This window comes from Pseudomonas sp. GL_091, from assembly GCF_057837725.1.
The window spans coordinates 1-112,500 of the sequence record NZ_CM174451.1 but is presented as its reverse complement, the minus strand read 5'-3'; the positions used below and the strand labels follow the sequence as shown (position 1 = coordinate 112,500).

Genomic DNA, 112,500 nt, shown 5'->3' with positions numbered 1-112,500 from the left:
GCGCGCGTGTCATCACCGTTACCCGGACGCTCGACCTTGATCACTTCCGCGCCAAGGTCGGCCAGGATCTGCCCGGCCCAAGGCCCGGCCAGCACCCGCGATAAATCCAGTACCCGTAGATGCGATAGCGCGCCCATGGACGTTCTCCTTAATAGAACGCCTGGAGGCCGGTTTGCGCACGACCGAGGATCAGTGCATGGACGTCGTGCGTACCTTCATAGGTGTTCACCACTTCCAGGTTGACCAGGTGACGCGCAACACCGAATTCATCGGAGATGCCGTTGCCGCCCAACATATCGCGAGCCATGCGCGCGATGTCCAGGGACTTGCCGCAAGAGTTGCGCTTCATCATCGAGGTAATTTCGACTGCAGCGGTCCCTTCGTCCTTCATGCGACCCAGACGCAGGCAGCCTTGCAGCGCCATGGTGATTTCAGTCTGCATGTCGGCCAGCTTCTTCTGGATCAACTGAGTGGCGGCCAGCGGGCGACCGAACTGTTGACGATCCAGGGTGTACTGGCGAGCGGTGTGCCAGCAGAACTCGGCTGCACCCAGCGCACCCCAGGAGATGCCGTAACGTGCCGAGTTGAGGCAAGTGAAAGGACCTTTCAGGCCACGGACATCCGGGAAAATGTTCTCTTCCGGAACGAATACGTTGTCCATCACGATTTCACCGGTGATCGATGCCCGCAGGCCCACCTTGCCGTGAATCGCCGGAGCGCTCAGGCCTTTCCAGCCTTTCTCCAGAACGAAGCCGCGAATGTCACCGGCATCGTCCTTGGCCCAGACCACGAACACATCGGCGATCGGGCTGTTGGTGATCCACATCTTGCTGCCGGTGAGGCTGTAGCCGCCTTCGACTTTGCGCGCACGACTGATCATCGCGCCCGGGTCAGAGCCGTGGTTAGGCTCGGTCAGGCCGAAGCAACCGATCCACTCGCCCGACGCCAGTTTCGGCAGGTACTTTTGCTTCTGCGCTTCGGTACCGAATTCATTGATTGGCACCATCACCAGCGAGGACTGCACGCTCATCATCGAGCGATAGCCGGAGTCGATACGCTCGACTTCACGGGCGATCAGGCCGTAGCTGACATAGTTCAGGCCGCTGCCACCGTACTGCTCGGGGATGGTTGCGCCCAACAGACCGATCTCGCCCATTTCGCGGAAGATCGCCGGATCGGTCTTCTCATGACGGAAAGCTTCAAGAATGCGCGGCGCAAGGCTCTGCTGAGCAAACTGCGCAGCTGTGTCGCGAATCATGCGTTCTTCTTCAGTGAGCTGTTGATCCAGCAGCAGGGGATCGATCCAGTTGAAGCTAGCTTTACCGCCCATGAGTGTGTCCTCTCGAATCGGGTCAAATAACGTGGACTGATCCTAGGCCCGGATCGGCACTACGGCAAACGAGGATTTCGCATACTGTTGTGCTAATTTCTCACTCCGAAACGTCGCGAAAGAGCCTTTATGCGATGTATTAGTGAGGTTGACGTACATGCGCAGAAAGATACCCAGCACCACAGCCCTGATCAGCTTTGAGGCAGCGGCGCGCCACGAGAGCTTCACAAAGGCCGCCCAGGAACTTTCGCTGACCCAAGGGGCGATTTGCCGACAGATCGCCAGCCTTGAAGAGTTCCTCAGTGTGGAACTGTTCCGGCGCTCGCGGCGCGGGGTCAAGCTGACGGAAGCCGGACTCTCCTACAGCCGTCGAGTAGCTACCCAACTCGATGCGGTTGAGCGCGACACCTTGTCAGTCATGGGCCAGCAAGGCACCAACGTGATCGAATTGGCCGTCGTTCCGACCTTCGGCACCCAATGGCTACTGCCGCGACTCAAGGACTTCCAGCAAAAGCACCCGGAAGTGACGGTCAACCTGACCAACCGCACGCGCCCGTTCCTGTTCGCCGACACTGATTTTGATGCCGCCATCTACTTCGGTGACGCGGATTGGTCGGGTACAGAATCCCACAGGCTGATGGGTGAAAATCCAATGCCCGTTTGCAGCCCCAACCTGCTCGGAAACAAGACCAGTCTGACGCCCGGCGAAATCGCCGACTTACCTCTTCTGCAACAAACCACCCGCCCCTATGCCTGGCGCCAATGGTTCGACTCCCAACACCTGAATGTCCCGCGAGACATGACAGGCCCCCGCTACGAGCTATTCTCCATGCTCGCCCAAGCGGCCATGCACGACATGGGCATTGCGCTGATTCCACCGTTCCTGATTCAAAGGGAGTTGAAAGAGAAACGCCTGGTGATCGCCAACCCGCAAGCACTATCCAGCATCAAGGCTTATTACCTGATGATTCCTGAGCGGAAGGTCGAATCCGCATCCTTAAGGGCATTTCGTGACTGGCTGGTAAATCAGGCACACAGCTACAGCCTAGAGGGATAAAGGTTATTCAACGTTACTTGACCCCGTAGTCAGCTAAATCAAAGCCCTACAGATATACGTATTTGTCGCATACCAGCAAACTGTATCGATAAGTCGTACAAACGTCCCACACGCGGCTGACCACGCGGCTTTGCGCCACTATTTCGAAGCGATGCCGCATCATTCATACGGCCGATGTGTAAATTCTTCAATTTCGGCCAGAATCCTCGCAAAGCACGGTCTGCAAGGGATTGAGCCGGTTGGTTGCGACATTCGGTCACGGGGTGACTTGTAGTTAATTTTCCGTCACCCGTCATAATCCCTTGAAGGGCACAAAGTTCGCCTGCAAAATGCCGCGCCCCGCCCTGATTTGGCGGGATCGTGCTGATCGGCCGCCCCAGCCGCACCATCCGTAGTGCATGGGTTTACTCAATAAGATCACGCAGGAGATTTGACGTGCACATTGGTGTTCCTCTCGAAACCCAGACCGGTGAAACACGGGTTGCTGCAACCCCGGAAACCATCAAGAAGCTGATCAGCCAGGGTCATAAGGTCACTGTACAAAGCGGCGCCGGCGTTAATGCCAGCGTAGTCGACAGTGCCTATGAAGCGGCAGGCGCAAGCATTGGCAGTGCCAATGACGCGTTTGGTGCAGAGCTGATTTTGAAGGTGGTCGCGCCCAGCGACAGCGAGCTGGCGCTGATTAAAAGCGGCACCGTTGTGGTGGGGATGCTCAACCCGTTCAGCAACGAAACCATCGCCAAGCTGGCCGAGTGCGGGATTACCGCCTTTGCCCTGGAGGCGGCGCCGCGCACCTCCCGCGCCCAAAGCCTGGATGTGCTGTCCTCGCAAGCCAACATCGCCGGTTATAAAGCCGTGTTGCTGGCCGCGCACTACTATCCGCGCTTCATGCCAATGCTGATGACCGCCGCGGGCACTGTGAAAGCGGCGCGCGTGCTGATCCTCGGTGCCGGCGTGGCCGGTTTGCAGGCCATCGCCACGGCGAAACGCCTGGGGGCGGTGATCGAAGCATCTGACGTGCGCCCGGCGGTGAAAGAGCAGATCGAATCCCTCGGCGCCAAGTTCGTCGACGTACCTTACGAGACCGATGAAGAGCGTGAATGCGCCGTCGGTGTCGGCGGTTACGCCCGCCCGATGCCGGCCAGCTGGATGCAGCGCCAGGCCGCGGCCGTACACGAACGCGCCAAGCAGGCTGACATTGTCATCACCACCGCACTGATTCCGGGCCGCAAGGCACCAACCCTGTTGAGCGCGGAAACCGTGGCGCAGATGAAGCCGGGTTCGGTAGTCATCGACCTCGCGGCGGCTCAGGGTGGCAACTGCCCGCTGACCGTGGCCGATCAGGTGGTCGTCGAGAATGGCGTGACCATCGTCGGCCCGACCAACCTGGCCGGCGCCGTGGCGGCTGACGCTTCGGCGCTGTACGCACGCAACCTGCTGGACTTCATGAAACTGTTGTTCGATAAAGAAGGACAACTGGTGATCAACCTTGAAGACGATATCGTCGCCGCGTGCCTGATGTGCCGCGACGGCCAGATCGTGCGCAAGAACGGCTGAGGATAAAAACAATGGAAGACATGCTGATCTCTCACGGTATCTACAACCTGATTATCTTCGTGCTGGCCATCTATGTCGGCTACCACGTGGTCTGGAACGTCACCCCCGCACTGCACACGCCACTGATGGCGGTGACCAACGCCATCTCGGCCATCGTGATCGTCGGCGCCATGCTCGCCGCCGCCCTCACCGTGACCCCGCTGGGCAAGACCATGGGCACCCTGGCCGTGGCCCTGGCCGCGGTCAACGTATTTGGTGGCTTCCTGGTGACCCGGCGCATGCTGGAAATGTTCAAGAAGAAAGCGGCCAAAGCTCCGGCTGCCAAGGCCGCAGCAGTCAAGGCTGAGGTGCAGCAAGCATGAGCATGAACCTGGTTACTTCCCTGTATTTGATCGCCTCGGTCTGCTTCATCCAGGCGCTCAAGGGCCTCTCGCACCCCACCACGTCGCGCCGCGGCAACCTGTTCGGCATGCTCGGCATGGGCTTGGCGATCCTCACCACGGTCGGTCTGATCTACAAGCTCGGTGCCGAGCTGGCCCAGGACGGTATCGTCTACGTGATCGTCGGCCTGTTGATCGGCGGCACTGCCGGATCGATCATGGCCAAACGCGTCGAAATGACCAAGATGCCCGAACTGGTCGCCTTCATGCACAGCATGATCGGCCTGGCAGCGGTGTTCATCGCCGTGGCTGCCGTGGTCGAGCCGCAGTCGCTGGGCATCGTTGCGCAACTCGGTGACGCGATCCCGGCCGGCAACCGCCTGGAACTGTTCCTCGGTGCCGCCATCGGTGCAATCACCTTCTCCGGCTCGGTGATTGCCTTCGGCAAGCTGGCGGGCAAGTACAAGTTCCGCCTGTTCCAGGGTGCACCGGTACAGTTCAGTGGCCAGCACAAGCTGAACCTGCTGCTGGGCCTGGCCACACTGGGCCTGGGCGTGACCTTCATGCTCACCGGTGACTACACCGCTTTCGCCCTGATGCTGGCCCTGGCCTTCGTGCTCGGCGTGCTGATCATCATCCCGATTGGTGGCGCGGACATGCCAGTGGTCGTGTCGATGCTCAACAGCTACTCCGGCTGGGCAGCGGCGGGTATCGGCTTCTCGCTGAACAACTCGATGCTGATCATCGCCGGTTCGCTGGTGGGCTCAAGCGGTGCGATCCTCTCGTACATCATGTGCAAGGCGATGAACCGCTCCTTCTTTAACGTACTGCTCGGTGGTTTCGGCAATACAACGGATGCGGCCGGCCCGGCCGGTTCGAAAGAAGCCCGCCCGGTGAAATCCGGCTCGGCTGACGACGCGACCTTCCTGCTGACCAACGCCGACACCGTGATCATCGTGCCGGGCTACGGCCTGGCGGTCGCGCGGGCACAGCATGCGCTGAAGGAACTGACCGAGAAGCTGACCCATCGCGGCGTGACCGTGAAGTACGCGATCCACCCGGTTGCCGGTCGTATGCCGGGGCACATGAACGTGTTGCTGGCCGAGGCTGAAGTGCCTTACGACCAGGTGTTCGAGATGGACGACATCAACTCCGAGTTCGGCCAGGCCGACGTGGTGCTGGTGTTGGGCGCCAACGACGTGGTCAACCCGGCCGCGAAGAACGATCCGAAATCGCCGATTGCCGGCATGCCGATCCTCGAGGCGTTCAAGGCCAAGACCATCATCGTCAACAAGCGCTCGATGGCCAGCGGCTACGCCGGCCTGGACAACGAACTGTTCTACCTGGACAAGACCATGATGGTGTTCGGCGACGCTAAAAAGGTCATCGAAGACATGGTCAAAGCCGTCGACTAACCCTCTGCGGCACACGGAACGCCCCGACTCGTCGGGGCGTTTTTGTTTGCGCAAATCGTCGGACAAACTATCCTTTTGTTACCGATCCGGTAACGGTGTTTTGCTTTAAAGGCCCGGAATAGACGCCTCGATTGCGACCTTGGTAGCGGGACAGAAGCCGGCGCAATTCACTAGACTGCACGTCCTGCTACCTGTTGCCCGAGATAACAATCCATGTACCGTGACCGTATTCGCCTGCCTTCGTTGTTGGACAAAGTGATGAGCGCTGCCGACGCTGCCGCTCTGATTGAGGACGGCATGACCGTCGGCATGAGTGGCTTTACTCGCGCCGGCGAAGCCAAGGCCGTCCCTCAGGCTCTGGCCGAGCGTGCCAAGGTCACGCCGCTGAAGATCAGCCTGATGACCGGCGCAAGCCTGGGCAACGACCTCGACAAGCAGTTGACCGAAGCCGGTGTGTTATCGCGACGCATGCCGTTCCAGGTCGATAGCACCCTGCGCAAGGCGATCAATGCCGGTGAAGTCATGTTCATCGACCAGCACTTGTCGGAAACCGTGGAGCAATTGCGCAACCAGCAATTGAAACTGCCGGACATTGCCGTGATTGAAGCCGTAGCGATCACCGAGCAAGGGCATATCGTGCCAACCACCTCGGTCGGCAACTCGGCCAGCTTCGCGATTTTCGCCAAGCACGTGATCGTCGAGATCAACATGGCGCACAACCCGAATCTCGAAGGTCTGCACGACATCTATATTCCGACCTACCGTCCGACCCGCACGCCGATTCCGCTGGTCAAGGTCGACGATCGCATTGGCAGCACCGCCATCCCGATTCCACCGGAAAAAATCGTCGCCATCGTCGTCACCAACCAGGCTGACTCGCCCTCCACTGTGCTGGCGCCGGACGCCGAGACCCAAGCCATTGCCGACCACCTGATCGACTTCTTCAAACAGGAAGTGGCAGCCGGGCGTATGACCAACAAGCTCGGCCCGTTGCAAGCCGGCATCGGCACCATCGCCAACTCGGTGATGTGTGGCCTGATCGACTCGCCATTCGAAGACCTGACGATGTATTCCGAGGTGCTGCAGGACTCGACCTTCGACCTGATCGACGCGGGCAAGCTGAGCTTTGCCTCGGGCAGCTCGATCACCCTGTCGAGCCGGCGCAATGCCGACGTGTTCGGCAATCTGGAGCGCTATAAGGACAAACTGGTCCTGCGTCCGCAGGAGATCTCCAACCACCCTGAAGTCGTGCGCCGCCTCGGCATCATCGGCATCAACACGGCGCTGGAGTTCGACATCTACGGCAACGTCAACTCCACTCACGTCTGCGGCACGCGGATGATGAACGGCATCGGTGGCTCGGGCGACTTCGCGCGCAACGCGCACCTGTCCGTGTTCGTGACCAAGTCGATCGCCAAGGGCGGTGCGATCTCCAGCGTGGTGCCGATGGTCAGCCATGTTGACCACACCGAACATGACGTCGACATCCTCGTGACCGAAGTGGGCCTGGCAGACTTACGCGGCCTGGCGCCCCGGGAGCGCGCCCGGATCATCATCGACAAGTGCGTGCACCCGGATTACCGCCAGGCGCTGAATGATTACTTCACCGCCGCGTGCGCCATCGGCGGGCACACCCCGCACATCCTGCGTGACGCCCTGAGCTGGCACATCAACCTGGAAGAAACCGGGCAAATGCTGAAGAAGTAATTGGTACAGATAGCAGCTGGCGCAAACACAGTTTCGTCAGCTTGCTCTTGCCTCTTCGCAATATGAAAAAAACTGTACTGCTGTACTGGTCATTTCCTAGGGAAAATTCCTACCTTATCGAGCAAAAACAGCAATTCCGCACCCTAATAGTGCGCATAGGTACAGTTTCCTCAATTTCGACCAGTACACCCCCTATAAACAGTTAACTGAGCTCTCACAATACAGATGAACTGTATCTACAGAGACTAGGCAAACGAGAGGATCATGGGCACCAGTTAAACCACTACCTAATCCCGCCATAAGCGGAAGGATGTCAACCATGGAACGTACACTCAGTTCCGAACTGTTCTTCGAAGACACTGCTGCAAAAACCCAGGCTTCCATGCCTCTGCGCGTTATCGCCAACCTGATGCTGTGGCAGCGCCGCATTACCAGCCGCCATCAACTGGCTCGCCTGGATTCGCGTCTGCTGGCTGACGCCGGGATTAGCGAAGCACAACGCTACGAAGAGCTGAGCAAGCCGTTCTGGCGCTAAGTTAGCGTCGCTGGCTCTGACCTGAAGGTCCACCGCCAGCAACCCGAATTGAAAAAACAAAACCCGTCGTGGGAAACCACGACGGGTTTTGTCGTTTTGGCCTGTCAAATCCGGCCTTACAGTAGACAAACCTGAAGACCAGTACAGTTTGATGAAAATACAAACTGAATGAGTACAATATCGTCGCAGTGTGTCTGTAGTGGATGTTCGGCCCGTGCCAGCATGGAGCCCTCTACTTATCAGGACAGGGACCGCGCCATGAATTCTTTACAGGATGTTTCCACCCCCTCAGTTCAATCGAGACCTTGCTTGCACAGGGTCAGAGATCTGCTGACAGGGCTCTTCGCTAGCCTGGAAAGGGCGAGAACACGACGTTTACTGGCTCAACTCGATGATCGTCAGCTATCAGACCTTGGCATCAGCCACGCCGACCGCATCAATGAATTGGATAAACCGTTCTGGCGCTGACTGCCTGTTTGCATGACGGGCTGTTCGAACTGACACACTCAGGCCTAATATCAAATCAGAACGTGGCGAGCGCCAAGCGCCTGGCGTCTGACTTTGCAGACACTGCGCCATTTTTCAATTGGTTTACCCAAAGGAGTTACCCATGTCCCGTCTCCGTCTGCTCAGCGCTGCAGCCCTGTTTGCCGTAGCTGCCAGTGCCCAAGCCAGCAGCTTCATCGTGACCACGGATGCTGTCGTCAACGCGCTCAAAGCCACGTCCGATGCGACCACCGACGTCGTCTCGTCTTCGTTCAAGGATGACAAGATCGTCCTCGCGGCCCGTGACGACGCAGCCAGCTTCGTCGCCAGTGAAGGTTCCATCCGCGGCGTGAAACTGGAAAGCGCACTCGACCATATTCGCCACCAGGCGCCACAGCTGAACGCAAGCGACGCCCAACTGGCGCAAGCGATTCTGACGATCTAAACGACTGCACAGACATGGGGCACACCCGACGTGTCCCAATGTTTCGGCGCTGGCCCTAGAACGGGCCTTGCGCTAGCCTTGTGACTCACTTTCAACTGTCGAGTCTCATGCGTTTTCCTTCAAATCTCTTGATCGCTCCAGCCTTTCTTACCCTTGCTTGCTGCGGATCGGCCCACGCTTATGACGCCTTCAATCTGTCCACCCAAGGCATCGTCGCCAGCGGTTACGCCACAAGCTTGGTGACCAGCGCCCCCTTCGACCATAAACTGCTGCTCGCCGCCCAGGATGACGCTGCGGCATTCATTGCCAGTGACGGCCAACTGAGAGGCGCACGACTGGAGTCGGCCCTGCGGTATCTGCGCCGAACCCAGGCAAAACTTCATGCCAGCGACCTTGAACTGGCACAAGCAATTCTCGTCCAATAGTTATCCCTGTTTTTCTGGAGTCGTTCCATGCGTAACCCGCTGATTGCTGCCACCTTAGGCCTACTGCTGTTGGCCGATGTGGCCCAGGCACATACTCTGGTTGCCACCAGTAATATGCTGATTCGTGCTACCCAGCGCACCCTCGATTTCACCTCCGATACCACCACGTCCATCCGCGATTCGAAAATCGTTCGCGAAGCCCAGGACGACGCCGCCAGTTTCGTTGCCAGCAATGGCGACATTCGCGGCGCTCACCTGGAGTCCGCCTTCGATTTGCTGCGCACTCGCGTACCGGAAGCCCGTGACGCCAGTGACCAGGATCTCGCCGAAGCCATCCTCGCACTGTGAAGCGTCCAGGCGCCTGGCTACTGGCCGGGGCCCTGTTGCTGCTCGGCAACACGGCCCACGCAAGCCTTCAATTACAGCTCAAGACCGAAGGTCTGACTCCCGCGCAACAGCAAGCCAGCCAGGCGTTGCTCGATGAAGCCATGCAGGCACTGCCGCCACGCTTTATCGAGCAACTCGATCGACACATCGACGTCGGCTGGACCAATGACATGCCGAGCAACGCCTACGGTCAGGCATCACAGGTGTCAGAACTCGATTTGAACCGCAACCTGCTGGCCGGCCTCACCGATGGCAGCGCTGCGACCAAAAAAACCCATCGCCCCCATGGCACCGTACGCCGGGAAATGCTGGCCACGGTGTTGCACGAGCTGACTCACATCTACGATCGCTCGCGCCTGTGGCCGGATGCCGAACGCAAGCTGATTCAGCGCTGTACCCAGCGCAACAACAGCTCAGGGCTGGTTGGCATTCCCGACCAATGTCGGGGCCAGTCCGATCGGCGTTTTACCCTCAGTGACGATCCGCGCTTGCTCGACCTCGCCGGCTGGCAGCAATACGTAGGCCGTCGCGGTGAACGCGAACAGCACAATCGCCAGATTGCCCGCAGCCCGGACATCTACGAGACCAGCAGTGCGAAGGAGTTCGTCGCGGTCAACATAGAGTATTTCCTCCTCGACCCGAGCTACGCCTGCCGCCGCCCCGCGCTGTACCGCTACTACAAGGAACATTTCGGCTGGGCGCCCGCCGCCAAAGATACCTGCAGCAAGACCTTCGCATTCCTCAATGCCGGCAACGACTTCGCCAAGACACCTTTGGGCCAGGTCGATCCGGAGCGGGTCTATGCCGTTGACTATCTGCTGGCCGAGGCCAACCAGAACCTGTTCAGCCGCTGGGGCCACAGCATGTTGCGCTTGGTGATCTGCGCGCCGGGCCGACCACGCGGACCGGATTGCCGATTGGATCTGGACCAGCATCTGGTGCTGTCGTACCGCGCCTTCGTCGGCGACGTACAGCTGTCGAGCTGGGATGGCCTGGTTGGTAAGTACCCGTCGCGGCTGTTTATCCTGCCGCTGTCCCAGGTCATCGACGAATACACCAAGACCGAACTGCGCAGCCTGGCCTCCGTGCCCCTGAACCTGTCGCGCAGAGAGATTGAAGACGTGGTCGGACGTGCCGCCGAGATGCACTGGAGCTACGACGGCAACTACTTCTTCCTATCGAACAACTGCGCGGTGGAAGAGCTGAAATTACTGCGTGGCGGCACCAATAACCCGCAATTGGTGGGACTCGACAACATCATGCCCAACGGTTTGCTGGAAGTGCTGAAAGGCCGCGGACTGGCGAACACCAGTGTGCTGGACGACCCGCGGGAAGCCTTGCGCCTGGGTTATCGTTTCGACTCCTTTCGCGAGCGCTATCAGGCCATGTTCGAGATCCTGAAAAAGCACTTGCCGATCAAGCAGGAGACCGTCGAAGACTGGCTCGAATTGAAAGCCGCGGAGCGTCGGCAATGGTTCGAGCAGGCCGATTTGCGCACCAGTGCGGCGTTGCTGCTATTGGAACAGGCCAGTTTCCGTCAGCAATTGCTGCTGGCCCAGGATGAAGTGAAGCAGCGCTATCTGGGCGCCCGAGAGCTGAAGAATGGCGGCATGGACAAGGCCAACGAGACGCTCAAGGACATTCTTGCCAACAGTGGTTTCCTCAGCCGGCCGGCGGAACTGCTGGGCACCAACGGCTATGGCTTGCCGCAACCAAGCGAGTGGGAGCATCTGGAAGCGGAAAGCAGCCAGCGCCAGAAACAGCTCCTGGCGCTGTCCGGGGATCTGGACAAGGAGGTGAGGGCGCTGCTTGAACCGAGCCGCGCCGCCGAAATGGCCGCCAACGAGGCCAACGTGAAGCAGATTGGTGAACACCTGCGCAAACTGCACAAGGCATCAGGCGGGATAGAGTTGCCTTGATACCGCGACCTATGGGAGCGAGGAGGGCTGCACATCCAGCATTGATGTTGGCTGACACGCCGCTATCGTCGGATCGCCGCCCGGAGCAAGCTCGCTCCCACAAGGTTTACAGCGTTTAGCCACACACAGCAAAAAGGGCTTCAGAACGCAGTCCTGAAGCCCTTTTTGCTGTTCAGTCTCTGAATCAGGAACGTTGCCTTCAGCTGACGCGGGCTTTACGCACGCCATCGGCCAACGCCGAGCACAGGCTCAGCACGCCATCCACGGCTTGTTCCGGGGAGGTGGCATTGGCGATGTGATCGATCAATGCCGAACCCACCACAACACCGTCGGCCAGACGCGCGATGGACGCTGCCTGCTCCGGAGTCCGGATACCGAAACCGATGCTGATCGGCAGGTCGGTATGGCGGCGCAGACGGGCGACCGCTTCCTCGACGTGTTCCAGCGTGGCGGCACCGGCGCCGGTCACACCGGCCACCGAGACGTAGTAGACGAAACCGGAGCTGCCGTTGAGTACGGTCGGCAGGCGCACATCGTCGGTGGTTGGCGTGGTCAGGCGAATGAAGTCCAGACCCGCAGCCTGCGCCGGGTCGCACAGCTCGCCGTTATGCTCGGGCGGCAGGTCGACCACGATCAGGCCGTCAACACCGGCTTCCTTGGCTTCGGCGATGAAGCGCGGTACGCCGTACATGTGAATCGGGTTGAAGTACCCCATCAGCACCAGCGGCGTTTCGTTGTTGTCCTGGCGGAACTCGCGAACCATTTGCAGGGTTTTCGCCAGATTCTGTTTGGCACCCAACGCACGGATGTTGGCGAGCTGGATTGCCGGGCCGTCAGCCATCGGGTCGGTGAAGGGCATGCCCAGTTCAATCACGTCGGCGCCAGCCGCCGGCAAGCCCTTGAGGATGGCCAGGGAGGTGTCATAGCCCGGGTCGCCGGCGGTCACGAAGGTCACCAGGGCGGCGCGGTTCTGTTCCTTGAGTTCGGCAAAACGCGTTTGCAGGCGGCTCATCAGTGTTTCTCCTGCTTCGATTGTTCCATGTGGTGCATCACGGTCTGCATGTCTTTGTCGCCACGACCGGACAGGTTGACCACCATCAGGTGATCTTTTGGCAAGGTCGGTGCGCGCTTGAATACTTCAGCCAGGGCATGGGCGCTTTCCAGGGCAGGGATGATCCCTTCCAGGCGGCAGCACTTGTGGAACGCAGCGAGGGCTTCGTCGTCAGTCACCGAGGTGTACTGAACGCGGCCAATGTCATGCAACCAGGCGTGTTCCGGGCCGATGCCCGGGTAGTCGAGTCCGGCAGAGATCGAGTGGGCGTCGATGATCTGGCCATCGTCGTCCTGCAGCAGGAAAGTACGATTGCCATGCAGGACGCCTGGAACGCCGCCATTCAGGCTGGCCGCATGCTTGCCGGTCTCGATGCCGTAACCGGCGGCTTCAACGCCGATGATCTCGACACTCTTGTCGTCGAGGAACGGGTGGAACAGGCCCATGGCGTTGGAACCACCGCCGATGCACGCCACCAGGCTGTCCGGCAGGCGACCTTCCTGGACTTGCAGCTGTTCGCGGGTTTCCTTGCCGATCACCGCCTGGAAGTCGCGAACCATCGCCGGGTAAGGGTGCGGACCGGCCACGGTGCCGATCAGGTAGAAGGTGCTGTCGACGTTGGTCACCCAGTCACGCAGGGCTTCGTTCATCGCGTCTTTCAGCGTGCCGGTACCGGCTACCACCGGGATCACTTCGGCCCCCAGCAGCTTCATGCGGAACACGTTGGCCTGCTGACGTTCGATGTCAGTGGTGCCCATGTAAATCACGCAATCCAGACCGAAACGCGCAGCAACGGTGGCCGTGGCCACACCGTGCATGCCGGCGCCGGTCTCGGCGATGATGCGCTTCTTGCCCATGCGCCGCGCCAGCAGGATCTGGCCGATGCAGTTGTTGATCTTGTGCGCGCCGGTGTGGTTCAGCTCTTCGCGCTTGAGGTAGATCTTCGCACCGCCGCAGAACTCGGTCAGACGCTCGGCGAAGTACAGTGGGCTTGGACGTCCGACATAGTCACGCTGGAAGTAGGCCAGTTCCTCCTTGAATGCAGGATCTTCCTTGGCCAACTCATATTCGCGGGCCAGGTCGAGGATCAACGGCATCAGGGTTTCGGCAACGTAGCGGCCGCCGAACGCGCCAAACAGGCCGTTGGCATCAGGGCCGTTGCGCAGATTAGTCTGGGTCATGGGGCGCTCCAGTTGAATGCGTGAAGTGATGCATAAAGAGATAGTGGGCTTCACTCTACCCCTGACGCCCCGGTCTGAAAACCGATAAGATCGCCACAACCTGTCAGGAAAACTCACAGATCAAATGAGCCATGACCTTCCTCCGCTGAACGCACTTCGCGCCTTCGAAGCCACTGCCCGCTTGAACAGCGTCAGCCAGGCGGCCGAACAGCTGCATGTCACCCACGGCGCGGTCAGCCGGCAACTCAAGGTGCTTGAAGAACACCTTGGCGTAAGCCTGTTCATCAAGGACGGTCGCGGCCTGAAACTCACAGATGCCGGGTTACGCCTGCGTGACGCCAGCAGCGAAGCCTTCGAGCGCCTGCGCAGCGTTTGCGCCGAACTCACACAAAGCACAGCCGATGCGCCATTCGTGCTCGGTTGCTCGGGAAGCCTGCTGGCGCGCTGGTTTATCCCGCGACTGGGGCGGCTCAATGCCGACCTGCCGGACTTGCGCCTGCACCTGTCGGCCGGAGAAGGCGATCTGGATCCGCGAAGACCGGGGCTGGATGCCTTGCTGGTATTTGCCGAGCCACCCTGGCCGGCGGACATGCAGGTTTTTGAGCTGACCAGCGAACGTATCGGCCCGGTCATGAGCCCTCGGTTCGCCGGCTATGAACGGCTCAAGCAGGCGTCGGAAACCGCACTGCTGAACGAACCCTTGCTACACACCACCTCACGCCCGCAAGCCTGGCCAAACTGGGCGCAACCACGGGGCCTCGACCCCAAGGCGCTGAAGTACGGTCAGGGATTTGAACATTTGTATTACTTGCTGGAAGCCGCCGTCGCGGGTCTGGGCGTGGCGATTGCCCCCGAACCCTTGGTGACGGAGGACTTGAAGGCCGGCCGCCTGGTTGCGCCTTGGGGCTTCAGTGAAACCCCGGCGCAACTGGCGTTGTGGCTACCCAAGCGCGCCGCGGACGGGCGCGCCCGGCAACTGGCACAGTGGCTCAAGAACGAGCTGCGTCGGGCGGATTAATCACGCTTGCACAACAGATACGCGGCCAGCAGGCCCAATGCGCCCACGGCGACACCGGCTGTTGTCCAGGGGTGTTCCTGTGCGTAGTCCCGGGTGGCGATTCCGGTTTCGCGGGTTTTGACCCTGACCTCTTCATAGGCATCGGCAAGCAGATGGCGCGAGTGTTTCAAGGCATTCTCGGCGTTGCTTTTCAGGGTCTTGAGGGTTTTACGCGACTCGTCCGAGGCGTCGTCCTTCAGGCTTTCCAAAGACTTGAGCAGACTCTCGATCTCGGCTTCCATGCTTTGCAATGAGGCTTTGCGTAACGAGGTGTTGGCCATGGTGGCTCTCCTGCATTGGTGATGAGTGGCGTGTGTTGGTTGGGACTTCATGGGCTCAAGAAAGTGCAGAAAATACGAACTTCACCCTCAGAACGGCCAACAGAAGAAATAGGAAAAATCACTGCTAGGCTGTAATTCACACGCCGAGGAGAACGCCATGTCTGACCATCACACCTACAAGAAAGTCGAGCTGGTTGGCTCGTCCACCAGCAGTATCGAAGATGCGATCAACAACGCGCTGGCCGAAGCCAGCAAAAGCATCAAGTACATGGAATGGTTTGAAGTGACCGAGACCCGTGGGCACATCAGGGACGGCAAGGCTGCGCACTTTCAGGTGACCTTGAAAGTCGGGTTCCGGATTGCCAGCAGCTGACTTTGGGCTAGTCTTCTGAACTTGCACGCCGGCCGAATGCCATAGGGAATGGCAAAGCACTCCATGAGTGCGTCCGGCTGACGGCTGGTTACCCCTATGATCCGACCAGGGAATGCAACTGATGAAGAAGTTTATGTTGGCGGTAGGTTTGTTGAGCCTTGCGGGGAGCGCATTGGCGGGCGGCAAGCCATGCGAAGAGCTGAAAGCCGAAATCGCAGCGAAACTTGATGCCAAGGGCGTTTCCGGTTATTCGCTGGAGATTGTCGATAAAGGTGCCGCTGCCGGCGGGAAAGTTGTCGGTAAATGCGAGGCGGGCGCCAAAGTGATCGTCTATAAAAAGTAGACCGATTCCCACTTGAATGAAAAAGCCGACGCCAAGGCGTCGGCTTTTTCATGCCTGCATTTTGAGTATCAGCCTCGCATGACCTGCGCCAGCAACTCGTAGGAATGCACGCGATCGGAATGTTCGTACAGGTCACAGGTGAAAATCAGCTCGTCAGCCTGGGTCTGTTCGATCAGGACTTCGAGTTTGGCGCGGATTTTCTGCGGGCTACCGACCATGGCCAGGCCAAGGAAATCGTGCACGGCCTCTTTCTCATGGGGCAGCCACAGGCCGTCCATGGTCTTCACCGGCGGACGCTGCACCAGGCTTTGGCCACGCATCAGGGCGAGAATCCGCTGGAACACAGAAGTGGCCAGGTACTCGGCCTGCTCGTCGGTATCGGCTGCCACCAAAGGCACACCGAGCATCACATAGGGTTTGTCCAAAACGGCTGACGGCTTGAAGTGATTGCGGTAGACCCGAATCGCTTCATGCATGTAGCGCGGTGCGAAATGCGATGCGAAGGCGTAGGGCAAACCGCGTTCACCCGCCAGCTGTGCGCTGAACAGGCTCGACCCCAACAACCAGACCGGCACATTGGTCCCGGTTCCCGGCATGGCGATGATGCGTTGGTCCGGTGTACGTGGCCCGAGGTAGCGCACCAGTTCCGCCACATCTTCCGGGAAATCGTCGGCGCTGCCGGAGCGTTCGCGGCGCAGCGCACGTGCGGTCATCTGGTCGGAACCGGGGGCGCGACCCAGGCCCAGATCGATCCGGCCCGGATAAAGGCTTTCCAGGGTGCCGAACTGTTCGGCGATCACCAACGGTGCGTGGTTGGGCAACATCACCCCGCCCGAGCCGACTCGAATGGTCGACGTACCACCAGCCAGATAACCGAGCAGCACCGAAGTCGCGGAACTGGCGATGCCATCCATGTTGTGGTGCTCAGCCACCCAGAAGCGGTTGTAACCGAATTTCTCGACGTGCTGCGCCAGGTCCAGCGAGTTGCGCAGCGACTGGGCCGCGCTGCCGTTCTCGCGCACCGGCACCAGATCGAGGGTCGAGAACTTGATATCGGACAGTCGTTTCATAAACCTGCTTCTCCAATTGAGGGCGCAGGTTTGTTCTTGCGAACGCAAACCTGCCGAATCCAAAAGCGTGTTCATGCAATGTGGGCATATACCCGAGTTTCAATAGCCCGGTAAAAAATCCCGCGAAAAAAGCGGATTGATCGGACAGGGCTGCCCGGTGTCCAAAGTGCTGAATGCGAAGATCAGCCTGGAGGCCACACTGGTCGGCTAGATTTTCGTTGAAAACAAAAGATCGCAGCCTTGAGCAAAATGCCGGGATCATTCGGTAGAAGGTGTTCAAGACTGCGATCTTTTTTGCGTCGCGACAGACTTGCGCGCTAAAACTGTGGTCGAATAAATGACAGCAGCGAAAACCCATGACTGTGCGTGCTGCTTCAAAGGAGCTTCAAACATGAAACGTTTTGCCCTGGCGGTTATCTGTTGCGCACTGACCACTTCAGCCCTCGCAGCGCCGAAACCCTGCGAAGAACTCAAGGCCGAGATCGAAGCCAAAATCCAGGCCAGTGGCGTCACCGCCTACACGCTTGAAATCGTCACCAACGACGAGGTCCATGACCAGAACATGGTCGTTGGCTCGTGCGAAAACGGCACCAAAAAAATCATCTACCAGAAGAACGACCGCTGACACCTCACATCAAGCAGTAAGACTCCCGATCTTCTGCAACGATCTCCCGCTTGGCGTTGTATAGCCTGGCTTCAGGAATGAAGGCAATCGAGCGGCCTTCAAGCACATAACGTTGGCCGGCTTCGAAATGATCGAAGTTGATGGTCAAGTAACATATGCGTTCAGAAGGGCCGCCCATCATGTTCAAGCCCCCGCCACCAGGTACTTCGAAGTCGAAGCGGACGATCAGTTCATGGCTGCCGGGCATAACCTCAAAATAACGCCCGTCGGCCAAGCGCTGTTTATCCAGACGCTCGGCCATCAGCAATTTATCGTTAGGGAAGGGCGTGGAAAATTCGACCCAGGCCATCTTTGGATTAGCCGTCGGCATCGGGCTCTGACAGCCAGCGACAACGCTGGCAGCCAGCAACAGCATCAACCTGTACATGATGAATGTCCCAAGGGGTTATGCATTCAGCATAACGCCGATCAGGAGTGTTGACAGCCCGCAGGCGTGCCTTGGCCAATCACTTTTCGCTGTTGATCGTAGAGTTTCGCCCAAGGCCGAAAGCCGATGTTCCCCGCCTGAAGCCGATAACGCTCGCCCGCGTTGAAGTCGTTGAATTTCACATTCAACTGGCAATCGCGCCACAACGGCTCGGCGTCAGGGCCGATGTTGGTGGGCTGGACCGAGAATTGGTAGCGGACCGTCAGCTCATGGCTACCAGGCTGGACCTGGAAATAGCGTTTATCGTCGGTGGCCTTGTCATCGACCTCCAGCGCTTGCAGCTTCGTATCTTCTTGCTTCGAGTCCAGGTCGATCCAGGCTTGCGCAGGATCAGGGCGGGGTAGTCCGAAAAAAGCACAGCCGGCCAGCATCAGCAGGCCTCCTGTCAGTATCAACATGCGCATAGCGGAGCTCCAGTCAGGCGGGATAGTCTTGCGGAAAGACTCTCCAAGGAAGAATTATTGTGATCAGGCCGCTTCCTAGCCTTGGGTTACTTGATCGCGTTTTTCGCGTTTTGTTTCCAGGTGTGTTGTTTTTGTTGCTCAACGGTTGCGCCAGCATCAGCTATTACAACCAACTGGCCAGCGGCCAACTGCAGTTGCTGCGGGCGAGGGAGCCTGTTTCCAGCGTGGTTGCCGACCCGGCGCGCGATCAAAAACTGCGTACACACCTGGAGCAATCGCAAAAGGCCCGAACGTTCGCCAGCCAGCAATTGCACCTGCCGGATAACCAGAGTTACCGCTTGTACGCGGACATTGGGCGCCCCTTCGTCGTCTGGAATGTCTTCGCCACGCCGGAATTTTCCCTAAAACCCGTAAACCACTGCTTCCCCATCGCCGGTTGCGTGGCCTATCGCGGTTACTACAGCCAGAGCGCAGCCCGCGGCGAAGCAGCTTTGCAACGCTTGCAGGGCATGGACGTGTCGATTGGCGGTGTCGAAGCCTATTCGACACTCGGCTGGTTCAACGACCCGATCATCAGTTCGATGATGGGCTGGGGGGATGAGCGACTGGCCACGCTGATCTTTCACGAGCTGGCCCATCAGCGTTTCTATGTGAAGGACGACACGGAGTTCAACGAATCCTTCGCCACCTTCGTCGAGCAGGAAGGTACTCGCCAATGGCGCGCCTATCGCCTCCTGCCACCGGATAACAATGCGCAGGCGCGTCAGCGCGACCAGTTCACTGCGTTGGTGCTCAAGACCCGCACCCGACTGGAAAAACTCTACACCTTGCCGTTGCCAACCGAACAAATGCGCCAGCAAAAGGCTGCCGAGTTCGAGCGCTTGCGCAGCGAATACCGGCAATTGCGCGACAGTCAGTGGGCCGCAGACAAACGCTACGATGCCTGGATCTATGCCCCCATGAATAATGCCCGGCTATTGCCGTTTGGTTTGTACGACCAATGGGTTCCGGCATTTGCCACGCTGTTCCATCAGGAGGATGGCGACTGGCTCAAGTTTTACGCTGCCGTGGAAAAGCTCGGCGCCTTGCCGACGGACGAGCGCAAGGCCGCGCTGAAAGCATTGGCTGGCGGGGCCGATCAACCAAAGAACCAGTAGCAAACCCCGATCGCGCCCAGCACCCCGGCAAGCTCCGCCAGCAATGCACAACCGACTGCATGTCGTGCGCGCTGGATGCCCACGGCGCCGAAGTACACCGCCAGCACATAGAACGTCGTTTCGGTACTGCCCTGGACCGTTGCCGCCACCAGCGCCGGGAAGCTGTCCACGCCCGAGGTCTTCATGGTTTCGATCAGCATTGCCCGCGCGGCGCTACCCGAGAAGGGTTTGACCATCGCCGTCGGCAGCGCATCGACGAAGCGCGTGTCCCAGCCGGCCCATTCCACCAGATGGCGAATGCCATCCAGACCAAAGTCCAGCGCCCCGGATGCCCGCAGAACACCCACCGCGCAGAGCATCGCCACCAGGTAGGGCAACAGGTTCTTGGCGACGTCGAAACCCTCTTTGGCTCCTTCAACGAAGGCCTCGTAGACCTTCACTTTGCGCAGCGCGCCGATCAGTAAAAACAGCATGATCAGGCCAAACAGCGTCACGTTGCCGAGGATCGACGAAAGACCGGCCAGCGCAGTCGCCGAAAGGGTCGCCAGCAACACCATGAAACCACCGAGGGCGAGGGCGCCGGGGATCAGGTAGGCCAGCACCACCGGGTCCCAGATGCGCAGACGCTGCATGAACGCCACCGACAGGAAGCCGACAATGGTCGAGCAACTGGTCGCCAGCAGGATCGGCAGGAACACCAGCGTCGGGTCAGGCGCGCCTTGCTGGGCGCGATACATGAAGATCGTCACCGGCAGCAGGGTCAGCGATGAGGCGTTGAGCACCAGGAACAGGATCTGGGCGTTGCTGGCGACGGTAGCGCTGGGATTGAGTTCTTGCAGCGCTTTCATGGCCTTGAGGCCGATCGGCGTGGCGGCGTTGTCCAGCCCCAGGCCATTGGCGGCGAAGTTGAGGGTGATCAGGCCGATGGCCGGATGACCCGGCGGGACTTCAGGCATCAGGCGCAAGAACAGTGGCCCCAGGGCCTTGGCCAGCCATTCGACGATCCCGGCCTTCTCGGCAATGCGCAAAAAACCCAGCCAGAGAGTGAGAGTGCCAAACAGCAGCACCATGACTTCGACCGACAGCTTGGCCATGGCAAAAATGCTTTCCACCATCGCCGCAAATATCCCGGCGTTGCCTCCAATCAGCCACTGGGCCAGCGCCGATACGGCAGCCACGATGAAGAAGCCAAGCCACAGGCCATTGAGCATCAGTCAAATCCCCCCAAAAGATCCGCGAATGATAGCGGGGTGGCCAGAAACGACAAACCCCGGATTTCTCCGGGGTTTGTCTGGGCGATGTTCGCGGACCATTGTGGGAGCGAGCCTGCTCCCACAAGGGGCATTGCATCAGCTCTTGGAAATTTCACCCACCGGCAGTTTTTCCTTGCTGCGCCAGTGCGGCAGGGAGTTCCAGTAGCGCTGGCCTTTGGCGTCGTCGTACATGCCTTCCCAACGAGCGATAACCAGAACAGCCAGTGCGTTGCCGATCACGTTCAGTGCGGTACGGGCCATATCCATGACGCGGTCGACGCCAGCAATGAACGCCAGGCCTTCCAGCGGAATACCGACGCTGCCCAGGGTAGCCAGCAGTACCACGAAGGACACGCCCGGTACGCCGGCGATGCCTTTGGAGGTGACCATCAAGGTCAGTACCAGCAGCAGTTGCTGGCTGATCGACAGGTCGATGCCATACAGCTGGGCAATAAAGATTGCCGCGATGCTTTGGTACAGGGTCGAACCGTCGAGGTTGAACGAGTAACCGGTCGGCACCACGAAGCTGCAAATGGCTTTCGGCGCGCCGTAGGCTTCCATCTTCTCGATCACGCGCGGCAGCACGGTTTCGGAGCTGGCGGTGGAGTAGGCCAGTACCAGCTCATCCTTGAAGATGCGCATCAGCTTGATCACCGAGAAGCCGAACAGGCGAGCGATCAGGCCCAGGATCACGAATGCGAAGAAGGCGATGGCGAAGTAAACCAGGATCACCAGTTTGGCCAGCGGTATCAGCGACGCGAAGCCGAAGTTGGCCACAGTCACCGCGATCAGTGCGAACACGCCGATCGGGGCGTAGTTCATGATCATGTGAGTGACCTTGAACATGCTTTCCGATACGCCCTGGAACATCTTCACCAGCGGCTCGCGCAGGTCCGCCTGCAGGCTCGACAAACCGAGACCGAACAATACAGAGAAGAAGATGATCGGCAGCATTTCGCCGCGAACCATGGCCGCAAAGATGTTCGACGGGATCAGGTTGAGGATGGTTTCGATGAACGCGTGTTCATGCTGAACCTCGGCCGCCGTGGCCTGGTACTTGGAAATGTCCACCGTGCCCAGGGTGCTCATGTCGATGCCGGCACCCGGATGGAACAGGTTGGCCAGCAGCAGACCGACCACGATGGCGATGGTGGTGACGATTTCGAAGTAGATGATGGTCTTGAAGCCGATGCGCCCCAGCTTCTTGGCGTCACCGACACCGGCAATGCCGACGATCAAAGAGGAGATGACGATCGGGATCACAATCATCTTGATCAGACGGATAAAGATATCGCCTGCTGGTTGCAGGACGTTGCTGATCCACCAGGCTTTTTCGGCACTGAAATGGTTGAGCAGCGCACCGATTGCAATCCCCAATACCAGACCGATGAGGATCTGCCAGGCGAGGCTAAGCTTTGCCTTCTTCATATCTTTACCCTTACTTGTTGTTTGACTCAGGGAGATGCGCGAACTGGAACGCTTATGGCGAAAAAGTCCAGTGCATCTGCCCCCCGTATAAGGTGCCCCGGAACGCGTGTTTACGGCTCTCTGGCAGGCGAAAAAAGGCGCAACTATTCCGATGCAAGGGAGCGCCGTCTAATGCCGTAAACGCCTACCCTATGCCGAATCGGCATGAGGTTTCTTTAGCGAAACGCGCGTCCCAACCGGTTCGAATACGACATTTCGGCAGGCATAAGTGCCGTGAACCGGCCATCACAGAGCAGATTGAATGTTTTTTGAGCAGTGGCCGAGGGTTGATTTTTCAGCAAAATCCCGCCGGACGAAGCGAAAAATCGTGGCCAAAGAAAGGTGATTTTTCTCGATATACGGTCGCTGGTGAAACACCGGGAAAAGTATTTTCCGACGCAACAAGGACAAGGACGAGAAAACAGTGATGAAACCGGGGCGAGCTCTCTATTTCAATGTGTTGCATGATCAAGCCCTTCGCAAGCCCGTCGAGCCATGGCGGTCCGACGAACTTGCGCAGCAGCTTTTCCTGACCCGGCCCTTGCGCAGGTACTCCCTGTACCCGTAGGTCACTGTGCCCCTGAAACAGGCATAACGTCCCGACCCCTTGGTCATGCGCCGGCCTTCCTCAGGTGGCGCAGGTGGAAAGAGGCGCTGTGGCCTCCTTCGTGTACAAATTCAAATGCCCTATCAACAAGCCCTGCATGCGCAGGTCAGGCATGTCGGGGAAACGCCAGCCCGCATGCCATGGCACTACCGCCCAACAGCAGGGCGGCTGCCAGTTTCTTGAACAACCCTCTCATGTCAGCCTCGACCGCGACGGCCAAAGAAGAAGGAGGCAACGAACATCACCAGGAACACGACAAACAGAATCTTGGCGATACCCGTGGCGGTGCCCGCGATACCACCGAAGCCCAATACAGCGGCGATGATGGCGATGATCAGGAATGTGATTGCCCAGCTCAACATGGTGATTCTCCTTACGCTTGTGTTTAGAGGTGCTGCGTTTCCCGGCGCATGGGGTGCGGCGGAAGTTTTGCCTAGAACACCCAACGCTCTTGATGACGCATCTCACCCACAGGCCCGGCCTGGTCGACATCCATCATGCGCATCGGGGTGCTATCGGCCTGACCGCTGCTGACAGCGCTGAAATGGGTTTGGGTCGAATGCGGAATCGACAGGCATGGCGCTTCCGGCTGCCGGCTCTGCTCCCAGCGCAGAAACTGCTGACTGCCGATCAGGGTGATCAACAGCGCCAGAACAGCAAACAGGCCTTGCTGGATATGCACAGGCGAGAGATGCCGGTGGGCGACACGTTGACGATTCATCCTGGAACTCCTACCACTCGGGTCGGTATTCGATAGCGGGCGTTTGTTTTTGAATGCCCTGGTCAACCAGACAATTGCAGAGCGCATGCCAGCTTTGAATCGAATTAATTACCTTTAATATCAATATCTTATGATCATCAAAAAAATCACTTCGCGCGCATCCTGCACGATGCCACTGATGCAGTCGTGCGTATTGCACGATTCGTTTGAAGGAAGACGTAAATTTTTTGAATTGAGAGGAGGGCGCGGATGTCAGAAATTCACGCTGGTCGCTGTCAGAAACCGGGCATCTATTAAGAGACCCGCAAAATCAGTTGGCTAACCGATACATCGGATGAGAGCTACCCTGCCATGACAGGAATGGCTCAGAATCAATCATGCAACTTGCCCGATTTCTCCGGGACTAAATAAAGATCAGTCATTAAGGAGCGCAGGAAAATGGAATCAGCCACTGAGCATCAAGGCCGCATTCTGCTGGTGGATGATGAGTCCGCTATCCTGCGTACTTTCCGTTATTGCCTCGAAGACGAAGGCTACAGCGTGGCCACCGCCACCAGCGCCGCGCAGGCAGAAGCCCTGTTGCAGCGCCAGGTCTTCGACCTGTGCTTCCTCGATTTGCGTCTGGGTGAAGACAACGGCCTCGATGTGCTGGCCCAGATGCGTATCCAGGCGCCCTGGATGCGGGTGGTGATCGTCACTGCGCACTCAGCCGTCGACACCGCGGTAGATGCGATTCAGGCCGGCGCCGCCGACTATCTGGTCAAACCGTGCAGCCCCGATCAATTGCGGCTGGCAACCGCCAAGCAGCTGGAAGTGCGGCAACTGTCGGCGCGACTGGAAGCCCTGGAAGGTGAAGTGCGCAAGCCCAAGGATGGTCTGGACTCCCACAGCCCAGCCATGAAAGTGGTACTCGAAACCGCCCGCCAGGTTGCCACGACCGATGCCAATATCCTGATTCTGGGCGAATCCGGTACCGGCAAGGGCGAACTGTCTCAAGCCATTCACGGCTGGAGCAAACGCGCGAAGAAATCCTGCGTCACGATCAACTGCCCGTCGCTGACCACCGAGCTCATGGAGAGCGAACTCTTCGGCCACAGTCGCGGCGCCTTCACCGGTGCCAGCGAAAGCACCCTGGGGCGAGTCAACCAGGCTGACGGCGGAACGCTGTTTCTCGACGAGATCGGCGACTTTCCCCTGATGTTGCAGCCGAAGTTGCTGCGTTTTATTCAGGACAAGGAATATGAGCGCGTCGGTGATCCGGTGACCCGCCGTGCCGATGTGCGCATCCTTGCGGCCACCAACCTCAACCTTGAGGATATGGTCCGCGACGGTCGTTTCCGTGAAGACCTGCTCTATCGCCTGAATGTCATCACCTTGCACCTGCCACCGCTACGCGAACGCCGCGAAGATATTCTCAACCTGGCCGATCGTTTCCTGGCGCGCTTCGTCAAGGAGTACGCCCGTCCCGCGCGCGCCTTCAGCGACGAGGCTCGGGAGGCACTGCTGAGCTATCGCTGGCCGGGCAACATCCGTGAACTGCGCAACGTGATCGAGCGGGCGAGCATCATCTGTCCACAGGAGCGGGTCGAGATCAGTCATCTGGGCATGGCCGAAACCCCGGTCAACAATGCACCGCACATCGGCGCGGCACTGAGCCTGGAGGAGCTGGAAAAGGCCCACATCGGCGCAGTCCTCGCCACCTCCGACACGCTGGATCAAGCGGCGAAAACCCTGGGCATCGACGCCTCAACGCTGTACCGCAAACGCAAACAGTACAACTTGTGAGCAATAGCCGATGAAACTGGCGCTGAAATTGCGGACCCGGCTTTTCCTGAGCATCTCCGCACTGATCACCGTCGCGTTGCTCGGACTCTTGCTCGGGCTGGTCAGCGTGATGCAGATGGCCGGCAGCCAGGAAGCACTGATCCGCAGTAACTTCATCACCCTGGACCTGGGGCTCAAGCTGCGTCAGACCCTGGGTGATCAACTGATCATCATGCTCAGCGAGAAGCCTGACTCCGCCGCTTTCGCCGCCTCGAAGCAGCATTACTTCGAACTGCTGGAGGAAGGCATCGCCCAGGAGCCGGCAGAAACCGCAAGCGACTACGGCTTCAGAAAAGCCAAAGCCGACTACGAGAGCTTTATCCAGGCTTATGAAACGTCCCCGGACCCGTCGAATGTGCTTAGCAGCCACGACAACCTGACGGAAAAATTCAACGCGCTACGCAATGGTCTGATCGCCGAGCACAAGCGCGCGCTGGATAACATCAGCGATACCGAGCGCAAGGCCCGGGAACGGGCACTGCTGATTGCCGGATTGCTTGGCTTGGTGGGGCTGGCGGTGCTGATCATCGGCTTCGTGACCGCGCAGGCCATCGCCCGGCGTTTTGGGGAGCCCATCGAGGCGCTGGCCAAGGCGGCGGACAATATCGGCCAGGGCAATTTCGATGTCACCCTGCCGATCTCTTCGGCGGTGGAACTCAACCAGCTGACCCGGCGTTTCGGGATCATGGCCCAAGCGCTGCGTGAACATCAGGCCACCAATGTCGATGAGCTGCTGGCCGGTCAGCAGCGTTTGCAGGCCGTGCTCGACAGCATCGACGACGGACTGCTGATGATCGACCGTCAGGGTCATCTGGAACACCTTAATCCCGTGGCCCAGCGTCAGTTGGGCTGGGAGTCCGATCGTCTGGGTCAAAGATTGGGTACGGCGCTGGAGCGCCCCGAACTCGATGAGCAACTGCAACTGGTGCTGCGCGGCGGCACGCTGGAACGGGCGCCGGAAGACTTGAGTGTCGAAGTCGACGGCGAGTCGCGACTGCTGACCTATAGCCTGACCCCAGTCAGCCATACCCAGGGCCATATTCTCGGTGCCGTGATGGTGCTGCATGACGTCACGGAACAGCGTGCCTTCGAACGGGTACGCAGCGAGTTCGTATTGCGCGCCTCCCATGAATTGCGCACACCGGTCACCGGCATGCACATGGCCTTCGGATTGTTCCGTGAGCGCGCGCACTTTGCCCCGGACTCCCGGGAGGCTGATTTGCTGGACACGGTGAATGAAGAGATGCAGCGGCTGATGCAGTTGATCAATGATCTGTTGAATTTCTCCCGTTACCAGAACGGTTTGCAGAAACTCACCCTGGCGCCGTGTTCCATCGAGGCATTGCTGGAACAGGCTCAGTCACGCTTTGCCACATCGGCCGAAGAGAAGGAAATCAATCTGCTGGTGGAAGTGCAGGGACCTTTGCCGCGGTTACAGGCCGACCAGCCACAACTGGAGCGGGTACTCGACAACTTGCTCGACAACGCCTTGCGTCACACCGGCTCCGGCGGGCGGATACGCTTGCAGGCCCGACGCCATGGTGACCGGGTCATCATCAGTGTCGAGGACAACGGCGAAGGTATTGCCTACGGTCAGCAAGGGCGGATCTTCGAGCCGTTCGTGCAAGTCGGACGCAAGAAGGGTGGGGCCGGGCTCGGCCTGGCGCTGTGCAAGGAAATCGTGCAATTGCATGGCGGGCGGATGGGCGTTTATTCACGGCCAGGGCAGGGTACTCAGTTCTACATGGCGCTGACCGTTTAGGTCGCCCTCACGCTTCGTCATCCAGGCGCCGGCCTGCCCGACGCCGCCCCCGGGTAATCAATTCAGTGAACTGCACTGCGCTCAACGCGCGGGCGAACAGCCAGCCCTGGCCGAACTTCACGCCTTCACTGCACAGGAACTCGGCCTGGGCCTCATGTTCGATGCCCTCGGCAATCACCTTCAGATGCAGCGACTGGGCCATGTGAATGATGTGCGGAGCCACACCGCTGCTGGCGGCGTCATGGCCCAGCGCATCAATGAACGCCTTGTCGATTTTCAGGCAATCGACCGGCAGGGTTTGCAAATAGGCGAGACTGCAATAGCCGGTGCCAAAGTCATCGATCAACACCTGGTGCCCGACATCCCGCAGCGCTTGCAGGTTTTCCCGGGCCACCACCACATCGACCAGCCCCCGCTCGGTGACCTCAAAGGCAATTTGCTGCGCAGCGACGCGGTGCAGGGTCAGCAACCGCGCCATCACCTGGCCGATCCGCGGAACCATCACATCACACGCCGCGAGATTGACCGAGATGTACAGTTGCGGGTTGGCACGCAGCAACTGGCCGAGTTGCTCGAGCAGGCGTTGCAGGACGAAGTCCGTCATCTGGCGAATCTGCCCGGTGTTCTCCGCCATCGGAATGAACAGGTCGGGACTGGTCAGGGTGCCGTCCGGCCTGCGCCAGCGCAGCAGTGCTTCAGCCCCGACACAGTTGCGGCTATCGAGGTCGAAGATCGGTTGATACAGCACCTGCAACTCGCCACGACGAATCGCGCCGGTCAGTTCGGCGTCCAGTGACTGCCGCTGGCGCACCAGCAGAAACACCAGGAACCCAACGCATATGCCCAGCGCGAGGCTGGCCGGCAGCAACCACCACCAGACCGCCGGGATATGCATGCCGGTGCGTGGGCTGATCAACACCAATTGATATTCCGGGTTGTCGGTGGGCATGCGGTATATCAGGCGTGCCTGGGTGATCTGCAGCGCATCACGGTTTCTCGGTGGCCAGGCCTCGGCCGGCGGCCAGACCTGAGAAGCGCCGAGTACCGGAATCGCGCGCGCGCCATGGTCCAGGACTACCAGCAGGCTGCTGCCCGGCGACAGGTCGACCATATCGGTCAAATGCCCGCGAGAGGTCGCCACCCGGAAATTCCCGCGCCCGAGCATCAGCGCGGCGCGGTTTTCATCGGGTTCGGTGGTGGTGTTGAGCCAATAGCTGTAAGTCGGGCCCTTGATGTCTGGCGATCGACTCAGCGACAGCCCTTCCTGGCGAGGGCGATTGGAGCAGATTCGCGAGGAGTCCATGTAGGCGGCTTCGTAGACGAAGCGATAATTGAACGAAACCTGTTGCAAGGTTGCGATCATTTCAGCATCGCAACCGCGCAACGGTTGCGCTTCAAGGTCGTCAAGGCTTTCACGCAGTTGCCCGAAGAGCTGTTCCAGGCGGGCGAGAAAACGTTCACCCTGAGCATTCATTTCTTCGCTTTCGTTTTGCTCGACCTGGTGTATGGCGACGAACAGGCTGCCGGCCATCAATAACGTTGTGCTCAAGACAGTAGACATCAGCCCCAGGAACCAGGGGCGATGGAACCAACTACGGAAGGTCTCTCGAGCAGCGATCATTGTGTAATATCCGAAGGATTACCAATGAGTTATAGCTGCTGATTGGAAAAAAGCCCTGACCGTCGGGCGGGCGTCATTATTTTGTCTGATTCAACACCAAAAGTAGCGCGGCAGTTTGCGCATCCGGAGTGCCATCGAAGCGCGCCGGACGGAAATGCATCTGAAATGCCGCTATCACATGTCGTGTCGCGACATCGAGCTCGCCGGTTTGTGGCGAGGCATAACCCAGACGGGCCAATTGCGCCTGAAACCAACTGATGCTCGGCAACTGTTCGGCGAACAGCATTTGCTGGCGCGCCACCGCCTGTTCATTCGGCCAGAGGCCCAAGCCTTCGGCGGCCAGACGCTTCCAAGGGAACAGCGGCCCCGGGTCCAGCTTGCGCAAGGGTGCAATATCGCTATGGCCGATGATGTCGCGAGGCTTTATGCCGTGACGCTTGCTGATGTCCTTGAGCAATACGATCAAGGACTGAACCTGATCTTCGCTGTAGGGGTACCACACGCGCCCGGTCGGGGTGTCCTTGAAGCCCGGGTTGACGATTTCGATACCGATGGAACTGGAATTCAGCCAGGTCCGGCCATTCCACTCGCTCTCCCCGGCATGCCAGGCCCGCACATTTTCGTCCATCAGCTTGTAGATGGTGGCGCCCTTGTCGTCGCCGATCAGGTAATGGCTGCTGACTTCGCCGCGGGTAAGCAATTGCAACGAACGCTCCAGCGAGGCATTGGTGTAATGCACCACCACAAATTGCACGCGGCTGTCGTAATTGGCCGAAGGGTGGCTGGTGTCGAAACGGGGACCGCTGGCGCAGCCGGCCAGCAGAATCAGTGACGCGATCAGAGCAAAATATTTCATGGGAAGGCAGTACACACAAGACAATAATGCAACAGTGTAACGTAATGCCTGGCGGGCTGACGGCAATCAAACAAAATGGAACAATTGACGATCAGCCCGGCTCCACGCGGTTGCGGCCGGCATTTTTTGCGCGATACAGCGCCTGATCGGCTCTTTTAAGCACTTGATCGCCGTGCTCACCCGGCCTGAACGCCGTCATCCCGATAGACACGGTGATGGTCACCGGCTCTCCCTTGAAGTGGAACGGACATGCCTCAATGGCGGCACGCAAGCTTTCCAGCAACTTCAGCCCCGCCGCGGGCACGGTGGATGGCATTAACAGCACAAACTCTTCGCCGCCAAACCGGGCAATGAAATCCGTCCCGCGCAGCCGCTTGCGCAACACGCTGGCGATGATCTTCAGCACTTTGTCACCGGCCAGGTGCCCGTAGTTATCGTTGATGCGCTTGAAATGATCGAGGTCGAGCATGGCCAGCAGCAGCGTGTTGCCATGTTGCTGCCATTGTGTGACTTCGAGATCCAGGCGCTCACTCCAGGCCGCGCGGTTGGGCAGCCCGGTCAACGGGTCGACCAATGCCTTCTGTCGTTGCTCTTCAAGGTGCTCGCGGTAACCCTGGGCCTCCTGTTCCATATGGGCTACCCGCTCGGCCAGGCTGTGCAGGCGCGCAGCGACCTCTTGCTCGCGCTCATCGCGCTGTTTCTGGTGCTGGTCCATGGTGCCCAGCAAGCCTTCGAGATGGTTTTCCAGAACGTGCTTGAGATCTTCCAGGTCCGCGGCTTCCTGCATGCTGCTTTGCAGGCCATCGACCTGTTCGCGGATCTGCGTGTCCATCTGCCGCGCGGCCGAACGGTTGTCAGCATGTCCTGCGGTGGCGGCCTGCAAGTTGCTCTGGAACGATTCGAGGCGCTCGTTCAGTCGCTGCAGATAGGCTTCGAACTCATGCTGGCCGCTGTCGGTAATGGCCAGCATCAACGTGGCGAAGTCGTCGAGAATCGGCAGCAATTCGTACCAGTTCAGACCGTTTTTCAGACGATCGCGCATGGATTCGGCTTGCGGGCGATGACGCTCGGGCAATGTCAGGTCGTCGAGCAGCCCCAGCAGCGTGTCTTCGATGTGACTGGCCACCGAGCTGTAGGAGGGCTCGGGGGAATCCGGGAGTGCATAGAGAATGTCGTGTTCGGATAGCGCCTGATCGACGGCGGCCACGTTCTGCGTCGGAATCGGAGGTAAGGGCAAGCTATCGGGCGATACTTGCGCGGTCAGCTCGTCGGGGTTTGTTTCCGACTCAGGAGGCATCGCGATGGTTTCCGGGGTCGGTTGCTCGGCCGATTCGATTTCTGCCGCGGTAGCACTGGCTGGTTGAGGCTCCGCAGGCGCAGCCACGGCTGGCTCGGTCGGCGCGCAGGCGTCTTCAAGTCGCTCAGCAGCGGATACCTCGAAAGTTGCCGACTCAATCACGGCCGGGGCCGACTCGATAATCGCCGCAGGGTTCTCGGCAAAAGAGGCAGTTGGCGCTGTTAACGACAGCGAGGCTGAGGCCAGGGCAGGAGAAGTAGCCGCTGATGCCACCGTCTCCTCCGTTTCACGACCGCCGAACAACCGCTGCAGCAAGCCCGGCCGGCCGGTCTCCGCCGGGGTCTCCAGCTGGCTCAGGGCCTTGCCCTGCAAGCCACTCAGCTCGCTGAGCAGCAAGGGTATCTCACGTGCCTGACTGACCCGCGCATCCAGTTGCTTGGCGAAACTCTTGAGTGGCCGACTCACATCCCGTGGTAGTGGCAATGTTTGCAGTTGAGTGACCAGCGCAGTCAGGGCGGCACTGGTCTGGTTGACCCGGGTTTCCCGACGCTGTTCGGAGTCGAGCACGGCTTTTTCCAGGCGTGGAATCAGCGCGGCCAGGCCGGCATCCATGTCGTCGGTACGCACGACCTCACGCATTTCCTTCATGCATTGGTCAACGGCGCGGTCAGTACCTTCCGCCGCCAGGGTGCTGCGCACCAGCCCGCGACGCAGCAAGTCGAGTCGCGCATCCCAGCGACGTTCGAGCTTTTCCTGTTGTTCGATGCTTTTGAGGTATTTCTCTTTCCAGCGCTGTGCTTCGTCGCTCATTCATGGGTTCCGCGAAGGGCAGGACTCAACGCGGGCAATGCATCGGCCGTGAGCGAACCCGGCAAACGAATCTCTACCGCGACCGGCAGGTGATCGGAAATGGGCTGTGCCAGCACCTCGACCTTTTCCAGGGTCAGGCTCGGGCTCAGCAGGATATGGTCCAGGCAGCGCTGTGGGCGCCAGCTGGGAAACGTCGCTTCCAGTTGCGGCGCGAGCAGGCCGAGATCGCGCAACGGGGAATGTTGCAGCAGGTCGCTGGCATGGGTGTTCATGTCGCCCATCAGTACCTGATGCTTGTAGTCGCCAATCAACTCGCGGATGTAGGCCAGTTGCAGGCTGCGCGCCCGGGCGCCCAACGCCAGGTGCATCATGACCACCACCAGCGCTTCCGGGCCTTCGCCGAACCGTACCAGAATGGCTCCGCGACCCTTTGGCCCCGGCAACGGATGATCCTCAATTGCCCACGGACGCAACCGGCTGAGCACGCCATTGCTGTGCTGGGCCAGGCGACCGAGATTGCGATTGAGTTGTTGATACCAGTAGGGAAAGGCACCGAGCTGGGCCAGGTGTTCGACCTGATTGACGTAGCCTGATCGCAGGCTGCCGCCATCGGCCTCTTGCAAGGCGACCAGATCGAAGTCACCCAGCAGATTGCCGATTTTCTGCAGATTGTCGGCACGCCCGGTGTGCGGCAGAAGATGCTGCCAGCCCCGGGTCAGGTAATGCCGATAGCGCTCGGTACTGATGCCGACCTGGATATTGAAACTGAGCAAGCGCAGACGACTGTCTGCGGGCAGGCCCGTGGACTCCAGATGATGCTCGTTGACCCGCGGATCATGCAGGCCAACGATGCGTTCAGTACCCCATCGGCGCATGGCAGTGACTGCCCTTAGTTGGCGGCAGCCTTGTTAGCCGCTCGCTCTTTGTCGATCAGTTTTTCGGCCAGTTGCAGGGCCTGTTCGGCACCGCCGGCAGAACCCACGTCAAAGCGATACTTGCCGTTGACGATCATGGTTGGAACGCCGGAGATCTCATACTTCTTGGCCAGCTCACGAGCCTTGACGATCTGACCTTTGATAGCGAAAGAGTCGAAAGTCGCGAGGAACTTGTCCTTGTCCACGCCTTGGGTAGCGAGGAAGTCGGCCATGTCATCCTTGTCGGTCAGTTTCTTGTGTTCTTTCTGAATCGCGTTGAACACCGCGGCGTGAACGTTGTGCTCGACACCCATGGCTTCAAGGGTCAGGAACATCTGACCGTGTGCGTCCCACGGGCCGCCGAACATGGCTGGAATGCGCACGAAGTTCACGTCCGAAGGCAGCTTCTCGACCCACGGATTGATCACTGGCTCGAAGGCGTAGCAATGCGGGCAGCCGTACCAGAACAGCTCTACCACTTCGATCTTGCCAGGCACGGCGACCGGAACCGGATTGCTCAGCTCGACATAAGGTGCGGCGGGGGCGTCAGCGGCCTGGGCAGTCATGCCGAACAGGCTGGCAGCGGCAAAAACGGCGCTGATGATCAGATTACGCATGCTTTACTCCTGGACAAATTTTATCGCCTCGCGCGACTTGTTATCAGACAGATCCTGGCGGACTTGAGTTCTGTAGTGTAGCGGCAGCGGCCACAAAAAAGGGCGGCCAAGGCCACCCTTTTTATACTTGCTGTGACGGATTAATCGAGCGTTAACGTTGCAGGCGATAAGCACCCCGTTCAACGCCCGATCCGCCGACCTTAGTGCAAGCCTTGAATGTAGCTGGACACCGCGGCGATGTCTTCGTCGCTCAGCTTTTTGGCAATGGTCTGCATGGGTTTGGTATCGCCATCGTTGTTGCGGCCGCCTTCTTCCTTGCGGAAATCGGTCAGTTGCTTGGCGATGTACTGAGCGTGCTGGCCTCCCAGGTGCGGGAAACCGGCGGGGACGTTGCCCGCGCCATTTGGCGAATGGCACCCGGTGCAGGCTGGCATACCCTTGGCCAGGTCACCGCCACGGAACAGGGCTTCACCGCGAGCTACGACTTTCGGGTCAGCGGCACCGACGCTGCCTTTCTGGCTGGCGAAGTAGGCGGCGATGTCCGCCAGATCCTGATCGCTCAGGTTGGTCAGCAGACCGGTCATTTCCAGAACGGTGCGCTTGCCCGACTTGATGTCGTGCAATTGCTTGGTCAGGTAGCGTTCACCCTGACCCGCCAGTTTCGGAAAGTTTGGCGCCATGCTGTTGCCATCCGGGCCGTGGCAGGCGCCACATACGGCGGCTTTGGCCTGGCCGGCTTTTGCATCACCCGGTTGTACTGCCTCACCTGCAGCATGGGCCATGCCGGAGATGCCCACGGTCAACAGCAGACTCACGATCAATTTCTTCATCAGCTAATCCAACTACGGCTAAGGGTTAAGAGTTATGGACCGGGCTTACTCGCTCATCCAAAGGATGGTGGCTTGGTAATCCTCGGCACTGCAGTCCATGCACAAACCACGCGGCGGCATCGCCTTGAAACCCTGGGTCACGTGTTGCACCAGCGTCTCCATACCTTTCGCCAACCTCGGCGTCCAAGCTTCCTGATCGCCCTTTTTCGGCGCCATGGGAAGTTGGCCGGAATGACAGGCACCACAAACACGGTTGTACACAGCTTCCGGATCCTGTGTAGCCTGAGCGCTGTAAAGCGGCATCAAGACACCGGCAGCTAGCAGCCATTTCGTCATAAAACGACCTTTTCAGGGTTGAGAGCGAGCTGCGTTCTAGTGCGCAATCAAGGTCTGTCGCTCTCGTGAACTTCATCCTACGCTGGGACAAAGCGCACACAAAATCTGCGGCATTATATACTGGCGTCACTGAAACGGAAGCGACACTGCTTGCCGCGCCCATTCCTGGCGCCGCCCACATCGGAAATCCCATGCAACTCAAGAATCCCATCCTCGGTCTGTGCCAACAGTCCACCTTCATGCTCAGCGCCGCCAAAGTCGACCAATGTCCGGATGACGAGGGCTTCGAAGTCGCCTTCGCCGGGCGTTCCAACGCCGGCAAGTCGAGTGCCTTGAACACCCTGACTCACGCCAGCCTGGCGCGCACCTCGAAAACCCCGGGGCGCACACAGCTGTTGAACTTCTTCAAGCTAGACGATGAACGCCGTCTGGTCGACCTGCCGGGCTACGGTTATGCAAAAGTACCGATTCCGCTCAAGCAACACTGGCAGCGTCACCTGGAGGCATATCTGGGTGGTCGCGAGAGTTTGAAAGGTCTGATCCTGATGATGGACATCCGCCATCCGATGACCGATTTCGACCTGCTGATGCTCGACTGGGCCGTGGCTGCCGGCATGCCGATGCACATTCTGCTGACCAAAGCGGACAAGCTGACCTATGGCGCGGCCAAGAACACGCTGCTCAAGGTTCAGGCGGAAATCCGCAAGGGCTGGGGCGATCTCGTGACGATTCAGCTGTTCTCGGCCCCAAAACGCATGGGCCTGGAAGATGCCTACACCGTACTGGCTGGCTGGATGGAGCTGGCGGACAAGGGTGCCGAAACAGAGATTCAATAAATATCAAAAACTGTTTGTGGTGCGCTCAGGCAAGGCAAAAGCGCGGCTCGAAACGGCCGGGGTCGCGTTCGACTTTAGGGGCCTAAATGAGCATTTCGAGCCGCGCTTTTAACGCAGCATGAGCGCATCACGGACAGTTTTTCTCGGGGCAAAAAAAACCCCGGGCTTCATATGGGGAGGGAGAAGTTCCGGGGTTCAAGCTCTAGACCGCTAGGGCGGGGTCCAGATATCTGCCAACACTTAACACAACATAGGAGCATCGAAGGGCTTCACCAGCCATTCAGTAACTCTGAGTGGTGGTTCGCAAGATTAGTTCAGATTTTTTTTCAAATAGCTTTGAAATAACTCTAATAGCTTTCCGGACTAAGCTGTTTGCGCCCTTCTGCCGCGGCACTATGCCGCAGCAGAAAAGGTCTATTCAGGTGGCTCAGTGGGCCTCATCCCAGTTGTTTCCAACCCCCACTTCGACCAGCAACGGCACATCCAGTTTCGCGGCCTCGCTCATGTGCACGCGAACTTCATCGCGAACCTGGTCGATCAGGTCTTCACGCACCTCGAGCACCAGTTCATCGTGCACCTGCAAGATGACTTTGGCGTCGAGGCCAGACGTGGTCAGCCAGTTATCCACCGCGACCATGGCTTTCTTGATGATGTCCGCTGCGGTGCCTTGCATCGGTGCGTTGATCGCCGTGCGTTCGGCGGCGGCGCGCTCCTGCGGTTTGTTGGAGTTGATGTCCGGCAGGTACAGGCGGCGGCCGAAGAACGTCTCGACATAACCTTGCTCGGCGGCCTGGGCACGCGTGCGGTCCATGTACTGGCGAACGCCGGGGTACCGGGCGAAGTAGGTATCGATGTAGGCCTTGGCGGTCTTGGTGTCGACGCCGATGTCCTTGCCGAGCTTCTGCGCACCCATGCCATAGATCAGGCCGAAGTTGATCGCCTTGGCGCTGCGACGCTGGTTGGAGGTCACGTCGGCCAGTTCGACCTTGAACACTTCGGCGGCGGTCGCGGTGTGTACGTCCAGATTGTGGCGGAAGGCGTTCATCAGCCCTTCATCCCGGGACAAGTGCGCCATGATCCGCAGTTCGATCTGCGAATAGTCCGCCGCCAGCAGCTTGTAACCGGCCGGGGCCACGAACGCCTGGCGGATGCGACGCCCTTCGGCGGTGCGCACCGGGATGTTCTGCAGGTTCGGATCGCTGGAGGACAGCCGCCCGGTGGACGCCACGGCCTGGTGATACGAGGTATGAATCCGCCCGGTACGCGGGTTGATCTGCTCCGGCAGGCGGTCGGTATAGGTGCTTTTCAGCTTGCTCATGGAGCGGTATTCCATGAGCACCTTGGGCAATCGATAGTCGTCTTCTGCCAGCTTGGCCAGCACTTCTTCGGCGGTGGACGGCTGGCCCTTGGCGGTTTTTTTCAATACCGGCAGGCCGAGCTTCTCGTAAAGGATCACACCAAGTTGCTTGGGCGAACCGAGGTTGAATTCCTCGCCGGCAATCTCGAAGGCTTCACGCTCCAGCGCCACCATCTTGTCGCCCAGTTCGATGCTTTGCACGCCCAGCAAGGCGGCGTCAACGAACGCGCCCTGGCGCTCGATACGCGCCAATACCGGTACCAACGGGATTTCGATGTCTGTCAGCACACTGGCCAGACTCGGAATGGCCGAGAGCTTTTCGAACAGGGTCTGGTGCAGACGCAAGGTGATATCCGCATCTTCGGCGGCGTAAGGCCCGGCCTGCTCCAAGGCGATCTGATCAAACGTCAGCTGCTTCACACCTTTGCCAGCGATGTCCTGGAAACTCACCGTGGTGTGGTCCAGATACTTCTGCGCCAGGCTGTCCATGTCATGGCGCGTGGCCGTGGAATTGAGCACGTATGACTCAAGCATGGTGTCGAAGGCGATGCCACGCACGGTAATGCCGTTGTCCTGATCGCCGCCGATGGCGCAGTTGGCCAGGATGTTCATGTCGAACTTGGCGTGCTGGCCAACCTTGAGCTTGTTCGGGTCTTCCAGAATCGGCTTGAGCGCGCGCAGGACCGTGTCGCGATCCAGCTGCTGCGGCACGCCGATGTAGGAATGGGTCAACGGGATGTAGGCCGCCTCGTTAGCCTGAACCGCGAACGACAGGCCCACCAGTTGCGCCTGCTGAGCATCGATGCCGGTGGTTTCGGTGTCGAAGGCAAACAGCTTGGCGTTGTTCAGTTTTTCCAGCCAGGCATCGAACCGCGCCTGATCGAGGATGGTTTCATAGGCGGCTTCAGCAGCGGCGACCGGTGCTTCGGCCTCTGGTTCGCTGAACAGATCCGCGGCCGGTGCAGGCTCGGCGGCAGCACTCAGTTCCAGGCGTTTGGCGTCGCGATCAAGGTCGTTCAGCCAGCTCTTGAATTCCAGCAGGGTGTACAGCTCGTAGAGTTTGGCCGGATCTTCAGGACCCATTTGCAAGTCGTCGAGCCCAACGTCCAGCGGCACGTCGACCTTGATGGTCGCCAGCTGATAGGAAAGGAAAGCCATTTCCTTGTGCTCTTCGAGCTTGGCCGGCAGGGTCTTGGCGCCGCGAATCGGCAGGGTCGGCACGATGTCGAGCTGCGCATAGAGCTCGGTCAGGCCGCCGTTCACACCGACCAGCAGGCCGGAAGCCGTCTTCGGACCGATGCCCGGAACACCCGGAATGTTGTCGGACGAATCGCCCATGAGCGCCAGATAATCGATGATCTGCTCCGGAGCGACGCCGAATTTCTCCTTCACGCCCTCCACGTCCATGCTGCTACCGGTCATGGTGTTGACCAAGGTAATGTGACCGTCGACCAGTTGCGCCATGTCCTTGTCACCGGTGGAAATAATCACCGGACGATCCGCCGCCGCGCTGCTGCGGGCCAGGGTGCCGATCACGTCATCGGCCTCGACGCCCTCTACACACAGCAGCGGGAAGCCCAGGGCGATCACGCTCTGGTGCAGCGGCTCGATCTGCACGCGCATGTCGTCGGGCATGCTTGGACGGTTGGCCTTGTATTCGGCGTACATGTCATCGCGAAAAGTCCCACCTTTGGCGTCGAACACCACAGCGAACGGACTGTCCGGATATTGCTTGCGCAGGCTCTTGAGCATGTTCAAGACGCCCTTGACCGCGCCGGTCGGCAGGCCTTTGGACGTGGTCAGCGGTGGCAGCGCGTGAAAGGCGCGGTACAGGTAAGAAGAACCGTCCACCAGGACGAGGGGGGCTTGGCTCATGAGCAGGATCAACCTTTTCGGCGGGTCCGGCGCTAGAATAGCGGGACCGTTGACGACAAAGGGACAAGGTTATCATGCGCACACTAAATCGCCTGTTGCTGGCTGGCTTGTTTGCAATCACACCACTGGCCGTCATGGCGGCGGACGATGCGCCGACACCCGAGCCGGAAGTCACGATCCGCACGGAAGGGGATAAAGTCATTCAGGAGTACCGCCAAAACGGTTTTCTGTATGCCATCAAAGTCACGCCCAAGGGCGGAAAGCCATACTTTCTGGTGCGTGCGGACGGTACAGATGCAAACTACATCCGCTCGGATTACCCGGATATGCTGATTCCGGCGTGGAAGATCTTTGAGTGGAAATAGTTTCCTAATTTCAATTGGCGCTGGCTCACGAGCGGCGCCCGTACTGGCAGTTTAAACATGTCTGTGTTCACCCCCCTGGCTCGGCCCGAGCTGGAAGCTTTTCTCGCCCCTTATGGCCTCGGCCGCCTGCTTGATTTCCAGGGGATTGCCGCCGGTAGCGAAAACACCAATTTCTTTATCAGCCTGGAGCAGGGCGAATTTGTCCTGACCCTGGTCGAGCGCGGCCCGGTTCAGGAAATGCCGTTCTTCATCGAACTGCTCGACGTGCTGCACGGCGCCAACCTGCCGGTGCCTTACGCCTTGCGCACCACCGACGGCGTGGCCTTGCGCGAACTGGCGGGCAAACCTGCGCTGCTGCAACCACGCCTGGCCGGCAAGCACATCAAGCACGCCAATGCGCAACATTGCGCGCAGGTGGGTGAGTTGCTCGGCCATCTGCACCTGGCGACCCAGGCCAACATGATCAAGCGCAAAACCGATCGCGGCCTGGACTGGATGCTGGAAGAGGGTACGCAGTTCCTGTCGCATCTCAGTGCCGAGCAGAAAGACCTGCTGCAACGGGCGCTGGAAGAAATCACCCGGCAGAAAGAAAAAATCCTGGCACTGCCGCGAGCGAACATTCACGCCGACCTGTTCCGCGACAACGCGATGTTCGAAGGCACGCACCTGACCGGGCTGATCGACTTCTACAACGCCTGCTCCGGGCCGATGCTCTACGACGTGGCGATTGCCTTGAACGACTGGTGCTCGGACGATGATGGCGTGATCGATGGACCGCGAGCGCGGGCCTTGCTGGGCGCTTACGCGGCCTTGCGACCGTTCACCGCTGCCGAAGCCGAACTGTGGCCGACCATGCTGCGGGTGGCTTGCGTACGGTTCTGGTTGTCACGCTTGATCGCGGCGGAGTCGTTCGCCGGGCAGGATGTGCTGATTCACGATCCGATGGAGTTCCAGCTGCGCCTGGCGCAGCGGCAGACGGTCAATACTCCGTTGCCTTTCGCTCTTTAAATTGTGGAGAGGGGGCTTGTTGGAGCGCGCAGCGCTCCCATGCGATCTATCAGGTAGATCCATGGGGGCCGCTTCGCTGCCCAACGGGGCGGTGCGGCGGTCCGACAAGCCCCCTCGCCACAGGTTTGGTGTCGGTTACAACGACTCCAGACATCCCGCCAGATCATTCCCCAATTTCTCCAACACCTGCTCATAGCCCTGAGCAGTCGCCGGCGTGTACCCGCCCAGCGCATCCAGTTCAGCCAGTTTCACCGGCAAACCCGCCACCAGGGTTTCCGCCAGACGCGGCCGCAGCGGCGGTTCGCTGAACACGCAGGTCTTGCCGACTTCCTGCAAACGCGCGCGCATCGCCGCGACATGCTGGGCACCGGGTTGCACTTCAGCCGCGACGCTGAACACACCCACGTGCTTGAGGCCGTAGGCGTCTTCGAAGTAGTCGAAGGCTTCGTGGAAAACGAAGTAGGGCTTGCCCTGAACATCGGCCAGGCGTTTCTTCAGGCGCGCATCCAACGCATCGAGACGTTCGTCGAAGGCTTTCAGATTGCTCTGATAGCGCGCGGCATTGTCAGGATCGGCGGCACTCAGGTCAGCCGCCATTTTCGTGGCGATGACCCGGGCGTTGACCGGCGACAGCCACAGGTGCGCATCCAGGCTGCCCGGACGGTGATCGTGGTCATGTTCGTCGGCTTCTTCAGCATGGGAGTGGCTATCTTCGGCAAAACGGCGCAGTTTCATGCCTGGCAAATCCTGCACGGCGACGCTGGGCAACGTACGACCATTGAGCACCCGTGGCAGGAAACCTTCCATGTCCGGGCCGATCCAGTACAACAGGTCCACCGATTGCACCTTGCGCACGTCGGAAGGGCGCAACGCATAGTTATGCGGTGAGGCACCCGGCGGCAGCAAAACCTCAGGAATCGCCACGCCGTCCTGCACCGCCGCGGCGATCAACTGCAGGGGCTTGATACTGGTCAGGACCTTGACCTCGGCCTGCGCCGAACCGATCAGCAGAAAACTTGCGATAAATGCGACAAAAACAGAAAAAAGTCGGGACACGATGACCACTCGAAGAGGCGAGAACGGGTAACATAATAACGTCTCTCACAAAACTCGTCGCCGCTCATGCTAAAAACACCGATCGCCAGCCGTCCCCACGACCACTCACATTGCGTTCACAGCGCTTTGTCCGAGGCCGATGCCCTGTGCGCACGTCAAGGCCTGCGCCTGACCGCGTTGCGCCGGCGGGTGCTGGAACTGGTGTGGCAAAGCCACAAGCCCCTGGGTGCCTACGACATTCTTGCGGTCCTCAGCGAGCAGGACGGTCGCCGCGCCGCGCCGCCGACGGTGTACCGCGCGCTGGATTTCCTGCTGGAAAACGGCCTGGTCCATCGGATTTCCTCGCTCAACGCCTTCATCGGCTGCAATCACCCGGAACATGCTCACCAGGGTCAGTTCCTGATCTGCCGTATGTGCCACGCCGCGATCGAACTTGAGCAAAAATCCATCAGCGACGCGATCATCGCCAGCGCCAGGGATGTCGGGTTTGTCGTCGAAGGCCAGACCGTCGAAGTGGTCGGTCTCTGCTCGGGTTGCCAGGGGGCTTGATGAGCAACGCGCTGATCCGTCTTGAGCAGGTTGCGGTCACGTTCGCCGGGCAACCGGTGCTGGACAACATCGAGCTGAGCGTCGAGCCGGGGCAAATCGTTACCCTGATCGGCCCCAACGGCGCTGGCAAAACCACATTGGTGCGTGCCGTGCTCGGCCTGTTGAAACCGGACAGCGGCAGCGTCTGGCGCAAGCCGAAACTGCGGGTCGGTTACATGCCGCAAAAACTTCATGTCGATCCGACCCTCCCACTGTCGGTCCTGCGTTTCTTGCGCTTGGTGCCGGGCGTGGACCGTGCCATGGCCTTGGCGGCACTCAAGGAAGTCGGCGCCGAACAGGTGATCGACAGCCCGGTGCAAAGCGTTTCCGGTGGCGAAATGCAGCGGGTGTTGCTGGCCCGGGCCTTGTTGCGCGAGCCGGAACTGCTGGTGCTCGACGAACCGGTACAGGGTGTCGACGTGGCCGGCCAGGCTGAGCTGTACAGCCTGATCACCCGCCTGCGCGACCGCCACGGTTGTGGCGTGCTGATGGTCTCCCACGATTTGCATCTGGTGATGAGCACTACGGATCAAGTGGTTTGCCTTAATCGTCACGTCTGCTGTTCCGGCCATCCCGAGCAGGTCAGCGGCGATCCGGCTTTCGTCGAGCTGTTCGGAAAAAACGCACAAAGCCTGGCGATTTATCACCACCATCACGACCACGCTCACGACTTGCATGGCTCGGTGGTCAAGCCGCCTGCGTCGGGCCAACCCCATGTTCACGGAGATAGCTGCAAGCATGGCTGATTTTCTGCTCTACGCCCTGCTTGCAGGCTTGGCCCTGGCCGTCGTCGCAGGCCCGCTGGGGTCATTCGTGGTCTGGCGGCGCATGGCCTATTTCGGCGACACCCTGTCGCACGCGGCATTGCTCGGGGTGGCCCTGGGCTTCCTGCTGGATGTCAGCCCGACTGTTGCCGTCACTGTTGGCTGCTTGCTGTTGGCGGTGATGCTGGTGACCTTGCAACAACGCCAGCCGCTGGCATCCGACACACTTTTGGGAATTCTCGCACCCAGCACGCTCTCTCTGGGCCTGGTGGTACTAAGCTTCATGCACGAAGTGCGGATCGACCTGATGGCCTATCTGTTCGGCGACCTGCTGGCGATCAGTCCGACCGATCTGGCCTGGATCCTTGGCGGCAGCGCTGCGGTACTGGTCTTGCTGGTTGCGTTGTGGCGCCCATTGCTGGCGATCACGGTGCATGAAGAATTGGCCAGGGTCGAAGGCCTGCCGGTGGCGGGATTGCGCCTGGCCCTGATGCTGTTGATCGCCGTGGTGATTGCCGTGGCGATGAAAATCGTCGGCGTATTGCTGATCACTTCATTGCTGATCATCCCGGCCGCTGCGGCACAACGTCACGCCCGCTCGCCGGAACAGATGGCGCTGGGCGCGAGCCTGCTGGGCATACTCGCCGTGTGTGGCGGGCTGGCGCTGTCCTGGTTCAAGGACACCCCGGCCGGCCCGTCGATTGTGGTGACGGCCGCAGTGCTATTTCTGCTGAGTTTTGTTCTGCCCCGTCGAGGGGTGTAGACTTGCTCGTTTTTTGCGCAAATAGAGAGTCGCAGGAATGAAGTCGTTCGCCTCCCGTTATCTGCTCCTTGTCGCATTTTCTTTGCTGCTGGGCGCCTGCCAAAGCACGCCACCGGCGGCCACCGAAGCCGCCGATGCGCGGGCCACGGCCATCGTACAGCTGGAACAAAACATCGCCAGCGATGAACTGGCCACCGCCGAAGACCAATTGGCAGCCTTGCAGGCCGAATCGCCCAACGATGCTTCCCTTGAGCAATACCAGCGGCAACTGGCCGAAGCCTACCTGCGCCGCAGCCAGATCGTGCTGCAAAAGGGTGATGTGGATGCCGCCGCGACCGCCCTGAGCCGTGCCCGCGCGTTGATGCCCAAGGCTCCGGCACTGACCGGCGGAGTCAACGGCTCGATTGCCCAGGCGCGCAAGGCCGAGCTGGAAAAAGCCGAAGCCGCCCTCAAGGCTGCCGAAGCCAAGCCAAAAGCCAAGGTCATCGACCTGACGGCTGAAAGCACCACGGTTGTGCTTAATATCAACGATATGGGCAAACTGCGTCGCCAACTGGATGCCATCGCCGCCGATGTGGTGAATTTCCAGTGCGACGTGAGCATTCAGGCGCCGCGCACCAACGATTACCCTTGGCTGGCTAACTTGCTGACCAAACGGGTGAAGAAGCTCGATCCTGAGTTTGATCTGAAGCTTGAGCGGCAGATTTTGCGCAATGTTCCGGCGCAGATGGTTCTGAGTCCGCGTAAACCCTGAAAAGCATCGTCGGAACGCCGCCCGAAGCAAGCACGCTCCCACAATGTCCGAGTTAGCCACAAAGCAGGTGACCAACCCGGAACCCTGTGGGAGCGGGCTTGCCCGCGAAGGCGTCCTATCTGGCAGTAAAACTCTCAGGCCTGAATCGCCTTGGCCTTCGCCTCCCGGCCCCAAACCCGATGCTGCCCAGCAGGTCGAAATTGCCTTCGGCCTTGGGCGAGCATCTTCAGCCGTTCGTTTTTCCGACCTTTGATCGTGTTATTTCCAAATGACAGGACAAATGCGAAATAAATGCTAAGAACCTCTATACGGACAGGCTAAAATGCGCGCCCGGCTAACCGCTGATCCTTTTCTAACGCGCCCCACAAGGTTCGCTACGTGATCGAGTTTCAAAACGTCCATAAAACCTACCGCGTCGCCGGTAAGGAAATCCCCGCCCTGCATCCGACCAGTCTGACGATTGAGAACGGGCAGGTTTACGGCTTGATCGGTCATTCCGGCGCAGGAAAAAGTACCCTGCTGCGTCTGATCAATCGCCTGGAAAACGCCAGCGGCGGCAAGATCACAGTCGACGGTGAAGAAGTCACCGCTCTCGACGCCAATGGCCTGCGCCGCTTCCGTCAACAGGTCGGGATGATTTTCCAGCACTTCAACCTGCTGGCCTCCAAGACCGTCGCCGACAACGTCGCGCTGCCTCTGACACTGGCTGGCGAATTGTCGCGCAGCGAGATCGATTCGCGCGTGGCCGAGTTGCTGGCGCGGGTCGGTTTGTCAGACCACGCCAAAAAGTACCCGGCGCAATTGTCCGGTGGGCAAAAGCAGCGTGTCGGCATTGCCCGCGCCCTGGCGACCAAGCCAAAAATCCTGCTGTGCGATGAAGCCACCAGCGCCCTCGACCCGCAAACCACCGCATCGGTGTTGCAATTGCTGGCCGAGATCAATCGCGAGCTGAAACTGACCATCGTCTTGATCACCCACGAAATGGACGTGATCCGCCGGGTCTGCGACCAGGTAGCCGTGATGGACGCCGGCGTGATCGTCGAGCAAGGCTCGGTGGCCGAGGTGTTCCTGCATCCGAAGCACCCGACCACCAAGCGCTTCGTGCAGGAAGACGAGCAGATCGATGAAAGCGAGCAGCGTGACGACTTCGCTCACGTGCCGGGGCGCATCCTGCGTCTGACCTTCCAGGGCGAAGCGACCTACGCGCCGTTACTGGGCACTGTCGCCCGGGAAACCGGTGTGGACTACAGCATCCTGGCCGGTCGTATCGACCGCATCAAAGACATCCCTTACGGGCAACTGACCCTGGCCGTGACCGGCGGTGACATGGAAGCGGCCTTTGCCCGCTTCACCGCGGCCGACGTCCACATGGAGGTGCTGCGCTAATGGAAGCCCTGACAAGTTTCTTCGCCAACATCGACTGGTTCGAAATCTGGCTGGCCACCGGCGACACCCTGCTGATGCTCGGCGGTTCGCTGTTGTTCACCGTGCTGCTCGGCTTGCCGCTGGGCGTGCTGCTGTTCCTGTGCAGCCCGCGCCAGTTGCTGGAAGCCAAAGGCGTCTACGCGATGTTGTCGCTGGTGGTGAACATCCTGCGTTCGCTGCCGTTCATCATCCTGTTGATCGTGATGATTCCGTTCACCGTGCTGATCACCGGCACGTCCCTGGGTGTCGCCGGTGCGATCCCGCCGCTGGTGGTGGGTGCCACGCCGTTCTTCGCCCGCCTGGTGGAAACCGCTCTGCGTGAAGTGGATCGCGGCATCATCGAAGCGACCCAGGCCATGGGCGCGACCACGCGACAGATCATCACCAATGCCTTGCTGCCGGAGGCTCGTCCGGGCATCTTCGCGGCGATTACGGTGACAGCCATTACACTGGTGTCCTACACGGCGATGGCTGGTGTCGTGGGCGCAGGTGGTCTGGGTGACCTGGCGATCCGTTTCGGTTACCAGCGTTTCCAGACCGATGTGATGGTCGTGACGGTGGTATTGCTGCTGGTATTGGTTCAGGTGCTGCAAACCGTCGGCGACAAATTGGTTGTGCATTTCTCCCGTAAATAAGACAAGACATGAGCCGGCCATACGCTGGCAGGCACCGGAAACGGTGCCGCACAAGGAGTTAGCTGAATGAAAAAACTACTCGTGGCCTTCGCGGCCGTTGCGGCATTCTCTGCCCACGCTGAAACCCTGACAGTCGCGGCCACTCCGGTGCCACACGCCGAGATCCTCGAATTCGTGAAGCCGGCCCTGGCCAAAGAAGGCGTGGACCTGAAGGTCAAGGTATTCACCGACTACATCCAGCCTAACGTGCAGGTCGCGGAAAAGCGCCTGGACGCCAACTTCTTCCAGCACCAGCCGTACCTGGATGAGTTCAACAAGGCCAAGGGCACCCGCCTGGTTTCTGTGGCTGGCGTGCACCTGGAGCCCCTGGGCGCTTACTCCAGCAAGTACAAGACCATTGCTGAATTGCCTGGCGGTGCCAACGTGGTCATCCCGAACGATGCCACCAATGGCGGCCGTGCACTGTTGCTGATGGCCAAGGCCGGCCTGATCAAGTTGAAGGATTCGAACAACATCCTGTCGACTGTGAAAGACATCACCGAAAACACCAAGGACCTGAAAATCCGCGAACTGGAAGCCGCGACCATCCCGCGCGTGCTGACCCAGGTCGACCTGGCGCTGATCAACACCAACTACGCGCTGGAAGCCAAGCTCGATCCGGCCAAGGACGCGCTGTTCATCGAAGGCAGCGACTCGCCTTACGTGAACATTCTGGTGGCTCGTCCGGATGACAAGGACAGCGAAGCGATGAAGAAACTGGTCGCTGCCCTGCACAGCCCGGAAGTGAAGGCCTTCATTCTCGAGAAGTACAAAGGCGCGGTGGTACCGGCGTTCTGATCGACTGAAGCAGCAAAAAAGGGGCGCATCGAATGCGCCCCTTTTTTGTGCCTTGAAATACAAGCCCGCTCCCACAGGGTTTGGCGGTGTTTTCAGTTGCGTTTGAGCATCACCGGTAACTGCGCCACCAACTTCGCATTATTCAACGGCGCCCGAATAAACCCGCGCTGAGTGCCGTCCGGCCCGATCACCGCGAGGTTGCCGCTGTGGTCAACGGTGTAGTTCGGCTTGCTAGTGTCCGCCGGAATGAACGGAATGCTCACCGCGTTGGCGATCTTTTGCAGCTCATCGGTCGACGCCGGGGTCAGGCCCATGAACTGCGGGTCGAAGTAGCCCAGGTACTGCTTGAGTTGCTTGGGCGTATCGCGATTGGGGTCAATGCTGACCAGCACGATTTGCAGTTTATCCACCGCTTCTGGCGGCAACTCGCTCTTGATCTGTCGCAACTGGGCGAGTGTGGTCGGGCAGATGTCCGGGCAGAAGGTGTAGCCGAAGAACAGCAGGCTCCACTTGCCTTTCAATTCATTGATTGCAACCGGCTGGCCGTCCTGATTGGTCATCGTTATGTCCGGCAGATTACGGCTCTGCGGCAGCAGAATGATGCCGGCGTCGATCAGCGCCGTCGGATCGCCCTGGTTTTTTCCGGACAGCACCTTGTTGACGGTCAGGCCCAGGATCAGCGCGATCAAGGCGACGAGTATAAAGACGGTTTTCTGGGTTCGAGTCATAGGTTCAACAGTAAGTAGTGGTCTACGAGCAGGGCGATAAACAGCAAGAACAAGTAGTAAATAGAGTACTTGAACGTGTTGATCGCCGCGTGCGGCCGAGTGCCACGGTACAGCACCACGGCCCAATGCAGAAACCGTGCGCCCAGCCCGAGCGCGCAGACCAGGTAGAGCGTGCCGCTCATGTGGATCACATAAGGCATCAGGCTGACGGCAAGCAATGCGAAGGTATAAAGCAGGATGTGAATCTTGGTGTAGTGCTCGCCATGGGTGACCGGCAGCATCGGGATGTCGGCCTTGGCGTATTCCTCCTTGCGATGGATCGCCAGCGCCCAGAAGTGCGGCGGGGTCCAGGCGAAGATGATCAGCACCAGCAGCAGCGGTTCGGCGCTGACGTGACCAGTGGCGGCAGTCCAGCCGAGCAATGGCGGCGCAGCACCGGCCAGACCACCGATGACAATGTTCTGCGGAGTCGCGCGCTTGAGGAATCCGGTGTAGACCACCGCGTAGCCGAGCAACGAGGCGAGGGTCAGCCACGCAGTCAGCGGATTGGTAAACGCCAGCAGCATGGCTTGTCCCAAGACCGCCAATACCAGCGCGAACGTCAACGCGGCAGTCGGCGAAACCCGGCCTTCGGCGAGCGGCCGTTTGTGGGTGCGCGCCATTACCGCATCGATGCGCCGGTCCACCACATGATTGACCGCCGCTGCGCCACCGGCACACAGGGCAATGCCCAGGTTGCCGAAGATCAGCACCGTCCACGGCACCCCCGCACGGGTCGCGAGGAACATTCCCACCAGTGAAGTGATGAGCATCAGCACCACGACTTTGGGCTTGGTCAGTTCTAGGTAGTCGCGCCAGATCGCCTGTCTGGGACGTTCGCCGATCAGAATCGCCATGGCATCTCTCCTTTTATTGTTATGGGCCCGGCTGAGTGTTTACGCGGGCTGAAGTGCCAGCGTGCTTGCTTGACCCGGACCAGGCTGGTTCGGGCGTGGTAATTGACCAGCACCATGGTCAGCAACAGCGCCGCCCCACCCGCGTTATGCGCCACGGCCACCGGCAGCGGCAGATGGAACAGCACGTTGCTGATGCCCAGGGTGATTTGTGCGCCAAGGGCGATCAGCACCAGACCGGCCAGTCGCGTCATGCCGACTGCTTTCAGTTGCCAGGCCAGACCGAGCAGCACCAGGGTCACTAGCAGGGCGCCGATACGGTGAGTCAGGTGAATGGCCGTACGGGCGTCGCTGTCCAGTTGCCCGCCGAGGTAGTTCGGGCCGATGTGCTGGGTCAGGTGGAAGCCGTTGGCGAAGTCCGCCGATGGCAACCACTGGCCGTGACAGGTCGGAAAGTCGATGCAGGCCACGGCGGCGTAATTGGAACTGACCCAGCCACCGAGGGCGATTTGCCCGATCACCAGCAACAGCCCCGCCGTCGCCCAGTGCTGCAAACGTCGTGGCACGGTCAGCGCCGGCAGTACGCCGGACAGGCGCAAGGTCAGCAGAAACAACAGGCTCAAGGTCGCGAAGCCGCCCAGCAAATGCCCGGTGACCACCTGCGGCCAGAGCTTGAGCGTTACCGTCCACATGCCGAACGCGGCTTGGCCAAAAACCACCGCCAACAGAAACAACGGCAGCTTCACCGGCTGCCCGGGATGGCGGCGATGCACCCACGCACGACCGGCCAACACCGCGATCAACACTCCCAGCGTGCCGGCGAAGTAGCGGTGGACCATCTCGTTCCAGCCCTTGTGGGCCTCGACCGGAGTGTCCGGGAAATGCAATTCGGCATGTGCCAGTTGGGCTTCGCTTTTTGGCACGCTGATAAAGCCGTAGCAGCCAGGCCAATCCGGGCAGCCGAGGCCGGCGTGGGTCAGGCGGGTATAGGCGCCGAGCAACACCACAATCAGTGCCAGCAAGGTGGCAAACAGCGCGAGGCGAAATCCAGGTTTGGCCATGACGATGCCCTTATCCGATGTTCGACAGTTTCAGCAGGTGGCGCAGATCGTTGAGCAGGTCCTTGCCCTTCACCGACGGGTCGTAGCGCAGCACCAGATTGCCGTGAGGGTCGATGATCCACAGGTGTGGCGCGTCATTGCTCTGAGCGCCTTTTGTGTAGGCAGGCAAGTCCAGTGAATAGCGTTGCAACTGCGGGTACTCGCGTTGAAGTTTAGTCTCGTAATCGCTGTTCAGCGCCTGCGCGGCGGCCAATGCATGGCTGGCGCGGGACGCATCGCGGCCGAGGCCGATCTGGATCTGCCGCGCCAGGTACACCAGTTGCTGGCAGTCCACCGCGCAATCCTTGGGCGCCGTCACCAGCATCTGCCAGCGATCTTCCTGGGCCTGCACGCCGATATCGGCGCGGGTCTGGCCGTTGCCGATCAGTTCGCCGTGATAACTGCGGCCCTCGGGCACCCAGAAATTCAGCTTGTACATGCCGGTGGCGAGGATCATCGGACCGATCACCCCGAGCAGGATCAGCAGCAGTTGCAAGCGGCCCTTACGTCGATTCGCCGACGGTTTCGCCTCAGACATGCTGGGTGGATTCATGGCTGCTCCCATGGTGTTTCTCCTTTGCGTTGTGCCAGCCGAGATAGAGATAAAGACCGAACAGGGCAATTGCCATGGCGAACCACTGCACGGCATAAGCGATGTGTTTTTCCGGGCCCATGGCGACTACTGGCCAGTCGGCCTGATAGGTGGCGGGGCCGGTTTCGGCGCGCAGTTCGTAGGCAAAGCCTTCGCGGTTCAGTGCTGTCCAGAGCTTGGTTGGCTCAATGGCCGTAATCAGCTTCGGCCATGTCAACGTTGTAGGATCTGCGTGCAATTGGAACGTCACCCCGGGGGAGACGTAGACCCACGCGTCGAGGCTGACTGCTTCGCCAGGTGTCTTGAATTGCGGTGGAGTGCGGCGCTCCGGCCAAGGCAACCAGCCGCGATTGACCAGCAGCCAAAGCCCGGTGGCCTGATCGTGAAAGGGTTGCAACAGCTCGACGCCGACCTTGCCGTTGCGTTGACTGTTATCCAGCAGCAGGCTGTGTTCGGCATCGAACTGGCCGTGCAGGTGAACCCGGCGGAAGGCCGGATCGGTGGTGTGTTGCAGTTCGGTGCTGGCCATCGGCTCGGCGGCGCGGCGTTCGGCGTAGTTTTGCAGCAGCGCGCTTTTCTCCGCGCCCCGACTCAATTGCCAGAACCCCAGGGACACCAGTAGCGGCAGCAACAACGCGACCACCAGCGTTGGCACGATACCCGGCCGAAAGCGCTTCATGGCATCGCCAGAAATTCGGTCACCGCGATAGCTATACTCAAATGCATCGCTTGTCCCCCCGGAGTCTCACCATGCTCAAAGCAGCCATCGTCCTGATGCTGATTGCCACGGTTGTCAGCCTGTTCAGCGGCCTGTTTTTTCTGGTCAAGGACGACAGCCGCTCAAACCGCCTCGTCATTGCCTTGAGTGTGCGAGTGACGCTGGCCGCCCTTACCCTCGGTCTGATCGCCTGGGGTTTTTTCAGCGGCCAACTGGTTTCCCATGCCCCCTGGTAGCTGTAGGAGCGAGCTTGCTCGCGAAGGTGTGTCAGACACTTTGATTTCGACTGATACACCTTCGCGAGCAAGCTAGCTCCTACAAGCTGCTTTAGAGCACATAGACGAAAACAAACAGCCCGATCCACACCACATCCACGAAGTGCCAGTACCAGCTCGCCGCTTCGAAGCCGAACTGGTGCTCGCTGTCGAAGTGCCCGCGCATGATCCGCATCAGCATCACGAACAGGATGATGGTGCCGATGGTCACATGGGCGCCGTGGAACCCGGTGAGCATGAAGAAGGTCGCGCCGTAGATGCCCGACCCCAGGGTCAGACCCAGTTCGCGGTAGGCGTGCATGTACTCTTCAGCCTGGAACGTGAGGAACGCGCAGCCCAGCAACACGGTGAGCGCCAGCCAAAGTTTCAGTGCGCCGCGATGACCCTTTTTCAAGGCATGGTGGGCGATGGTCACGGTCACGCTGGAGCTCACCAGCAACACGGTGTTGAGCAGCGGTAAGCCCCAGGGGCTGATGACTTCCTTGGGCGGCGGAAACAGTTTCGAGTCGGGGTTGCTCAGCAGCGGCCAGGTGAACTGGAAGTTCGGCCACAGCATGTGCGCGATGCCTTTGGCGCCTTCACCACCGAGCGCCGGCCCGGAGATGTGACGCACATAAAACAGCGCGCCGAAGAAGGCGATGAAGAACATCACCTCCGAGAAGATGAACCAGCTCATGCCCCAGCGGAACGAGCGATCCATTTGCGGGCTGTACAAACCACCGCGACTTTCCTTGATTACCGTACCGAACCAGCCGAACAGCATGTAAGCCACCAACAGCCCGCCGACGAAAAAGATCAGCGGCCCGTGGGATTCCGGACGCGCCGCTTTCAGATCGTTGAACCAGGTGGCCAGGCCGTACACGGTGGTGACCATGCCGAGCGTGGCGATAATCGGCCATTTGCTCTGGGCGGGAACGTAATAATGTTCATGAGTTGCCATTTATTGTTCTCCTTATCGGGCACGCTCAGCCGCCAGTGTTTACAGCTACCGGTGGATGTCGGGCGGTGATATCGAACAGCGTGTAAGACAGCGTCAGGTGCTTCACATCCTTGGGCATGTCACGGTCAACGATGAAACGTACCGGCATCTCGATCCGTTGACCGGGCTGCAGCACTTGCTGGGTAAAGCAGAAACATTCCGTCTTGTGGAAGTACGCAGCGGCAGTACTCGGCGCGATACTCGGCACGGCCTGGGCACTCATCGGCTTATCGGTCGGGTTGTGAGCGATGAAGATCATCTCGTTCACCGCCCCCGGATGGGCCACCAGTTCCTCGCCCTTGGGATAGAAGTCCCAGGGCATATCGGCAGTGTTGGTCGACAGAAACTGCACACGCACCTGCCGCGAGGTGTCGACTGTTTGCTCACCCTCGTACTGCCCGCCGGTCTTGCCATTAATGCCGAAGGCCTTGCACATCACGTCGTAGATCGGCACCAGTGCAAACCCGAACACAAACATCGCCACCACCACGGTCAGCAGGCGCGTAACCAGTTTCTTCAACGAAATTGAGTCAGCCATGACTTCGGACCTCCACCGTGCCCCTTGTAGGAGCGAGCTTGCTCGCGATGGGCGCAAACGAAAACGCGTGCTGTCTGGAAAAACGCGTCGCTTTCACATTCATCGCGAGCAAGCTCGCTCCTACAGGGGCCAAGGTATTCATTTCACTTCCGGCGGCGTGGTGAAGGTGTGATACGGCGCCGGCGACGGAATACTCCACTCCAGGCCTTCAGCCCCGTCCCACGGCTTGGCCGGTGCCGGCGGGCCGCCGCGAATGGTCTTGATCACGATGAACAGGAAGAAGATCTGCGTGGCGCCGAACATGAATGCGCCGATCGACGACACCATGTTGAAGTCGGCGAATTGCAGGTTGTAGTCCGGAATCCGCCGTGGCATGCCCGCCAGCCCCACGAAGTGCATCGGGAAGAAGGCCATGTTCATGCCAATGAACGACAGCCAGAAATGCAGCTTGCCCAGGGTTTCGTCGTACATGTGGCCGGTCCATTTCGGCATCCAGTAATAGGCCGAAGCGAAGATCCCGAAGATCGCCCCCGGCACCAGCACGTAGTGGAAATGCGCGACCACGAAGTAGGTGTCCTGGTACTGGAAGTCCGCCGGGGCGATGGCCAGCATCAACCCGGAGAAACCGCCGATGGTGAACAGGATCACGAACGCCACGGCAAACAGCATCGGCGTCTCGAACGTCAGCGAGCCTTGCCACATGGTGCTGGCCCAGTTGAACACCTTCACGCCCGTTGGCACCGCAATCAGCAGCGTGGCGTACATGAAGAACAACTCGCCCACCAGCGGAATGCCGACCACGAACATGTGGTGCGCCCAGACGATGAACGACAGGAACGCGATACTCGCCGTGGCGTAGACCATCGAGGTGTAGCCGAACAGTGGCTTGCGCGAAAAAGCCGGAATGATCGAACTGACGGCACCGAACGCCGGCAGGATCATGATGTACACCTCGGGGTGACCGAAGAACCAGAACACATGCTGGAACAGCACCGGGTCTCCGCCACCGGCGGCACTGAAGAAACTGGTGCCGAAGTGGATATCCATCAGCATCATCGTCACGCAACCTGCCAATACCGGCATCACCGCGATCAGCAGGAACGCGGTGATCAGCCAGGTCCAGACGAACAACGGCATTTTCATCAGCGTCATGCCGGGGGCGCGCAGGTTGAGGATGGTGGCGATCACGTTGATCGCGCCCATGATCGAACTGATCCCCATCAAGTGGATGGCGAAGATGAAGAAGGTCACGCTTTCCGGCGCATAGGTCGTCGACAGCGGCGCGTAGAACGTCCAGCCGAAGTTCGGCCCGCCACCGGGGGTGAACAGGGTCGACACCAGCAACAGGAACGCCGCCGGCAACAGCCAGAAGCTGAAGTTGTTCATCCGCGGCAGGGCCATGTCCGGCGCGCCGATCATCAGCGGGATCATCCAGTTGGCAAGGCCGACAAAGGCCGGCATCACCGCACCGAAGACCATCACCAGACCGTGCATGGTGGTCATCTGGTTGAAGAATTCCGGCTGGACGATCTGCAGCCCCGGCTGGAACAGCTCGGCGCGAATCACCATCGCGAACGAACCGCCAAGCAGGAACATGGAGAATGCAAACCACAGGTACAGCGTACCGATGTCCTTGTGGTTGGTGGTCAGCACCCAGCGCATCAGGCCTTTGGCGGGGCCATGGGCGTGGTCGGTGGCGGTATGAACATGTTCATCGATTACAGCAGTCATGTTCTGTCTCCTGCAAACAGATGGGCTCGGCAGGCCGGGGCGCGTAGCCCCGACCGGTTCCTTACGTGCGCAATAGACCGGGTCATTTGCTTTCCGCCTGTTTCAGCTCCAGCACTTCTTTAGGCGTGACCATGTCGCCCTTGTTGTTGCCCCAGGCATTACGTTCATAGGTCACGACTGCCGCGATATCGACTTCCGAGAGTTGCTTGCCGAACGCCGCCATGGCGGTTCCGGGCTTGCCGTGGAAGACCAGGCTCAGGTGAGCGTCTTTCGGTCCGGTGGCGATTTTCGAGCCCTTGAGTGCCGGGAACATCGGCGGCAGACCCTGACCTTCGGCCTGGTGACAGGCCACGCAGGTGGTGTGATAGACCTTGTCGCCGCGCTCTTTGAGCTCGTCGAGGGTCCATTCCTTGCTGGTCAACTCTTTGAGTTGCGCGACCTCGACCTTGCGATCGGCCAGCCATTTTTCGTAATCGGCCTTTTCCTTGACCTCGACCACGGTCGGCATGAAGCCGTGATCCTTGCCGCACAACTCGGCGCACTGGCCACGGTAAATGCCGGGCTTGTCGATGCGGGTCCAGGCTTCATTGACGAACCCGGGAATCGCATCGCGCTTGACCGCGAAAGCCGGCACCCACCAGGAGTGGATCACGTCGGCAGAGGTCACCAGGAAGCGCACTTTAGTGCCGACCGGCAGCACCAATGGCTTGTCGACTTCGAGCAAATAATGCTCGCCCTTGGCTTCCTTGTTGTGGATTTGATCCTGGGGGGTGGTCAGGTTGCTGAAGAACTCGACGTCCTGGCCCAGGTATTTGTAGTGCCACTTCCACTGGTAGCCGGTGATCTGGATATCGATTTCCGGCTCGCTGGCGTCGTACATCTTGATCAGGGTCGCGGTAGCGGGAATCGCCATGGCCACCAGGATCAGGAAGGGCACGATGGTCCAGAGGATTTCGACGGTGGTGCTTTCATGAAATTTGGCGGCCACCTGCCCGGTCGAGCGGCGGTGGAGAATCATCGACCAGAACATGGCACCAAAAACGATGATGCCGATCACCACACAGATCCAGAAAATGATCATGTGCAGGTCGAATACTGCGTGACTGATTTCAGTCGCTCCAGGCGCCATATTCACAGTCCAGGCCGCTTGCGCCTGACTGAAAATCGACCACAACAGGAGGCCCATCCAGACATGTGGATGTCGCATCATTGCGGGTTCCCCTTATCGTTCTTGTTATCCCGCCGGCTTTCACCTGCGGCAAGGGAGCGGCTGCATCAGACTACGAACTTGAGCACCGGGCCTTGCTGCATATGCAGTCGGGCGTCATCAGCTAACTCCATTCCAACCCGAGTATAGACAGCACCTCTGACCTCGCAATGCGAAGGCGTAAATCATCTGAAACAGCATTAGCTTGCTTTGCAGGGTACGAATGGAGAAGGATGCAGACGAGTGGTGGCTAATCGATATAACGGGGCCGTCTCAAGGATGAAATAATTATGACAAATGCGTCTTAGCATTTTTCGTAAGCCAGCTAAGTTATGTCTTCCCTATTTCATTGCCTTGTTTCCTGGAGTTTTCATGAACACCGCCGCATTGCGCGAGCAGATCCAAAAAGCCCAACAACACGAAGCCGAGACCGGCCTGCTGACGCGTCAGCTGGAAAGTAAACTGCCTCACCTGCACCCGGCGATCCAATTGCCGGAGACCGATACCAACGGCGTACTGACGCGATTTGTCGCCGCCTACATCGAAGAAGTGCCCGATCTGCTGGATGCAGCCAATGAAGTCGCCAGGGAAGCGGGCATCGCGTCACAGATCAAACCGGTGCTGGCAATCGCCGAGCAGTACTTCCTCCAGCCGCCAGCCATCATGGCCGGCCATGTCGGGCTCGACAGCCTGCTGGATGAAGCCTATCTGGCGCACCGGTTTGTCGAAGAGGTCAACGACCTGTACATCAAGCATTTCGGCCAGCCACTGATCCCCTTGGACATGACTGTCGCCAACCTGATTGCTCACCAATTGATCGGTGAGTCGTTCGCCAACCAACTGGACGAAGTGGTGCATCACGCCATCGACGAGATGCTCAACGACGAAAGCTTCGCACTGGAGTCGGTGGAAGCCTACCGTGAGAAGCTCAACAGCCCGGACACCGGCGCCGCGTGGAAACGCTGGCCGTGCATGTCCCGCCGTTTGGGCGTAGGCCTGGAACTGGATCAGCCGGCGGCTTGATCCATCGGTAAACACAATCCCCTGTAGGAGCGAGCTTACTCGCGATGAGGCCATGTCATTCAACACCAATGTTGACTGATCCGCCGCCATCGCGAGCAAGCTCGCTCCCACATTGGACCTCAGCCTGCCGCGCCTATGCCCGTGTTGGTACGAACCCTCCCTTCAAGCCTGCGCTTCAACCCCCGCGATTCAATCATCAGCTTCGAACCCTTGGCCGCATTCGCCCGACCCCATTCCTCCAGCAGCTCAAGACACGAGTGATCGATGTAGCTCAAATTGTTGAGCGGCACATGCACCGTCGCGCCTGGTGGAATACTACCCAGCACTTGGGTCAGCGCCGGCACTTTGAGGAAGGTCGCCGCGCCTGCCAGACGCAATTCCATTTGCCCTTCCTGAGGCAGGTCGATCAGGCTGATTTTCAACCGCGAAGCTTTCAGCGCCAGTTTCACCAGCGTCAGGCCGAAGCCAATCAACACACCGGTCAGCAGGTCCGTGAAAACGATGGCGAGCGCGGTTGCCGCATAGGTGAACATCGGCGCTCGACCATACCGGCCCAAACCACGGAAGACCTTGAGATCCACCAGCTTGAAACCGGTGTACACCAGTACGCCCGCCAGGCTCGCCACCGGAATGCTATGCAGCACGCTGGACAGCAACAGTACGAACGCCAACAACCACAGGCCGTGGAATATGGTCGAAAACCGCGTGGATGCTCCGGCCTGAACGTTCGCCGAACTGCGCACGATAACGCCGGTCATCGGCAACGCCCCAAGCAGGCCACACAGCATGTTGCCGATACCTTGCGCCGACAATTCCCGGTCGAAGTCCGAGCGCTGACCACTGTGCATGCGATCAACCGCGGCGGCTGAAAGCAAGGTTTCGGCGCTGGCGATGAAGGCCACGGCAAACGCAGCGATCAGCAAGGTCGGATCAGCCAGGTTGAGCAGATCCGCTGGCTTCAGCCAGTCGATGGCCTCCGTCAGGTTGGCCGGCACCTCAACCCGCTTGACCTGCAACGCCAGCACCAGGCTGGCAAACGTGGCCAGACCGACGCCGAGTAGCGCGCCAGGAATGAAACGCAGGGATTTCGGACGGAATTTCTCCCATAGCCACATGACGGCGATCGTCGACAAACCGAGCAAACCGGCTTGCCAGCCAAACGTGGGCAACGCCTGAGCCAGCGCCGCCGGGAAGGCCGCCAGGTTATCCAGGCCCGAGGGTTTGGGCACGGCATCCAGCATCACATGCACCTGGGACAGAACAATCAGCACGCCGATCCCGGCCAGCATGCCGTACACCACCGCGGGTGCCGTCACCCGAAACCAACAGCCCAGCTTCAAACGGCCAGCCACCAGTTGCAGAAAGCCCGCCAGCAACAGGATCGGCCCGAGCATCGCGATACCGTGCTGGCGGACCAACTCGAATACCAGAACAGCCAGGCCCGCCGCCGGGCCGCTGACCTGCAGTGGCGAGCCCGCCAACCAACCGACCACCAGACCACCTATGATGCCGGTGATCAGACCTTTGGCCGGCGGCAGCCCCGAGGCAATCGCGATGCCCATGCACAGGGGCAGGGCGACCAGAAAAACAACCACCGAAGCCAGCAGCTCCCGTGGCAGAACAGCTTTGAGTCGAGCAGCACGCATGGTGAGTCTCCCGAAGTTTTCTTCAGGCATGGCAAAGCCAGGCTGCCTCAACGGCAGCCTCGGCTAAACCACACAACGATTTAGGAGGGTTTAGAAGCGCGCTTTGGGCGTCGCCACGGGAATTGGCAGGCTGCCATTGAGCGGCAGGAAACAACCTTGATCGGCGTCGTACGCTTTGATTTCGCTGGTTTCGATGTTGTAGACCCAGCCGTGAATAAACAGCTGACCATTGGCCATGCGCGAGGCCACCGACGGATGGGTGCGCAGATGCTGCAATTGGGCGATCACGTTCTCTTCGGTGAGGATGTGCATGCTTTCGCTTTCGCTAGAGCAGTTGCAGTTCTCCTGCACCATGGTTTTGGCCACTTCGGCATGACGCAGCCAGGCTTTGACCGTGGGCATTTTTTCCAGACTGTCCGGGTTGAGTACCGCGCGCATGGCGCCGCAGTCGGAATGCCCGCAAATGATGATGTGATGCACCCCCAGAGCCAGTACGGCGTATTCGATGGCCGTGGAAACACCACCGTTCATTTGCCCGTAAGGCGGCACGACGTTGCCGACGTTACGGGTCACGAACAGGTCGCCGGGGGAGCTTTGGGTAATCAACTCGGGAACGATGCGCGAATCGGCGCAGGCAATGAACATCGCTCGTGGCCGCTGGGCCGTGGCGAGTTTCTTGAAGAGCTCCTCCTGCTGAGGAAAGATCTCATGATGAAAATGCAAAAAGCCGTCAACGATATGCTGCAACGCTGCATCGGCGGTTTCGGCCTCGGGTTGGGCTGAGGCCGACGCAGCCAACGGCTGTTTATCCTTGTCACTCATCAATTCATCCTCATTGGCGGGCTCAGGGAATCTTCCCGTGTCGTCCGGTGTGAAGCCAGTGGCTGGTTAAAAAACATCCAGGCCAAACATCTCGACCCATCAGTCACTCGATGAACAAGGTAGCGGTCGAATCTTAATTGAAACTGAATAAAACGCTCTAGGACGCGTGTTCCAGGTCACAAAAAAACGTGACCAGCCTAATGCGTGAGCGCGATCTTCAGTACTCAACCATAGGCCAATTGTCCTCAAATCAACGACATTTGGCGACCGGGCGGACAAAAGGCATTGCAGTCCAGGTCAAAGCCTTCCCGGTGATTGAGCCCCAGGCGCTTGATGGTTTTGGCAAAGCGCTGTGCCAGCAGGTCGGCAAAGGGGCCTTCGCCGCGCATTCGAGCGCCAAAGCGACTGTCGTAGAGTTCACCGCCACGGCTCTGGCGAATCAGGCTCAGCACATGCGCCGCCCGTTGCGGATAGTGGGTGCCCAGCCATTCTTCGAACAGCGGCGCCACTTCCAGCGGCAGGCGCAGCATCATGTAAGCGGCGCTTTGTGCCCCGGCGCCGTGAGCCTCGCCGAGCAGACTTTCGAGTTCGCTGTCGTTGATCATCGGAATCATCGGTGAACACAGCACGCCCACCGGAATGCCCGCCTCGCGCATCACCCGGATGGCCCGCAGCCGTGCCTTGGGCGCTGCCGCGCGGGGTTCAAGGATGCGCTTGAGCTCGTCGTCGAGGGTAGTCAGGCTGATCATCACCGCCACCAGTCTTTGGCTGGCAAGCTCGGTCAGCAAGTCCAGGTCGCGAAGAATCAGCGAGCCCTTGGTGACGATGGTCACGGGATGTCGGTAACGCAGGAGCACTTCGAGGGTTTGCCGGGTGATCTTGTATTCACGCTCAATCGGCTGATAGGGGTCGGTGTTGGAGCCGAGGTTGATCGGCGCACATTGATAGCCACGCTTGGACAGCTGCTCCTCCAGCACATTCACGGCGTTGGTCTTGGCGATCAGTTTTGTCTCGAAATCCAGCCCCGGTGACATGTCCCAATAGGCGTGACTGGGGCGCGCATAGCAATAAATGCAACCGTGCTCGCAGCCGCGATAGGGGTTGATCGAGCGGTCGAAGGGCAAGTCCGGTGAAGTGTTACGGGTAATGATGGTTTTTGCCCTTTCGATGCGCACCTCGGTGCCCTGGGTGAGCGGTACTTCCTGGTACCAGCCGTCGTCTTCGGTCACCGACTGGCTGGGTGCAAAGCGGTTGTGCGGATTGGTCGCGGTGCCGCGGCCACGGGAAGGCAGAGGACTAACCATCGGCGGACTCCTTGATCTGTATATCCATACAGTATCTGACCCGCTACGAATCGACCAGTACCGCTCAGCCCTTTATCTGGCGACAGGGCGTCATGAGCTTACTTGTTCATCAATGATGAGAAAACTGAGGAAACATATAGTCAGTGGTTAGATCCAATACCCACCCGTATATTCAGCCCGACAAGCAACATCCTCAACAGCGATCAAATAAAAGGATTTATTTATGTCTTTCTTTAATCAGCGCGGCATCTTTCTGCAACTCATGCAACCGAGTCCTTCGGAGCCCAACACACTGGTTTCGCTACAACTGGCTCGAAAAGAGTTAAGTTGGGATGCGGAAAATAATATTCAAATTGAAAATCTGGTCGACTCGGAGTTTTACACTGCTGTTTCCACAGACCGTGGTAACTCGTTCAGTATCAGGTCCGTTGGCAAGGATGTCGATGGCGACGGGAGCATCGGTGCCGACGACAAAGCCAAGCTACAGGCGCTGGCAAAGGCTTATGCCAGTATCGTCAATCCCTGAGCCCTGACTTTCCAATCACTGGAAAGCGCTATTGCCGAATGCATGCGTGCTCCCGCATGCATTCCAGACAGCCACGAGGATAAAAATGTCCACGCCCATAAAAACTGGTGCTTATCTACAACAAATAGAAACGCTGGAAGATGTGCAGGTAGTTATCAAGCTAGTAAGGGCAGGCGAGTATCCGAACAAAACAATGGGGCAGTTCGCTGATGCTCTCGCGACTGCTCCATCCGTGACACTCCATATAAAAGACGATGGCAAGACTTCAAAGCTCGATTTTGACCCATGGTCCGATATCAATGTCATTCCAGACAATAGTATCGATGAAAAGGACATTGCCGCCCTTACACAACTTGCACTCGCTTTTTATCATCAACAAATAATTGCCCCTGAGGGTATAGCGTACCTTTATCGTCTTCCCGCTGAACCACCCAAACTTCGAGTAGATGTTGAGGTATTCGACATTGATGAGGAGGATCACCAACTGTATAGCCTCGGTGTGTACGAGACCAAATCTGCGGATTCCGGCTCGCCTTTTGAAGGTAGTGAGCGCAACCCTGAAACTGGACAGGTGTTTGACTATGGGACCGCACTGAACGAGTTGCTCAAAGCATTCATCAAACTGAAACTGTAACCTGAGCGCGGACTTCACGATTCTTTGACGGTCCGCTCACAGGCCTTTGACCGTGCATGACTGATCCTTGCCACCATCTTCCCGTCCCTGAACGGTCGCTCAAGCATGCATTTACCACGTTTTTTATCCGCAATATGCCTGTCGCTGGTCGCACTCGTTAACCTGACATCGGCACTTGCTGACGACAGTGTGATGCAGCGTCCGGCAGACTGGGCCCAACCGGTCGAGAAGCAATACAACCTCTTTCAAATGTCGCCAACCCTCTATCGCAGCGCCTTGCCGGACAAAGGGGCGGTGCCGCTGCTGGAGAAACTCAAGGTCGGGACGGTAATCAACTTCCTGCCTGAAGCGGACTCCAGTTGGTTGTCCACGCCAGGCATCACGCAAGTACAACTGCCTTATCGCACCAACCATGTGGATGACGCCGATGTGCTCAAGGCCTTGCGTGCCATCAAGGCTGCCGAAGCCAAAGGCCCGGTGTTGATGCATTGCAAACACGGTTCCGACCGTACCGGCCTGATGGCGGCCATGTACCGGGTTGTCATCCAGGGCTGGACCAAGGAAGAGGCCCTGAACGAAATGACCCAGGGCGGCTTTGGTGACAGCACCCACTTCAAGGACGGCATCCGCTACATGATGCAGGCCGACGTGGAAAAACTGCGCACGGCTCTGGCCAACGGCGATTGCAGCACCAGCCCGTTCGCCGCGTGCTCGATGAAGAGCTGGTTCAAGTCCGCTCATATCGAATAAGAAAAGCCCCCGTTGCATGGCGCAACGGGGGCTTTTTTTCACTCAGTGCTGTTCGTCCGGCTTTTTCTTCAGTTTCGGGTTCGGGAAGAACTGAACCGCCTGAACCTTGGTGTCGGCTGGTTTGAGTGCGCTGGTATTAACCCGCGTACCCAACTCTTTGGGCACCGACAGCCCTTGCTCATTGAGTGTGTCGGAGTAACCGCAGGCCACGCACTCTCGGTGCGGGACCTGATCTTCGTTCCACATCATCAATTTGTCCGGCTCGCTGCATGCCGGGCAGACCGCCCCGGCGATAAAGCGTTTTTTCGTAATCACAGGTCCCTCACTCATGCTGCCGCGTCCTCACTCAGGCCGCTGTGGCGCAAGAGTGCGTCAATTGATGGCTCACGACCACGGAAGTCGACGAACAGCACCATCGGCTCCTGGGAGCCGCCACGGGCCAGGATTGCTTCGCGGAACGCACGACCGGTGTCGGCGTTGAGCACGCCTTCTTCTTCGAACTTCGAAAACGCATCGGCGGACAGTACTTCAGCCCATTTGTAGCTGTAGTAACCCGCGGCGTAACCACCAGCGAAGATGTGCGCAAAGCTGTTGGGAAAACGGTTGTAGGCCGGTGGACGCATCACCGAAACCTCGTCGCGCACGCCTTCGAGCACTTGCAGCACGCTGCGGCCGTCGCCGTGGGTGGCATGCAGTTCGAAGTCGAACAGCGAGAACTCCAGTTGGCGGACCATCATCAGGCCGGACTGGAAGTTTTTCGCCGCAAGCATTTTCTGCAGCAGGTCCTGCGGCAGCGGTTCGCCGGATTCATAGTGACCGGAAATCAGCGCCAGGCCTTCCGGCTCCCAGCACCAGTTTTCCATGAACTGGCTCGGCAACTCGACAGCATCCCAGGCCACGCCGTTGATGCCGGACACGCCAGCATGCTCGACGCGGGTCAGCAGGTGATGCAGGCCGTGACCGAACTCGTGGAACAGGGTGGTGACTTCGTCGTGGGTCAGCAGCGCAGGCTTGCCGCTGTCGGCCGGGGTGAAGTTGCACACCAGGTTGGCCACCGGGCTTTGCAATACGCCGCCAGCGGTGCGACGACGGTCGCGGGCGCCATCCATCCAGGCACCGCCACGCTTGTTGGCGCGGGCGTATAGGTCGAAGAAAAAGCGGCCGACGTGCTGGTCGTTTTCCTTGATTTCAAACAGGCGGACATCCGGGTGCCAGGTGTCGAAGCCTTTGAGCTCGGCAATCTCGATGCCATACAGACGCTGGACGATGGCGAACAGGCCGCCGAGCACCTTGTCGATCGGGAAGTAGGCGCGCAGGGCTTCCTGGGCCACGCTGTAACGCTGCTCACGGAGTTTTTCGCCGTAGAACCCGCTGTCCCAGCTTTGCAGATCCGGGCAACCTTGCTCGGCCGCATAGGCCTTGAGCTGTTCCAGGTCCAGGGCGGCGAACGGCTTGCTGCGCTTGGCCAGGTCGCGCAGGAAGCTCAGCACCTGATCGCTGGACTCAGCCATTTTGGTCGCCAGGCTCAGCTCGGAGAAACTGCTGAAACCCAGCAGCTTGGCCAGTTCCTGACGCAGGTCGAGAATTTGTTCCATGACCGGGCCATTGTCGTTCTGGCCGGCATTCGGCCCCTGGTCCGACGCACGGGTGCAGTAGGCCGCGTAGACTTCTTCACGCAGTGCGCGGTCCTGGGCGTAGGTCATCACCGCGTAATAGCTCGGGAATTCCAGGGTGATCATCCAGCCGTCCAGATCCTTGGCCTGAGCCGCGGCGGCCATTTGCGCCTTGGCCGAGTCGGTCAGGCCGGCGAGGGCGGCTTCATCGGTGATGTGCTTGGTCCACGCTTGAGTGGCGTCGAGCAACTGGTTGGAGAAACGGCTGCCCAGTTCGGACAGCTTGCTCTGCACTTCGGCGTAACGCTTCTGTTCGGCTTCCGGCAGGTCGATACCCGACAGACGGAAGTCACGCAGGGAGTGTTCCAGGATGGTTTTCTGCGCCACGTCGAAACCGGCGGACTCCGGGCTGTTGGCCAGGGCTTCGAAGGCCTGGAACAGTTCGCGGTTCTGACCCATTTCGGTGGAATAGGCGCTCAAGGCCGGCAGGCACGACTCGTAGGCTTCACGCAGTTCGGCGCTGTTGCACACGGCATTGAGGTGGCTGACCGGGCTCCAGGCGGCGCCCAGGCGGTCATTGAGTTCGTCCATCGCCAGCACCAGGCCAGCCCATGTTGGCTGTTTGACCTGGGTCTTGAGGATCTCGACGATGGCGGCACGGTTGTCAGCCAGGATCTGTTCAATGGCCGGTTGTACGTGTTCGGCGCGGATGGCGGAGAACGGCGGCAGGTCATAGGACTGCAAAAGAGGGTTGTTCACGCTCACGGTTGATACCTTGGCTGGAGAAACATGCAGCCATCTTAATTACAATCGACGCTCACCGCAGCTATCAGCAACAGAGAGAAATCCTATCGTGAACCTTCGCAAGTATCAGAACCACACGCCGCTGCTGGGTAAAGGCGCTTTTGTCGACGGCTCGGCGGTGGTGATCGGCGACGTTGAAATTGGCGAAGACAGCTCCATCTGGCCGCTGACAGTGATTCGTGGCGACATGCACCGCATCCGCATCGGCGCGCGCACCAGCGTGCAGGATGGCTGCGTGTTGCACATCACCCACGCCGGGCCGTTCAACCCGGAGGGCTATCCGTTGCTGATCGGCGATGACGTGACCATCGCCCACAAGGTCATGCTGCATGGTTGTTCGGTAGGCAGCCGGGTGTTGATCGGCATGGGCAGCATCGTCATGGACGGCGCGGTGGTCGACGATGATGTGATCATCGGTGCCGGCAGCCTGGTGCCGCCGGGCAAGCATCTGCAAAGCGGCTTCCTGTATGTGGGCAGCCCGGTAAAGCAGATCCGCCCGCTGACTGACAAGGAACGCGCGTTTTTCACCTACAGCGCGGCGAACTACGTGAAGCTCAAGGACCTGCATCTGGCCGAAGGCTACGACCAGCTTTGACCCGGCCCCCTTATTCAGGATTCGACATGCATTACCAAACCGTTTTGTTCGACCTTGATGGCACCCTCACCGACCCGCGCGAGGGCATCACCCGTTCGATCCAGTTCGCCCTGGGCAAACTGGGTATCGATGAGCCGGACCTGGCCAAACTCGAACACTTCATCGGCCCGCCGCTGTTGCAGGCGTTCATGCAGTTCTACGACTTCGATGAAGCCAAAGCCTGGGAGGCGGTGAATTTCTACCGCGAGCGCTTCAAGGTTACCGGCCTCTACGAAAACCGCGTATTCGATGGCGTCACCCCGTTGCTGGAAACCCTGAGCGAACAAGGGCGGCAGCTATACATCGCTACTTCGAAGCCGTGGGTGTTCGCCCGGGAAATCGCCCGGCATTTCGACTTTGCCAAACACTTCAAGGTGATTTACGGCAGCGAACTGGATGGCACCCGGACCAACAAGGTCGAGCTGATCGCTCACCTGATGGCCGAAGAAAACCTGGACCCGGCCAACACCTTGATGATCGGCGACCGCAAGCACGACCTGATCGGCGCGCGCAGCAATGGCCTGGACGCGGCGGCAGTGGGTTACGGGTTCGGCAGCCACGAAGAGTTGAACGCCGAAGCGCCGGCGTATCACTTTGAAACGCTGGCTGAATTGCATCAGGCGTTTTTGCAGCGCTGATACGGCTTTACCCCTGTGGGAGCGAGCCTGCTCGCGAAGGCGGCCGCACATCCAAAATCAATGTGTCTGACATACCGCTATCGCGAGCAGGCTCGCTCCTACAAGGAGACTGCGTAAGTCTTCAAGGCCTTGGCGGCGGGGCGAGCTTCTGCCCTTGCTCAACCGCCCAGCTCACCACCTGCGTGGTCAACTGATCGCTCGCCTGACCGAACCCGACCACCGCCGCCGGGACCTGCACATTGCTCAAAGGCTGGCGCACTTCGAAGCGGCGGCTGGCGAGGATGCGCTGGTCGTAACTGCGCACCAGCAATGCATCCAGACGCACGACTGCGCTGGCATTCGTGCCCTGGTATTCAGTCTGGAACGCCTGCAGGCTACCGCCCAATTCAAGATCGGTCTGGAAAATGCTGTCATCGGTGCTCAACAACGGCACACGCCCGTCATGCTGGAAACCTTCCAGCAGGCGATTGCGCACCAGCACCGGCGCCGGGTCGCTCCAGCGTGAACCCTTGTAGTGGCTGATCACATCGCCCTGGGGAATCACGGCAATGTTCGGACTGTTCAACGCTTCGCTGGACTGGAATTTGGTCACGCGCAGCGACCAGCGCTGCGGTGTGCCATGGCTGGCCGATGCACTCTGGGCCGAAGGCAATCGATAGACCTCGAAGGGCTCGGGCTTGGGCAGGATCGAGCACGAACTGATCAGCGTGAAGCCAGCGAGGAGGGCAATCCGAATCAGCTTCATGGCGTGAATTCCTTGGTCTTTTCACTGCCCAGCAGGTAACCGCTGGGGTTGGCTTCCAGGCGTGTGGTAATGGTGCGCAACGAACTCAGGGTTTCGCGCATCTCGCGCACGGCCGGGCCCAGGCCATTGAGGCCTTGCATGCCGCTGTTGAGCGAATCCTGATTGGCGGTGATCAGTTTGTTGAGGGTGGCACTGCTCTCCTGCAGCGACTTCATCGCCTGCTCGGCGCTGCCCAGCGCCTCCTTACCATGATCATTGAGCAGCCCGTTGGCATTGCGCATCAGCGCCGTGGTCTGCTCCAACATGGTGTTGGCCTGCTTGCCCACCGACGCCAGTTGTTGCATGGCTTGGCGAATATCGCCGCGCTGCTCGGCAATGGTCCCGGTGGTTTGCTCCAGGTGCTCCAGGGTGTTGCTGATACGCTCGATGTTTTCCGTGGAAAACATCAGGTTGGCGTTATGCATCAGCGTGCTCACCCCGGCCATCAGGTCTTCGCTGTCATTGAGCAGGCGGGCGATGGGCGAGGGCGAGGCGACGATGGTCGGCAGGTTGCCGTCCTTGCCCTTGAGCGTCGGGCTCTGTGGCGTGCCGCCGCTGAGTTGGATGATCGAAGTCCCGGTGACCCCGGTCAGGGCCAACTTTGCATTGGTGTCTTCCTTGACCGGGGTATCGCCGGCCAGTCGAATTCGCGCCAGCACCCGGCGCGGGTCTTTCGGGTCCAGGCGCAGCGAGATCACGTCGCCGACCTTGATCCCGCTGTACTGCACCGAACTGCCCTTGGACAAACCGCTGACCGCCTCGTTGAACACGACTTCGTAGTCCTTGAACTCGGTATCGACACTGGACTTGGCCAGCCACAGGCCGAACAACAGCGCGGCCGTCACCACAATCACCGTGAACAGGCCGATCAATACATGATGGGCTCGGGTTTCCATGTCAGACCTCGTTGAGCTGTTGGGCGGCCGTCAATGCCGCGCGGCCGCGAGGGCCATGGAAGTATTCGTGAATCCACGCATCGTCGGTTTCCGACACCTTGTCGATGGCGTCCGCTACCAGCACTTTTTTCTGCGCCAGCACCGCCACCCGGTCAGTGATGGTGTAGAGCGTATCGAGGTCGTGGGTCACCAGAAAGACACTCAGGCCCAGGGCATCGCGCAGGGTCAGGATCAATTGGTCGAACGCGGCGGCACCGATCGGGTCGAGACCGGCGGTGGGCTCGTCGAGAAACAGGATGTCCGGGTCCAGTGCCAATGCCCGGGCCAGCGCGGCACGCTTGATCATGCCGCCGGACAGCGAAGAGGGGTACTTCTCTGCCGCCGACAGCGGCAACCCGGCCAAGGCCATTTTCACCGCCGCCAGGTGCTCGGCATCGTTGCGGCTCAAGCCGGCGTGTTCGATCAGCGGCAGGGCGACGTTCTCGGTCACGGTCAGCGAAGAGAACAGCGCGCCTTTCTGGAACAGCACGCCGAATCGCCGCTCCACCAGCGAACGCTCGTGTTCGGACAAGGTCGGCAGGTTTTTCCCGAAGACTTTCACCACGCCTTCGCTGGGCTGGCGCAATCCGACAATGCTGCGCAGCAGCACCGATTTGCCGCTGCCGGAGCCGCCGACCACGGCGAGGATCTCGCCTTTGTACAAGTCCAGGTCGAGGTTCTCGTGCACGCTCTGGCGGCCAAAGCGGTTGCACAGCCCACGGACTTCAATCACCGCCTCGGAGGGCGCTCGGGGGACACGACTCACCATCCCATCTCCATGAAAAACATTGCGGCTATCGCATCCATCACGATCACTACGAAAATCGACTGCACCACGCTCGACGTAGTGTGGGCACCGACGGACTCGGCGCTGCCACTGACCTTGAAGCCTTCAAGACAACCGATGGCAGCGATGAGGAAGGCGAAGACCGGCGCTTTGACGATCCCCACCAGAAAGTGCTGAACGCCGATGTCCGTTTGCAGCAGCGACAGGAACATCGCCGGCGAGATATCCAGCGCCACCGCGCAGACCACGGCACCGCCGATAATCCCCGACAGCATCGCCAGGAAGGTCAGCATCGGCAGGGCGATCAGCAACGCCAGGACCCGCGGCACCACCAGCAACTCCACGGGATCGAGGCCCAAGGTGCGGATAGCGTCGATTTCCTCGTTGGCCTTCATCGAACCGATTTGCGCCGTGAACGCACTGGCGGTGCGCCCGGCCATCAGGATCGCGGTCAGCAACACACCGAATTCGCGCAAAAAGGCAAACCCCACCAGGTCCACGGTGAAGACGGTGGCACCGAAAGTGGCCAGCACCGTCGACCCGAGAAACGCCACCACGGCACCCACCAGAAAAGTCAGCAACGCAACGATGGGGGCGGCGTCGAGACCGGTCTGTTCGATGTGGGCGATCATCGGCGTGACGCGCCAGCGCTTGGGACGGAACAGGCCGCGGACAATGGTTTCGATGATCAGCCCGACGAACCCCAGCAATTGCAGGGTGTCCTGCCAGACGGTGTCCACCGCGCGGCCAATGCGGGTCAGTAACTGAATGGAAACGCTGACTTCCGGTTCTTTGATCGGTACGCAGAAGTCGGTCAACGAGCAGTAGACGGTTTGCAGCAACGCCCGATCAGCGGCGGAGAGTGTGCAATCAGGATGTTCAGCGGAGCGACCGAGGCGCTCGGAGCCGAGCAGTTCGACCAACAGCGAGGCGCCGGCGGTGTCGAGCGCGCCGAGACCATTGAGGTCGATGGGGGTGTTGGCATCGTACTGGCCGTGGAGTTTTTCGCTCAACAGCTTGAGGTCAGCGTAATGGGCAAGCGTCCAGTCGCCCGTCACCCGCAACCGCGCAGGGGTAATCGACGTGTCCAATCGGGCGTTGCCGGCCATCGTGCTGCTGATCATAAGCTCCGTGCTTGTTCAGTGATTACGCAGCTCTACGTAATAGCACGAACCGGATTACTTTTCTTTGATCGCTGTGCTGTCCGTGACTTTGAACCGCAGCACGCCGATGACCTGACCATCTTCGGTCAGGACCCGAACCTGCCATTTGCCGGCCGGGTTGCCCGGGAAGTTCTGCTTGTGGGTCCAGGCTCGGTAACCCTCCTTGCGCCCGCCACGAATATCCAGGGGGATGCGGTCGACCTCTTTACCGTTGAACTGCCAGACGTGATATATCCGTTCGTCCAGGCCACGTGGAGCATTGATTGCGGTGTACGCGTAAAGCCCGCCATTGCGAATCTGCTCGGCGCTGACTTCGTCGAGGCTGGCGCCAGGCGTGCGGTCCTGCATCTGCGTGCTGATGGCCACATCAGTCATCCATAGCGTCGCCGGTGGCACCCAAGAACGCAGTTCCCAACCAACGACACCGATACCCAGGGTGATACTCAAAATCGCCAGCGCACTGCGCAGGGTACGAATCGGGAAGATCGACGCCAGGCTCGGGAACGACAACAGCACCGAGATGCCCAGTGCCCATTTGAAACTTTGCGCGGTGGTCAGGTGCATGATCACCGGCAATGCGGTGAGCAGGGCGGCGAACAGGGTCAGGGTGTGCAGGGCCAGAAACGCCCAGCGCCGCGGCGCCAGCCATTTGTAGTAGAGCGGGTCGATGATCGAAATCAGCGCCGCGACACCCAGCAGCCCGGTGAAAACCAACTGGCCGCTGTTCCACGTCGTGGTGATGAAGAAGAACGGCAGGACAAAGAACAGGCTTTCCTGATGGATCATCTGCGTTGCGTAACGCAGCAACGGTTCCGGAATTTCGCGCTTGAAAATACGCGTGAACAGCTTGGTCAGGCTGTTTTCCAGCATCAGCCAGATCCAGCTGATCAGCATGATGGTGGTGATCCAGCTCGCCAGGCCTTGCTGGCGATCGACCAGAATGAAACTGCCAACCCCGGAGATAAACCCACAGAGCGCAATGACCCCAGGGTAGCGCTTCATCAATTCGAGGATGCGCTGTACGAAAAGGGTCAGGTTTTGCATTCGGCGGTTTCACAGTCGTCGTAGGAAAAAAACCTCGACAGGGTACCGCTGGTGCGGCGCTGTGGCGAGGGGGCTTGTCGGATCGCCACAGGTAATCATTGGCCAGAAGGGATAGTTACTTCATGCGGTGCAAACGCCAGCCCACCAACATCAACACGATCAAGCCCGCCCCACCGACCACCAGCCACATCAACTGGTCATAACTGAACAACGGCTTCTCGATCCGCAAATACCCCGGTTGCAGGAGCAATTCACGCACGGCCTTGTTCGCCTCTTCCAGCGTCACCCCTTGCAGCTCCCGGGCCGGGTTGGCAAAGCGGCCGTCCTCGTAGTCGCCGATGGCGCTCCAGTAGTAGTCGGCCAACGCGCTGTTGCCTTGCACGGCCCAGGCCTGGCGGGCAATCGCGGCCTGTTTGAGGCGGTTGAAGGTGTCGGCATTGAGGCCGTCCTTGAGTAGTCCGGCCTTCAAGTCATCGAGCACGTGTTCGGCATCGGTCACGTCGTCGCGTTCAAGGTCGGCATTGAGGCTCATGAAACCCACGCCGCCGAACACTTCGCGTTCCGCCCACGGGCCGTAGGACAAACCGTGAACAAGGCGCAGCTGGCGATAGAGCGCCCAATCCAGGTAGTCCTTGAGTAAATCGAAGGTTTGGTCGTGCCCGTCGTCCAGCACCGGCTCCGGCACCAGCCAGTGCAATTTGGCGCCGTTGCCGACCAGACCGTGGGTCAGGGTGCGCTCATGGGCGGCGCTGGCCTGGATTTGCGGCAGCGGCGGATGCTCGCCCGGAGTGATCGCTTCCAGCGCGCCATACGCCCGCTCCAGATAAGCCGGCAGCAACTTGTCGAGGTCGCCGACCACGATCAGGGTCATGTTGTTCGGCGCATACCAGTCCTTGCGCACCTGCTCCAGTTGCTCATGGGTCAGGTCATCGACTTGCGCACGCTCCGGGCATTTGAGGCCCAGCTCCACGGCCAGCTGGTTGCTGGCCGTGTGGCCGAGGTCCTGACGATCGAGCCAGCGTTGCAGGTGCGAGTAGTGGCCGCCGTCTTCACGTTCGACCACTTGCTTGGCCGCGTTGATGGCGTTGTCGTCGAAACGGGTCTGGGTCAGCAGTGCCAGCAGCAGGTCGAGCACCTTGCGCTGGTTTTTCGCCGGGGCTTCGATGACGAAAGTCGTATCGGCATTGCTGGTGAACGCGTTCCACTCACCGCCCAGGGCCTGCATGCGTTCTTCCAGGCCGCCTTCGCCGCTGGCGTCGATGCCGCTGAACAGCAGGTGCTCCAGCAGATGCGGCAACTCCTTTTCTTCGCATTTGAAATCGTCCAGGCCAACGCCGACCACCAACCGGATCGCCACATGCCCGCGGTCGGTGCCGGGCTTGAGCAACAACTGCAGACCGTTGCGCAGGGTGTAGCCCTCGACCTGGAAGCGATCCAGGGCGAATGACGGGAATGAACCAAGCAACAGGCAGGCGAACAACAGACAACGCATAACGAGCTTCCGTACGGCAAGCGTAAGTTCAACAGACTTCAGGCAACTGTGGACGTTCAGGGTGAATGTGTGATGTCGCTCAAATCGTCGACCACCAGCGCGCCGGTTTCCGATGTTTCCAGCACCACGTAGGCACTGCTGCAAAACAGCGAGTTCAGACGCTTCATGTCCGCGATCAGCTCCAGGTGCAACGAACTGGTTTCGATACTTTGCACGATTTTACGTTGCAAGCGGCTGACATGAGCATGGGCCAGACGCCGTTCCTGTGCACGGAAACGACGTTTTTCACGCACCAGCTGGCGGGCACTTTCCGGGTCGCCACTGAGAAACACCGACATCCCGAGTCGCAGGTTGGAAATCAACTGAGCATGCAGCCCGGTCAATTCGTCCAGCCCGACTTCGGAAAACGACCGACGCTGCGCGGTTTTCTGCTGCTGAATCTTGCGCAGCATGCGTTCGATCAAGTCGCTGGCGAGTTTCAGGTTGATCGCCAGTTCGATGATTTCCGCCCAGCGCCGGCTGTCCTGATCGCTGAGATCTTCCCGGGGCATTTGCGCCAGATACAACTTGATCGCACTGTAGAGCGCTTCCACATCGTCGGTCAGGCGGCGGATTTCCTGGGTGACGGCGGTCTGTTTGCCGCGCAACACGTCGAGCATGGCTTCGAGCATGTTGTCGATCAGGTCGCCCATACGCAGGGTTTCCCGGGCTGCGTTGGCCAGCGCCAAACCGGGCGTGACCAATGCTGTGGGGTCAAGATGCCGGGGCTTGGCCGTGCCGTTGGCCTGCTGGCGCTCCGGCAGCACCCAGGCACAAAACCTGGCCATCGGTTCGAGGCTGGGCAGCAGGATCAGGCAGCGCACGGTGTTGTAGAGCAGGTGAAAGCCAATGACCATTTCCTGAGGGCTGAAATCCAGGCCATCGAGCCAGTGCACCAGCGGATCGAGCACCGGAATGATCAATAAAAGACCAATCAGTTTGTACAGCAGGCTGCCAAGCGCTACTTGGCGCCCGGCGGCGTTCTGCATGCTGGTGCTGAGGAAGGCGAGTACGCCGCTGCCGATATTGGCGCCGATCACCAGCCCGATGGCCACCGGCAGACTGATCACGTTGGCACCCGCCAGGGTCGCGGTCAGCAGCACAGCAGCCAGGCTGGAATAGGAAATCATCGCGAACAGCGCGCCGACCAGGGCGTCGAGCAGGATGTCGCCGGTGAGCGAGGCGAAAATCACCTTCACCCCTTTGGCGTGGGTAATCGGATGCGCCGCTTCGACAATCAGTTGCAGCGCCAGAATGATCAGCCCCAAGCCAATGGCGACACGACCCATCTGCCCGAGTCGGGTCTGCTTGCGCGACAGAAAGAAAATCACCCCGACAAAAATCAGCAACGGCGACAGCCACGACAGATCGAACGTCAGTACCCGCGCCATCAGCGCCGTACCGACGTCCGCGCCAAGCATGGTGGCCAGCGCCGGGGTCAGCGTCATCAAGCCCTGGCCGACAAAGGAGGTGACGAGCATGGCGGTGGCGTTGCTGCTCTGGACCATCGCTGTCACGGCGATCCCGGAGGCGAAAGCCAGCCAGCGTTTGGACATGTTGTGGCCAATGACATGGCGCAGATTGGTGCCGTAGACCCGCAGGATGCCGGTTCGGACGATGTGCGTGCCCCAGATCAGCAGGGCCACGGCAGAAAGTAAATTGAGCAGGGTGAGCATAATGACCCCCTGTGGTGTAGCGCCCCAAAGGAGCAAGTTGACGGTACCGCGTGACGTTCTACGTTCTGTACTTAAGCTGTAGTTGGCTAACGGTCTTCACGCCAGCATCGCATAGCCAAAGAAGGGATTGAAACAAAACCGTCATGAAACCGTGTTCACGCAGGCATGAAAAAGGGGCCCGAAGGCCCCGATTTTATGTAGGAGCGAGCTTGCTCGCGATGGTCGTTAACGAAAACGCGTGTTTACGAGGTAAACGCGGAGCGCTCGAGTCCATCGCGAGCAAGCTCGCTCCTACAGGGTTACTGGCCCGGAATGTCCTTGCGCAGCTTTACCGGATCCTGCTGTTTCTTCTTTTTCGCGATGGCCGTGCGCATTCTGATGTTGATCGCTTCCACCGCCAGCGAGAACGCCATGGCGAAGTAGACGTAGCCCTTCGGCACGTGCACATCGAAGGATTCGGCAATCAGCACCGTACCGACGATCAACAGGAACGACAGCGCCAGCATCTTCAGCGATGGGTGCTTGTCGATGAACTCACTGATGGTGCCAGATGCCCACATCATCACCAGTACCGCACCGATGATTGCCGCGACCATGACCGGTACGTGGGAGACCATGCCGACTGCGGTGATCACCGAGTCCAGGGAGAACACGATGTCGATGATCGCGATCTGGATGATGGTGTAGAGGAAGTTGCCACCCTTGCCCGAAGGTTCGTCGTTGCTTTCATCTTCACCTTCCAGCGCGTGGTACATCTCTTGCGAGCTTTTCCACAGCAGGAACAGACCACCGAAGAACAGGATCAGGTCGCGTCCGGAAATACCCTGGCCGAATACTACGAACAGGTCCGCCGTCAGGCGCATGACCCAGGTGATCGACAGCAGAAGCAGGATTCGCGTGACCATGGCCAGCGCCAGACCGAAAATCCGGGTGCGCGCCTGCATGTGTTTAGGCATGCGGCTGACCAGGATCGAAATCATGATGATGTTATCGATACCCAGGACAATTTCCAGGGCGGTCAGGGTGAAGAAGGCAACCCAGATTTCAGGGTTGGTCAGCCATTCCATGTGTATTCCTTTGAGCGATTGTTAAACCACAACGGGCCCGGGCTTCAAACAACGAAGCCTGGACCCGAAGTGGTGAGTCTTGGGCTTATAGAGTGCTGAACACCGGGAAAGTCCCCAACAGCAGTGCAGCAATCAGTATGCAGATACAAACCAGCACTGCCCACTTGAGAGTGAAGCGCTGGTGGTCACCGAAATCGATGCCGGCCAGGGCCACCAACAGGTAAGTCGATGGAACCAGCGGGCTCAACAGGTGGACGGGCTGACCGACGATCGAGGCACGTGCCATTTCCACCGCGGTTATACCGTAATGGCTGGCAGCCTCGGCAAGAACCGGTAACACGCCGTAATAAAATGCATCGTTCGACATGAAGAAAGTGAACGGCATGCTGACCAGTGCCGTGATCACCGCCAGGTACGGGCCGAGGAAGTCCGGAATCACCGCCAGCAGGCTTTTCGACATGGCATCGACCATCCCGGTGCCGGTCAGGATACCGGTGAAGATACCGGCCGCAAAGATCAACCCGACTACCGCCAGCACGCTACCGGCGTGAGCCGCGACGCGATCCTTCTGCTGTTGCAGGCAAGGATAGTTGACGATCATGGCGATACTGAACGCCACCATGAACAGCACCGGCAATGGCAGCAGGCCGGTGATCAGGGTGCCCATCAGGGCCAGGGTCAGGGCGCCGTTGAACCAGATCAGGTTCGGACGACGGGCATCCGGGAACTGCGAAACGCTGATTTCGCTGTGGTCGATTTCATCGCCCACCAGGTGCAGTTCACCCAGGCGAGCACGTTCACGCTTGCCGTAGAAGTAGGCAATGACCAGGATCGCCACCACACCGGCCAGCATCGCAGGAATCATCGGTACGAAGATGTCGGACGGGTCCACATGCAACGCACTGGCAGCGCGAGCGGTCGGGCCGCCCCATGGGGTCATGTTCATCACGCCACCGGCGAGGATGATCAGACCGGCCATGATCCGCGGGCTCATGCCGATACGGCTGTAGAGCGGCAGCATGGCGGCCACGCAGATCATATAAGTGGTCGCGCCGTCACCATCGAGGGAAACGACGAGCGCCAGTACGGCGGTGCCGACCGAAACTTTCAACGGGTCGCCCTTGACCAGTTTGAGGATCTTGCGCACGGCCGGGTCGAACAGGCCGGAGTCGATCATCAGGGCGAAGTACAAGATAGCGAACATCAGCATCACGCCGGTTGGCGCAAGCTTGGTGATGCCTTCGAGCATCATCGGGCCGATCTTCGGCGAAAAACCGCCGAACAAGGCAAATATGATCGGAATGATGATCAGGGCGATCAGCGCGGACAGGCGCTTGGTCATGATCAGGAACATGAACGTGATGACCATGGCGAAGCCAAGGAAAGTCAGCATGGGAATACTCCAGGCGTAGCGCGGCTAGGGAATGGGCGGATCGGGCGGGATCAGCGCAGAACGGGAAGCACGAGACGTACGGGCGGAGTTGCAGCGAAGCGGCGGGTAGAAGAGGACATCAGAATCACCATTGTTGTTGTTAAATGGGCCTGGCGAGCAATTGAACGCTCGCATTGGCCACCGGTCTTTTGCCGGTAGTGGCGGCGATCCTAATCGGGGAAGCTTTCAGCCAGCTTTCGAGAATGAAAGCGTTGACCGGAAGTACAACCGGTCGTCGGATTGGGACAATGAGGTGTAAATCGGGTTGAGGCCTTCGCGAGCAGGCTCGCTCCCACAATGGGTCTGAGTCACGCCCGGGCCTTAGGCGACTGAAGATCCACTAATGAAATGGCTACCCCCGCTGCCCCCTGTGATCGCCCACTAAGCTTTCGCAGGGGGCTCATCGGAGATCGTTGCCATGAACAAAGTAGCTATTGCCGCCATCGACTTGGGAAAACACACCTTTCATCTACATGCACAGGATGATCGTGGTCACGAGCTGTACCGAAAAAAATTCAATCGGGTAACGCTCATGCAGCACCTGGCAAATCTCGAGCCCTGCACCATCGTGATGGAAGCCTGTGGCGGCGCCCACTTCATGGCACAGGAGGCCATCAGGCTGGGACATGCGCCCAGGCTCATCGCACCTCATCTCGTACGCCCTTACGTGAAAAGCAACAAAAATGACTTCGCTGATGCCGAGGCGATCTGCGAAGCAGCGACTCGTCCGACGATGCGTTTTGTGCCGGTAAAAACTCAGGCCCAGCAAGTGCTAGCCATGCTGAACTCCACCCGAGACTCGTTCATCAAGGATCGCACCGCAACCGTCAATCGGATTCACGCCGCGCTTCTGGAGGTTGGCGTGAGCCTGGCCCCGGGCTTCAAGTCGATCAACGCTCTACCGGAGCTGCTTGAGGCGAGTTCAATTTCTGAGCCCTACAAAAAAAATCTGATGAGACTGTATCGACATCTCAAGCATGTGGAGGAGGAGATCAAGTCGCTGGATAAGGACGTGGAATGCCAGGCCGCTGAAGATGATCTGGCGACTCGTTTGATGACTCTGCCGTGTGTCGGCCCGATCACCTCCACCGTCCTGGCTGCCGAGCTGGGCGATGGCAAGCAGTTCAAATGCGGCCGAGGCTATGCAGCTTCCATCGGACTGGTCCCCAAGCAGCATTCCACGGGCGGGAGGTCTGTCCTGCTGGGCATCAGTAAGCGCGGTGATCGCAACCAGCGACGCCTGCTCGTCCAGTGCGCTCGTGTTTACTTGATACAACTGGAGCGACAGAAAGGCGCTTTGGCGGACTGGGTCCGCCGGTTATTGGCGTCGGGACATCACTCCAATCTAGTGGTTTGTGCGCTGGCCAACAAACTGGCAAGAATCGCCTGGGCGATAGCGGCACACCACACTGAATTCGATGCGGGGCCAGCCGCGATGAACGCCTGACCCCGCTGTCACCCAAGCACCACCCACCTGGTTTTGCGATGCTGGATAACTGATGACGTGAACGGCCAACCGGCCTGACGACAACCCTGGGCTCTCACACGGCTGAAAGGCCGTTCCACTAATTAGGGTCGTTGGGCATCGATTCTCATCGAGGCGCGGGGCGACAACCCCAACTCAGACGCCGGATAGATGAAAGCAAGCCAAACACGACATCAACAACAGTATTGCAGAAAAGGGGGTAACCATAGATGTGGGAGCGAGCCTGCTCGCGAAGGCGTCAGTCAATCCACGTCAGGAGGAAACAGCATGGTCGAAGTTCACACCGGCGGCTGCCACTGCGGGCAACTGCGCTATCAATTCAGCGGGCCGCTGCACGATATCGCCCACTGTCATTGCTCGATTTGCCGACGGGTCAGCGGCGGCATCGTGACCACCTGGATCACCGTGCCGGCATCTGCCTTTCAATGGCTGGCCGGTACACCGTCGCGGTACGATTCTTCATCCACCTGCGCGCGATATTTCTGCGGCCACTGTGGGGCGCAACTGGCAGTGGTGACGCACCTGAGTCCGGAAAGCATCGACCTGACCATCGCCACCCTCGACCATCCCGAGCAAGCACCGGCCGAGCGGCACATCTGGACCGACAACCGTTTGCCATGGCTGCACCTGGACGAACATTTGCCCGGCGAGGCCGAAGAAACACTCTGATCAAAAAACAGTCAGGTCCAGCGGACGAAAAGCGCCCATCCAGATCGCGTGCTCGGTGTGGTCAAGCAAATCGTCGCCGGTATCCGGGTGCAGAAACACCACCAGACCCTTGCGGTTCAGCGCCAGCCACGGCAGCACGTCGCCCAACACCTGGGGCTCGAACGCCAACTGGCAGCTCCAGTCCGGATGCGGACCGACCGGGCGCTCGTGCACGCGGCCCATTTTCAGTGGAAACAATTGCGCTGCCTGCTCACACAAGGCCCGCGCCTGCCCGATCGTGCTGGCATCGAAATAAACGTGGGCGTGGTAACCCGTGATCTGCTGCATCTGAATCCCTCTGAAAACTGTTCGAACCCTCGCCGGTTCCTGCGGGTCAAACATCATATAGGCGCTGGAAAACAGGAAGCCCAGCCATGAAAAATGCCGAAACCCCCGTCGTGAAAGTGGTGCTTTATGGTGCCATGAGTAGCCTGGGCAGTGCGCTGATGGCTGAAATGCTGCGGCGCCAGCATGAAGTGATCGCAATTCTCGATGACCTCAATGCGCTGGCACCCCGTCCGGGGCTGCGCACCAAGACTGGCGACCTGTTCGACGCGCAACGGGTCAAGGAGAGCGTGGCCGGTAGCTCCGTGGTCATTTGTTTACTGGACGCTCCAGGCTTACCGTTCAACAGCGAACACGTAGAAAAAACCATCGTACCGGGCCCGGTCGAGCAGGTGCTGGCAGTGGATGCACTAATCGATGGCATGCAGGCAGCAAACATCTCCCGATTGTTTCTGGTGGGTGATTTCGACGTGCTGGACGATCCGGAAACCGAGGACAGCTTGCAACGTCACGCCGCCGAGGAAATCCGCGAGGCACTGCAAAGCAGTCCCTTGAAGTGGACGCTGGTTAACGAACCGCGTGGGGTACCGGGGCTGACCATCGAACATTTTGCCCAAATCGGTGGCAACCTCGAGCCGGGGCTGGCCGAACCGCTCGGACGGCTGGCCCGCACCGCCGTGGGCATTGCCGATGAATTGCACTTGAACCTGCACATCCGAGAGCACGTCAACTTCATCGCAACCGACAGCTAAACCGCAATGGACGGCAGCGTCAGGCCGTTGAGCGATTGCGCACTGCTGGCCTGTTCGGCCATCAACCAGTCCACAAACTGCTGGATCAGCGCTCCGCGCCGTTTGCGCTGGGGCAGGACCACGTAGTAACCCAGCCTCGACATCACCGTTTCGCCGATCGGTCGGCACAACAACCCTTGCGCCAACAAGTTATCCACAAGGTGCCGCCAGCCGATGGCTACGCCCTGGCCGCCAATCGCCGCCTGAATCAACAAAGTGTAATTGTCGAAGCGCAACTGCCCGGGCGCCGGGGGCGAAGTGATGCCCAGCTCGCGGAACACACCACTCCAGTCGAACCAGTTACTGCTGTGTTCCCCACGCAGGTGCAGCAACGGAAACTCCAGCAATGCCTGGGCCGGCAAGGGCAGGGGACGTTCGCTCAACAACTGCGGGCTGCACACAGGAAACACTTCCTCGCTGAACAGCCAATGACTTTCACCCTGCTTGAAGCGGCCATCGCCGAACAGCACCGCCACATCGATATCGGTACGTAGCATGTTATGACTGCGTTCACTGGTGACCAGGCTGACATCCACCTGCGGATTGGCCGCGTGAAAGCGGTGCAAACGCGGCATCAACCAATAGGCGGCGAAAGCAAAATCCGTGGCCACCTGCAGCACTTCATGTTGTTGTCGTGCGCTGATTGCGCTTAATCCTGCGTCGATGTTCTGCAATCCGAGCTGAACCTGTTCGAAAAGAATCTGCCCGGCCTCAGTCAGTTCGATTCCACGATAAATGCGGTCGAACAGGCGTGTTGCCAGTTGTTCTTCCAGACGCTTGATCTGCTGGCTGATGGCCGGTTGCGTGGTGCCCAGTTCAACCGCCGCCGCGGTAAAGCTGCGCTGACGGGCCGCTGCTTCAAAGGCGCGAAGCAGATCCAGTGACAGGTCACCAAGGGCGTCATACATAAGCTGTGCTTATCCTAGTCATTGCCGTGCATGGGCTTTACCGCAAGGTGAGAGGGTTTCATTCTCGAAGCCAGCACTCTCGCATAAACATCCACTATGGAATGCCGCGATCACATGAAGCGCAAGAACATTCTTTTCATTATGGCCGATCAAATGGCCGCGCCAATGTTGCCGTTCTACGGCCCATCGCCCATCAAACTGCCTCATCTCAGCCGCCTCGCCGCACAAGGCGTGGTGTTCGATTCCGCTTATTGCAACAGCCCCCTTTGCGCGCCGTCGCGTTTCACCCTGGTCAGCGGCCAGCTACCAAGCAAGATCGGCGCCTACGACAACGCCGCCGATTTCCCCGCCGATGTACCGACCTACGCCCACTACCTGCGCCGCCTCGGCTACCGCACTGCCCTGTCGGGCAAGATGCATTTCTGCGGGCCAGACCAGCTGCATGGCTACGAAGAACGCCTGACCAGTGACATTTACCCGGCCGACTACGGCTGGGCGGTGAACTGGGATGAACCGGACGTGCGCCCGACCTGGTATCACAACATGTCGTCGGTGCTGCAAGCGGGCCCGTGCGTGCGCACCAATCAGCTGGATTTCGACGAAGAGGTGGTGTTCAAGGCCCAGCAGTACCTGTTCGACCATATCCGCGAGGATGGCGGCCAGCCGTTCTGCCTGACCGTTTCCATGACTCACCCACACGATCCGTACACGATTCCCAAGGCCTTCTGGGATTTGTACGACGATGCCGACATTCCGCTGCCTGCAACCCCGGACCCGCATGCCCTCGATCCGCACTCGCAACGTCTGCTCAAGGTCTACGACCTGTGGGACAAGCCGCTGCCTGTGGATAAGATCCGCGATGCCCGCCGTGCCTATTTCGGCGCGTGCAGCTATATCGACAGCAACGTCGGCAAACTCCTGCAAACCCTCGAGGATACCGGGTTGATCGATGACACCATCATCGTGTTTTCCGGTGACCACGGCGACATGCTCGGCGAGCGCGGGCTCTGGTACAAAATGCACTGGTACGAAATGGCCGCACGGGTGCCGCTGCTGATCAGCGCACCGGGGCAATTCGGCGCCGGCCGGGTCAGCGCCAGTGTTTCCACGGCGGACCTGTTGCCGACCTTCGTCGAACTGGCCGGCGGCGCACTGGAACCGGGCTTGCCGCTGGACGGCCGCTCGCTGGTCCCACACCTGCAAGGGCAGGACGGTCACGACGAGGTGTTCGGCGAATACATGGCTGAAGGCACCATCAGCCCGTTGATGATGATCCGCCGCGGGGCCTACAAATTCATCTACAGCGAAGACGACCCTTGCCTACTCTTCGACGTACACAATGACCCTCACGAACTGGAAGAACTCAGCAATTCGCCGCAACATCGCCAACTGTTCGACGATTTTCTCGCCGAAGCGCGGGCCAAATGGAACATTCCGGCGATTCACCAGCAGGTGCTCGCCAGCCAACGTCGCCGGCGGTTCGTGGCCGAGGCGCTGACCCTCGGCAAGCTGAAGAGCTGGGATCACCAGCCGCTGGTGGACGCCAGCCAGCAGTACATGCGCAACCACATCGACCTCGACGATCTGGAGCGTAAAGCACGTTACCCACAACCCTGCCAAAACCAATAATGTTAAGGGGAAGTCCATGCAAAGGTTATCCACAGTACTGACGGTCGGGCTCCTGGCTCTGGGCAGTGCATCGGCGTTTGCCGATCAGAGTTGCGAGACGGTGAAAATGGCCGACCCGGGCTGGAGCGACATCGCCGCGACCAATGCCATCACCGGGTTTCTGCTGGACGGCATGGGCTACAAGGCCAAGGTCGACACTCTTGCGGTGCCGATTACCTTTGGCGGGCTCAAGGATGGCCAGGTCGATGTGTTCCTGGGTAACTGGATGCCGGCGCAGCAGGGCTTCTACGACAAGTTCGTCGCCAACGGCGATGTCACGCAATTGGCGAAGAACCTCGACGGCACCGAATTCACCCTCGCCGTTCCGGACTACGTGTGGGAGGCGGGTGTGCATAACTTTGCCGACCTGAACAAATACGCCGACAAGTTCGACCGCAAGATCTACGGCATCGGCTCCGGCGCGCCGGCAAACATCTCGCTGCAAGAGATCATCAAGAAAAACGATTTCGACATGGGCCAGTGGAAACTGGTCGAGTCCAGCGAGCAGGCAATGCTGGCGGAAGTGTCCCGCGCGGTGAAAAAACAGAAATTCGTGACCTTCCTCGGCTGGACCCCGCACCCGATGAACGTGCAGCTGAAAATGCACTATCTGAAGGGTGGCGAGAAATACTTCGGTGACACCGGCAGCGTGCATACACTGACCCGCAAAGGTTATGCACAGGCCTGCCCGAACGTCGGCAAACTGCTGACCAACCTGAGCTTCACCCAGGACATGGAGAACAGCATCATGGCCGAGGTGGTGAACAAGAAAGTCAGCAATGCCGACGCGGCCAAGGCGTGGATCAAGGCCAATCCGGCGGTGCTGGATAAATGGCTCGATGGGGTGAAGACGGTGGATGGCAAGGATGCGTTGCCGGCGGTCAAAGCGAAACTGTAAGGTTCGAGAACGCCATCGCGAGCAGGCTCGCTCCCACAGGTCCGCGCACTCCCTGTGGGAGCGAGCCTGCTCGCGAATCGATTTATGCCCTTGCGCCATTACATCTGACACACCACCCTGACGCATTTACAGTCATTCACCGAGAGACCCCATGGCCCTGCCAAGCCGCCATTCACTCTTCCCCTTCCTCACCTGGCTACCCCGGCAAACCCGCGCCAGTGTCGGTCGCGACCTGATCGTTGGCCTCAGCGGCGCGATTCTCGCGTTGCCGCAATCCATTGCCTACGCACTGATTGCCGGCCTGCCGCCTGAATACGGCCTGTACGCTGCAATCATCCCGGTGTTGATCGCTTGCCTGTGGGGCTCGTCCTGGCATTTGATCTGCGGTCCTACGGCGGCCATCTCCATTGTCTTGTACGCCAGCGTCAGTCCTCTGGCCGTTCCTGCGTCGCAGGACTACGTCATGTTGATCCTGTTGCTGACGTTTCTTGCCGGCCTGTTTCAGTGGCTGCTGGGATTGCTGCGGTTCGGCGCACTGGTGAATTTCGTCTCGCACTCGGTGGTGCTGGGTTTTACCCTGGGCGCGGCCGTGGTGATTGCCATCGGTCAATTGCCTAACTTGCTGGGGCTGGACTTGCCCAGCCAGGCCACCGCGCTGGACAGTTTCATCACGTTGTTGCGCCATCTCGGCGAAATGGACAAACCTTCGCTGGTACTGGGACTGGCGACGGTGGTGGTGGGCGTGATCCTCAAGCTGTGGTTGCCACGCTGGCCGACGCTGTTGATCACTTTGGTGCTGGGTGCATTGCTGGTTTGGCTTTGGCCATCAATGTTCGGGCATGTGCAACTGGTCAGCGCCTTTACCGGCAAACTGCCGCCCTTCAATCCGTTGCCGCTGGACCTCGATCTGATCCTGCGCCTGCTACCCAGCGCGGTAGCGGTAGGAATGCTCGGGCTGGTCACCAGCCTGTCGATTGCCCGCTCGATTTCTGCACGCTCGCAGCAATTACTCGACGCGAATCAGGAAGTTCGTGCCCAAGGCCTGTCGAATATCGTCGGTGCGTTTTTTTCCGGCTCGCTGTCGGCCGGCTCCTTCACTCGCTCAGCCCTGAGCTATGAAGCAGGGGCCTGTTCGCCACTGGCCGGGGTTTTTTCGGCATTGTGGGTGGCGCTGTTTGCGATCTTCGGCGCGAGCCTGATCGCACACATCCCGATTCCGGCCATGGCCGGCAGCATTCTGTTGATCGCCTGGGGGCTGGTGGACCATCGCGGCATTCGCGCGTTGTTGCGTGTCAGCCGCGCCGAATTCGTGGTCATGGCCCTGACCTGCGTCGCCACGCTGCTGCTGGAATTGCAAACGGCGATCTACGCCGGCGTGCTGGCCTCGCTTTTTTTCTACCTCAAGCGCACATCGCAACCACGGGTGCAGCATGTGCGAGATGGCGAGGAAGACATTCTGCGGGTGGGCGGCTCGATCTTTTTCGGCGCCAGCCATTACCTGCAAGTGCGCCTGCAACGCATGCACGGCGCGCGGGTGGTGATCGAGGCGCAGCAGATCAACTTCATCGACTATTCAGGGGTGGAAATGCTGCACCAGGAAGCGCGGCGCCTGCTTCGCCAGGACCGCAGCCTCACCTTGCGCCGGGCCCGGCCGCAGGTGGTGGAAGAACTGAGGAAGCTGGAAGGGGCGCAGAAGTGCCCGATCCGGTTTGAAGATTGAAACACCGCACTCTGTAGGAGCGAGCTTGTCTCCGGGCGGCGTTCCGACGAAGGTCGTGAACGATTACGCGCAAAACCAGATGCCCAACAGCGCCCTCAGGTTTTTCGCGAGCAAGCTCGCTCCTACAGTAGGTTACAAGGCCAGCTGCCGACGCAATTCAGCCAGCACCGGCACCGTATCCGGTCGCACACCGCGCCACAGGAAGAACGCTTCCGCCGCTTGCTCGGCCAGCATCCCCAAGCCATCCATCGCCACCGCCGCCCCGTGTTCGCTGGCCCAGCGGCAGAACGAAGTCGGTTCCTTGCTGTACATCATGTCGTAGCACACCGTTTTGCCCGGTTCGATCAGGCTGGACGCAATCGGCGGCACATCGCCGGTCAGGCTCGCCGACGTCGCGTTGATGATCAGGTCCACCGACTCCAGCAACCAGTCATAGCCGCTGGCCGAGACCGGCCCCAGATCGCAGAACAGTTCCGCCAGCAATTCGGCCTTTTCCACCGTGCGGTTGGCGATGATCACCGATGCAGGTTGCTCGGCCAGCAACGGCTCCAAAGCACCGCGCACCGCGCCGCCGGCACCGAGCAGCAGGATGCGTTTGCCCTTGAGACTGAACCCGGCATTGACCGTCAGGTCGCGCACCAGCCCGGCGCCGTCGGTGTTGTCGCCCAGCAGACTGCCATCGGCCAGTTTGCTCAAGGTATTGACCGCGCCCGCCCGTTGCGCCCGCGCCGTCAGGCTGTTCGCCAATCGATAGGCTTCTTCCTTGAACGGCACTGTCACATTGGCGCCGCGTCCTTCGAGGAAAAACGTCCGGGCACAGGTGGAAAAGTCGTCGAGTGGCGCCAGCAGCGTGTTGTAGTCCAGCGTCTGCGCGGTCTGCTCGGCGAACAGGCGATGGATCAACGGCGACTTGCTGTGGCCAATCGGGTTACCGAATACGACATAACGGTCCATCAGGATTCCTCGTTCAGGCTTCGGCCAACCAATCGCGGTCTTGCAGGAAGTACTCGGTCAGGCGCGCTTCTTCGCTACCGGGCTCAGCCTTCCAGTCGTAACCCCAGCGCACTTGCGGTGGCAGCGACATCAAGATCGACTCGGTACGCCCACCCGATTGCAGGCCGAACAGCGTGCCGCGGTCATAGACCAGGTTGAATTCAACGTAGCGACCACGGCGGAATTCCTGGAACTCACGCTGCTGGGCGGTGAACGCATCGTTCTTACGGCGCTGCACGATCGGCAGATAGGCGTCGATGTACGCGTCACCGATGGCGCGCATGAAGGCGAAGGTGGTGTCGAAGTCCCACTCGTTCAGGTCGTCGAAAAACAGCCCGCCGATGCCGCGCGGTTCGTGGCGATGCTTGATGTGGAAGTAGCTGTCGCACCAGGCCTTGTAACGCGGGTAGACGTCCGGGCCGAACGGCGCGCAGGCCTGCTCGGCGACGCGGTGCCAGTGGATGCAGTCTTCTTCATTGCCGTAGTAAGGCGTCAGGTCGAAGCCACCGCCGAACCACCAGACCGGCTCTTCACCTTCTTTTTCGGCGATGAAAAAACGCACATTGGCGTGGGAAGTCGGCACGTGCGGGTTGTGCGGGTGAATCACCAGCGACACGCCCAGGGCTTCGAAACCTCGGCCGGCCAGTTCTGGCCGGTGGGCGCTGGCAGACGGTGGAAGACCGCTGCCGAAGACGTGGGAAAAGTTGACGCCGCCCTTTTCAATCACCGCGCCGTTTTCGATCACGCGGGTGCGACCGCCACCGCCGGCCGGCCTGGTCCAGGCGTCTTCGACGAATTGCGTGCCACCGTCTTCGGCTTCCAGGGCGGCGCAAATACGGTCTTGCAGGTCGAGCAGGTAGGCTTTTACGGCCTCGGTGCGGGTCGTCATGTCATCACCTTGAATCGGGCAAAACTACGCGGCGCTCCATTGGAGCTCAGCCTGCGCAAATGGGCCCGTAGCATACCATCGCAAGTCGACCCGTCGCAGTTGACGAAGATCAAGCTTAGGAGTCCGATAGGGAGCTTGGTAAAACGACCTATGGAGAGTTCTGATGGCAAAGCGTATCCAGTTCCGCGCCCATGGCGGCCCCGAAGTGCTCGAATATGTGGATTACCAACCCGCCGAGCCAGGTCCGAAGGAAGTGCGCGTGACCAACAAGGCCATCGGCCTGAACTTCATCGACACCTATTACCGCAGCGGCCTGTACCCGCCGCCGTCCCTGCCGTCGGGTGTCGGTTCAGAAGGTGCGGGCGTGGTCGAGGCGGTGGGCAGCGACGTGACCCGCTTCAAGATCGGCGATCGCGTGGCCTATGGCAGTGGCCCTCTGGGCGCCTACAGCGATGTTCACGTCTTGCCCGAGGCCAATCTGGTGAAACTGCCGGACGCCATCAGCTTCGAACAGGCCGCCGGCGTGATGCTCAAGGGCCTGACCGTGCAGTACCTGCTGCGCCAGACTTATGAACTCAAGGGTGGCGAAACCATCCTGTTCCATGCCGCGGCCGGTGGGGTCGGATCCCTGGCCTGTCAATGGGCCAGAGCCTTGGGCGTCAAGTTGATCGGCACCGTCAGTTCGGCGGAGAAAGCCGCGCTGGCCAAGGCCAACGGCGCTTGGGCGACCATCGACTACAGCCATGAAAATGTCGCGCAACGCGTGCTGGAATTGACCGACGGCAAAAAAGTCCCGGTGGTGTACGACGGTGTTGGCAAGGACACCTGGCTGACCTCACTCGACAGCGCCGCGCCGCGCGGGCTGGTGGTGAGTTTCGGCAATGCGTCCGGCGCGGTTGACGGCGTGAACCTGGGGATTCTGGCAGGGAAAGGCTCGCTGTACGTGACCCGGCCAACACTGGGCACTTATGCGAACAACGCCGAGAATCTGCAACGCATGGCCGACGAGTTGTTCGAGATGATCATCGGCGGCAAGCTGACCGTGGACATCAGCCAGCGTTATCCACTGGCTGACGCGGCGAAGGCGCAGACCGAGTTGTCGGCGCGGCGCACGACGGGCTCGGTGGTGTTGCTGCCTTAACTCTTGTGGCGAGGGGGCTTGCCCCCGTTCGGGTGCGAAGCACCGGCGATAGGATCGACCTGACAGAGTGTGCTGTCAGGTTTTGGGCCTGCTGCGCAGTCCAACGGGGCGGTGCGGCGGTCCGACAAGCCCCCTCGCCACAATCAGTCCGGGCGCACAACCTTGCCGGTCGCCAGATCGCGAATCACGCTCGGGTTCTTGCGCCCGCCCAGATTGCCACCCAGCACCAGATCCACCTGGCCACGGAAATACTGCTCGACGCGAATCCGCGTACGTGCCGCCGGGCGTCCCTGCGGGTTGGCCGACGTCGACACCAGCGGCCCGACCAGCGCGCACAAGTCCCGCACCAGTGGGTGATCGCTGACCCGTAGCGCCACGGTTTCATGCACGCCGGTAATCCACTCCGGCAGCAGGTTCTGATGCGGCACCAGCCAGGTGTTCGGACCAGGCCAAGTGCTGGCCATGCGGTCCATCCACAACTCGGGGAAGTCTTCGAAGAGGAAGTCGAACTGACGGATGTTGTCGGCGACCAGAATCAGCCCCTTATCCACAGACCGGCCCTTGATCAGCAGCAGACGTTCCACCGCTTCCTCGTCCCACGGGTCACAACCCAGGCCCCAGACTGCTTCGGTTGGGTAGGCAATCACCGCCCCGGCGCGAATTGCTTGCGCGGCTTGTTGCACACGCCAACTGTTGACCATGAAAAACACTCCAGACTAAGGCTCTGCGCAGTTTACCGATCTTGTTTATAAAACCTAGCTCACCCGCGCAAACCAGCGCCCGCTTTCGCAAACCGCGCGGCCATCCATTTCCAGATCCGTCAGCGCCGCCAGCACCTTCGGTAAGGCCCAGCCGCTTGCATCGGCCAGCGCTTCACTGGTGTGAGGCGCGGCATGCAGCAGTTTCAGCAGTGGGTGAGTCGTCGTAGGGGTGCAGGTTTCTGTAGATAACGACAGTCGTTGCCAGCCGCGCAAGGCTTCAAGGATATGTTCGATGGTTTCCACCAGCACCGCACCGTCCCGGATCAACTGATGACAGCCGCGGGCGCCGGGGTGATGGATCGACCCGGGCATCGCAAACACCTCACGTCCCTGTTCCGCCGCCAGCCTCGCGGTGATCAGTGAACCACTGGCGACACTGGCTTCGACCACCAGCACCCCGAGAGACAAACCACTGATGATCCGATTGCGCCGGGGGAAGTTGCCGGCGCTGGGGCCCGCATCCAGCGGAAACTCCGAAAGCACTGCGCTGCCCGTAGCGATCATGGCGTCTGCCAGGCGTCTATTTCGCTGTGGATAAAACTTCTCGAGCCCCGTGCCGAGCACTCCGACCGTTTGCCCGCCGATGTCGAGCGCGGCTTGGTGCGCGGCGGCGTCAATGCCCAGGGCCAGGCCGCTGGTAATGACAAAACCGGCACCCGCCAGGCTGCGGGAAAACGCGGCAGCGGTGTCCATTCCCGGCCGGGAAGCGCGACGGCTACCGACCATCGCCAGTTGTGGTTTTTCCAGAATGCCCGGATCGCCCGCGACAAATAACAGCGGCGGTGCATCGCTGATTTGTGCCAGCAGTGCCGGGTAGTCCGGTTGGTCCCACATCAGTAAATGCTGGGCCGGATGCTCCAGCCAGGCCAATGCATGACTGGCGCCATCACGGATCTCAGTGCTACGCCTGGCCTCGGAACAGGCCAGTGGCAAACCCAGCGCGCGCCAGGCACTGGCCGGTGCGCTGATCGCTTTGGACGCCGAGCCAAAGGCTTCAAGCAGCTTCTTGAACCGTGCCGGACCGAGTTCCGGCAAACGGTGCAGACGTAATCGAGCTTCCAGTTCCGCGGGGGAAACCGGTGTAACAGTAGGCAGCGACATGGATCATCCTTGATCGTAATAAGCACCCGTACAAACGGGAATAAGCTGTGGATAACTCTGTTGGTAACTTGTGAAGCACTCTTACGGATTTCGCACCTTGTCCATCACCGACAGCGAGCGCGAAGCGCTGAGCACCAGCCCATAGCTGAGCTTGTCGTAGGTACGGAAAACCATGAGCAGACCGGCGCGCTCATCGGGAATTTTCAACGGCTGACCGGTGATCCGGTCCCGCACGGTTTCGCCGGTTTTCATCACCGCCAGCAGATTGCCTTCGGCCAGGCCGTCGCGCTGCCCCTTGTTCAGCGTAACCACGTCCAACTCGCCGATCTGCGTGACCCCACGCGGCACATCGATGATCAAACCGCTGATTTCGTGGCTCGGTGCGCTCGGCGTGAAGGTCGAGTTGATCGCGTGCTCTTCACCGCTGAACAAGCGATCGCCGAGGCGGACCTCCTGGGTCGTGCGTTGCAACTCCAGGGTGGCAACGTCACCTTCGATCGCCACGACCTCGCCGCCGCCGATGTCGTCGGCGTTGATCCCCAGAATTTCCTTGCTCTGCGGATCGGTGTAGACCTTGCCTTGGCGGAAGATGCCGTACACCGGTTGCGCCGGATCGAAATGACCGCGGGCAAAGATGCGGTCACCCGCGCCGCTGAGTACGCGTTCTGCATCGCCGGCGACGATGTAGGGCGCCTTGTCGAATTCCTCGGCCTTATCGACGATGCGGTTGCTCAGCAGAAAGCTGTTGATCGATTTCAGCGCAATGCCGGGGATAGCCTCGGTCACCGGGCTGCTGCGCACCTGAGGCGACAGCTTTATGGTGGGAATATCTTCCCGAAGTTGCACTTGCCCGTACGCCAGACCGGCCGAGACCAGAAGCAGCAGGGCGAGTAGTGATTTCCTCATGCGGTGAATCCCTTTATTATGTACGTTCGCGTGAAACGCCAGAGTCCTCAGTGGCTCACTCCCGGCTTGCTTGTCAAAACTTGCTTGTCAACAGAAGGGAGCTACGTTTTACAACGGTAGCCTGCATTTCTTCGGACCCGCCAGGCCATCGACCCGACCTTACTTCACACGTGCACTAATCAAGCTTATGGCCATTTTGAACATCCTCGAATTCCCTGACCCGCGCCTGCGCACTATCGCCAAACCGGTGGCCGTAGTGGACGACGAAGTGCGTCAGCTGGTCGATGACATGTTTGAAACAATGTATGAAGCACCAGGCATCGGCCTCGCTGCGACCCAGGTTAACGTGCACAAACGAATCGTCGTGATGGACCTCTCCGAAGACCGCACCGAACCGCGAGTGTTCATCAACCCCGAGTTCGAACCGCTGACCGACGAGATGGGCCAGTATCAAGAAGGCTGCCTGTCTGTGCCGGGTTTTTACGAAAACGTCGATCGCCCGCAACGGGTCAAGGTCAAGGCGCTGGACCGCGACGGCCAGCCTTACGAACTGATCGCCGAAGATTTGCTCGCCGTGTGCATCCAGCACGAATGCGACCACCTCAACGGCAAATTGTTCGTTGATTACCTGTCCACGCTCAAACGCGACCGCATCAAGAAGAAACTGGAAAAGCTTCATCGCCAGAACGCCTGATGCCCATCTTCAAAGGCTTGCCGCGGCAAGCCTTTTTCTTTTCAAGATGCTTTGCAATAGAGAACACCCATGACTGAGCCACTGCGCATCGTCTTTGCCGGCACCCCCGAATTCGCCGCCGAACACCTCAAGGCCCTGCTCGACAGCCCTTACGAGATCGTCGCGGTCTACACCCAACCGGATCGTCCGGCCGGTCGCGGGCAAAAACTGATGCCGAGCCCGGTCAAGCAGCTTGCTCTAGAGAACAATATCCCGGTGCTGCAGCCGCCCACCTTGCGCAACGAAGATGCTCAGGCTGAACTGGCCGCGTTGAAGCCGGACTTGATGGCAGTGGTCGCCTACGGTCTGATCCTGCCGCAAGTGGTGCTGGATATTCCGCGCCTGGGTTGCATCAACAGCCACGCTTCGCTGCTGCCACGCTGGCGTGGTGCGGCGCCGATCCAGCGCGCCGTGGAAGCGGGGGACGCCGAAAGTGGCGTGACCGTGATGCGCATGGAAGCCGGTCTCGATACCGGGCCGATGCTGCTCAAGGTCGCCACGCCGATCAGCGCCGAAGACACCGGCGGCAGCCTGCACGATCGCCTGGCCGAAATGGGCCCGCCGGCCGTGGTCCGGGCGATTGCCGGCCTCGCCGCCGGAACTCTGGAGGGCGAAGTGCAGGACGACAGCCTGGCCACCTACGCGCACAAATTGAACAAGGACGAAGCACGCATCGACTGGAGTCGCCCGGCGGTTGAGCTGGAGCGTCTGGTGCGTGCCTTCAATCCATGGCCGATCACCCACAGCACCTTGAACGGCGAAGCCCTGAAAGTGCTGGCCGCGAACCTTGCCGAAGGCAAAGGTGCCCCGGGTGAAATCCTCAGCGCCAGCAAGGAAGGCCTGATCGTCGCGTGCGGCGAGCAGGCCTTGTGCCTGACTCGCCTGCAATTACCCGGCGGCAAGGCGCTTAACTTCAGCGATCTGTTCAACAGCCGCCGTGAGAAATTCGCCACCGGCACTGTGCTCGGTCAAGCGGCGGACGCTCAATGAATCCGCGTCTGGCCGCCGCCAAGGCACTCGCCGCAGTCCTGAGCGGCAAAGCCTCGCTCAACAGTTCGCTGCCGACACAGATGGACAAGGTCGAAGACCGTGATCGCGGCTTTACCCAGGACCTGGCCTTCGGCACCGCACGCTGGCAGCCACGCCTGTCGGCACTGGCGGCCAAGCTGCTGCAGAAACCGTTCAAGGCGGCCGACGCCGATGTCGAAGCGCTGCTGCTGGTCGGTCTCTATCAGCTGCTCTATACCCGTGTCCCGGCCCATGCCGCCATAGGTGAAACCGTCGGTTGCGCCGACAAGCTGAAAAAACCCTGGGCCAAGGCCTTGCTCAACGCTGTGCTGCGTAATGCTCAGCGCGAAAGCGAAACGATTTTCGCCGAGCTGGAACGTGATCCGGTGGTGCGCACCGCTCACCCGCGCTGGTTGCAGAAATCATTGAAGGCGTTCTGGCCAGAGCAATGGGAAGCCATTTGCGCGGCGAACAATGCGCATCCGCCGATGATCCTGCGGGTCAACCGTCGCCATCACAGCCGTGATGCCTACCTCGGTTTGCTGACTGACGCGGGAATTGCCGCCACGCCGTGTGTCTACAGCCGCGACGGTATCGTACTCGACGCCGCCGCCGATGTACGCAGCCTGCCGGGTTTCGCCGAGGGCTGGATCAGTGTGCAGGACGAAGCCGCGCAACTGGCCGCTGATCTGCTCGACCTGGCCCCAGGTCAACGGGTGCTGGATGCCTGCTGCGCGCCAGGTGGCAAGACCTGCCATATTCTCGAAGCCGAGCCAAAACTGGCTGGCGTCGTGGCAGTAGACCTGGAAGCCAAGCGGCTGGTGCGGGTACGGGAAAACCTCGAACGCCTGAAACTGAGTGCCGAACTGATTGCCGCCGACGGTCGCGACACTCAGGCGTGGTGGGACGGCAAGCCGTTCCAGCGCATCCTGCTGGACGCACCATGTTCGGCCACCGGTGTGATTCGTCGTCACCCGGACATCAAGTTGACCCGCCAACCCGACGACATCGCCGCGCTGGCGCTGCTGCAGGGCGAATTGCTCGATGCCATGTGGAAAACCCTGGAAGTGGGCGGCATCCTGCTGTACGCCACCTGTTCCACGCTGCCGACCGAAAACACCGAGGTCATCGAAGCCTTCCTCACCCGCACGCCGGGGGCTCGTGAACTGGACCTCGCCACGGCGGCCGGCATCAAGCAGCCCCATGGTCGCCAGTTGCTGGCCCAGGAAGGTGGCCACGATGGTTTCTACTACGCCAAGCTGATCAAGATCGCCGCCGCTCGCGGTTAAATGGATTCAATGGAGTGACTGGATGAAAATCATCATCCTCGGAGCAGGACAGGTGGGCGGTTCGCTGGCCGAACACCTGGCCAGCGAAGCGAATGACATCACCGTGGTCGACACCGATGGCGAACGCCTGCGCGACCTTGGTGACCGCCTGGACATCCGCACTGTGCAGGGTCGCGGCTCGTTCCCGACCGTGTTGCGTCAGGCCGGAGCGGATGATGCCGACATGCTGGTCGCGGTGACCAACAGCGATGAAACCAACATGGTCGCTTGCCAAGTCGCCCACACCCTGTTCCACACCCCGACCAAGATCGCCCGGGTTCGCGAAGCCGCGTACCTGACCCGTGAGGAGCAATTGTTCCAGAACGAAGCGATTCCAGTGGACGTGCTGATCAGCCCGGAACAAGTGGTGACCAACTACATCAAGCGCCTGATCCAGCACCCCGGCGCCTTGCAGGTAATCGACTTCGCCGAAGGCAAGGCGCAACTGGTGGCAGTGCGGGCGTACTACGGCGGGCCACTGGTGGGCCAGCAACTGCGGCAGTTGCGTGAACACATGCCGAACGTGGAAACCCGCGTCGCGGCGATTTTCCGTCGTGACCGGCCGATCCTGCCCCAGGGCGACACGGTGATCGAGGCCGACGACGAAGTATTTTTCATCGCTGCCAAGGCGAACATTCGTGCGGTGATGAGCGAAATGCGCCGTCTCGACGAAACCTACAAACGCATTGTCATCGCCGGTGGCGGGCAGATTGGCGAGCGTCTGGCCGAGGCCATCGAAAGCCGTTATCAGGTGAAAATCATCGAGATGAACCCGGCACGCTGCCGTCATCTCTCCGACACACTGGACAGCACGGTGGTGTTGCAGGGCAGTGCTTCGGACCGCGACCTGCTGATGGAAGAGAACATTGCCGACGCCGACCTTTTCCTGGCCCTGACCAACGACGACGAAGCCAATATCATGTCTTCGCTGCTGGCCAAGCGCCTGGGTGCGAAGAAGGTGATGACCATCATCAACAACCCGGCTTATGTCGATCTGATCCAGGGCGGCGACATCGACATCGCCATCAGCCCGCAACTGGCGACCATCGGCACCTTGCTGGCCCACGTACGCCGTGGCGACATCGTCAGCGTGCACTCACTGCGCCGGGGTGCGGCAGAAGCCATCGAGGCGATTGCCCATGGCGATGCGAAATCGAGCAAGGTGATCGGCAAGGCCATCGAGAACATCGGCCTGCCGCCGGGCACTACCATCGGTGCGATTATCCGTGACGAAGAAGTGATCATCGCCCACGACGACACCGTGATCGAAACGGGCGACCATGTGATTCTGTTCCTTGTGGATAAAAAGCATATTCGCGATGTGGAGAAGTTGTTCCATGTGGGGTTGAGCTTCTTCTGATCGTGCTCTTTTGTGGCGAGGGAGCTTGCTCCCGCTCGGCTGCGCAGCAGCCGCAAAACCTCTGATCGCGGAGTTTCAGACATAGCAAAGTAGCTCACAGGCGACCGCTTCGCGCTCGAGCGGGAGCAAGCTCCCTCGCCACAGAGTTTTTTACTCTCAAAGGAAAAGTGTCCATGATCGAATCCCTGGAAAAAATGCTCGCCAAGGGTGTGGATAACGCTTTGCTGCGCTTCGGCCTGGGCAAGGGCTATCTGGATCTGGGGGAGAACGCCAAGGCTGCGGAGCATTTCCAGCGCTGCGTCGAATTCGATCCGAAGTATTCGGCGGCGTGGAAACTACTGGGCAAGGCCCATCTGGCGCTGGCGGACGTTGCGGCCGCGCGGCAGGCATGGGAGCAAGGCCTGGAAGCCGCTCGCGGCCATGGCGACAAGCAGGCCGAGAAGGAAATGACGGTGTTCCTGAAGAAGCTTGAGCGTCAGGCGCACTGATCAGAGATAACGCAAACCGATGCCCTCGGCATCCACCAGCACCACTTCCATGCGTACCCGCGGCGCGCCTGTGGGTAAGTCCTGCACCTGACCGTATACCACCGCCCCCCGGGGCAGCGCCGACAGTTTCGGATGCTTGACGTAAACACCGGTGGTAGACAGGTTGCGCGTCTGCCCCAGGCAATCGCCAAAGCTTTCGTGACTGATCTTGATGCGCAATGACTTGCGGTGTTCGGACATCTTCTGCGCCCTTGAATGAACGGTTGTGGATAACCCCGACTCCAGGGTTATCCACAGATCATGCCAATTGAATCAATACCAACGCTCTTCACCCGGTGGACGCTTCTTGAAGCGCTTCATGCTCCACATGTACTGGCTCGGGTAAGCCCGCACATAGCGCTCGACCACTTTACTCATGGCCGCACAGGACTCCGCGGTATCGGTGCTGTACATGGCCTCTGGCGCGGCTTCGAGGATCACTTTGTAGCCTGAACCGTCCGGCAGACGCAGGGCGTGCAGGAACACGCCGACCGCTTTGCCGCCCGCGAGCATGTTCGGTACGAACTTGCTGGTCAGTGCCTGGGTGGCGAAGAACGGCACGAAGATCCCGGCGGATTCGGCCGGTTCCGGGTCAGCAGGAATGCCCACTGCACCACCTTTGCGCACTTCCTTGATAACACTGAGGATGCCTTCCTTGGTGGAAGCGGCGACCTTGTTACCCAACTGTACCCGCTGCTTTTGCAGCAATTCATCCACCGCCTTCAACTTCGGCGGACGATAGAAAATGATCGGTTTGCACTGGCTGCAATAGAAGTGGTTCAGCACTTCCCAGTTGCCCAGGTGGCTGGTGATGCCGACCACGCCTTTGCCGGAGGCGAGGGCGTCCTTCAATATGTCGAGGCCTTCGACCTCGCGCACCAGGTCGATGGAGCGCTGGGCCGGCCAGATCCAGGCGCAGGCGCTTTCGGTCAGGGACTTGCCGATATCCTTCAGGCTCTGGCCCACCAGGCGTTCACGCTCGGCGGGGTCCATGTCCGGAAAGCACTTGGACAGATTGATTCGTACCACGTCGCGGGAACGGTTCGGGGTTTTCCACATGACCCAGCCAATCGCCGAGCCCACGGCCTGCACGGCCCGCCACGGAAGCAGGGCAAACAGCCGCAGAGCGCCTACCAGCAAGGCGCCTTTCAACTTATCCACAGGTCACTCCTGATTTTGTGCTGTGCGCGAGGCGGCCATTCTAACCGCCGTTCGCCAACTGCGCGTAGCGGTCGCAGTCCCGGGTGTGATCCATGACCATGCCCGAGGCCTGCATCAGCGCGTAGCAAATGGTCGGCCCGACGAACGTGAAACCGGCTTTTTTCAGGCCTTTGCTCATTTCCACGGCGGTCGGCGTCACGGCCGGGACTTCGCTGCGATCCTTGAAATGATTGATCACAGGCGTGCCACCGACAAACGACCAGAGAAACGTCACCGGATCCTCCAGCGCCAGCCAGGCCTGGGCATTGCGCCGGGCCGCGTTGAGCTTGAGGCGGTTGCGGATGATGCCGGGATCGAGCATCAACTCGTCGATTTCGGCATCGCTCATCTGCGCCACTCGCTGGACATCAAAACCGAACATCACCTGGCGATAATGCTCGCGTTTACGCAGCACAGTGATCCAGGAAAGCCCGGCCTGGAACCCTTCGAGCAAAAGCAACTCGAACAATCCCTGCGCATCGCGTAGCGGCGTGCCCCACTCCTGATCGTGATATGCCATGTACAGCGGATCTTCGGAACACCAAAAGCAGCGTGGCATAAGGCTCCAGGGGGCGTGCGCAGCAATGAATCGGGTATACTCCCGCTCTTTAAATCGCAGCCCAAGAAACAGGTGAATTTCGTGAGCCAGCCTACGCCAGCCGTGCGTACCTTCCAAGACTTGATCCTCGCCCTCCAGCAATACTGGGCCGAGCAAGGTTGTGTGGTACTTCAGCCCTACGATATGGAAGTAGGCGCCGGCACTTTCCACACCGCAACATTCCTGCGCGCCATCGGCCCGGAAACCTGGAACGCCGCCTACGTGCAGCCAAGCCGCCGTCCGACTGACGGCCGCTACGGCGAAAACCCGAACCGTCTGCAGCACTACTACCAGTTTCAGGTGGTCCTGAAGCCGAACCCGGACAACTTCCAGGAACTGTACCTGGGCTCCCTCAAGCACGTCGGCCTGGACCCGTTGGTCCACGACATCCGTTTCGTCGAAGACAACTGGGAATCGCCGACCCTCGGCGCCTGGGGTCTGGGCTGGGAAGTCTGGCTCAACGGCATGGAAGTGACCCAGTTCACCTACTTCCAGCAAGCGGGCGGCATCGAGTGCTACCCGGTGACCGGCGAGATCACCTACGGTCTCGAGCGTCTGGCCATGTACCTGCAAGGCGTGGACTCGGTCTACGACCTGGTCTGGGCTGACGGTCCGTTCGGCAAAGTGACCTACGGCGACGTGTTCCACCAGAACGAAGTGGAGCAGTCCACTTACAACTTCGAACACGCCAACGTCGACAAGCTGTTCGAACTGTTCGATTTCTACGAAAGCGAAGCCAAGCGCCTGATCGAACTCGACCAGCCGCTGCCGTTGCCGAGCTACGAAATGGTGTTGAAGGCTTCCCATACCTTCAACCTGCTGGATGCGCGCCGGGCAATCTCGGTAACTGCGCGTCAGCAATACATCCTGCGCGTACGCACCCTGGCGCGTTCCGTTGCGCAAGCCTACCTGCTGGCTCGCGCCAAGCTGGGCTTCCCGATGGCGACCCCGGACCTGCGTGATGAAGTACTGGCCAAGCTGGAGGCTGCACAATGAGTGCTCTGGATTTTCTGGTTGAACTGGGCACTGAAGAACTGCCACCCAAAGCCCTGAACACCCTGGCCGAGGCGTTCCTCGCCGGTATCGACAAGGGCCTGCAAGCTGCCGGCCTGAACTACGAGAGCAAAACCGTTTATGCCGCCCCGCGCCGCCTGGCCGTGCTGATCACCGCACTGGCCACCCAGCAGCCGGATCGCAGCATCAACCTCGATGGTCCGCCACGTCAGGCCGCGTTCGATGCCGAAGGCAACCCGACCCAAGCAGCACTGGGCTTCGCCAAGAAGTGCGGCGTCGAACTGAGCGAAATCGATCAGAGCGGCCCGAAACTGCGCTACAGCCAGAGCATCGCCGGCAAGGCGACCGCGAGCCTGCTGCCGACCATCGTCGAAGATTCCCTGAACGACCTGCCGATCCCGAAACGCATGCGTTGGGGCGCGCGCAAGGAAGAATTCGTTCGTCCGACCCAGTGGCTGGTGATGCTGCTCGGTGACCAGGTCATCGATTGCACCATCCTCGCCCAGAAGGCCGGCCGCGACTCCCGTGGTCACCGCTTCCATCACCCGGAAAACGTGCGCATCGGTTCGCCGTCCAGCTACCTGGCCGACCTGCGTGCCGCCTACGTTTTGGCCGATGCCAACGAGCGGCGCGAGATCATCAGCAAGCGCACCGAAGAACTGGCCACGCGCCAGGAAGGCACCGCAATCGTTCCCCCAGCGCTGCTCGATGAAGTGACCGCGCTGGTCGAATGGCCAGTGCCGCTGGTGTGCTCGTTCGAGGAGCGCTTCCTCGACGTGCCGCAGGAAGCCCTGATCACCACCATGCAGGACAACCAGAAGTATTTCTGCCTGCTGGATGCCGACGGCAAGTTGCTGCCACGTTTCATTACCGTGGCCAACATCGAGAGCAAAGATCCACAGCAGATCATCGCCGGTAACGAGAAAGTGGTTCGCCCACGCCTGACCGACGCCGAGTTCTTCTTCAAGCAAGACAAGAAGCAGAAGCTCGAAGACTTCAACCTGCGCCTGCAAAACGTGGTGTTCCAGGAAAAACTCGGCAGTGTCTACGACAAGGCCGAACGCGTTTCCAAGCTCGCCGCGTTCATCGCTCAGCGCATCGGAGGCAACGCTGCATGGGCTGCTCGTGCGGGCCTGCTGTCCAAGTGCGACCTGTCGACCGAGATGGTCGGCGAGTTCCCGGAGATGCAAGGTGTCGCCGGTTACTACTACGCCCTCAACGATGGCGAGCCGGAAGATGTCGCACTGGCCTTGAACGAGCAGTACATGCCGCGCGGTGCCGGCGCTGAACTGCCGAGCACCCTGACCGGTGCGGCCGTGGCCATTGCCGACAAGCTCGACACCCTCGTGGGTATCTTCGGTATCGGCATGCTACCGACCGGCAGCAAAGACCCGTACGCCCTGCGCCGTGCCGCACTGGGCGTGTTGCGTATCCTGATCGAGAAGCAACTGGACCTGGACCTGACCGACGCCGTGGCCTTCGCTGTGGATGCCTTCGGGACCAAGGTCAAGGCTGCCGGCCTCAATGACTCGGTGCTGGAATTCATCTTCGACCGTCTGCGTGCCCGTTACGAAGACGAAGGTGTCGATGTCGCCACCTACCTGTCGGTACGTGCTCTGAAACCGGGTTCGGCCCTGGACTTCGACCAGCGTGTACAAGCGGTACAGGCCTTCCGCAAACTACCGGAAGCCGCCGCCCTGGCCGCGGTGAACAAGCGCGTGTCGAACTTGCTGAGCAAGGTCGAAGGCTCGGTGCCTACCGTCGTGGAAGCCAAGTACTTCGACAATGCCAACGAGTTCTCCCTGTACTCGGCGATCCAGCAGGCTGACCAGGCTGTACAGCCAATGGCCGCCTCGCGTCAGTACAGCGAATCCCTGGCGCGCCTGGCTGCACTGCGCGAGCCGGTGGATGCGTTCTTCGAAGCCGTGATGGTCAACGCAGAGGACGCAAAAGTCCGCGCCAACCGTTATGCGTTGCTGGCGCGTCTGCGTGGGTTATTCCTTGGCGTTGCCGACATTTCGCTGCTGGGTTGAGGGATTGCTGTTGAAACTGCTGATTCTCGATCGGGACGGAGTGATCAATTACGACTCCGACGCTTACATCAAGTCGGTGGAGGAGTGGATTCCACTCCCCGGTTCGATCGAAGCCATCGCGCAGTTGAGCAAGGCCGGCTGGACGGTAGCTGTCGCGACCAACCAGTCGGGCATCGCTCGCGGTTATTACGACCTCGCCACCCTGGATGCCATGCACGAGCGTTTGCGCGCGCTGGTGGCAGAGCAGGGCGGTGAAGTCGGGCTGATCGTCTACTGCCCGCACGGGCCGGACGAAGGCTGCGATTGCCGCAAGCCGAAACCCGGGATGTTGAAAACCATCGCCGCTCATTACAACGTGTCGCTGACCAATCTCTGGTTCGTCGGCGACAGCCTTGGTGACCTGGAAGCCGCCAAAGCCGTCGATTCACAGCCAGTTTTGGTAAAGACCGGGAAAGGCGAAAAGACTTTGGGTAAAACCCTTCCGGTTGGCACATTGATTTTTGACGATCTGGCGGCGATTGCCGCAGAACTTATCCACAATTAGAGTGCTTCTGAAATTCCTGATAAAGGACCCATCAGGAGTGCGCTTTATACAGGCGGGCAATGCCCGCAACGGTAAACGTCACCATGTCGATATTGCAGGCCATCAGAACCTTCCTCTTTTACCTGCTGCTGGGCACCAGCTCCTTGCTGTGGTGCAGCCTGAGTTTTTTTATAGCGCCGTTTTTGCCTTTCAAGGCGCGTTATCGCTTCATCAATGTGTATTGGTGCCGCTGCGCCCTGTGGCTGAGCAAAGTGTTTCTGGGCATTCGCTACGAAGTGAAGGGTGCCGAGAACGTACCTGAACGGCCTTGCGTCATTCAGTCGAACCACCAGAGCACGTGGGAGACGTTCTTTCTCTCTGCTTACTTTTCACCGCTGAGCCAGGTGCTCAAACGTGAACTACTCTATGTGCCGTTCTTCGGTTGGGCCATGGCCATGCTGCGACCGATCGCCATCGATCGCGACAACCCGAAAGCCGCACTCAAGCATGTTGCGAAGAAGGGCGATGAACTGCTCAAGGACAATGTCTGGGTGCTGATCTTCCCTGAAGGCACGCGCGTTCCTTTCGGCACCGTCGGAAAATTCTCGCGCGGTGGCAGCGCATTGGCGGTCAACGCCGAATTGCCGGTGCTGCCGATTGCGCACAACGCAGGCAAGTTCTGGCCGAAAACCGGTTGGGCGAAGAAGCAGGGCGTTATCACTGTGATCATTGGCGCACCGATGTATGCCGAAGGCAACGGGCCACGAGCCATTGCCGAATTGAACGACCGGGTTCAGGCGTGGAATGAGCAGATGCAACGGGAAATGGGCTCGCTGCCACCGGCTCCGCAAGCGCCGGTTTCAAACGATCAGGTGGCTGTCTGAGATTCTGTGGATAACCTGTGTACCGTTTCCTTGAAAACCGTCGTTATTTGTACGTAACTTCATGATTTTTTTACATATTTCTCAGAGAGATAAAAACCATAAAAGCGTGCATAAGTTTTTTTCGGACGTAAAAAAACCGGCTGATATAGCCGGTTTTTTTATGCCAGGAACAATCGCAGACTGTCGACATGACAGGGCGACCTGGGTCGCTCGCTTTCATTCTGTAAACAGTGGAAATTGCAGCCTGAATGTCGTGCCCCGACCCACCTCGCTCTGACACTCGATTCGCCCGCCGTGCCGATCCACAACGGCTTTGACCATCGATAATCCCAGCCCCACGCCATCGATACCCTGGGCGGAAGAAAAGCGTCGGTATTGGCTGAACAGTTCGGGTAACTCCTCAGCGGCGATGCCTTTGCCCTGATCGATGAGCTCACAGATCAGCCAGCCGTCGCGCTGACCGACGCGCAAACGGATGCGAGTACCTGAAACACTGTACTTGATGGCATTTTCCAGCAAATTGAACAACGCCCGGGTCAGCAGCGCCTGATCCGCCAGAACCAGACTTTCCTGTGCCTCTTCTTCCACTTGATGAACCAGTTCGATCTGTTTCAACTGCGCGATGGGCAGCGCCTGGTCGAACACATCCAGCACCAACATCGCAAACAGGCTCGGCTGAAACTGATAAGCCTCGGACTCGGCCCTCGCCAGTTGAACGAAACCGTCAGTCAGCTCCAGGGCCCGACGTACCTGTAGCTCGATTTGATCAAAGAGTTGCGAATCACCACCCACCTGGTGACGATGGACGTCGAGCAACGCGAGGATGGCCGAGTGAGGCGCCCGCAGGTCGTGAGACAGGAACCGCAACAGGACCGCACGCTGTTCCTCCGCATCGCGCTCCACACTCAAATCAGTCAGGTTCCATAGCCAGCCGACCGGAATATCACCGTCTACCGGCAACAACCCGGCACGCTCCAGACGCAGGCTGCGTTCCTTGAGGTCGCGAAACTCCAGCAGCGGCAGTGTCGATAAAGACGAGCCCGGCCCACGGCTCATATCCGGATAACCGAGCTGTTTAAGTCGCCCGAGCACATCATCGCCGACCAGATCCCCGCCAAACAGGTCGCGAGCCTTGCGGTTGCCGAGCAGAATCTGCCCTTGGGGATCGCTGATCAACGTGGCCACCGGCAAGTACTCCAGACCATCGGCGATGAATCGGTGGGTATCGCGGGTCAGGCTCATGGCTTGTTCCAGCGCCATGATCTGCTTCTGCAAACGGTCACCACCGGGATACTGGGCACGACGGCGCTCCGGAAACACTTTCGGCTCGCTGTCCAGCCGCGCCAATTCCCAACCGAAATAGGTCAGCACCACACTGAGGCGCCGCCAGTTCCAGATCAGATAACCAAACAGCATCCCCAGCACCGCTGGCGTCGGTGACCACCACCAGCGCTTGAACTCCGCAAGGCCGGCGCTGATCAGCAACGCACAAGCCATCCCCGTGAGCGTCAGCCAGAGCGCCAGGCGTGGGCGCCACAGCAACAGCCCAAGCACGCACGTCACCAGACCAAGGGAAAGCCATGCGCTCAAGCCTGGGGATGCATCGCCCAAGTTGATTTGCGCGCGATAGGACAGCAACGTCGTCAGCGGCAACAGCACGAGACTTATCCACAACCACTCGCGCACCAATTGCCGAAACAATCGCTGCACCTGGCTTGGCTCTCGGCTCTCACGGCGGCGTTGGTCAAACATGGCCAACAGGGGAGGACGGGGTAAATGGTTTCATGATTCCTACGTCTGAGGTGTCGACTCAAAGAATCATAGTGGACGCCACGACCAACGGCGGGCCGCTTGCTTTCGCTGTATCGATTGAGCCGCTATCGTCGATAAAGAGCTGCCCAAGCGACAAGGAATCACCCTGTATGCGCGTTGCGATACTGGACGATGAGCCCGCCGAACTGCGCCGGGTCGAACAAACCCTGCAACAGATGGCCGAAGCCGGAGAGCAGCCGTGGTCGCTGTACAGCTTCGAACGGGGTGAAGACCTGTTGCGCCTACTGCGTAGGGAAACTTTCGACCTGCTGATCCTCGACTGGCAACTGCCTGACCTCACGGGTTTGTCATTGCTGCTCTGGACCCGCGAGCACATGGAAGCGCCGCCTGCGGCAATCATGCTCACCAGTCGCGACGGCGAAAGCGATATCGTTCAGGCCCTGAATGCCGGCGCCGACGACTATGTCAGCAAACCGTTCCGCCCCAATGAACTGAAAGCCCGTGTTGGCGCGGTCCTGCGTCGACATGGCCAGCAGCGCGCGGCTGCCGAAGGGTTGAACTTCAATGATCTGGTGTTCGACGACGCCGAACTGACCGTCACTCGCGACGGCAAACCGATCGTCATGACCGAACGCGAATACCGCCTCGCGCATTGCCTGTTCAGCAACCTCGGCCGACCGCTGTCACGGGATTACCTGTACGAACGACTCTGGCCCCATGAAGAAATGTCGTCGTCCCGGCCGCTGGACACCCACATCTATCGCCTGCGCAACAAGCTTGGCCTGACAGCGGATCGCGGTTGGCAGTTGCTGACGATTTATGGGTATGGGTATCGGTTGGAGAGTGTGGCGCCAGCGAGCGAGTGAAACGCAGGATCGAGTAGGAGGCGGATTCACATCCGCCGTCCTCTCACTTACCACCGTACGTACGGGTCCGTATACGGCGGTTCAGGTTATGCGGTTAAGCCGTTTTATCGTATCCAGTATTGAGACCAGCCCCAGGCTGTCCCACAGCTTCTTCGGCAGCGCGTGATTCATATGTGACGCTCCCGAGTTCCACCATGGCCCGCGCCCGTTGAACGCTGATTTGCAGGCGCGTGCTTCGCTGATCCCCAGACGTATCAGGTTGCGCGCCCTCGTTGGGCGCTGCTTCCATTGACGCCAAATGACACAGCGAAGTTTACGGCGCATCCAGCCATCCAACGCCTCAAGGGGGCGGTTGCTCTGGCTGAGCTTGAAGTAACCCGCCCAACCACGTAGCACCGGGTTAATCCGCTCAATGACGCTTGCCATCTTGTGGCCCCGCGCTCCGCGCAGCAGTTCTCTGAGCCGATCGCGCAAGCGATTCAGGCTCATCGTAGCTACTTTCAGCTTCGGCTGTTTATGCAGGCTCATCCCGTAACCCAAATAATCACACGCCCACGGCCGTGCTACTCGGCTCTTTTCCTGATTCAACGTCAGTTTCAGGCGTTGATTCAGGAAGCGCTCAACCCTGACCAGCACTCGCTCGCCAGCACGACGACTGCGCACATAAATGTTGGCGTCGTCGGCATAGCGTACAAAGCGATGGCCCCGCCGTTCCAGCTCGCGGTCGAGTTCATTGAGCAGGATGTTCGACAACAACGGTGAGAGCGGGCCGCCTTGCGGCGTACCTTCCTGCCGTCGGCTGACGATCCCGCCCGACATAACCCCAGCTTCGAGGTACCGGCGGATCAGTCTGAGCACACGTTTGTCTTCGACGTGACGCTCTATCGTGGCCATCAAAATGTCGTGATTCACTCGATCAAAGAACTTCTCCAAATCAAGTTCCACACACCAACGATGACCCGCGGCCACCTGGTTACGAGCTGTTTCGATGGCTTGATGGGCGCTTCGGCCTGGACGGAAGCCGTAGCTGTAGTCCGAAAACAGAGGGTCGAAGATCGGCGTGAGCTGTTGCAGCAAAGCCTGTTGGATCAGGCGATCCACGACACTGGGAATGCCCAGTTGCCGCGTCCCACCTTTGGGTTTTGGGATTTCGACGGCGCGTACACCTTGCGGGTGATACTCACCGGCCAGCAGCCGAGACTTGAGGATCGGCCAATACTGTTTCACATAGCCCGCCAACTGGTCGACCGCCATGCCATCGGCACCCGGTGCGCCCTTGTTGCTGACCACACGTTGATACGCACGCTTGAGGTTGGCGGGTGCAAGCACCCGCGCCATCAGCGTGTCCGGCTCCGCGTTCGTCCACGCCACAGACGCCGTCGATGTTTGCGCCCTGTCAGCCTTCATCCTCGGATACCGTCCAGGACCTGGGGTAACAGTTTTCTCTTGGAGAATATTCTGCGTTTCAACAGATATACCCGCTCCCAATAATTTCTTCGTGTATTTGGAGTTTCAGCATAAGGAAGCACTGTTTGCTGATCTCTAGCCATCCGAAAAACGTCGATCTAATTTTTCATCGATCAATTACAATTTTTCGTTGCCTCGCATTGAGCCAATGCCCAGTAGCGTATTCGGCCATTTTTACGGACAAAAAAAAGCCCGCAATAAGCGGGCCCTCTTTTAATATGGCTACCTAACCTTAGGGGTAGTAGAACCATTTATTTGTGAAAATACGCAGCTATTCTGTGAACCTACAACCGGGATCAGAAGTCCAGGTTGGACACCGCCAGGGCGTTGCTCTCGATGAAGTCACGACGTGGTTCGACCGCATCACCCATCAGGGTGTTGAAGATCTGGTCCGCGCCAATGGCGTCTTCGATGGTCACTTTGAGCATCCGGCGCTGGCTTGGGTCCATGGTGGTTTCCCACAGCTGATCCGGGTTCATTTCGCCCAGACCTTTGTATCGCTGGATGGTGTGACGCTTGGTGCTTTCAGCCATCAGCCATTCAAGGGCTTCCTTGAACTCGGTCACCGGCTTCTTGCGCTCGCCACGCTGGATGTACGCGCCGTCGTCCAGCAGGGTGCTCAGTTGAGCGCCTAGCGAAACGACAGTCTTGTAATCGTTACTGCCGAAGAAGTCGCGGTTGAAGGTGACGTAGTTCGACAGGCCGTGGGAGATCAGTTCGACCTCTGGCAGCCAGACGTTACGTTCACGATCTTCACGCAGGCTGGCTTTGTAAACCAGGCCGGACTTCTCTACGGTGCGCAAGCGAACTTCGTACTGAGCCAGCCAATCTTGCATTGCTGCGTGATCGGACAGTTGCTCCATGCTCACCGCTGGCAGGTAGATGAAGTGCTCGGTCAGCTCCTGTGGGTACAGGCGCGACAGACGCTTGAGGGTCTTCATCACCAGACGGAAGTCATTCACCAGACGCTCGAGGGCTTCACCGGAGATGCCAGGTGCTTCTTCATTCAGGTGCAGGCTCGCATCTTCCAGGGCCGACTGCGTCATGTACTCTTCCATGGCGTCGTCGTCTTTGATGTATTGCTCTTGCTTGCCTTTCTTCACTTTGTACAGCGGTGGCTGAGCGATGTAGATGTAGCCGCGTTCGATCAGCTCCGGCAACTGACGGAAGAAGAAGGTCAGCAGCAGGGTACGGATGTGTGAACCGTCGACGTCAGCATCGGTCATGATGATGATGTTGTGGTACCGCAGCTTGTCGATGTTGTACTCGTCGCGGCCGATGCCGCAGCCCAGCGCGGTGATCAAGGTGCCCACTTCTTGCGAAGAGATCATCTTGTCGAAGCGCGCCTTCTCGACGTTCAGGATCTTGCCCTTCAGCGGCAGGATGGCCTGGGTCCGACGGTTACGCCCCTGCTTGGCGGAACCGCCAGCAGAGTCACCTTCCACAAGATACAGTTCGGAAAGGGCAGGGTCTTTTTCCTGGCAGTCAGCCAGTTTGCCCGGCAGCCCGGCGATATCCAGCGCGCCTTTACGACGGGTCATTTCACGGGCTTTACGCGCCGCTTCACGAGCACGCGCCGCATCGATCATCTTGCCGACGACCAGCTTGGCTTCGTTCGGGTTTTCCAGCAGGAAGTCGGAGAAGTACTTGCCCATTTCCTGTTCGACCGCGGTCTTCACTTCGGAAGACACCAGCTTGTCTTTGGTCTGGGAGCTGAACTTCGGATCCGGTACTTTCACCGAAATGATCGCGGTCAGGCCTTCACGGGCATCGTCACCGGTGGTCGCGACTTTGTGCTTCTTCGCCAGACCTTCGGCTTCGATGTAGGTATTCAGGTTACGCGTCAGTGCGGAACGGAAACCCACCAGGTGAGTACCGCCATCGCGCTGTGGAATGTTGTTGGTGAAACACAACAGGTTCTCGTTGAAGCTGTCGTTCCACTGCAGGGCGATTTCCACGCCGATGCCGTCTTCGCGCTGAATGTTGAAGTGAAACACCTGGTTGACCGCAGTCTTGTTGGTGTTCAGGTATTCAACGAACGCTCGCAGGCCGCCTTCGTACTTGAACAACTCTTCCTTGCCGCTGCGCTCGTCCTTGAGGACGATGCCGACACCGGAGTTGAGGAAGGACAGTTCACGAATCCGCTTGGCCAGGATGTCCCAGCTGAAGTGGATGTTCTTGAACGTCTCGGCCGATGGCTTGAAGTGAATCTGGGTGCCGGTGGTTTCACTCTCACCAACGATTTTCATCGGCTCTTGTGGAACACCGTGGACGTAAGTCTGTTCCCAGATATTGCCGCTGCGGCGAACGGTCAGGACCAGTTCTTTGGACAGTGCGTTTACCACCGACACACCTACACCGTGCAGGCCACCGGATACTTTGTAGGAGTTGTCGTCGAACTTACCGCCGGCATGCAGTACGGTCATGATGACCTCGGCTGCCGAAACACCTTCTTCTTTGTGCACGTCTACCGGGATGCCACGACCGTTGTCACGAACGGTGATGGACTCATCCGGGTGAATGATGATGCTGATGTCGTCGCAGTGGCCGGCGAGAGCTTCGTCGATCGAGTTATCGACCACTTCGAACACCATGTGGTGCAGACCGCTGCCATCGTCGGTGTCACCAATGTACATACCGGGACGTTTGCGTACGGCATCCAGGCCTTTCAGCACTTTAATGCTCGTTGAGTCGTACGTATTTTCTTCGCTCAATGCCTTCACTCCCGATGGTCGTGGGTCTGGGTGATACGGCCCTGTTCCACGTGGAACAGAGCGACTGGCGTTTCCGTCTGCCAGCCTTCCCTCAATAATTCGTGATCTACACAGGTGATAAATACCTGGCAGCGTAAGTCTTCCAACAAGCGGCAAAGGGCGCGACGGTGTTGCTCGTCCAGTTCGGACGGCAAGTCATCCACCAGATAAATACACTGACCGCGTCTAGCCTGGCTGACCAAGTGCCCTTGGGCAATCCGCAACGCGCAAACCACCAACTTCTGCTGGCCACGGGACAAGATGTCCGCAGCGTTATGCGCGCCCAGTCTGAGCCGCAAATCAGCACGTTGTGGTCCGGCCTGGGTATGCCCCATTTGCTGGTCCCGCTGAAGAGACCCGGCGAGTACAGCACTCAGTTCACGGTCCTTGTCCCAGCCGCGGTAATAGCTGAGCGTCAAGCCTTCAAGCTCAACCAGATCGCTCAAGGTTTGTTCAAAGACTGGTTTCAAGGCTTTGATATAAGCGCGGCGGTATTCATCTATTTCAGCGCTGGCCTGGCACAGTTCCCTGTCCCAAACCGCTTGCGAAACGGCGTCAAGTGTACCATGCCGCAGCCAAGAGTTTCTCTGGCGCAGGGCCTTCTGCAAGCGCTGCCAGGTTGACATGAAGCGCGGTTCCACGTGGAACACACCCCAGTCGAGAAACTGCCGGCGAATCTTCGGCGCACCTTCCAGCAATCGAAAGCTGTCCGGATTGATCAGTTGCAGCGGCAGGATCTCGGCCAGTTGCGCGGCACTGCGCGCATTCTGCCCATCGATACGGATCTGGAATTCGCCTTGTCGATCCCGTGAGATGCCCAAAGCGCTATGCCCACCCTCCGCCAGTTCAACCTGGCCAAATACCGTACAGGCAAGCTGTTCGTATTGAATGACCGGCAACAGACGGGTGCTGCGAAACGAACGGGCAAGCCCCAGCAGATGGATGGCTTCCAGAACACTGGTTTTGCCGCTGCCGTTGGCGCCGTAAAGAATATTGATGCGGGGGGAGGGGGAGAAGGTCACCGGGTGCAGATTGCGCACCGCGGTGACCGAGACGCGACTTAAGGACATCTAGCTTCTGCTGAGCATGATTACAGACGCATCGGCATGACAACGTAGGCCGAGTCGTCGTTATCCGATTCCTGCACCAGCGCACTGCTGTTGGAGTCGGACAGGATCAGACGAACCTGCTCGGTGGTCATCACGCCCAGTACGTCGAGCAGGTAGCTCACGTTGAAACCGATCTCCAGGGAGCCGCCGTTGTATTCAACGCCCACTTCTTCTTCCGCTTCTTCCTGCTCCGGGTTGTTCGCCTGGATCTTCAGCTGACCGCTGGCCAATTGCAGACGGATACCACGGTATTTCTCGTTGGACAGAATAGCGGTACGGCTGAACGCTTCGCGCAGAGCCTGGCGATCGCCAAGTACCAGCTTGTCGCCGCCTTTAGGCAGAACACGCTCGTAGTCCGGGAATTTGCCGTCGACCAGCTTCGAAGTGAAGGTGAACTCACCGGTGGTGGCGCGGATGTGATGCTGACCCAGCACGATGCTGACATTGCCGTCCGGCTCGGTGAGCAGGCGTGCCAGTTCGAGGATACCTTTGCGCGGCACGATGACCTGGTGACGATCCGGCTGACCGATATCGGCCTGCATCGAGCACATGGCCAGACGGTGACCGTCGGTGGCCACGGCGCGGATCACGCCAGCGGAGACTTCCAGCAGCATGCCGTTGAGGTAGTAACGCACGTCCTGCTGGGCCATGGCGAAGCTGGTGCGTTCGATCAAACGACGTAGCTTGCTTTGCTCCAGGCTGCAGGTCAGCGAACCCGGACCTTCTTCCACGGTAGGGAAGTCGTTGGCCGGCAGTGTCGACAGGGTGAAGCGGCTACGGCCAGCCTTGACCACAAGCTTCTGCTCGTCGACCTTGATGTCGATCAGCGCATCGTTCGGCAGGCTTTTGCAGATGTCCATCAGCTTGCGCGCCGGCACGGTGATGGAACCCGGATCCGCCGGCTCTTCGAGTTGAACACGACCAACCAGCTCGACTTCCAGGTCGGTACCGGTCAGCGACAATTGCTGGCCTTCGACAACCAGCAGCACGTTGGAAAGTACCGGCAAGGTCTGTCGGCGTTCGACGACGCCTGCGACCAGTTGCAGGGGTTTCAACAGGGCTTCGCGTTGAATGGTGAAATGCATGGTCTAGTCCCTTGCCTTAATAAGCTGCGCTGGTGTTCATCAAGTGGTCAGCGTACGCAGCAGGTTCTTGTAGTCCTCGCGGATGTCCGCGTCGGATTCCTTAAGTTCGTTGATCTTGCGGCACGCGTGCAAGACCGTTGTATGGTCGCGACCGCCAAACACATCGCCGATTTCCGGCAAGCTGTGGTTGGTCAGTTCCTTGGACAACGCCATGGCGACCTGACGCGGACGAGCGACCGAACGCGAACGGCGTTTGGACAGCAAGTCGGAGATCTTGATCTTGTAGTACTCGGCGACAGTGCGCTGAATGTTATCCACAGAGACCAGTTTATCCTGCAACGCCAACAAGTCCTTAAGGGATTCGCGAATCAGCTCGATGGTGATATCGCGGCCCATGAAGTGCGAGTGGGCGATCACGCGTTTGAGCGCGCCTTCCAGCTCACGGACGTTGGAGCGAATGCGCTGGGCAATGAAGAACGCGGCGTCGTGAGGCAGCTCGACTTTGGCCTGATCGGCCTTCTTCATCAGGATCGCCACGCGGGTTTCCAGCTCCGGCGGCTCGACCGCTACGGTAAGGCCCCAGCCAAAGCGGGATTTGAGGCGCTCTTCAAGGCCTTCGATTTCCTTCGGGTAGCGGTCACTGGTGAGAATGACCTGCTGGCCACCTTCGAGCAGGGCGTTGAAGGTGTGGAAAAACTCTTCCTGGGAACGCTCCTTGCGGGCGAAGAACTGAATGTCATCGATCAGCAACGCATCCACCGAACGGTAGAAGCGTTTGAACTCGTTGATCGCGTTCAGTTGCAGGGCCTTGACCATATCCGCCACGAAACGCTCGGAATGCAGGTACACCACCTTGGCATTCGGATTCTTCTTTAATAGATGGTTACCCACAGCATGCATCAAGTGGGTTTTACCCAGGCCGACGCCACCATAAAGGAAGAGCGGGTTGTAACCGTGCTTGGGGTTGTCAGCCACCTGCCAGGCGGCGGCGCGCGCCAACTGGTTGGATTTACCTTCAACGAAATTCTCAAAGGTAAAGGTGCGGTTCAGGTAACTGGTGTGCTTGAGCGCACCTTCGACCTGCACGGTACGTTGCTCGGCGCGCACAGGTGCCTGTTGCGAACTGGCACCGGCCATTGGGTCGAAGCTGTCACGGGAAGGTTCTTCCTCGGTGACCTCAGCCACTTTTTGCGTCGCACGTTTGGTCGACGCGGCGGCAGGTGCCGGCGGCGGGCTGGCGGGCGCTTGAGCAGCCTGCGCCTGGGAAGCCGCGGCTGCCAGAGGAGCGTTGGGCGCGGCACGGGGTGCCGAACTGCGTTTGCTGCCTATTAATAGGGAAAGCGCAGGCGCCATGCCATTGCCGTGTTCATCGAGCAATTCGAGAACACGTCCCAGGTATTTTTCGTTGACCCAGTCCAGAACAAAACGATTGGGCGCATAGACACGCAACTCGTCGCCTTCGGCTTCGACCTGTAGTGGACGGATCCAAGTGTTGAATTGTTGGGCAGGCAGCTCATCGCGCAAAAGCTCCACGCACTGCTGCCAAAGTTCCACTGACAC

At 59.6% G+C, this 112,500-nt stretch carries 111 protein-coding genes and 1 pseudogene (1 of these 112 only partly in view); 52 read left to right on the top strand and 60 right to left on the bottom strand.

Annotated features, from left to right (window positions below):
- Together AC3ITY_RS00560 and AC3ITY_RS00555 are read right to left on the bottom strand one after the other, a co-directional pair.
- Positions 1-137, bottom strand: the start of a protein-coding gene (locus tag AC3ITY_RS00560; RefSeq protein ID WP_489307058.1) for a CaiB/BaiF CoA transferase family protein. 1,084 nt of this gene lie to the left of the window's left edge; the window shows 137 of its 1,221 coding nt (coding positions 1-137); it begins with the start codon at positions 135-137; its stop codon lies beyond the left edge, outside the window.
- Between the two features lie 11 nt (positions 138-148).
- Positions 149-1,330, bottom strand: coding sequence for an acyl-CoA dehydrogenase (locus tag AC3ITY_RS00555; protein ID WP_046043971.1), 1,182 nt, complete (start codon positions 1,328-1,330; stop codon positions 149-151).
- A gap of 157 nt (positions 1,331-1,487) precedes the next feature.
- Between AC3ITY_RS00555 and AC3ITY_RS00550 the strand changes: the two genes are divergently transcribed.
- The 11 genes from AC3ITY_RS00550 to AC3ITY_RS00500 all read left to right on the top strand — a co-directional run bounded on the left by AC3ITY_RS00550 (position 1,488) and on the right by AC3ITY_RS00500 (position 11,643).
- Positions 1,488-2,387, top strand: a complete 900-nt coding sequence (locus AC3ITY_RS00550) for a LysR family transcriptional regulator (protein WP_150753713.1) — start codon at positions 1,488-1,490, stop codon at positions 2,385-2,387.
- 435 nt (positions 2,388-2,822) lie between these two features.
- The gene (locus AC3ITY_RS00545; protein WP_489307057.1) at positions 2,823-3,944 is read left to right on the top strand and encodes a Re/Si-specific NAD(P)(+) transhydrogenase subunit alpha; all 1,122 of its coding nucleotides are present in this window, start codon (positions 2,823-2,825) and stop codon (positions 3,942-3,944) included.
- Positions 3,945-3,955: 11 nt separating this feature from the next.
- Positions 3,956-4,306, top strand: coding sequence for an NAD(P) transhydrogenase subunit alpha part 2 (locus AC3ITY_RS00540; protein ID WP_046042645.1), 351 nt, complete (start codon positions 3,956-3,958; stop codon positions 4,304-4,306).
- Positions 4,303-5,739 carry an NAD(P)(+) transhydrogenase (Re/Si-specific) subunit beta gene (locus AC3ITY_RS00535; protein ID WP_489307056.1) on the top strand — a complete coding sequence of 479 codons (1,437 nt, stop codon included), beginning with the start codon at positions 4,303-4,305 and terminating at the stop codon, positions 5,737-5,739. The genes AC3ITY_RS00540 and AC3ITY_RS00535 overlap by 4 nt, the downstream gene beginning before the upstream one ends.
- A gap of 213 nt (positions 5,740-5,952) precedes the next feature.
- Positions 5,953-7,446, top strand: coding sequence for a succinyl-CoA:acetate CoA-transferase ScpC (gene scpC / locus AC3ITY_RS00530; protein ID WP_046042648.1), 1,494 nt, complete (start codon positions 5,953-5,955; stop codon positions 7,444-7,446).
- Between the two features lie 319 nt (positions 7,447-7,765).
- Positions 7,766-7,981: a DUF1127 domain-containing protein gene (locus AC3ITY_RS00525; protein WP_030129620.1), complete on the top strand. Its 216-nt coding sequence runs from the start codon at positions 7,766-7,768 to the stop codon at positions 7,979-7,981.
- 258 nt (positions 7,982-8,239) lie between these two features.
- Entirely contained in the window at positions 8,240-8,449 is a 210-nt protein-coding gene (locus AC3ITY_RS00520) for a DUF1127 domain-containing protein (protein WP_489307054.1), read from the top strand.
- 142 nt (positions 8,450-8,591) lie between these two features.
- Positions 8,592-8,912 (top strand): DUF2388 domain-containing protein, encoded by a 321-nt coding sequence (locus AC3ITY_RS00515; RefSeq protein ID WP_477776004.1) that lies wholly within the window; start codon positions 8,592-8,594, stop codon positions 8,910-8,912.
- 107 nt (positions 8,913-9,019) lie between these two features.
- Entirely contained in the window at positions 9,020-9,337 is a 318-nt protein-coding gene (locus AC3ITY_RS00510; protein WP_489307053.1) for a DUF2388 domain-containing protein, read from the top strand.
- 27 nt (positions 9,338-9,364) lie between these two features.
- Positions 9,365-9,685, top strand: coding sequence for a DUF2388 domain-containing protein (locus tag AC3ITY_RS00505; protein WP_008002141.1), 321 nt, complete (start codon positions 9,365-9,367; stop codon positions 9,683-9,685).
- Entirely contained in the window at positions 9,682-11,643 is a 1,962-nt protein-coding gene (locus AC3ITY_RS00500) for a DUF7844 domain-containing protein (protein ID WP_489307052.1), read from the top strand. The genes AC3ITY_RS00505 and AC3ITY_RS00500 overlap by 4 nt, the downstream gene beginning before the upstream one ends.
- A 199-nt stretch (positions 11,644-11,842) precedes the next feature.
- On the opposite strand, the gene trpA is transcribed toward AC3ITY_RS00500, so the two are convergent.
- Both trpA and trpB read right to left on the bottom strand, forming a co-directional pair.
- Positions 11,843-12,655 (bottom strand): tryptophan synthase subunit alpha, encoded by an 813-nt coding sequence (gene trpA, locus AC3ITY_RS00495; RefSeq protein WP_090452353.1) that lies wholly within the window; start codon positions 12,653-12,655, stop codon positions 11,843-11,845.
- Positions 12,655-13,875 (bottom strand): tryptophan synthase subunit beta, encoded by a 1,221-nt coding sequence (gene trpB / locus AC3ITY_RS00490; RefSeq protein WP_489307051.1) that lies wholly within the window; start codon positions 13,873-13,875, stop codon positions 12,655-12,657. The genes trpA and trpB overlap by 1 nt, the downstream gene beginning before the upstream one ends.
- Positions 13,876-13,999: 124 nt before the next feature.
- Between trpB and AC3ITY_RS00485 the strand changes: the two genes are divergently transcribed.
- Positions 14,000-14,893 carry a LysR family transcriptional regulator gene (locus tag AC3ITY_RS00485; protein ID WP_489307050.1) on the top strand — a complete coding sequence of 298 codons (894 nt, stop codon included), beginning with the start codon at positions 14,000-14,002 and terminating at the stop codon, positions 14,891-14,893.
- Here AC3ITY_RS00485 and AC3ITY_RS00480 read toward each other — a convergent pair.
- Positions 14,890-15,213, bottom strand: a complete 324-nt coding sequence (locus AC3ITY_RS00480) for an ElaB/YgaM/YqjD family protein (protein WP_489307049.1) — start codon at positions 15,211-15,213, stop codon at positions 14,890-14,892. The genes AC3ITY_RS00485 and AC3ITY_RS00480 overlap by 4 nt on opposite strands.
- Before the next feature lie 157 nt (positions 15,214-15,370).
- On the opposite strand from AC3ITY_RS00480, the gene AC3ITY_RS00475 reads away from it, so the two are divergent.
- Positions 15,371-15,586 (top strand): dodecin, encoded by a 216-nt coding sequence (locus AC3ITY_RS00475; protein ID WP_008002152.1) that lies wholly within the window; start codon positions 15,371-15,373, stop codon positions 15,584-15,586.
- A 121-nt stretch (positions 15,587-15,707) separates the two neighbouring features.
- Positions 15,708-15,929, top strand: a complete 222-nt coding sequence (locus AC3ITY_RS00470) for a DUF1161 domain-containing protein (RefSeq protein ID WP_008045869.1) — start codon at positions 15,708-15,710, stop codon at positions 15,927-15,929.
- 68 nt (positions 15,930-15,997) lie between these two features.
- Here the strand turns inward: AC3ITY_RS00470 and AC3ITY_RS00465 are convergent, their stop codons facing one another.
- A complete protein-coding gene (locus AC3ITY_RS00465) occupies positions 15,998-16,999 on the bottom strand; it encodes an LLM class flavin-dependent oxidoreductase (protein ID WP_489307048.1) in 1,002 nt (333 codons plus the stop codon).
- 391 nt (positions 17,000-17,390) lie between these two features.
- Here AC3ITY_RS00465 and AC3ITY_RS00460 point away from each other — a divergent pair, with 391 nt between their 5' ends.
- Complete coding sequence (locus AC3ITY_RS00460; RefSeq protein WP_218431423.1) at positions 17,391-17,624, top strand: DUF1161 domain-containing protein; 234 nt, start codon at positions 17,391-17,393, stop codon at positions 17,622-17,624.
- Positions 17,625-17,628: 4 nt separating this feature from the next.
- Here the strand turns inward: AC3ITY_RS00460 and AC3ITY_RS00455 are convergent, their stop codons facing one another.
- Positions 17,629-18,051 (bottom strand): PA0061/PA0062 family lipoprotein, encoded by a 423-nt coding sequence (locus AC3ITY_RS00455; protein WP_223455027.1) that lies wholly within the window; start codon positions 18,049-18,051, stop codon positions 17,629-17,631.
- A gap of 41 nt (positions 18,052-18,092) precedes the next feature.
- Positions 18,093-18,515, bottom strand: coding sequence for a PA0061/PA0062 family lipoprotein (locus tag AC3ITY_RS00450; RefSeq protein ID WP_489307047.1), 423 nt, complete (start codon positions 18,513-18,515; stop codon positions 18,093-18,095).
- A 59-nt stretch (positions 18,516-18,574) separates the two neighbouring features.
- Here AC3ITY_RS00450 and AC3ITY_RS00445 point away from each other — a divergent pair, with 59 nt between their 5' ends.
- Positions 18,575-19,672, top strand: coding sequence for an aminopeptidase (locus AC3ITY_RS00445; RefSeq protein WP_489307046.1), 1,098 nt, complete (start codon positions 18,575-18,577; stop codon positions 19,670-19,672).
- Here AC3ITY_RS00445 and AC3ITY_RS00440 read toward each other — a convergent pair.
- The 4 genes from AC3ITY_RS00440 to AC3ITY_RS00425 form a co-directional block, all read right to left on the bottom strand.
- On the bottom strand, positions 19,654-20,883 hold the full coding sequence (locus tag AC3ITY_RS00440) for a nucleoside recognition domain-containing protein (RefSeq protein WP_489307044.1): 1,230 nt from the start codon (positions 20,881-20,883) through the stop codon (positions 19,654-19,656). The two genes, AC3ITY_RS00445 and AC3ITY_RS00440, sit on opposite strands and share 19 nt — an antisense overlap.
- 138 nt (positions 20,884-21,021) lie before the next feature.
- A complete protein-coding gene (gene gltP, locus AC3ITY_RS00435; RefSeq protein WP_489307043.1) occupies positions 21,022-22,353 on the bottom strand; it encodes a glutamate/aspartate:proton symporter GltP in 1,332 nt (443 codons plus the stop codon).
- 843 nt (positions 22,354-23,196) lie between these two features.
- Positions 23,197-23,361, bottom strand: a complete 165-nt coding sequence (locus AC3ITY_RS00430) for a DUF1328 domain-containing protein (protein ID WP_008002172.1) — start codon at positions 23,359-23,361, stop codon at positions 23,197-23,199.
- Between the two features lie 71 nt (positions 23,362-23,432).
- The gene (locus tag AC3ITY_RS00425) at positions 23,433-23,720 is read right to left on the bottom strand and encodes a hypothetical protein (RefSeq protein WP_489307042.1); all 288 of its coding nucleotides are present in this window, start codon (positions 23,718-23,720) and stop codon (positions 23,433-23,435) included.
- A gap of 438 nt (positions 23,721-24,158) precedes the next feature.
- On the opposite strand from AC3ITY_RS00425, the gene algB reads away from it, so the two are divergent.
- Together algB and AC3ITY_RS00415 are read left to right on the top strand one after the other, a co-directional pair.
- On the top strand, positions 24,159-25,505 hold the full coding sequence (gene algB / locus AC3ITY_RS00420; RefSeq protein ID WP_489307041.1) for a sigma-54-dependent response regulator transcription factor AlgB: 1,347 nt from the start codon (positions 24,159-24,161) through the stop codon (positions 25,503-25,505).
- A 10-nt stretch (positions 25,506-25,515) separates the two neighbouring features.
- Positions 25,516-27,306 (top strand): KinB sensor domain-containing domain, encoded by a 1,791-nt coding sequence (locus tag AC3ITY_RS00415; protein ID WP_223455039.1) that lies wholly within the window; start codon positions 25,516-25,518, stop codon positions 27,304-27,306.
- Between the two features lie 7 nt (positions 27,307-27,313).
- Here the strand turns inward: AC3ITY_RS00415 and AC3ITY_RS00410 are convergent, their stop codons facing one another.
- The 7 genes from AC3ITY_RS00410 to AC3ITY_RS00380 all read right to left on the bottom strand — a co-directional run bounded on the left by AC3ITY_RS00410 (position 27,314) and on the right by AC3ITY_RS00380 (position 34,587).
- Positions 27,314-28,927: an EAL domain-containing protein gene (locus AC3ITY_RS00410; protein ID WP_489307039.1), complete on the bottom strand. Its 1,614-nt coding sequence runs from the start codon at positions 28,925-28,927 to the stop codon at positions 27,314-27,316.
- Positions 28,928-29,003: 76 nt separating this feature from the next.
- Entirely contained in the window at positions 29,004-29,783 is a 780-nt protein-coding gene (locus AC3ITY_RS00405; RefSeq protein ID WP_223455043.1) for an N-acetylmuramoyl-L-alanine amidase, read from the bottom strand.
- Positions 29,784-29,874: 91 nt separating this feature from the next.
- A complete protein-coding gene (locus tag AC3ITY_RS00400; RefSeq protein ID WP_489307037.1) occupies positions 29,875-31,890 on the bottom strand; it encodes a GGDEF domain-containing protein in 2,016 nt (671 codons plus the stop codon).
- Complete coding sequence (locus AC3ITY_RS00395; protein WP_489307035.1) at positions 31,887-32,765, bottom strand: endonuclease/exonuclease/phosphatase family protein; 879 nt, start codon at positions 32,763-32,765, stop codon at positions 31,887-31,889. Before AC3ITY_RS00395 ends, AC3ITY_RS00400 begins: the two co-directional genes overlap by 4 nt.
- 14 nt (positions 32,766-32,779) lie before the next feature.
- Positions 32,780-33,421: a thiol:disulfide interchange protein DsbA/DsbL gene (locus tag AC3ITY_RS00390; RefSeq protein ID WP_489307033.1), complete on the bottom strand. Its 642-nt coding sequence runs from the start codon at positions 33,419-33,421 to the stop codon at positions 32,780-32,782.
- Between the two features lie 200 nt (positions 33,422-33,621).
- Entirely contained in the window at positions 33,622-34,251 is a 630-nt protein-coding gene (locus AC3ITY_RS00385; RefSeq protein WP_489307031.1) for a c-type cytochrome, read from the bottom strand.
- Positions 34,252-34,296: 45 nt separating this feature from the next.
- Positions 34,297-34,587 carry a c-type cytochrome gene (locus AC3ITY_RS00380; RefSeq protein WP_223455051.1) on the bottom strand — a complete coding sequence of 97 codons (291 nt, stop codon included), beginning with the start codon at positions 34,585-34,587 and terminating at the stop codon, positions 34,297-34,299.
- Positions 34,588-34,778: 191 nt separating this feature from the next.
- On the opposite strand from AC3ITY_RS00380, the gene yihA reads away from it, so the two are divergent.
- Entirely contained in the window at positions 34,779-35,423 is a 645-nt protein-coding gene (gene yihA / locus AC3ITY_RS00375; RefSeq protein ID WP_102669531.1) for a ribosome biogenesis GTP-binding protein YihA/YsxC, read from the top strand.
- A gap of 427 nt (positions 35,424-35,850) precedes the next feature.
- Here yihA and polA read toward each other — a convergent pair whose 3' ends face one another.
- Entirely contained in the window at positions 35,851-38,655 is a 2,805-nt protein-coding gene (gene polA / locus AC3ITY_RS00370) for a DNA polymerase I (RefSeq protein ID WP_489307029.1), read from the bottom strand.
- 74 nt (positions 38,656-38,729) lie between these two features.
- On the opposite strand from polA, the gene AC3ITY_RS00365 reads away from it, so the two are divergent.
- Positions 38,730-39,020: a DUF2782 domain-containing protein gene (locus AC3ITY_RS00365; RefSeq protein ID WP_223455056.1), complete on the top strand. Its 291-nt coding sequence runs from the start codon at positions 38,730-38,732 to the stop codon at positions 39,018-39,020.
- A 57-nt stretch (positions 39,021-39,077) separates the two neighbouring features.
- Positions 39,078-40,028: a homoserine kinase gene (locus AC3ITY_RS00360; protein ID WP_489307028.1), complete on the top strand. Its 951-nt coding sequence runs from the start codon at positions 39,078-39,080 to the stop codon at positions 40,026-40,028.
- A 135-nt stretch (positions 40,029-40,163) separates the two neighbouring features.
- Here AC3ITY_RS00360 and znuA read toward each other — a convergent pair whose 3' ends face one another.
- A complete protein-coding gene (gene znuA, locus AC3ITY_RS00355) occupies positions 40,164-41,084 on the bottom strand; it encodes a zinc ABC transporter substrate-binding protein ZnuA (RefSeq protein ID WP_489307026.1) in 921 nt (306 codons plus the stop codon).
- Positions 41,085-41,150: 66 nt separating this feature from the next.
- Here znuA and zur point away from each other — a divergent pair, with 66 nt between their 5' ends.
- The 7 genes from zur (at position 41,151) to AC3ITY_RS00320 (ending at position 46,850) form a co-directional block, all read left to right on the top strand.
- A complete protein-coding gene (gene zur / locus AC3ITY_RS00350) occupies positions 41,151-41,633 on the top strand; it encodes a zinc uptake transcriptional repressor Zur (protein WP_223455061.1) in 483 nt (160 codons plus the stop codon).
- Complete coding sequence (gene znuC / locus AC3ITY_RS00345) at positions 41,633-42,418, top strand: zinc ABC transporter ATP-binding protein ZnuC (RefSeq protein WP_223455063.1); 786 nt, start codon at positions 41,633-41,635, stop codon at positions 42,416-42,418. Before zur ends, znuC begins: the two co-directional genes overlap by 1 nt.
- Positions 42,411-43,199, top strand: a complete 789-nt coding sequence (znuB, locus tag AC3ITY_RS00340; protein WP_489307025.1) for a zinc ABC transporter permease subunit ZnuB — start codon at positions 42,411-42,413, stop codon at positions 43,197-43,199. Before znuC ends, znuB begins: the two co-directional genes overlap by 8 nt.
- A gap of 37 nt (positions 43,200-43,236) precedes the next feature.
- Positions 43,237-43,953 (top strand): PA5502 family lipoprotein, encoded by a 717-nt coding sequence (locus AC3ITY_RS00335; protein WP_489307023.1) that lies wholly within the window; start codon positions 43,237-43,239, stop codon positions 43,951-43,953.
- A gap of 378 nt (positions 43,954-44,331) precedes the next feature.
- Positions 44,332-45,339, top strand: coding sequence for a methionine ABC transporter ATP-binding protein (locus tag AC3ITY_RS00330; protein WP_223455068.1), 1,008 nt, complete (start codon positions 44,332-44,334; stop codon positions 45,337-45,339).
- Positions 45,339-46,013 (top strand): methionine ABC transporter permease, encoded by a 675-nt coding sequence (locus AC3ITY_RS00325; protein WP_008002212.1) that lies wholly within the window; start codon positions 45,339-45,341, stop codon positions 46,011-46,013. The genes AC3ITY_RS00330 and AC3ITY_RS00325 overlap by 1 nt, the downstream gene beginning before the upstream one ends.
- 66 nt (positions 46,014-46,079) lie before the next feature.
- Positions 46,080-46,850 carry a MetQ/NlpA family ABC transporter substrate-binding protein gene (locus tag AC3ITY_RS00320; RefSeq protein WP_489307022.1) on the top strand — a complete coding sequence of 257 codons (771 nt, stop codon included), beginning with the start codon at positions 46,080-46,082 and terminating at the stop codon, positions 46,848-46,850.
- 92 nt (positions 46,851-46,942) lie between these two features.
- Here the strand turns inward: AC3ITY_RS00320 and AC3ITY_RS00315 are convergent, their stop codons facing one another.
- From AC3ITY_RS00315 to AC3ITY_RS00295, 5 genes are read right to left on the bottom strand one after another with little or no spacing between them, the layout of a single operon-like run.
- The gene (locus AC3ITY_RS00315; protein WP_223531972.1) at positions 46,943-47,578 is read right to left on the bottom strand and encodes an SCO family protein; all 636 of its coding nucleotides are present in this window, start codon (positions 47,576-47,578) and stop codon (positions 46,943-46,945) included.
- Entirely contained in the window at positions 47,575-48,474 is a 900-nt protein-coding gene (cyoE, locus tag AC3ITY_RS00310) for a heme o synthase (RefSeq protein ID WP_489307021.1), read from the bottom strand. The genes AC3ITY_RS00315 and cyoE overlap by 4 nt, the downstream gene beginning before the upstream one ends.
- On the bottom strand, positions 48,462-49,532 hold the full coding sequence (locus AC3ITY_RS00305; RefSeq protein WP_489307020.1) for a COX15/CtaA family protein: 1,071 nt from the start codon (positions 49,530-49,532) through the stop codon (positions 48,462-48,464). Before AC3ITY_RS00305 ends, cyoE begins: the two co-directional genes overlap by 13 nt.
- A gap of 10 nt (positions 49,533-49,542) precedes the next feature.
- On the bottom strand, positions 49,543-50,136 hold the full coding sequence (locus tag AC3ITY_RS00300; RefSeq protein WP_489307019.1) for a hypothetical protein: 594 nt from the start codon (positions 50,134-50,136) through the stop codon (positions 49,543-49,545).
- Positions 50,102-50,842 (bottom strand): SURF1 family protein, encoded by a 741-nt coding sequence (locus tag AC3ITY_RS00295; protein ID WP_489307018.1) that lies wholly within the window; start codon positions 50,840-50,842, stop codon positions 50,102-50,104. The genes AC3ITY_RS00300 and AC3ITY_RS00295 overlap by 35 nt, the downstream gene beginning before the upstream one ends.
- A 71-nt stretch (positions 50,843-50,913) precedes the next feature.
- Between AC3ITY_RS00295 and AC3ITY_RS00290 the strand changes: the two genes are divergently transcribed.
- Positions 50,914-51,117 (top strand): twin transmembrane helix small protein, encoded by a 204-nt coding sequence (locus AC3ITY_RS00290; RefSeq protein WP_108218749.1) that lies wholly within the window; start codon positions 50,914-50,916, stop codon positions 51,115-51,117.
- 91 nt (positions 51,118-51,208) lie between these two features.
- Here AC3ITY_RS00290 and AC3ITY_RS00285 read toward each other — a convergent pair whose 3' ends face one another.
- The 4 genes from AC3ITY_RS00285 to coxB form a co-directional block, all read right to left on the bottom strand.
- A complete protein-coding gene (locus AC3ITY_RS00285; protein ID WP_223455083.1) occupies positions 51,209-52,096 on the bottom strand; it encodes a cytochrome c oxidase subunit 3 in 888 nt (295 codons plus the stop codon).
- Positions 52,097-52,121: 25 nt separating this feature from the next.
- Complete coding sequence (locus AC3ITY_RS00280) at positions 52,122-52,673, bottom strand: cytochrome c oxidase assembly protein (protein WP_223455084.1); 552 nt, start codon at positions 52,671-52,673, stop codon at positions 52,122-52,124.
- Positions 52,674-52,811: 138 nt separating this feature from the next.
- On the bottom strand, positions 52,812-54,404 hold the full coding sequence (gene ctaD / locus AC3ITY_RS00275) for a cytochrome c oxidase subunit I (protein ID WP_223455086.1): 1,593 nt from the start codon (positions 54,402-54,404) through the stop codon (positions 52,812-52,814).
- Positions 54,405-54,486: 82 nt separating this feature from the next.
- Positions 54,487-55,614: a cytochrome c oxidase subunit II gene (gene coxB / locus AC3ITY_RS00270; protein ID WP_223455088.1), complete on the bottom strand. Its 1,128-nt coding sequence runs from the start codon at positions 55,612-55,614 to the stop codon at positions 54,487-54,489.
- 369 nt (positions 55,615-55,983) lie between these two features.
- Between coxB and AC3ITY_RS00265 the strand changes: the two genes are divergently transcribed.
- Positions 55,984-56,634, top strand: a complete 651-nt coding sequence (locus AC3ITY_RS00265) for a hypothetical protein (protein WP_489307015.1) — start codon at positions 55,984-55,986, stop codon at positions 56,632-56,634.
- A gap of 119 nt (positions 56,635-56,753) precedes the next feature.
- Here AC3ITY_RS00265 and AC3ITY_RS00260 read toward each other — a convergent pair whose 3' ends face one another.
- From AC3ITY_RS00260 to AC3ITY_RS00250, 3 genes are all read right to left on the bottom strand, one after another.
- Positions 56,754-58,280 (bottom strand): SulP family inorganic anion transporter, encoded by a 1,527-nt coding sequence (locus AC3ITY_RS00260; RefSeq protein ID WP_489307013.1) that lies wholly within the window; start codon positions 58,278-58,280, stop codon positions 56,754-56,756.
- 90 nt (positions 58,281-58,370) lie between these two features.
- Positions 58,371-59,102, bottom strand: a complete 732-nt coding sequence (locus tag AC3ITY_RS00255; protein WP_008045785.1) for a carbonic anhydrase — start codon at positions 59,100-59,102, stop codon at positions 58,371-58,373.
- A gap of 245 nt (positions 59,103-59,347) precedes the next feature.
- Positions 59,348-60,406 (bottom strand): PA0069 family radical SAM protein, encoded by a 1,059-nt coding sequence (locus AC3ITY_RS00250; RefSeq protein ID WP_489307011.1) that lies wholly within the window; start codon positions 60,404-60,406, stop codon positions 59,348-59,350.
- A 223-nt stretch (positions 60,407-60,629) separates the two neighbouring features.
- Between AC3ITY_RS00250 and AC3ITY_RS00245 the strand changes: the two genes are divergently transcribed.
- The 3 genes from AC3ITY_RS00245 to AC3ITY_RS00235 all read left to right on the top strand — a co-directional run bounded on the left by AC3ITY_RS00245 (position 60,630) and on the right by AC3ITY_RS00235 (position 62,316).
- On the top strand, positions 60,630-60,932 hold the full coding sequence (locus AC3ITY_RS00245; protein ID WP_489307010.1) for a hypothetical protein: 303 nt from the start codon (positions 60,630-60,632) through the stop codon (positions 60,930-60,932).
- Between the two features lie 85 nt (positions 60,933-61,017).
- Positions 61,018-61,566, top strand: a complete 549-nt coding sequence (locus AC3ITY_RS00240) for a hypothetical protein (RefSeq protein ID WP_489307009.1) — start codon at positions 61,018-61,020, stop codon at positions 61,564-61,566.
- 105 nt (positions 61,567-61,671) lie between these two features.
- Positions 61,672-62,316, top strand: coding sequence for a dual specificity protein phosphatase family protein (locus AC3ITY_RS00235; protein ID WP_489307008.1), 645 nt, complete (start codon positions 61,672-61,674; stop codon positions 62,314-62,316).
- Between the two features lie 42 nt (positions 62,317-62,358).
- Here AC3ITY_RS00235 and AC3ITY_RS00230 read toward each other — a convergent pair whose 3' ends face one another.
- Positions 62,359-62,646 (bottom strand): YheV family putative zinc ribbon protein, encoded by a 288-nt coding sequence (locus AC3ITY_RS00230; RefSeq protein ID WP_008018424.1) that lies wholly within the window; start codon positions 62,644-62,646, stop codon positions 62,359-62,361.
- Entirely contained in the window at positions 62,643-64,694 is a 2,052-nt protein-coding gene (prlC, locus tag AC3ITY_RS00225) for an oligopeptidase A (RefSeq protein WP_489307006.1), read from the bottom strand. The genes AC3ITY_RS00230 and prlC overlap by 4 nt, the downstream gene beginning before the upstream one ends.
- Positions 64,695-64,782: 88 nt before the next feature.
- On the opposite strand from prlC, the gene AC3ITY_RS00220 reads away from it, so the two are divergent.
- Together AC3ITY_RS00220 and AC3ITY_RS00215 are read left to right on the top strand one after the other, a co-directional pair.
- Entirely contained in the window at positions 64,783-65,328 is a 546-nt protein-coding gene (locus AC3ITY_RS00220; protein ID WP_489307005.1) for a gamma carbonic anhydrase family protein, read from the top strand.
- 26 nt (positions 65,329-65,354) lie between these two features.
- Entirely contained in the window at positions 65,355-66,005 is a 651-nt protein-coding gene (locus AC3ITY_RS00215; RefSeq protein ID WP_489307004.1) for an HAD family hydrolase, read from the top strand.
- A gap of 121 nt (positions 66,006-66,126) precedes the next feature.
- Here the strand turns inward: AC3ITY_RS00215 and AC3ITY_RS00210 are convergent, their stop codons facing one another.
- The 9 genes from AC3ITY_RS00210 to AC3ITY_RS00170 all read right to left on the bottom strand — a co-directional run bounded on the left by AC3ITY_RS00210 (position 66,127) and on the right by AC3ITY_RS00170 (position 76,385).
- Entirely contained in the window at positions 66,127-66,750 is a 624-nt protein-coding gene (locus tag AC3ITY_RS00210) for an ABC-type transport auxiliary lipoprotein family protein (RefSeq protein ID WP_489307002.1), read from the bottom strand.
- Positions 66,747-67,685, bottom strand: coding sequence for an MlaD family protein (locus AC3ITY_RS00205; protein ID WP_489307001.1), 939 nt, complete (start codon positions 67,683-67,685; stop codon positions 66,747-66,749). The genes AC3ITY_RS00210 and AC3ITY_RS00205 overlap by 4 nt, the downstream gene beginning before the upstream one ends.
- 1 nt (position 67,686) lies before the next feature.
- Positions 67,687-68,493, bottom strand: a complete 807-nt coding sequence (locus tag AC3ITY_RS00200) for an ABC transporter ATP-binding protein (RefSeq protein ID WP_489307000.1) — start codon at positions 68,491-68,493, stop codon at positions 67,687-67,689.
- Positions 68,487-69,635 carry an ABC transporter permease gene (locus AC3ITY_RS00195; protein ID WP_489306998.1) on the bottom strand — a complete coding sequence of 383 codons (1,149 nt, stop codon included), beginning with the start codon at positions 69,633-69,635 and terminating at the stop codon, positions 68,487-68,489. Before AC3ITY_RS00195 ends, AC3ITY_RS00200 begins: the two co-directional genes overlap by 7 nt.
- 54 nt (positions 69,636-69,689) lie before the next feature.
- Positions 69,690-70,718 (bottom strand): DUF5924 family protein, encoded by a 1,029-nt coding sequence (locus AC3ITY_RS00190; RefSeq protein WP_223455115.1) that lies wholly within the window; start codon positions 70,716-70,718, stop codon positions 69,690-69,692.
- Positions 70,719-70,833: 115 nt separating this feature from the next.
- A complete protein-coding gene (locus AC3ITY_RS00185; RefSeq protein ID WP_489306997.1) occupies positions 70,834-72,210 on the bottom strand; it encodes a M16 family metallopeptidase in 1,377 nt (458 codons plus the stop codon).
- Positions 72,211-72,266: 56 nt separating this feature from the next.
- On the bottom strand, positions 72,267-73,925 hold the full coding sequence (locus AC3ITY_RS00180; protein ID WP_489306995.1) for a Na/Pi cotransporter family protein: 1,659 nt from the start codon (positions 73,923-73,925) through the stop codon (positions 72,267-72,269).
- A 299-nt stretch (positions 73,926-74,224) separates the two neighbouring features.
- Positions 74,225-74,992: a TerC family protein gene (locus AC3ITY_RS00175; RefSeq protein ID WP_489306994.1), complete on the bottom strand. Its 768-nt coding sequence runs from the start codon at positions 74,990-74,992 to the stop codon at positions 74,225-74,227.
- An 85-nt stretch (positions 74,993-75,077) separates the two neighbouring features.
- Positions 75,078-76,385 carry a CitMHS family transporter gene (locus AC3ITY_RS00170; RefSeq protein WP_095943008.1) on the bottom strand — a complete coding sequence of 436 codons (1,308 nt, stop codon included), beginning with the start codon at positions 76,383-76,385 and terminating at the stop codon, positions 75,078-75,080.
- 457 nt (positions 76,386-76,842) lie between these two features.
- On the opposite strand from AC3ITY_RS00170, the gene AC3ITY_RS00165 reads away from it, so the two are divergent.
- Both AC3ITY_RS00165 and AC3ITY_RS00160 read left to right on the top strand, forming a co-directional pair.
- Positions 76,843-77,871 carry an IS110 family RNA-guided transposase gene (locus AC3ITY_RS00165; protein WP_223460745.1) on the top strand — a complete coding sequence of 343 codons (1,029 nt, stop codon included), beginning with the start codon at positions 76,843-76,845 and terminating at the stop codon, positions 77,869-77,871.
- Positions 77,872-78,177: 306 nt separating this feature from the next.
- A complete protein-coding gene (locus AC3ITY_RS00160; RefSeq protein WP_489306993.1) occupies positions 78,178-78,579 on the top strand; it encodes a GFA family protein in 402 nt (133 codons plus the stop codon).
- Here AC3ITY_RS00160 and AC3ITY_RS00155 read toward each other — a convergent pair whose 3' ends face one another.
- Positions 78,580-78,906, bottom strand: a complete 327-nt coding sequence (locus tag AC3ITY_RS00155) for a DOPA 4,5-dioxygenase family protein (RefSeq protein ID WP_489306992.1) — start codon at positions 78,904-78,906, stop codon at positions 78,580-78,582.
- 86 nt (positions 78,907-78,992) lie between these two features.
- On the opposite strand from AC3ITY_RS00155, the gene AC3ITY_RS00150 reads away from it, so the two are divergent.
- Positions 78,993-79,655, top strand: coding sequence for an NAD(P)-dependent oxidoreductase (locus tag AC3ITY_RS00150; RefSeq protein WP_489306991.1), 663 nt, complete (start codon positions 78,993-78,995; stop codon positions 79,653-79,655).
- Here AC3ITY_RS00150 and AC3ITY_RS00145 read toward each other — a convergent pair.
- Positions 79,652-80,602: a choline sulfate utilization transcriptional regulator gene (locus tag AC3ITY_RS00145; RefSeq protein ID WP_489306990.1), complete on the bottom strand. Its 951-nt coding sequence runs from the start codon at positions 80,600-80,602 to the stop codon at positions 79,652-79,654. The genes AC3ITY_RS00150 and AC3ITY_RS00145 overlap by 4 nt on opposite strands.
- A gap of 114 nt (positions 80,603-80,716) precedes the next feature.
- Between AC3ITY_RS00145 and betC the strand changes: the two genes are divergently transcribed.
- The 3 genes from betC (at position 80,717) to AC3ITY_RS00130 (ending at position 84,888) form a co-directional block, all read left to right on the top strand.
- On the top strand, positions 80,717-82,231 hold the full coding sequence (gene betC / locus AC3ITY_RS00140) for a choline-sulfatase (RefSeq protein WP_489306988.1): 1,515 nt from the start codon (positions 80,717-80,719) through the stop codon (positions 82,229-82,231).
- A gap of 16 nt (positions 82,232-82,247) precedes the next feature.
- Positions 82,248-83,168 (top strand): choline ABC transporter substrate-binding protein, encoded by a 921-nt coding sequence (gene choX / locus AC3ITY_RS00135; RefSeq protein ID WP_489306987.1) that lies wholly within the window; start codon positions 82,248-82,250, stop codon positions 83,166-83,168.
- A 151-nt stretch (positions 83,169-83,319) separates the two neighbouring features.
- Positions 83,320-84,888: a SulP family inorganic anion transporter gene (locus AC3ITY_RS00130; protein ID WP_489306986.1), complete on the top strand. Its 1,569-nt coding sequence runs from the start codon at positions 83,320-83,322 to the stop codon at positions 84,886-84,888.
- A 132-nt stretch (positions 84,889-85,020) separates the two neighbouring features.
- Here AC3ITY_RS00130 and aroE read toward each other — a convergent pair whose 3' ends face one another.
- Both aroE and hemF read right to left on the bottom strand, forming a co-directional pair.
- On the bottom strand, positions 85,021-85,842 hold the full coding sequence (gene aroE, locus AC3ITY_RS00125; protein ID WP_489306984.1) for a shikimate dehydrogenase: 822 nt from the start codon (positions 85,840-85,842) through the stop codon (positions 85,021-85,023).
- A gap of 13 nt (positions 85,843-85,855) precedes the next feature.
- A complete protein-coding gene (hemF, locus tag AC3ITY_RS00120; RefSeq protein ID WP_489306982.1) occupies positions 85,856-86,770 on the bottom strand; it encodes an oxygen-dependent coproporphyrinogen oxidase in 915 nt (304 codons plus the stop codon).
- 163 nt (positions 86,771-86,933) lie between these two features.
- On the opposite strand from hemF, the gene AC3ITY_RS00115 reads away from it, so the two are divergent.
- The gene (locus tag AC3ITY_RS00115) at positions 86,934-87,911 is read left to right on the top strand and encodes an NADPH:quinone reductase (RefSeq protein ID WP_223455140.1); all 978 of its coding nucleotides are present in this window, start codon (positions 86,934-86,936) and stop codon (positions 87,909-87,911) included.
- A 143-nt stretch (positions 87,912-88,054) separates the two neighbouring features.
- Here the strand turns inward: AC3ITY_RS00115 and tsaC are convergent, their stop codons facing one another.
- The 3 genes and pseudogenes from tsaC to AC3ITY_RS00100 all read right to left on the bottom strand — a co-directional run.
- Entirely contained in the window at positions 88,055-88,612 is a 558-nt protein-coding gene (gene tsaC, locus AC3ITY_RS00110; RefSeq protein ID WP_057397341.1) for an L-threonylcarbamoyladenylate synthase type 1 TsaC, read from the bottom strand.
- 54 nt (positions 88,613-88,666) lie between these two features.
- The gene (dprA, locus tag AC3ITY_RS00105) at positions 88,667-89,773 is read right to left on the bottom strand and encodes a DNA-processing protein DprA (protein WP_489306981.1); all 1,107 of its coding nucleotides are present in this window, start codon (positions 89,771-89,773) and stop codon (positions 88,667-88,669) included.
- 81 nt (positions 89,774-89,854) lie between these two features.
- Positions 89,855-90,595: pseudogene (locus tag AC3ITY_RS00100) on the bottom strand (peptidoglycan-binding protein); the annotation flags it as partial.
- A gap of 271 nt (positions 90,596-90,866) precedes the next feature.
- On the opposite strand from AC3ITY_RS00100, the gene def reads away from it, so the two are divergent.
- The 5 genes from def (at position 90,867) to AC3ITY_RS00075 (ending at position 95,596) form a co-directional block, all read left to right on the top strand.
- A complete protein-coding gene (gene def / locus AC3ITY_RS00095) occupies positions 90,867-91,373 on the top strand; it encodes a peptide deformylase (RefSeq protein WP_008002295.1) in 507 nt (168 codons plus the stop codon).
- 69 nt (positions 91,374-91,442) lie between these two features.
- Positions 91,443-92,402 (top strand): methionyl-tRNA formyltransferase, encoded by a 960-nt coding sequence (gene fmt, locus AC3ITY_RS00090; protein ID WP_489306979.1) that lies wholly within the window; start codon positions 91,443-91,445, stop codon positions 92,400-92,402.
- Positions 92,399-93,709, top strand: coding sequence for a 16S rRNA (cytosine(967)-C(5))-methyltransferase RsmB (gene rsmB / locus AC3ITY_RS00085; RefSeq protein ID WP_489306978.1), 1,311 nt, complete (start codon positions 92,399-92,401; stop codon positions 93,707-93,709). Before fmt ends, rsmB begins: the two co-directional genes overlap by 4 nt.
- Positions 93,710-93,731: 22 nt before the next feature.
- Entirely contained in the window at positions 93,732-95,108 is a 1,377-nt protein-coding gene (trkA, locus tag AC3ITY_RS00080; RefSeq protein WP_075946934.1) for a Trk system potassium transporter TrkA, read from the top strand.
- Positions 95,109-95,281: 173 nt separating this feature from the next.
- A complete protein-coding gene (locus AC3ITY_RS00075; protein WP_489306977.1) occupies positions 95,282-95,596 on the top strand; it encodes a tetratricopeptide repeat protein in 315 nt (104 codons plus the stop codon).
- Here the strand turns inward: AC3ITY_RS00075 and AC3ITY_RS00070 are convergent, their stop codons facing one another.
- The 3 genes from AC3ITY_RS00070 to tag all read right to left on the bottom strand — a co-directional run bounded on the left by AC3ITY_RS00070 (position 95,597) and on the right by tag (position 97,394).
- A complete protein-coding gene (locus AC3ITY_RS00070; RefSeq protein WP_489306976.1) occupies positions 95,597-95,836 on the bottom strand; it encodes a PilZ domain-containing protein in 240 nt (79 codons plus the stop codon). It abuts the gene before it with no gap.
- Positions 95,837-95,908: 72 nt separating this feature from the next.
- Positions 95,909-96,796 (bottom strand): lysophospholipid acyltransferase, encoded by an 888-nt coding sequence (locus AC3ITY_RS00065; RefSeq protein WP_489306974.1) that lies wholly within the window; start codon positions 96,794-96,796, stop codon positions 95,909-95,911.
- Positions 96,797-96,836: 40 nt separating this feature from the next.
- Entirely contained in the window at positions 96,837-97,394 is a 558-nt protein-coding gene (gene tag / locus AC3ITY_RS00060; protein WP_477783679.1) for a DNA-3-methyladenine glycosylase I, read from the bottom strand.
- Between the two features lie 81 nt (positions 97,395-97,475).
- Between tag and glyQ the strand changes: the two genes are divergently transcribed.
- The 4 genes from glyQ to AC3ITY_RS00040 all read left to right on the top strand — a co-directional run bounded on the left by glyQ (position 97,476) and on the right by AC3ITY_RS00040 (position 101,887).
- Positions 97,476-98,429, top strand: coding sequence for a glycine--tRNA ligase subunit alpha (gene glyQ / locus AC3ITY_RS00055; protein ID WP_003187265.1), 954 nt, complete (start codon positions 97,476-97,478; stop codon positions 98,427-98,429).
- On the top strand, positions 98,426-100,480 hold the full coding sequence (glyS, locus tag AC3ITY_RS00050; RefSeq protein ID WP_489306972.1) for a glycine--tRNA ligase subunit beta: 2,055 nt from the start codon (positions 98,426-98,428) through the stop codon (positions 100,478-100,480). The genes glyQ and glyS overlap by 4 nt, the downstream gene beginning before the upstream one ends.
- Before the next feature lie 4 nt (positions 100,481-100,484).
- Entirely contained in the window at positions 100,485-101,024 is a 540-nt protein-coding gene (gene gmhB / locus AC3ITY_RS00045) for a D-glycero-beta-D-manno-heptose 1,7-bisphosphate 7-phosphatase (RefSeq protein ID WP_165798734.1), read from the top strand.
- 83 nt (positions 101,025-101,107) lie between these two features.
- Entirely contained in the window at positions 101,108-101,887 is a 780-nt protein-coding gene (locus AC3ITY_RS00040; protein ID WP_223455494.1) for a lysophospholipid acyltransferase family protein, read from the top strand.
- A 216-nt stretch (positions 101,888-102,103) separates the two neighbouring features.
- Here AC3ITY_RS00040 and AC3ITY_RS00035 read toward each other — a convergent pair whose 3' ends face one another.
- Entirely contained in the window at positions 102,104-103,639 is a 1,536-nt protein-coding gene (locus AC3ITY_RS00035) for a sensor histidine kinase (protein ID WP_489306971.1), read from the bottom strand.
- Positions 103,640-103,809: 170 nt separating this feature from the next.
- Between AC3ITY_RS00035 and AC3ITY_RS00030 the strand changes: the two genes are divergently transcribed.
- On the top strand, positions 103,810-104,526 hold the full coding sequence (locus AC3ITY_RS00030; RefSeq protein WP_489306970.1) for a response regulator transcription factor: 717 nt from the start codon (positions 103,810-103,812) through the stop codon (positions 104,524-104,526).
- 81 nt (positions 104,527-104,607) lie between these two features.
- On the opposite strand, the gene ltrA is transcribed toward AC3ITY_RS00030, so the two are convergent.
- The 5 genes from ltrA to dnaA all read right to left on the bottom strand — a co-directional run bounded on the left by ltrA (position 104,608) and on the right by dnaA (position 112,500).
- Positions 104,608-105,933 carry a group II intron reverse transcriptase/maturase gene (gene ltrA, locus AC3ITY_RS00025; RefSeq protein WP_489306969.1) on the bottom strand — a complete coding sequence of 442 codons (1,326 nt, stop codon included), beginning with the start codon at positions 105,931-105,933 and terminating at the stop codon, positions 104,608-104,610.
- A 356-nt stretch (positions 105,934-106,289) separates the two neighbouring features.
- Positions 106,290-108,707, bottom strand: coding sequence for a DNA topoisomerase (ATP-hydrolyzing) subunit B (gene gyrB / locus AC3ITY_RS00020; RefSeq protein WP_489306968.1), 2,418 nt, complete (start codon positions 108,705-108,707; stop codon positions 106,290-106,292).
- A 5-nt stretch (positions 108,708-108,712) separates the two neighbouring features.
- Entirely contained in the window at positions 108,713-109,816 is a 1,104-nt protein-coding gene (gene recF / locus AC3ITY_RS00015; RefSeq protein ID WP_489306966.1) for a DNA replication/repair protein RecF, read from the bottom strand.
- A 20-nt stretch (positions 109,817-109,836) separates the two neighbouring features.
- Entirely contained in the window at positions 109,837-110,940 is a 1,104-nt protein-coding gene (dnaN, locus tag AC3ITY_RS00010) for a DNA polymerase III subunit beta (RefSeq protein WP_007969885.1), read from the bottom strand.
- A 39-nt stretch (positions 110,941-110,979) separates the two neighbouring features.
- Positions 110,980-112,500, bottom strand: coding sequence for a chromosomal replication initiator protein DnaA (dnaA, locus tag AC3ITY_RS00005; RefSeq protein ID WP_046038773.1), 1,521 nt, complete (start codon positions 112,498-112,500; stop codon positions 110,980-110,982).

Excerpts from the sequence above, each read along its gene's own strand:
- AC3ITY_RS00300 (WP_489307019.1), bottom strand. The coding sequence starts at position 50,136 with ATGGGAGCAGCCATGAATCCACCCAGCATGTCTGAGGCGAAACCGTCG.
- AC3ITY_RS00145 (WP_489306990.1), bottom strand. The coding sequence starts at position 80,602 with ATGTATGACGCCCTTGGTGACCTGTCACTGGATCTGCTTCGCGCCTTT.
- AC3ITY_RS00410 (WP_489307039.1), bottom strand. The coding sequence starts at position 28,927 with ATGATCGCTGCTCGAGAGACCTTCCGTAGTTGGTTCCATCGCCCCTGG.
- betC (WP_489306988.1), top strand. The coding sequence starts at position 80,717 with ATGAAGCGCAAGAACATTCTTTTCATTATGGCCGATCAAATGGCCGCG.
- AC3ITY_RS00035 (WP_489306971.1), bottom strand. The coding sequence starts at position 103,639 with ATGTTTGACCAACGCCGCCGTGAGAGCCGAGAGCCAAGCCAGGTGCAG.
- AC3ITY_RS00320 (WP_489307022.1), top strand. The coding sequence starts at position 46,080 with ATGAAAAAACTACTCGTGGCCTTCGCGGCCGTTGCGGCATTCTCTGCC.
- gltP (WP_489307043.1), bottom strand. The coding sequence starts at position 22,353 with ATGAAGAAGGCAAAGCTTAGCCTCGCCTGGCAGATCCTCATCGGTCTG.
- AC3ITY_RS00205 (WP_489307001.1), bottom strand. The coding sequence starts at position 67,685 with ATGGAAACCCGAGCCCATCATGTATTGATCGGCCTGTTCACGGTGATT.
- AC3ITY_RS00235 (WP_489307008.1), top strand. The coding sequence starts at position 61,672 with ATGCATTTACCACGTTTTTTATCCGCAATATGCCTGTCGCTGGTCGCA.
- AC3ITY_RS00325 (WP_008002212.1), top strand. The coding sequence starts at position 45,339 with ATGGAAGCCCTGACAAGTTTCTTCGCCAACATCGACTGGTTCGAAATC.
- recF (WP_489306966.1), bottom strand. The coding sequence starts at position 109,816 with ATGTCCTTAAGTCGCGTCTCGGTCACCGCGGTGCGCAATCTGCACCCG.
- ltrA (WP_489306969.1), bottom strand. The coding sequence starts at position 105,933 with ATGAAGGCTGACAGGGCGCAAACATCGACGGCGTCTGTGGCGTGGACG.
- trkA (WP_075946934.1), top strand. The coding sequence starts at position 93,732 with ATGAAAATCATCATCCTCGGAGCAGGACAGGTGGGCGGTTCGCTGGCC.
- AC3ITY_RS00160 (WP_489306993.1), top strand. The coding sequence starts at position 78,178 with ATGGTCGAAGTTCACACCGGCGGCTGCCACTGCGGGCAACTGCGCTAT.
- AC3ITY_RS00280 (WP_223455084.1), bottom strand. The coding sequence starts at position 52,673 with ATGGCTGACTCAATTTCGTTGAAGAAACTGGTTACGCGCCTGCTGACC.
- AC3ITY_RS00075 (WP_489306977.1), top strand. The coding sequence starts at position 95,282 with ATGATCGAATCCCTGGAAAAAATGCTCGCCAAGGGTGTGGATAACGCT.
- AC3ITY_RS00315 (WP_223531972.1), bottom strand. The coding sequence starts at position 47,578 with ATGACTCGAACCCAGAAAACCGTCTTTATACTCGTCGCCTTGATCGCG.
- AC3ITY_RS00230 (WP_008018424.1), bottom strand. The coding sequence starts at position 62,646 with ATGAGTGAGGGACCTGTGATTACGAAAAAACGCTTTATCGCCGGGGCG.
- AC3ITY_RS00425 (WP_489307042.1), bottom strand. The coding sequence starts at position 23,720 with ATGAATCGTCAACGTGTCGCCCACCGGCATCTCTCGCCTGTGCATATC.
- scpC (WP_046042648.1), top strand. The coding sequence starts at position 5,953 with ATGTACCGTGACCGTATTCGCCTGCCTTCGTTGTTGGACAAAGTGATG.
- AC3ITY_RS00415 (WP_223455039.1), top strand. The coding sequence starts at position 25,516 with ATGAAACTGGCGCTGAAATTGCGGACCCGGCTTTTCCTGAGCATCTCC.
- AC3ITY_RS00260 (WP_489307013.1), bottom strand. The coding sequence starts at position 58,280 with ATGCGTGCTGCTCGACTCAAAGCTGTTCTGCCACGGGAGCTGCTGGCT.
- AC3ITY_RS00295 (WP_489307018.1), bottom strand. The coding sequence starts at position 50,842 with ATGAAGCGCTTTCGGCCGGGTATCGTGCCAACGCTGGTGGTCGCGTTG.
- AC3ITY_RS00550 (WP_150753713.1), top strand. The coding sequence starts at position 1,488 with ATGCGCAGAAAGATACCCAGCACCACAGCCCTGATCAGCTTTGAGGCA.
- cyoE (WP_489307021.1), bottom strand. The coding sequence starts at position 48,474 with ATGGCGATTCTGATCGGCGAACGTCCCAGACAGGCGATCTGGCGCGAC.
- AC3ITY_RS00040 (WP_223455494.1), top strand. The coding sequence starts at position 101,108 with ATGTCGATATTGCAGGCCATCAGAACCTTCCTCTTTTACCTGCTGCTG.
- AC3ITY_RS00255 (WP_008045785.1), bottom strand. The coding sequence starts at position 59,102 with ATGAGTGACAAGGATAAACAGCCGTTGGCTGCGTCGGCCTCAGCCCAA.
- AC3ITY_RS00390 (WP_489307033.1), bottom strand. The coding sequence starts at position 33,421 with ATGCGTAATCTGATCATCAGCGCCGTTTTTGCCGCTGCCAGCCTGTTC.
- AC3ITY_RS00030 (WP_489306970.1), top strand. The coding sequence starts at position 103,810 with ATGCGCGTTGCGATACTGGACGATGAGCCCGCCGAACTGCGCCGGGTC.
- tag (WP_477783679.1), bottom strand. The coding sequence starts at position 97,394 with ATGCCACGCTGCTTTTGGTGTTCCGAAGATCCGCTGTACATGGCATAT.
- AC3ITY_RS00455 (WP_223455027.1), bottom strand. The coding sequence starts at position 18,051 with ATGTACAGGTTGATGCTGTTGCTGGCTGCCAGCGTTGTCGCTGGCTGT.
- fmt (WP_489306979.1), top strand. The coding sequence starts at position 91,443 with ATGACTGAGCCACTGCGCATCGTCTTTGCCGGCACCCCCGAATTCGCC.
- dprA (WP_489306981.1), bottom strand. The coding sequence starts at position 89,773 with ATGTCGCTGCCTACTGTTACACCGGTTTCCCCCGCGGAACTGGAAGCT.
- AC3ITY_RS00510 (WP_489307053.1), top strand. The coding sequence starts at position 9,020 with ATGCGTTTTCCTTCAAATCTCTTGATCGCTCCAGCCTTTCTTACCCTT.
- glyS (WP_489306972.1), top strand. The coding sequence starts at position 98,426 with ATGAGTGCTCTGGATTTTCTGGTTGAACTGGGCACTGAAGAACTGCCA.
- AC3ITY_RS00250 (WP_489307011.1), bottom strand. The coding sequence starts at position 60,406 with ATGGTTAGTCCTCTGCCTTCCCGTGGCCGCGGCACCGCGACCAATCCG.
- AC3ITY_RS00245 (WP_489307010.1), top strand. The coding sequence starts at position 60,630 with ATGTCTTTCTTTAATCAGCGCGGCATCTTTCTGCAACTCATGCAACCG.
- AC3ITY_RS00305 (WP_489307020.1), bottom strand. The coding sequence starts at position 49,532 with ATGGCCAAACCTGGATTTCGCCTCGCGCTGTTTGCCACCTTGCTGGCA.
- hemF (WP_489306982.1), bottom strand. The coding sequence starts at position 86,770 with ATGACGACCCGCACCGAGGCCGTAAAAGCCTACCTGCTCGACCTGCAA.
- AC3ITY_RS00130 (WP_489306986.1), top strand. The coding sequence starts at position 83,320 with ATGGCCCTGCCAAGCCGCCATTCACTCTTCCCCTTCCTCACCTGGCTA.
- AC3ITY_RS00515 (WP_477776004.1), top strand. The coding sequence starts at position 8,592 with ATGTCCCGTCTCCGTCTGCTCAGCGCTGCAGCCCTGTTTGCCGTAGCT.
- AC3ITY_RS00480 (WP_489307049.1), bottom strand. The coding sequence starts at position 15,213 with ATGGCCAACACCTCGTTACGCAAAGCCTCATTGCAAAGCATGGAAGCC.
- AC3ITY_RS00155 (WP_489306992.1), bottom strand. The coding sequence starts at position 78,906 with ATGCAGCAGATCACGGGTTACCACGCCCACGTTTATTTCGATGCCAGC.
- AC3ITY_RS00190 (WP_223455115.1), bottom strand. The coding sequence starts at position 70,718 with ATGCAAAACCTGACCCTTTTCGTACAGCGCATCCTCGAATTGATGAAG.
- AC3ITY_RS00540 (WP_046042645.1), top strand. The coding sequence starts at position 3,956 with ATGGAAGACATGCTGATCTCTCACGGTATCTACAACCTGATTATCTTC.
- AC3ITY_RS00430 (WP_008002172.1), bottom strand. The coding sequence starts at position 23,361 with ATGTTGAGCTGGGCAATCACATTCCTGATCATCGCCATCATCGCCGCT.
- choX (WP_489306987.1), top strand. The coding sequence starts at position 82,248 with ATGCAAAGGTTATCCACAGTACTGACGGTCGGGCTCCTGGCTCTGGGC.
- tsaC (WP_057397341.1), bottom strand. The coding sequence starts at position 88,612 with ATGGTCAACAGTTGGCGTGTGCAACAAGCCGCGCAAGCAATTCGCGCC.
- AC3ITY_RS00460 (WP_218431423.1), top strand. The coding sequence starts at position 17,391 with ATGAAACGTTTTGCCCTGGCGGTTATCTGTTGCGCACTGACCACTTCA.
- AC3ITY_RS00290 (WP_108218749.1), top strand. The coding sequence starts at position 50,914 with ATGCTCAAAGCAGCCATCGTCCTGATGCTGATTGCCACGGTTGTCAGC.
- polA (WP_489307029.1), bottom strand. The coding sequence starts at position 38,655 with ATGAGCCAAGCCCCCCTCGTCCTGGTGGACGGTTCTTCTTACCTGTAC.
- AC3ITY_RS00470 (WP_008045869.1), top strand. The coding sequence starts at position 15,708 with ATGAAGAAGTTTATGTTGGCGGTAGGTTTGTTGAGCCTTGCGGGGAGC.
- AC3ITY_RS00200 (WP_489307000.1), bottom strand. The coding sequence starts at position 68,493 with ATGGTGAGTCGTGTCCCCCGAGCGCCCTCCGAGGCGGTGATTGAAGTC.
- AC3ITY_RS00440 (WP_489307044.1), bottom strand. The coding sequence starts at position 20,883 with ATGCTCAATGGCCTGTGGCTTGGCTTCTTCATCGTGGCTGCCGTATCG.
- AC3ITY_RS00265 (WP_489307015.1), top strand. The coding sequence starts at position 55,984 with ATGAACACCGCCGCATTGCGCGAGCAGATCCAAAAAGCCCAACAACAC.
- AC3ITY_RS00520 (WP_489307054.1), top strand. The coding sequence starts at position 8,240 with ATGAATTCTTTACAGGATGTTTCCACCCCCTCAGTTCAATCGAGACCT.
- rsmB (WP_489306978.1), top strand. The coding sequence starts at position 92,399 with ATGAATCCGCGTCTGGCCGCCGCCAAGGCACTCGCCGCAGTCCTGAGC.
- AC3ITY_RS00170 (WP_095943008.1), bottom strand. The coding sequence starts at position 76,385 with ATGCTGACTTTCCTTGGCTTCGCCATGGTCATCACGTTCATGTTCCTG.
- AC3ITY_RS00385 (WP_489307031.1), bottom strand. The coding sequence starts at position 34,251 with ATGAAGAAATTGATCGTGAGTCTGCTGTTGACCGTGGGCATCTCCGGC.
- AC3ITY_RS00215 (WP_489307004.1), top strand. The coding sequence starts at position 65,355 with ATGCATTACCAAACCGTTTTGTTCGACCTTGATGGCACCCTCACCGAC.
- aroE (WP_489306984.1), bottom strand. The coding sequence starts at position 85,842 with ATGGACCGTTATGTCGTATTCGGTAACCCGATTGGCCACAGCAAGTCG.
- AC3ITY_RS00335 (WP_489307023.1), top strand. The coding sequence starts at position 43,237 with ATGAAGTCGTTCGCCTCCCGTTATCTGCTCCTTGTCGCATTTTCTTTG.
- AC3ITY_RS00485 (WP_489307050.1), top strand. The coding sequence starts at position 14,000 with ATGAGCCATGACCTTCCTCCGCTGAACGCACTTCGCGCCTTCGAAGCC.
- AC3ITY_RS00360 (WP_489307028.1), top strand. The coding sequence starts at position 39,078 with ATGTCTGTGTTCACCCCCCTGGCTCGGCCCGAGCTGGAAGCTTTTCTC.
- coxB (WP_223455088.1), bottom strand. The coding sequence starts at position 55,614 with ATGATGCGACATCCACATGTCTGGATGGGCCTCCTGTTGTGGTCGATT.
- AC3ITY_RS00405 (WP_223455043.1), bottom strand. The coding sequence starts at position 29,783 with ATGAAATATTTTGCTCTGATCGCGTCACTGATTCTGCTGGCCGGCTGC.
- dnaN (WP_007969885.1), bottom strand. The coding sequence starts at position 110,940 with ATGCATTTCACCATTCAACGCGAAGCCCTGTTGAAACCCCTGCAACTG.
- AC3ITY_RS00400 (WP_489307037.1), bottom strand. The coding sequence starts at position 31,890 with ATGAGCGACGAAGCACAGCGCTGGAAAGAGAAATACCTCAAAAGCATC.
- yihA (WP_102669531.1), top strand. The coding sequence starts at position 34,779 with ATGCAACTCAAGAATCCCATCCTCGGTCTGTGCCAACAGTCCACCTTC.
- AC3ITY_RS00465 (WP_489307048.1), bottom strand. The coding sequence starts at position 16,999 with ATGAAACGACTGTCCGATATCAAGTTCTCGACCCTCGATCTGGTGCCG.
- algB (WP_489307041.1), top strand. The coding sequence starts at position 24,159 with ATGGAATCAGCCACTGAGCATCAAGGCCGCATTCTGCTGGTGGATGAT.
- zur (WP_223455061.1), top strand. The coding sequence starts at position 41,151 with ATGCTAAAAACACCGATCGCCAGCCGTCCCCACGACCACTCACATTGC.
- ctaD (WP_223455086.1), bottom strand. The coding sequence starts at position 54,404 with ATGACTGCTGTAATCGATGAACATGTTCATACCGCCACCGACCACGCC.
- AC3ITY_RS00525 (WP_030129620.1), top strand. The coding sequence starts at position 7,766 with ATGGAACGTACACTCAGTTCCGAACTGTTCTTCGAAGACACTGCTGCA.
- AC3ITY_RS00395 (WP_489307035.1), bottom strand. The coding sequence starts at position 32,765 with ATGCGCCGATGGGGTACTGAACGCATCGTTGGCCTGCATGATCCGCGG.
- znuC (WP_223455063.1), top strand. The coding sequence starts at position 41,633 with ATGAGCAACGCGCTGATCCGTCTTGAGCAGGTTGCGGTCACGTTCGCC.
- AC3ITY_RS00535 (WP_489307056.1), top strand. The coding sequence starts at position 4,303 with ATGAGCATGAACCTGGTTACTTCCCTGTATTTGATCGCCTCGGTCTGC.
- znuB (WP_489307025.1), top strand. The coding sequence starts at position 42,411 with ATGGCTGATTTTCTGCTCTACGCCCTGCTTGCAGGCTTGGCCCTGGCC.
- AC3ITY_RS00150 (WP_489306991.1), top strand. The coding sequence starts at position 78,993 with ATGAAAAATGCCGAAACCCCCGTCGTGAAAGTGGTGCTTTATGGTGCC.
- AC3ITY_RS00115 (WP_223455140.1), top strand. The coding sequence starts at position 86,934 with ATGGCAAAGCGTATCCAGTTCCGCGCCCATGGCGGCCCCGAAGTGCTC.
- def (WP_008002295.1), top strand. The coding sequence starts at position 90,867 with ATGGCCATTTTGAACATCCTCGAATTCCCTGACCCGCGCCTGCGCACT.
- AC3ITY_RS00285 (WP_223455083.1), bottom strand. The coding sequence starts at position 52,096 with ATGGCAACTCATGAACATTATTACGTTCCCGCCCAGAGCAAATGGCCG.
- AC3ITY_RS00165 (WP_223460745.1), top strand. The coding sequence starts at position 76,843 with ATGAACAAAGTAGCTATTGCCGCCATCGACTTGGGAAAACACACCTTT.
- AC3ITY_RS00175 (WP_489306994.1), bottom strand. The coding sequence starts at position 74,992 with ATGGAATGGCTGACCAACCCTGAAATCTGGGTTGCCTTCTTCACCCTG.
- AC3ITY_RS00195 (WP_489306998.1), bottom strand. The coding sequence starts at position 69,635 with ATGATCAGCAGCACGATGGCCGGCAACGCCCGATTGGACACGTCGATT.
- AC3ITY_RS00210 (WP_489307002.1), bottom strand. The coding sequence starts at position 66,750 with ATGAAGCTGATTCGGATTGCCCTCCTCGCTGGCTTCACGCTGATCAGT.
- AC3ITY_RS00505 (WP_008002141.1), top strand. The coding sequence starts at position 9,365 with ATGCGTAACCCGCTGATTGCTGCCACCTTAGGCCTACTGCTGTTGGCC.
- AC3ITY_RS00180 (WP_489306995.1), bottom strand. The coding sequence starts at position 73,925 with ATGCTCACCCTGCTCAATTTACTTTCTGCCGTGGCCCTGCTGATCTGG.
- trpB (WP_489307051.1), bottom strand. The coding sequence starts at position 13,875 with ATGACCCAGACTAATCTGCGCAACGGCCCTGATGCCAACGGCCTGTTT.
- AC3ITY_RS00380 (WP_223455051.1), bottom strand. The coding sequence starts at position 34,587 with ATGACGAAATGGCTGCTAGCTGCCGGTGTCTTGATGCCGCTTTACAGC.
- AC3ITY_RS00475 (WP_008002152.1), top strand. The coding sequence starts at position 15,371 with ATGTCTGACCATCACACCTACAAGAAAGTCGAGCTGGTTGGCTCGTCC.
- AC3ITY_RS00070 (WP_489306976.1), bottom strand. The coding sequence starts at position 95,836 with ATGTCCGAACACCGCAAGTCATTGCGCATCAAGATCAGTCACGAAAGC.
- AC3ITY_RS00450 (WP_489307047.1), bottom strand. The coding sequence starts at position 18,515 with ATGCGCATGTTGATACTGACAGGAGGCCTGCTGATGCTGGCCGGCTGT.
- trpA (WP_090452353.1), bottom strand. The coding sequence starts at position 12,655 with ATGAGCCGCCTGCAAACGCGTTTTGCCGAACTCAAGGAACAGAACCGC.
- AC3ITY_RS00185 (WP_489306997.1), bottom strand. The coding sequence starts at position 72,210 with ATGCGTTGTCTGTTGTTCGCCTGCCTGTTGCTTGGTTCATTCCCGTCA.
- AC3ITY_RS00240 (WP_489307009.1), top strand. The coding sequence starts at position 61,018 with ATGTCCACGCCCATAAAAACTGGTGCTTATCTACAACAAATAGAAACG.
- AC3ITY_RS00365 (WP_223455056.1), top strand. The coding sequence starts at position 38,730 with ATGCGCACACTAAATCGCCTGTTGCTGGCTGGCTTGTTTGCAATCACA.
- AC3ITY_RS00555 (WP_046043971.1), bottom strand. The coding sequence starts at position 1,330 with ATGGGCGGTAAAGCTAGCTTCAACTGGATCGATCCCCTGCTGCTGGAT.